This window comes from Pacificibacter marinus, from assembly GCF_900109555.1.
GTDB classification, from domain to species: domain Bacteria; phylum Pseudomonadota; class Alphaproteobacteria; order Rhodobacterales; family Rhodobacteraceae; genus Celeribacter; species Celeribacter marinus_C.
Genome location: NZ_FNZV01000002.1, coordinates 171,516 through 286,858, shown reverse-complemented (window position 1 = coordinate 286,858; position 115,343 = coordinate 171,516). Strand labels below are relative to the sequence as shown.

Below are 115,343 nucleotides of genomic sequence, written 5' to 3'. Positions count from 1 at the left end.
CGGCAACGCCCGCTTTATCGAGAATTTCAGCACAAAAGGCACGGCTATCTTGGGTCAAATCCGACACATCGGCGTAGATATAGAACGCCCCATCAGGCGGTGCGATTTTGTCAAAACCGATGCGCGACAAGCCTTCTAACATCAACCGACGGTTTTCGGTGTAAACTTGCGTGTGTGCGTCACATTCATCACGGGCCCCTAAGGCCCCGAGAGCCGCAATCTGCGCCGCATGAGGCGGGCAAATAAACAAGTTTTGCGCCAGTCGTTCCACCACGCGCACGTGATCTTCTGGGACGATCATCCACCCCACACGCCAACCTGTCATGGAAAAATACTTGGAAAACGAATTGATGACATACACATCATCTGACAGCTCAAGCGCAGAAACGGCACGGCCCTCGTATTGAATGCCGTGATAGATTTCATCCGAGATAAAGCTGATATCTTTGGCAGCGCAAGCGTCTATCAACGCGCCCATGGCCGCACGGTCCAGCATGGTGCCAGACGGATTGCCTGGCGAGGCCACGATCAACCCATCCAAGCCCTCAGGCATATCACTGGGCACAGGTTGCAAGCGGTTTTCCAGCTTGGATTGAATGCCAATAGGATCAAGATCAAGTGCACTTAAGATTTGGCGATACGATGGATAGCCGGGCTCCCCCAGCCCCACTTTGGCCCCAGCATCAAACAACGCTGTAAAGGCCAAAATAAATGCACCCGACGAACCTGACGTGACCACAACGCGCGCAGGATCAAGGTCGATCCCGTACCAATCTTGGTACAGCGCAGCGATCCCTGCGCGCAATTCGGGCAAGCCCAAAGCAACCGTATACCCAAGCGGGCCTCGTTCCATTTCAGTGGCCAATTTGGCGCGCGCATTGCGGGGCGCACCTGTCGCGGGCTGGCCCACTTCCATGTGAATGATGTGACGTCCTTGGGCTTCGGCTGCGCGGGCGGCCTCCATCACATCCATAACAATAAACGGGTCAACGGCGCTGCGGCGTGAGGTTTTCATCGAAGCTTATTCTCTCAATTTGGGTGATCTATCGATGCCAGCGCACTGCACAAAACGCAATCCCGCAAAAGCAAATGAAACCCTTTCACAAAACTGTTAGCTGGACCCTATGCCTAAGTGTGTTAGAGATTGCAGGCAATTTTTGTACGGAGAGACCAGATGCGCGTTACCCGCTCCCTTTTGACACTTGGCGCAAGCGCCCTTGTCGCCCTATCCACAACAGGCGCAGCGTGGTCAAGCGATCTTGCCAACCTGTCCGACACTGACCGCAAAGCGTTTCAAGCCGAAGTGCGCGCCTATCTTTTGGACAACCCAGAAGTGTTGATGGAAGCTATCGCAGTGCTAGAAACCCGCAACGCGCAACAAGTCGAAGCCACAGATCGCGATCTGATTTCTGCCAATGCGGTTGCACTGTTTGAAAGTCCAAGCGATTTGATTTTGGGCAACCCTGACGGCGACATCACCATGGTCGAGTTTTTAGATTACCGCTGTGGGTACTGCAAAAAAGCCCACCCTGACGTCAACGCATTGCTGGAAAACGACGGCAACATCAAACTGATCGTCAAAGAATTCCCCATCCTTGGGGAAGCTTCCGTCTTAGCCTCGCGTTTTGCCATAGCCACACATTTGGTCGCGGGGAATGCCGCCTATGCCGAAGTCCACGAAGCCTTGATGACCGCGGGAAACAACGTGTCAGAAGCCAGTTTAAAACGCCTTGTGCGCAAGATGGATTTTGATGTGGACGCTGTAATGGCCAAAATGAATTCAGACGAAGTCACGCAAATCATCGCTCAAAACCACGCTCTGGGCCAAGCGATGCAAATCAATGGCACGCCGGCTTTTGTGATGCAAAGCGAACTTATTCGTGGCTATGTGCCCTATGACAGCATGGTAGAAATCGTGGCCGACCTGCGTGCCAAAGGCTAAATAAAACCAAACGTTAAAAAGAAAAACCCCGCCGAATACGCGGGGTTTTTCTTTTTATTACAGACAATTATAGCGCGATCTTATTCTGCCGCCTCAGCTTCAGCTGCCATTTTAGACGCGATTTCTGCGGCCTTTTTCTCAACCTGTTCGACGATATGTTCCACCATATCTTCATTGGACTGTTTGTGCGACTGCTTGCCAGCAAGGTACACCATACCAGCGCCAGCGCCGCCACCCGTCCAACCAACATCCGTCATCAAAGCTTCGCCCGGACCATTCACAACACAACCGATGATCGACAGGCTCATCGGTGTTTTGATGTGCTCAAGACGCTTTTCCAAGGTCTCGACTGTTTTGATCACATCAAAGCCTTGGCGCGCACAAGATGGGCAAGAAATGATGTTCACACCACGGTGACGCAGCCCCAACGATTTAAGAATTTCATAGCCAACTTTAACTTCTTCTACGGGATCCGCCGACAAAGACACGCGGATCGTGTCGCCGATGCCCGCCCACAACAATTGCCCCATGCCAATGGCAGATTTGATCGTACCAGAGGTTAGCCCGCCAGCCTCAGTAATCCCCAAATGGATCGGCGCGTCAGTGGCTTCAGACAGTTGTTGATAGGCAGCAGAGGCCATGAACACGTCAGAGGCTTTCACCGATATTTTGAATTCGTGAAAGTCGTTGTCTTGCAGAATTTTGATGTGGTCCATGCCACTCTCAACCATGGCATCAGGGCAAGGTTCGCCGTATTTATCCAGCAAATGTTTTTCCAAAGACCCCGCGTTCACGCCGATACGGATCGAGCAACCATGATCTTTGGCAGCATTTATCACCTCTTTGACGCGTTTTTCGTCACCAATGTTGCCCGGATTGATCCGCAGACACGCAGCCCCCGCTTCCGCCGCTTCAATCGCACGTTTGTAGTGAAAATGAATGTCGGCCACGATGGGCACAGGGCTTTCGCGGCAAATCTCTTTCAGCGCTTGCGTGGCTCCCACATCAGGGGCAGAAATCCGCACAATATCTGCACCTGCATCAGCCGCGCGAATGACTTGATCCAACGTCGCACGCACATCAGAACTGTCGGTGTTTGTCATCGTTTGAACCGAAATGGGCGCCCCACCACCAACCGGTACGTTGCCAACCATAATCTGGCGGCTTTCACGGCGGTAAATGTTACGCCAAGGGCGGATATGGTTTATCGACATGGAACACCTTTCGGATCAAAGATCGTCTTTGAGCTATAGATAGTTCGCGGACACCAAAGGGGCAATGGGCCATTCGCGCCAGGCGCGCACAGTCAGGGACATATGGCGCACACAAATCTATACGACAGGGGTCTTTAACGAAAATGAAGATTATTCGGTGGCTGTGTTTTGAGCAACTTTGAACATTTCAGTCACGAAATTATCGGCAGCCAAATCAACGGGCTCAAAGGTGCTGGAAATATCTGCCTCAGACAAGGCGATGTTTTTCACCACTGAGCCAGACTTCCCTGCCGGACCAAAGGCCTGCCCGTTCAAAGCGAAATATACGCCCCCGCCATTGCCAGTGCGCAAAAGCGGCGCTTGTTCCGTTGCGGGCAAGATATAGCGTTCGCCTGCGTCCAGAATTTTCTCAAACAAAACGGACCCATCGGCAGAACTGACGCGCACCCAAGACGGACGCACAGCCACCAAAGCCAATTCAGGCGCATCTTGTTCAACAACCTGCACCTCAGAATCGTCTATGCCCATAGCAACAGCTTGGGCCAATTGAAGTGTTGTTGCGTTCAAACGCTCTTCTGCGCTTTCATGCGCCAAAGTTCCGACAGACCGCGGATCAAGCGTTGCGATTGGCCCGTCACGGGGCACAAGCACAGGCGTGTTTAAAGCTTGCGGACGATACAAACGATCAAGTGCTTCTGAGGACACCCCAACGTTTTCATTGAGACCAGCGACAACAACAGAATTTTCAGGCAGCCCCGTGGTTTCAGACGCCACACCCGGTGCTTGGTCAACGGGGGCAAGCTGCACTTTTTGAATTTCTTGCAAAACAGACCAACCGCCGTACCCAATTGCCGCCACAAGTGCGAGCAGAACGGCTGTGGACCCAACGGCCCCAGGTTCAATGCGCGCAAAAAAGCTTTCGCTGCGAGGCACAAAAGAAGCGTTAGGATCGGAAAACGGATCATCTGACTTGCGTTTACGTGCTGCAATATCAGCGTTGGATGGACCACGGGGCGATGACGCTGCAGGGGACATGCCATGCGCCACGGCAAAGCCGCTTTCCGCGCTAAAGCGTGCAAAGGCCCATTCCGGGTCCAACTCTAGATAGCGCGCATAGGATCGCACGTAGCCAGCAATAAACCCTTGGGTTTGAAAGACAGAAGGATCGGCATTTTCAATCGCAGCAATATAAGTCGCTTTGATTTTAAGTTCGCGTTGAACATCAAGCAGTGACTTGCCAAGCGTCGCACGCTCCCCGCGCATGACATCACCGAGCTTAAGCTCGAAGTCGTCAAAACCGCGTGGACGCTGCTCTTCCTCGACCGGTGGTTTGTTCCACAGCCCCAACTTGCGCATACCTCGACCTGCCTCATCCGATAAGACGAATCGTTCGTCTATCGTTATTTAGTTAGCATAGGGTCAACAGCTGCGCACAGTACGAATACCTGCTACCCAGCCAATTCGGCACGATTCAGCGCACAATGCGCCCATAATTCGTCCAACGCATTCACAAGGCTGTCCATTTCGCGCGGGCCGTGCACTGGCGAAGGCGTAAAGCGCAATCGCTCTGTACCGCGTGCCACGGTTGGGTAATTGATAGGTTGAACGTAAATACCATAGCCATCAAGCATCATATCCGACATCAATTTGGTGTGTTTTGGGTTCCCAACAATCAAAGGCACAATATGGCTACCGTGATCAATGATCGGCAAGCCAAGCCCTTTGAGACGCAGTTTTAGGATTTTGGCTTGTGTTTGGTGGCGCTCACGCAGGCCTGGATCATTTTTCAGATGCGCAATAGAGGCCGCGGCCCCCGCAGCAACGGCGGGCGGCAAAGAGGTCGTAAAGATGAACCCCGGTGCATAAGATCGAATGGCATCACACATTTTTTCAGACGCAGCGATGTAGCCGCCAAAGACACCCACAGCCTTGCCCAAAGTACCATTCACGATATCAATACGGCCCATCAAACCATCGCGTTCGGCAACACCAGCACCACGCGCGCCGTACATGCCAACCGCATGTACTTCGTCAATATATGTCAGCGCGTTGAATTCGTCAGCCAGATCGCACAGCGCTTTGATCGGGCCAAAATCGCCGTCCATAGAATAGATCGATTCAAAGGCAATCAATTTTGGTGCTTTAGGATCATCGGCAGCCAGCAAAGCGCGCAGGTGTTCAACGTCATTGTGACGGAAAATGCGCTTGGCACCACCGTTGCGACGGATGCCTTCGATCATAGAGGCATGATTGAGCGCATCGGAATAGATGATCAACCCGGGGAACAGCTTTGGCAAAGTCGATAGCGTCGCATCATTGGCGATATAGGCAGATGAAAACACCAAGGCCGCTTCTTTTTGGTGCCAATCGGCCAATTCCGCTTCAAGACGTTTGTGGTAAACTGTTGTGCCCGAAATATTGCGTGTGCCGCCTGATCCGGCCCCCGTTGCATCCACAGCTTCTTTCATCGCGGACAAAACCGCGGGATGCTGCCCCATGCCGAGGTAATCGTTGCCACACCACACCGTGACGGGCTGCTTTGATCCATCGGGCTTATTCCACACAGCATGCGGGAAATTTCCACGCTCGCGTTCGATGTCAATGAATGTCCGGTAACGATCTTCATCATGTAGACGTTGAAGCGCCTCATCGAGCTGTGCGTTATAGTTCACGGGTCGTCCTCTTCTACGTACTTTCATCGCCAAGTTTGGCGGCTTGATGCCCAGTTTGCGAAACATATTCAAAAAACGCAAGATATTTGAGCAATCATGTGTGCGACGTTATCTGTCGCCTCTGGTTTAGCTTCTAACAAAAACATTTAGGAATGATCTATATCAAAGTGGCCCCCGCGACTGGACACCGCACTTGGGCGCGGTAAGTTGACGCGATATTACACTTCTCTCGCAAAAGGCGTCCCGCATTATGACCTCTCGTCTCACCCCCGTGTTATCCCGCATCGACACTGATCTTTCTGCATCCTTGGATCGCCTTTTGGACCTGATGCGATTGAAGTCCATTTCCACAGATCCCGCTTACAAAGCCGAATGTGCCCGCGCTGCAGACTGGTTGGTCACCGATTTGAAATCCATCGGGATTGACGCGCAAACCTATGAGACGCCGGGGCATCCTATGGTGATGGGGCACATTGATGGGCCGGAAAATTCCAGCGCACCACACCTTGTGTTCTACGGGCATTACGACGTGCAACCTGTTGATCCAATTAATTTATGGTCAAGCGATCCGTTTGATCCCCAAGTGGAAAACACCGCCAAAGGCAAAGTCATTCGCGGGCGAGGATCATCTGATGACAAAGGCCAGCTGATGACCTTTATCGAGGCATGTCGCGCATGGAAATCCGAACATGGCGCGCTGCCCTGCGAAATCACGTTTTTCTTTGAAGGCGAAGAAGAAAGCGGCTCGCCGTCATTGGTGCCGTTTATGCAAGAGCACAAAGACAAGCTCAAAGGCGATGTGGCTTTGATCTGTGACACGGGGCTGTTTGGCCACGATACACCCGCGATTGTCACCATGCTGCGCGGGTTGATGGGTGAAGAAATTGTGATCACCGCAGCCAATAAAGATTTGCATTCTGGCATGTTCGGCGGCATCGCACGCAATCCAATTCGGGTTTTAACCAAGCTTTTGGCGGGCTTGCATGACGACTCAGGGCGCGTCACCCTGCCCGGCTTTTATGACGGCGTGCCAGAATTGTCCGATGATCTGCGCGCGCAATGGGATGCGCTGGGGTTTGAGCCAGAACAATTCTTGGGCGACGTCGGCCTGAAAATTCCCGCTGGGGAAGATGGCAAAAGCGGGCTGCAAATGATTTGGTCCGAACCAACGCTTGAATTCAACGGCATCATTGGCGGCTACACAGGCAAAGGGTTTAAAACTGTTTTGCCATCACAAGCCTCGGTCAAACTGTCTGCGCGCCTTGTGGGTGATCAAGACCCGCATAAAATCCGCGCAGCCTTGCACAAGTACATCACCGCCAATCTGCCCGAAGATTGCACCGTCGAATTTAACCCGCACGGGGCCTCAAAAGCATCCGTCATGGCGACAGATCACCCCGCGTTTGAAAAAGCCCGCAACGCCTTGTCAGATGAATGGCCAAAAGAGGCTGCGTTCATTGGCTGTGGCGGATCAATTCCAATCGCTGGTCATTTCAAAAAAGTCGTTGGCGTTGACGCAATGCTGATTGGGTTTGGCCGCGACGATGACCAAATTCACTCGCCCAATGAAAAATATGACGTTGAGTGCTTTCACAAAGGTATGCGATCTTGGGCCCGTATTTTGGATGCCGTGTCACAAGACTAATCCCTGGCCATGAGACCTAAAAACGAGCACGCGCAATGACATTGACGGATATGATTCTTAAAGTTTTGCGTGTGCTTGGTGCCTCTGGCGTTTTGGCAGGGCTGGTGTTGCTGGCGCTTTGGGTGCCAAACCAGCCCGAAAAAGACCTGCGGGGGCAATGGGAAACCCAAGGCTCTGGTTTGATCTTTGACATTAGCCGCGCCAAAATCACGGTGTTCGAAGTCACCTCGTCCTCGTGCCGTATTGGGGCGCGGATGCCTGCACATCTTGGCTTGGCCCGCCGTTTTGCAGGCTACACATTCACCCGCAAGGGCGACCAGTTGCAAATTGATGTAGCAGACATGGCCGTGCCGATCACCGCAATCCGTCAAACCACCCTGCCCGCGCTATGCACAGGCGGCGCACCAGCTGGTCCGCGCGAGGTATTTGCCACCTTTTGGGACAGCTTCGAGACGCACTACCCCAATTTTGACGAACACGATGTCAATTGGCCTGGCCGATTGCACTCAGGACTGGCAACCATTGGCCAAAGCATCGACCCACAGCGGGTTGAAACTGCGATCGAGACCGCCCTCTTGGGATTGGATGATCCAAACATTCAATTCGCCACGCCAGACCGCAGATCAAGCCCCCACACCAGTGCGCCGTGGGTCGAGCACCAACAAGCGTATTGTGCCGCGACCGACGCCTATCTGATTGCCCCACCTGAGCACATCAACACCGCTGGTATTCGCCACGGATGGGTCGACACCTCCATCGCATTTATTTCAATCCACCACATGAACACTGATCCTGCTTTTGGCAAACATATGTCCGATGAAGCGCTACGTGTTGTGACCGAGTTGACGCAAACCTATCAAGATGCGGCAGGGATCGTGTTGGATTTGCGCTTTGCCACGGGCGGGTCAGATAAGGTGGCTTTGAGCTATGCCAGCGCCTTTTCAGACAACCTGTTTGTCGCGGGGTATAAAGCCACGCAGATGGCACATGAGCAATTTACGCAAAACACGCCTTTGTGGGTCACATCCACACAAACACCGCTGCGCCAGCCTGTCATCGCCCTGACCTCAAGTGAAACCATGGGCGCGTCTGAGGTGTTGGTGGCGGCATTAAAATCGCTGCAAAATATAACAGTGATGGGGATGCCGACCGCAGGCGCGCCGTCGGATATTTTAGGACGCACGCTGCCCAATGGTTGGAAGTTCACATTGCCGCATCAGCGCTTTTTCATGGCAAATGGGGATTTGGTTGGCACATCAGGCATCGCGCCAGATATATTGTTACCCTTTGATGCAGAAGCATTTTCACAAGGCAAAGACACCGCGTTAGAGGCCGCGATTGCACAGCTATTGGCGCAGTAACATCACAGCAGAATGATTGCTTATTTTAGATATGCTTGCGCATCCGCATCAGAGGTCAGCACAGTTTCAACCCCGTCTGACAGAGCAAAAACAACACCTTGATGATGGGACAGTTGCGCTATTTCGGGCAGATCAAGACCGCGCAACAAACCACGCAAAAACGCTGACACAACACCGTGCGACACGATCACCGTTGGCCCGCACACTCCGCCCAAATAGGCACGACACCGCGCCTCAAGCGCTTGCGCACCTTCACCATCAGGGGCAGATAAAAACAGATCAAACATGTCTTCTTCGGCAGCGGACCCGCCGCGTTCAGCCACGATATCGGCACGAAGACGGCCTTCCCAGCTGCCTGCGGACACTTCCATCAACAGGTCATTTTTTTGCACAACGCGCCCGTCAGCGGCGCAAGTTGCGGTATCCCAAGCGCGCTTTAGCGGGCTGGCATCCATCGCAATGTCCGGCATAGCTGCAAAAATAGGTTTTAAAATATCGCGCTGCTGCACAGCTTGCGCGTGGCCTTTTTGCGTCAGTGGGCTGTCCAAACGCCCTTGCAAGCGCCCCTCAAGATTCCACTCGGTTTGGCCGTGTCTTAATAGAAAAATCTGGTGTTCAATCATGCGGATTTATTAACGGGTGACATCTATGCGTGCAATGGAAAAGGCGGGCGTAAGATTAACTTGCCAAACACCTTAAATGTTCTTATTTTGTTCTTAACGCAACTAGGAACACAGTCATGCCCGACTCAAAAGAAACACCCAAAACGCATTACATCTGCCAAACGTATATCGAAAAGAAAAGCGGCAACGCTCAGCAAGCCAGCTTGCAGATTGGCAAACAAATCCAATACTCCACAGCCTCAGCCGCAGAAGAACGTGCAGAGCGCGAATGCCGATCTGAAAACTGCGTCGGCGCGGACGCTTATATGGTTGTCGAAGATCCCAATTCTGGCGAAGTCGGCCTGCCTACATTTTTAGCCAGACACGGCACAGTCCCCGAAATTGACGCTTTTTGACGACAGCGCTTTTTGATGACAGCGAATGTGCGATACATCGGCGGGCAAAATCACTAACAGTGCATCAACACTCTGCGAGCGCAATCGTCCCCTAAACGGGGACCGCGACCAAACCGATGAAATCGCCCATTTTCACCAAGCCCGGGACATGGCGCGCCGCGAGAATACCAGCCCGCTTTGCCACACAAGACACAGGGTCGCAGCCCGTGCGATCACTGGGCCAAATACGGGCAATCATTTGGTTTTTTTGTACGGTATCGCCAAGATCGACAAGATATTCGATCAACCCAGCATCCATAGAAAACTGAAAACAGTCCTCATCAGGCATATCAAGCTGCACCGTCTCTGACAGGTCAGGCGCACCCGACAAAATCCCCGCATGTTTCAACAAATTACGCGTGCCTTTGCCTGCAATTGCAACACTTTTGGCCGTGGCTGTGCCAGCCCCACCAAGCTCAGTGGTCACAAAAACCTTGCCTTGGGTTTCGACCTCGGTGTCAAACATGCCCACGTTGTCAATTTCCAACATCCGCACAGAATAAGGCGCGTTAAATGCCTGCATCGCGGCCATACAAGCGGATTCTTGTATTTTATTATCAAGCACATGTGCCGCAGCATAGGGTAAGAAATCCAACGTGCGGCCACCAGAGTGAAAATCCAAAACGATATCGGCAAGTGGTACCAAATGGGTCGCAACATAGTGTGCGATTTTCTGAGTCACACTGCCGTCAGATCGTCCGGGGAAATTGCGGTTCATATTGCCGCCATCAATCGGTGAACACCGCGTGCCCGCCTGAAAAGCTGGCGTGTTCATAATCGGCACAATAATCACGCGCCCGCGCACCTCGTCCGCAGACAATGACGTCGCCAAGTTTTGCAACGCAATCGGGCCTTCATATTCGTCACCATGATTGCCCCCGGTCAAAAGTGCGGTCGGGCCAGCGCCATTCGCAATGACCGTGATCGGGATCATAACCGACCCCCATGCACTATCATCACGACTATAGGGCAGTTTTAAAAAGCCATGATGCACCCCATCCGCGTCTAGTGGAATGGTCGGTTGGATCGGGTTTTTCATCATGATTTCACCCATAGTTCGCGCTCGGTAGTGCAAAAACACTCATGGCCCTCTTCGGTGATCAAGATCGGCTCAGTGATTTCCAATCCCCCATCATCCAACCATAGAGCTGGCATAAAGTGGAATGTCATACCGGGTTCCAACACGGTGGTGTCGCCCCGACGAAACGAAATCGTGCGTTCGCCCCAATCGGGGGGATAGCTGATGCCGATGGCATATCCGCACCGGCTGTCTTTCTCAAATCCCGCTTTGTTCAACGTGGCATTGAAAGCGTTGGCGATGTCTTGGGCCTGATTGCCGGGGCGCGCCTGTTCCAGACCCGCCTCAATCGCGTCAAGCACAGCATTTTCAGCATCGCGGTATTTCTGAGGCACATCGCCCAAAAACAACGTACGTGATTGCGGGCATTGATAACGCCGATGCGCCCCCGCAATTTCAAAAAACGTCGCCTCGCCTGTTTCCAGAGGCCTGTCATCCCATGTTAAATGCGGCGCGGTGGCATCCAAACCAGAGGGGGCCATGGGCACAATAGCGGGGTAATCCCCCCAAAAACCGTCAGCGCCACGAATACCTGTGGCGTAAATTTCCGCGATCAAATCGTTCTTGCGCATTCCGGGCTCTGCAAGTTCAAAAATACGCGCATGCATGGCCTCTACGATCCGCGCGGCGCGCTGCATATATTCAATCTCGCGCTCGGATTTCACCGCACGCTGCCAGTTTACCAACGCGGTGGCATCATTCAACGTAGCCTTTGGCAAGGCCTTTCCCAATTCGGCATGTGCCGTGGCAGAATAGTAATAATTGTCCATTTCAACGCCAATACGTGCGCCTTCCAGCCCTAAATCGGCCAAAATCCATGCCAAATCTTCCATCGGATGCTTTTCAGGGTTTTGCACATAGGTGTCATCATAGCCGCGAATACGATCATCACTTTGCATAAAAACAGTACGGCGCGCGCCAAGCGCATCCATGCCACGCCCCCACCAAACGGGATCGCCTTCATGGGTCAAAATCACGCCTTGAAACACATAAAACGACCAACCGTCATATCCCGTTAGCCACGACATATTAGAAGGATCGGTCACCACGATGGCTTCATGACCTGCCGCAGCCATCGCCGCGCGCGTTTTGTCGATGCGGCGGTAATATTCTGCATCGGTGAAGTTATTTTCAAATGTAGTCACGTCCCGTGTCCTCCTTTGTGAATGGCTGCAAGCGCGTAGGTGGCAATTGCCGTATCCTGTGCGCCTGTGCCGGTTAAATCAGCAATCGTAATGTCGTCTGAGGTGCGACGCCCGTGGTGTTTGCCTGTCAAAACGTCGCTCAATTCTGCAAGATTTGGACTATGATCAATGCGGTCACGGTCAATCACACCCGCCTCTATCGCAGCACGCAATTCCCCCATGGTTTTGGTTTGTGAAAACCTGTCCGCCACATATAAATCTGCTCGTGTCAGACATGCCGCTTCAAGTTCATTTTTAGATGATTGATCCGACCCCATCGCCGTGATGTGCTGGCCGGCTTGCAGCCATTCAGCCATCACGATGGGCTGTGTCGCGGGCGTGGTGGTAATAATTATATCCGCGCCAGCCACAGCTTTTGCGGGGTCTGTGATCACATCAACAGCTATACCCAAACGGGTGCTTGCGATGCGTGCAGCCTGTACAGCTTGGTCTGGATTGCGCGCCCAAATCGTTGCTTGTTTAATCGGGCGTACAAGGCAGAGCGCTTGCAATTGCAACAAGGCTTGCGTGCCCGCACCAAAGATCGCCGCGCGGTGCGCATCTGGTCGCGACAAAGCCCGCGCAGCAACAGCGCCAGCCGCAGCCGTGCGCAGATCGGTCAGATAGCCATTGTCCAACAGCACCGCTTGCACCTGCCCCGTTTGGGCCGAAAACAGCACCATCAATCCTGATGTTGACGCAAGCCCCAACGCGGGATTGTTAAAGAAACCGGGCGAGACTTTCACGGCAAAGCCCGAAAACCCAGGCAGATATGCGGTTTTGATATCCACCTCGCCGTTGACCATTGGCAAGTGCATCGACAATACAGGCGGCATAACTACACCGTCTTGCGCTAAAATTTTGAACGCATTCTCAATGCAGTCCACGACATCAAGTGTCAAAGGGACAGCGCCGCGCAATTGGTCTTCGCTCAAAACTGAAATGGCGTTCATACGGGATCACCGCAGATCAAGCGCTGATGCTGGCCCATGTCGATATTTCCACCGCTTAAGATAATGCCAAGCGGACCAGTGCTGTCAATTTTGCCCGCAAGCACTGCAGCAACGCCAACGGCCCCTGCGCCCTCAACGATCTGCCCTTCGTGCTCATAACAATGACGAATACCTGCTGCGATCTCGTCCTCGCTTAGCAGCACGATGTCATCCACAAGTGCGCGGGTCATGGCAAAGGTCAGGTGGTTGTCCAGCCCTATTCCGCCGCCCAAAGAGTCCGCAAGTGTTGGCAATTCGGGAACCTCAACGGGTTTTCCCGCCGCCAGCGAAGCATGCATCGCCGCACCACGCGCCATTGATACGCCGATGATGCGCACGTCAGGTTTGCGGGCTTTAAGGGCCGCAGCCACGCCAGACACCAGCCCGCCCCCAGACACTTGTACCAAAACGGTCGCAAGCTCGGGCAGATCATCCAAAAGCTCTAGGCCAAGCGTGCCCTGTCCCGCGATAACGTGGCGATTGTCGAAAGGCGGAATGGTGGCAAAGCCTTCGTCCGCGATCAACCTATCGACTTCGTACTGGGCCTCATCTTGTGACGCGCCGATGATGCGAATATCCGCCCCAAGCGCTGCAATTCCATCGATTTTAGCCTGAGGCACAAGGGTCGACATGCAGATCGTCGCACGCGCACCAACAGCACGGGCGGCGTGCGCCAAGGCACGACCATGATTGCCAGTTGAAACCGCCACAATACCACGGGCCCGCGTCGTCTCATCAAGTGACAAGACCGCGTTCATCGCTCCGCGCAATTTGAAGCTGCCAGTGATTTGTTGATGTTCAAGTTTCAGATGAACAGGCTGTCCGAGATACGCGCCCAAAGACGCAGATCGCGTTGTAAATGTGCGCCGCACATGGGGCTTGATACGCGCATGTGCCGCTTGGATTTCAGTCAGTGTTACAAAGGGTTGCGTCATATCGCACCGGATGCATCTGGGGGCGGGTAATCAAACAAACGTCCAGCACGGCGCGCAGGCGCTGGCAATCCAGCAAGGCCGCGCATGACCCAAAGTGTTGCTTGATTGGATGACACCACAGGCTTGCCGATGCGTGTTTCAATCGCGTCAATAACGTCGACCGCAGGCAGTGACGTGCATGATAAAAACAAAGCCTCCACATCGGGATCATCCAAAGACACGGCAGCCTCGACCAAGGCGTCCAGATCGATCCGCGCCATATCGCGATCATCGCCGAGACCAAAACAGCCGCAGCGTTTGACCGCAATGCCGTTGGTTTCAAAATAGCGCACAACGGGTGCTGTGGTTTCAGGCAAATAAGGAGTCAAAAGCGCGATACGTTTGGCACCCAGCGTTTTAAGCGCCGCAAGGCCCGCACTTGATGGGGTGACCACGGGTACATTCGGGCGGCTTAAACCAATCGCTTGGGTCACCGTTTCGTTGCTCAACGTGATTGACGCAGACGTGCAGGCAAAAGCAATCGCAGACAATTCCACACCGGGCACCAAAAGCGCTGCAGCGGTTTTCAGATTGGGGCCCATAGCGCGCAAATTGTCTGGTGTTGTTGGGTTATCAAACGGAATGCGCGCGACATGCAACCTTGCCTCGTTCCAATCGATCAGGCGCGCGGCGTCCCGTTCAAATGTCAAATCTGTCGCCAAAGCGATCACACCAAGACGCGGCAATGCCGTGTCGATCGGTGAAAATCGAGGGACGAGTGGTTCTATTTTAGCGGGATTTCCCTGTGACATAGCGTGACCTAAACGACCAAAACCGGCATCGATGCCAATCCTGTCACCTTGTGAGAAACACTGCCCAAAAAGTAGCCGTCGATTGACCCTGTGCCGCGTGACCCCAAAACGATCACATCCGCTTCATGCTTTTTGGCAAACTCAACAATGGATCGCGCAGGCTGACCAGAACGGGTAAAGGCACGCACTTCTGTCGCGCCCTCTTGTGTCGCAATTTTGCGCGCACAATCGGCAATTTCGCGGGCGTTTTCTTCCAACGCTTTGTCTGGCGTTGAATGCTTTGCCCCCCTGATCATCGACAAAGAGGCTTCGGTCATCGAATGATGCCGATACACCGTTAAGATCAAAAGTTTAGCGCCCGCCAAATTCGCAAGTTCGATAGCCTTATGCAGAGCGTTTTCCGATTGAGCAGAGCCATCACAGGCTGCGAGTATAGTTTTGAACATGGGATATTCTCACTTAAATGCGAGGTCACGAAGGAACAAAGCGATTTGCGGGAAGAAAATAAGTGCGACGGACACCGACAGCAAAATAGCGATAAACGGCGGTGTTCCACGGATCACTTCGATATAGGGGCGTTTAAACACAGCTATCGCGGTGAAAATATCGCACCCAAAGGGCGGCGTGGCCGACCCTATGGCAACTTGAAGCGTGATGATGATCCCGACATGCACCGGATCAAGACCAATGGCATCGACCACAGGCGCAAAGACCGGCACCAAGACCAAAATCACCACGATGGGATCAACAAACATACACCCAATAAAGAACGCCACAGAGATCACAAAGAGCACGCCAATGCTCCCCATATCATCAATGCCAACGGCGCCCAAAACAGCTTGCGGGATTTGTGCAAAAGAGATGATCCATGAAAAAGCAGCGCCCGCGCCAACCAAAATGAACACAACAGCCGTGATCAGCCCTGTAGATTTTGCAGTGTCAAACACACCGCGCAAATCAAGTTCACGGAAAATAACGACCTCAAGGATCAAAGCGTAAAGCACACAGGCCGCAGCAGCTTCGGTCGGTGAAAACACACCGCCGTAGATGCCGCCAATGATAATGGCAGGAAATCCCATCGGCCAAAGCGCCCTTTGCACAGCTTTCAAACGCTGCGCCCAGTTGGCGCGCGGTTCGGTCGGCACATCATTTCGGATCGCATAGATCACTGAAAAGATAGAAAAACAGACCAAGATCAAAAGGCCCGGACCGATGCCCGCGATGAACAGTTCAGCAATCGAAGTATTGGACACCACGCCGTAAATGATCATCCCGATCGACGGGGGAATAAGAAACGCGATGTCGCTGGAATTGACGATCAGCGCCAGAATAAAGCTGTCTTTGTAACCAGCTTTCAACATCCTAGGCCGCAAAGGGGACCCGATGGCCACCACGGTGGCTTGCGTTGATCCAGACACAGCGCCGAACATGGTACAGGCCGCAGCTGTCGCAACCGCCAAGCCGCCTTTGAGATGGCCGACAAAGCTCATGACCATGTCAATCAAACGCCCCGCCGATTGGCCGCGCGTCATGATATCAGCCGCGAAAATAAACATCGGAACAGCGATCAACGATGCGGGGCGAATGCCTGCAACGATTTGCTGCACCGCCGTTTCAATCTGGCTCAAATCGCCAAAAATTAAAAGAAAGCCCGTGAGTGTGCCTGCCATCAAAGGGATCATCATCGGGAACCCCAGCAGCAAAAGCACGATCATCACTCCAAATACGATCCATGCCATTGCTTAAATCTCCCGCTCGTCGTTGTCGTAGCCTTCCAAAACATTGGTCGACAGATATATGTCTGGCTCGATGATGTTTTTGATCGCGGTCAGCACATATTGCAGGCCCGTCAAAACGAAACCCATAGGCACCCAGCACAGCGTCACCCACACGGGAATTTGCAAGGCCGGAAGCACACGACCACGGCCCATTGTTGTCAAAAGAAATTGCAGCGAATACCACGCCAACCCCAGCATAAAGATCGCTGTGACAAGAGAAATTAGGATCGTCATCATTTTACGTGGCTTGGGCGGAAGCGTGTCATAAATCGCCGACATACGAATGTGTCGCCCATGCCGTGCGGCATAGCTGATCCCTGCAAAGGTGATCAGAATTATGAGAATGCGATTGAGTTCTTCGGAAAAGTACAGGCTTTCAAAAAACACCCGCCCTATCACGTTGGCAACAGTGTTTAGGGCCATCAACAAAACGCCAGCGGCCAGCATAAAGGCCTCAAGCTTTGCTATACCAATGTCGAGCACCCCCAACACACCGGGCAGCGCCGAGGTGTCATCGGTCAGGATATCTGCATCCGGCTCAACCAATGGCTGACTGGCGGCAAGCATGTCGTTTTCTTGTTCGTTGGTCACGGTGTTTGAATCCTGCACTCACAAGGGAAAACAGGCACACGGGGGATCCCCCGTGTGCCTGTTGTTGATCTTATTGTGTTGCGACCTCTGCCGCTTTGAGATCGGCTTTCATCTGGGTCAAAATGGCTTCGCCTGTGTCGCCTGTCATTTCGATATAGGCAGCTTCAACTGGACCAGCCGTCGCTTTGAATGGCTCACGCTCTGCCTCGGACAAAATGTTGATTTCCATCTCAGGTTTCGCAGCCAAGATATTGTCAAAGCTCGTTTTTCCCAGTTCAGACTGATACCCAAGGATGTATTCAAATGCCGCATCTGTGGCGTTTGCGATCACTGTTTTATCTGCATCGCTCAAGCCATCGTAAAAGTCTTTGTTGGCCATCGCAGCTGTGGTGAAGTTGTTGTGACCGATACATGTGATCACGTCCGTCACTTCGTACATCTTGGTTGAATCAAGGTAGAAACGTGGGTTTTCTTGACCTTGGATGATACCCGTTTGCAGCGCGCCGTAGACTTCGCCCCATGGCAGCGGCGTTGGTGTCGCGCCGAATGCGCTGTAGCTTTCCACCAACAGTGGGTTGGTCATCACGCGGAATTTTACGCCCGCAAGATCAGCAGGTGATTTCACCGGTTCTTGTGTCGTCATGCAAACTTCACCCTCTGGGTACATCGTCAACAGCTCAAGCCCCTGCTCTGCGTAAAGCGCTGGGAACATTTCTTTAATGGCTTTAGAATTGGTGAAGAATTCCTGCAGCGTTGCCTCGTCTTGTGGCAAAAGATATGGAACAAAGAACACCTGTGCTTCGGGGATCAAAGCACCTGTGAAGCCTGGTGACTGGTTCACAAATTGCAAGATGCCGGATTGTGCTTGTTCCATGATGTCGGCGCTTTCACCAAGTGTTCCAAATGGGAAAAGCTGCAGCGTGTGTTCGGAATTTGCTTCGATCTCTTCTTTGAATTTTTGGGCAAAAACACCCTGCACTTCTGATGCGGCTTCTTCGTGTGCGTAGCGCCAAGTGTCGGCAGTTGCAGCAGACGCGGAAAGGACAAAGGCCAAGGCGCCAGTGGTTAAGGCTGTTAGGTGATTGTTCATCATGTTCTCCAAAGTGTTGATGGGCCGCATTGCCAGAGTGACGCAGCGATTTTTAACCAAGACATGAAATCATCACAATTAAGAGTCAACATTTACATTAAATCATTACAATCTTACGATCCGAATAGTTAGCGCTCTCTATTTTCTGCATCAATTTTTCGCACGACATGCAAAGCCTCACGCAGAACCGTCGTATCTTCGACGCCCAATGCGATCCGAATACCCGGCTTTGACGCAAGCGGTCCGATGGAAAACGTAGAGCCTGGCGCAACAAGAATTCCCGCGTCACGAGAACGCTCAACCAAACGCGCCTCAGACCCGATATCGGCACAAGGCAGCCAAGCTTGCAAACCCGCACGGGTCACACGCACGCCATTTGGCGACAAGACGTCTTGCGCAATATCACCTCGCTCCCGCAATGCCACACGCTGCCAATCGCATAGCGCATCGGCAGTTCCATCGGAAATCCACTGGGTCGCGATCTCATACATAAGCGGCGTGACCATCCAATTTGTCACCATGTGCCGTTCGCGCACAGTGCTGGCCATCGCTTGCGGCACGGCCAAAAAACCAACCCGCAACCCCGGCATTAAACACTTTGTCAGGCTGGTAAAATAATAACAGCGCTCAGGTGCCAAAGCGGCAAGTGGCGGCAACGTGGCCTCTGCCGACAACGGCCCCCACGCGTCATTTTCGAGAATTGCAATGTCATATTTGCGCGCCACTCTGACGATTTCGCTCCGACGTTCGCGCCCCATGACACAAGACAAAGGTCCCGCCCGAGGCACAATAAACAAGGCCTTTACCGCCTCATTCTTACATATTTCCTCTAAAGCGTCGGGTAAAATGCCCTCATCGTCCATCTCGATACCGCGCAAACGCATCCCAAGACTGCGACACAAAGCGGGCAATGTATGATGCCCCATCGATTCCGTCACAATCAAATCGCCACTGTGAGCCACGCTCATCAAAGCAACCGTCATCGCCGATGTATTGCCATTGGTCGGGATCACATCACGACCATGGCGCGACACACCGCACCGCATCAACCAGTGATCCACAATGGGCACATGACGGTTAGCGATGGTGGACGCGCGAAAAGACGACAAAACCTCATAAGGCAAATCTTGGGCAATGCGGCGCAACGCAGTGCGCAACGCATCCTTTTGCAAATCCCCGACGATAGGCTTGATCAAAGCCAAATCCAATACCTGCGTCCCTGCCCGTACCGCGGGAAATGGCAACGCGTTATCATTGGCAATACCGCGCACAAAACTGCCGCGCCCGACCTCACCCACCACGTGCCCCGCTTCAACAAGCCGCGAATAGGCACGACTGACGGTTTGCACACTGAGCCCCAGCTGATACGACAGCTCTCGATGGGTGGGCAACCGCTCTCCCGGTTGAAGGGCTCCATCCTCAATTGCGTTTTCGATCACCTCCATCAACGACCTATATCGAGGGCGCTTGAGGGTACTTTTATCAGGGAGCCAATTATACATAACAATACTGTCCTAACTTTCATAACAATTGACAAGAGCACCCGTTACCTTGACGTGATAATGTAATGAATATGAAACGACTTAATAAGATGGATTTTGAACTGCTGTCCATCCTTGCCCGTGATGGGCGGTTGAGCAAAAGTGAGCTTGCCAGCGTGTAGGCCTAGGACCGACAAGCTGTTGGGAACGCATCCAAAAACTTGAACAAGCGGGCGTGATTACCTGCTATAGCGCGGATGTTTCTGTGCGGGTTTTGGGACCATCCGTGACGATGTTTGTACAGTGGAATTGGGCGAACACCGCACCCAAAATTTTGATCGGTTTAAACGTGAAGTTGCTCGATAAGATGAAATTGTCGACTGCTGGCCCTTGGTGGCGGCTATGATTATCTGATTCAGATCATCACACGCGACATCGTCAGCTACCAAACTTTCATGGAGACAGTGCTTGAACAACGCGTAGGCGTATCGCGGTATTTCAGCTATATCGTAACCAAATCTGTCAAAAACACACCGCCCCCTTTCGATAGTCTGTTGCCAAACTGACGGGTTTACCGAAAGATTTTCGGTTGGCCTATATAAATTAGCGCAAAAGCCTCGGTGCGCGAGACTGTAGTCTTCCCTTATAGACCACCATCTAGCACGAGGCGCACATGTCTGAGACACTCATTCCCAAAATCGCAGCTCTGGTCGGTATCGCCGATACAGCTTTGCTGCGGGACACATCGTTTATCGGCGGCACGTGGATCAAGGCCGCAGACAATGCCACCAAGGCCGTGCACAATCCAGCCAATGGTGCAGTGATTGGCGACGTGGCCTGTATGACCGCCGAAGACGCCAAACGCGCGGCGAAAGCTGCGCAGGATGCATGGCCAGCTTGGGCTGGATTATTGCCACAAGAGCGCACAGCCATCTTACGCCGCTGGTTCGAACTGATGATCGAACATCGCGAAGATTTGGCCAAACTGATGACCGCGGAACAAGGCAAACCCATTTCCGAAGCACGCGGCGAAATTGACTATGCCGCCGCATTCTTGGAATTCTACGCCGAAGAGGCCCGCCGCCCTAATATTGAAAGCGTCACATCGCATCTGCCCGATGCCGAAGTCGAGGTATGGCGCGAACCTGTGGGTGTGGCGGCGTTGATCACCCCGTGGAATTTCCCATCGGCTATGTTGACCCGAAAAGCAGCGGCAGCGCTGGCTGCGGGCTGCACAATTGTGGCACATCCCTCAATTGAGACGCCCTATTCAGCGCTGGCGTTGGCCGAATTGGCAACACGCGCAGGTGTGCCCGCTGGCGTGTTCAATGTGGTCACAGGCAATGCGCCCGATATCGTTGGCGCATGGATGGAAGACCCGCGCATTCGGGCCGTATCTTTCACAGGATCAACCGAAATCGGCCGTTTGCTATACCGCCAAGGTGCCGCCACAATCAAACGTCTGGTGCTGGAACTCGGCGGTCATGCACCGTTCGTAGTGTTTGCCGATGCCGATTTGGATCAAGCCGTTGAAGAAGCCATCAAAGCGAAATTCGCCACATCTGGTCAGGATTGCTTGGGGGCCAACAGGTTCTTGATCGAACGCCCTATCTATGATGCGTTTTGCGATGCCTTTGCTGCACGCGCCCAAGCTTTAAGCGTTGGCATCGGCATGGATGACCCTGACATTGGCCCCTTGATGAACGCCAAAGCCGTGGCAAAACAACAAGAGCACACCGATGATGCCGTGGCACGCGGGGCACGGGTGCTTTGTGGTGGCACGAAACACCCCGCAGGCGATCTATTTTTTGCCCCCACAGTTTTGGTCGATGTGCCTGCCGATGCTAAAATTATGCATGAAGAAACATTTGGCCCTGTTGCGGCCATTGCTGCATTTGACACCGAAGACGAAGCCATTCACCGCGCCAATGACACCGAATACGGGCTTGTGGCCTATTTGCACACCCAAGACCCACGCCGCATTTACCGCGCCAGTCGCGCGTTGCGCTTTGGCATGGTTGCAGTGAACCGCACAAAAGTGACTGGCGCGCCGATCCCCTTTGGCGGAATGAAACAATCCGGTTTGGGGCGCGAAGGATCACGCCTCGGCCTCGAAGCTTTTACCGAAATTAAATACGTTTGCCGCGACTGGGCATAGGCCCAGACAGAAAGGACTCTGACATGACAACATCTTTGACGAACGACCAATTGAGCCAATGGGATCATGACCACTTTTTCCATCCCTCCACGCATCTTGGTCAATTTGCCCGCCGCGAAATGGGCAACAGGATCATCACAAGCGCAAAAGGCGTGCACATCACCGACCGCGAAGGCAAAACATCGCTGGATGCATTTGCGGGTCTTTACTGTGTAAACGTGGGCTATGGGCGCACTGAAATTGCCGATGCCATCGCAGCGCAGGCGCATGAATTGGCGTACTATCATTCCTATGTCGGCCACGGCACCGAAGCCTCAATCACCCTATCGCGGATGATCGCAGAGCGCGCGCCAGAGGGCATGAACCACGTTTATTACGGCATGTCAGGGTCAGATGCGAACGAGACCAACGTGAAACTGGTTTGGTACTACAACAACGTTTTGGGCCGCCCGCAAAAGAAAAAGATCATCTCACGCTGGCGCGGCTATCATGGGTCTGGTTTGGTCACAGGGTCTATGACGGGCCTTGATCTGTTCCACAAAAAGTTCGATCTACCGCTTGATTGTGTGGTCCACACAGAAGCCCCCTATTATTTCCGCCGCGAAGACCGTTCTATGAGCGAAGCTGAATTTTCAGCCGATTGCGCCAGCAAGCTTGAAGAGTTGATCCAGCGCGAAGGCCCAGACACCATCGCCGCGTTTATTGGCGAACCTGTTTTGGGCACAGGCGGGATTGTTCCCCCTCCCGCAGGCTATTGGGACGCCATTCAAGCCGTTTTGAAAAAGCACGATATCTTGCTGATCGCGGATGAGGTTGTCACGGGCTTTGGTCGTCTTGGCACAATGATGGGGTCAGATCACTACGGGTTGAAACCCGATTTGATCACCATCGCCAAAGGCCTGACATCGGCCTATGCCCCGCTGTCTGGCTCAATCGTGTCGGATCGTATGTGGAAAGTGCTTGAGCGCGGTACAGATGAAAACGGCCCCATCGGCCATGGTTGGACCTATTCTGCCCACCCGATTGGTGCAGCGGCTGGCGTTGCCAACCTGAAACTTTTGGATGAGTTGAACTTGGTCAACAACGCCCGCGATGTTGGCGCCTATCTGAACACAGCTATGGCCGATGCACTTGGTGCTCATGCCAATGTTGGCGAAATTCGAGGCGAAGGCATGATGTGCGCGGTTGAATTTGTCAGCGATCGCGATGATCGGGTGTTTTTTGACCCAAGCCAAAAAGTCGCGCCACGCATTGTCGCCGCTATGCTGGACCGCGGCGTCATCGCGCGCGCCATGCCACAAGGCGACATCATCGGCTATGCCCCGCCGTTTTCACTGACCAAAGCGCAAGCAGATGAAATCGTCACCGCGACAAAAGCGGCAGTAGACGAAATCTTGTAACTGTTTTCTGAAAAATATAGCGCTGCGCATCATGCAAAATCGGCAGATGCGCAGCGTCCGACCCAAGCGATTTGACGCAGCTAAACAGAACGTTGAGCCAACGGCACGTGATTGGGATTTAGGTATGATACGGGGGTAAATGGTGGGTCGTGAGAGGCTCGAACTCCCGACATCTTCGGTGTAAACGAAGCGCTCTACCAACTGAGCTAACGACCCGCCGTGGCGCGGTATTTAGACTGAGAATGGATGCGATGCAAGAGGCATCACATCCTTTTTTTAGCTTTATGCAGCGTCATCCTCTGCGCCATCAGATGCGGCGATGCCATCCCCCTCAGCAGAGGGTGTTTTGTCTGCCAACATGCCCTTGGAGCGGCGCAATTTGGTAATCAAAATAAATGCATTCGAGATTTCTTTTTGGCGATTGACCGACAGCTTACCTAAAGGTGGCACGTTCAATTCGCCGCCATCTTGCAAAATATCGCCCATTTCTTTGAGCAAAGCTTCGATCACCTTTTTAGCCTCGCCTTTTTTAACACCAGAGGCATCGGACACACGTTCGATCAATTCTTTCTTGCGAACACTGTTCATCTGGCTGTCTGGAGCTTCAATTTGCTCTGCGGGTGTCGATATGACCGCCGTTTTTGTGTCTGTTTTAGGATCTGAGGCTGACAATTTAGAAGAGACCATGAGAAAACCCTTTAATGATTACTTTTGTGGGCACAATAGCCGCTCATTCTTGCTGGTTGCAAATGACAAATTATTAAAACACAGGGGCGGAGCACCGGTCGCAGCACCTTACGGCATGCTGGCGTCACTGGTAGCATACAGATGCCTAAATAAACCCCGAACTGTCACATAAAAAGGCGCCTCACGACATGAGACGCCTTTCTTTATTTTTAAATTATACCACACAGCGCAGGATAAATACCACACGATGGGCATCGGCTTAATGCGCGACGGGCACTTCAACTGGGGCTGGCGCAGTGGCTTTGGCCAAACGTGCAGCATCATCAGCCTCGTGATCCCAATCAATAGGCTCTGGTGCGCGCACCAAAGCGTGTTTGAGAACCTCAGACACATGGCTCACCGGAATGATTTCCAAGCCTTCTTTGACGTTGGCAGGGATATCCGCGAGATCTTTGACGTTTTCCTCAGGGATCAGCACGGTAGTGATACCGCCGCGCAAAGCCGCCAAAAGTTTCTCTTTCAAGCCACCAATCGCAGTCGCATTGCCACGCAACGACACTTCGCCCGTCATAGCAATGTCTTTACGCACCGGAATTCTGGTGAGCACAGACACGATGGTGGTGACCATAGCCAGCCCCGCAGAGGGACCGTCTTTGGGCGTTGCGCCATCAGGCACGTGGACGTGGATATCCAACGTGTCAAACACAGGCGGTTTCAGACCAATTTCGGGCGCGATAGACCGCACATAGCTGGAGGCTGCATCGATGGATTCTTTCATCACATCGCCGAGCTTCCCTGTGGTTTTCATCCGACCTTTGCCTGGCAAGCGCAAGGCTTCGATCTGCAACAAATCACCGCCGACCGACGTGTAGGCCAAGCCGGTAACAACACCAATTTGGTCTTCTTTCTCGGCCAAGCCATAGCGCATCTTTTTGACGCCCAAGAACTCTTCGAGGTTGTCAGAGGTCACCGCGACAGAATCCGTTTCCTTTTTCACGATCTTGGTCAAAGATTTCCGTGCAACCTTTGCCAATTCACGTTCCAAATTCCGCACACCAGCTTCGCGGGTGTAGTAACGGATGATGTCAGACACAGCGCCATCAGACAGTGAAAACTCTTTCGCTTTCAGCCCGTGGTTTTTGATCTGTTTTGGGATCAAATGCTGTTTGGCGATCTCTGCTTTTTCGTCTTCTGTGTAACCAGACAATGGAATGATTTCCATCCGATCCAGCAACGGCCCAGGCATGTTGTAGCTGTTGGATGTGGTCAAGAACATCACATTGGACAGATCGTATTCGACTTCCATGTAGTGATCCACAAATGTGGAGTTTTGTTCAGGATCAAGCACTTCCAGCATTGCAGACGCGGGGTCGCCACGCATGTCTTGGCCCATTTTGTCGATCTCATCGAGCAAAATAAGCGGATTGGTTGTCTTGGCTTTTTTCAACGCCTGAATGATCTTACCGGGCATAGAGCCAATGTAAGTGCGGCGGTGACCGCGGATTTCAGACTCGTCACGCACACCACCCAAAGAGATGCGAATGAATTCACGCCCCGTGGCTTTCGCAACAGATTTACCAAGCGACGTTTTACCCACACCAGGAGGGCCAACAAGGCACATAATCGGGCCTTTTAGCTTTTGGCTGCGCTGTTGCACGGCAAGGTATTCAACGATGCGTTCTTTGACCTTTTCCAGACCGTAGTGATCTTTATCAAGCACCTCTTCGGCGCGTTTAAGATCTTTTTTCACGCGCGATTTCACGCCCCATGGAATGGACAGCATCCAATCCAAATAGTTGCGCACAACTGTGGCTTCGGCTGACATTGGGCTCATGGATTTGAGTTTTTTCAACTCAGCCGCAACCTTTTCAGCCGCTTCTTTTGAGAATTTGGTTTTGGCGATTTTTTCTTCGAGTTCAGCGATTTCATTCGCACCCTCTTCACCGTCACCCAATTCCTTTTGAATGGCTTTCATTTGCTCATTCAAATAGTAATCACGCTGCGTGCGTTCCATCTGGGATTTCACGCGGGTTTTGATTTTCTTTTCGACCTGAAGCACAGACATTTCGCCCTGCATCATGCCGTAGATCGCCTCAAGGCGTTCCTCAACCGACAAGGTTTCAAGTAGGTTTTGCTTTTGAGCGACTTCGACACCCAAATGGCCCGCCACGAGATCGGCCAATTTGCTTGGGTCTTTCGTGTCGTCAACAGCTGTCAAAGCTTCTTCAGGGATGTTCTTTTTGACCTTGGCGTAATGCGCGAATTCTTCGGCGACAGAGCGCACCAAAGCTGTGACCGCAGCAGGATCACCTTCGACTTCGAACAATTCGGCTGTTGCTGCTTCAAAGAAGCGGTCATTTTCAACGAAATCGGTGATCTGAACCCGCTTTTCGCCTTCGACAAGCACTTTCACAGTGCCATCGGGCAATTTGAGCAATTGCAGCACATTGGCCAAAACGCCCATGCGGTAAATGCCATCAGCTTCGGGATCATCAATGGAGGGATCGATCTGCGCGCTCAAAAGGATTTGCTTGTCTTGCGACATCACTTCCTCAAGGGCTTTGACCGATTTTTCACGCCCGACGAACAATGGAACGACCATATGGGGGAAAACCACGATGTCGCGCAATGGCAGTACGGGATATGATTGAATTTGCTCGTTCATCTCTTGTCCTTATTTTGCAAAAAAGCCGGATCCCGCTTGGCGGCAATCATGGGCCCTTTCCTGACTAGGTTAATCACATTTGGGGCCTGCGCCCCTGATTTCAACCAAGTACAGTTGGATTTGCAGCCAGTTTGCCCGCCTTGTGCGCGGCCCGCAAGCGTAGAAATGCTGTAAATTGCCCCGAAATCACCAAGTTTTGCGTAACCTTTGCGTTTAAATGCACAATTTCGTCAACGGCGCGTGTGTTCACCTTAACGTCAAGTACGCTATTTGACTAAATTAGTTGGTTTTTGAATCATCTGTTTAAAAATTTAACCAGATAACGGGCTGCGATTGAGGCTATTGGGCACTTAAATTAAGAGCACAGTACGCGATGTGATGCGTATTACTTGACCCTGTCTTTGGGGGCGTGGCCGTGTGTGTGACGGGCAATGTGATATTGGGCGGTGTGATATGGGGCCTGGTGCAATTCACTTGCACCATAGGAATATGATCAAGAAGATTACGATCAGGGCTTTGCGTGCTATGAATACCTGTCGGGCTTAGCCCCTTGGCCTGCGCCGCTTTGTTAGGCAAGGCTGCGGACAAATGCAGCGTTGACGCCAAAACACTGATGCCAAATAATCCTCCGGCAAAACCCCAAACTTTTAAAACCTGCATGACAACACCCTTTCACTGATGCCCCATAGCTACGGGTCAGTTTCGGCGTAATTGTGGCAGATGCGCGAAACATAAAGACAAGGTAAACAAGGTGTTAACAGGTAAAATTGTCGGAAAATTTACCTAAAATACGAAAGGCCCCGCATCACCTGCGAGGCCCGTATTACATTTCGGTTTAAGCGCTACTCTCAAACGTAGCCCCTAAAGCGGTTCAATGTCTCCAGCAGCGCGCACAGCATGAAAATCAGCTTCCCATGCGGCAAACGTGCCCGCCGCAATCGCATCGCGCATCCCTTGCATGATCTCTTGGAAATAATGCAGATTGTGCCACGTCAAAAGCATGCCCGAGATCATCTCATGCGAGCGGAACACATGGTGCAGATAGGCGCGTGAATACTGCGAACACGCGGGACATGTGCAATTTTCATCCAAAGGGCGCGGATCATCGGCGTGACGCGCATTCTTGATGTTGATCGCCCCATGCCGCGTGAACACCTGTCCATTGCGACCAGAGCGCGACGGCAAAACGCAATCCATCATATCGATGCCGCGTTTGACCGCGCCAACGATGTCATCAGGCTTGCCAACGCCCATCAAATAGCGTGGCTTGTCTTGCGGCAGATAATCAGGCGCGTAATCCAACACGCCAAACATCGCCTCTTGCCCCTCGCCCACAGCCAAACCGCCAACAGCGTAACCATCAAAGCCTATATCGGTCAGGGCTTGAGAGCTTTCTTCGCGCAGCTCTTGTGTGACGCCGCCTTGCATAATGCCAAACAGCGCATGTCCGGGACGATCGCCAAAAGCATCGCGCGACCGCTGCGCCCAGCGCATCGACATGCGCATAGATTTGGCCACATCTTCCTCAGTGGCGGGCAACGCAGGGCATTCATCGAAACACATGACAATGTCAGAGCCGAGCAGCTTTTGGATTTCCATAGACCGCTCAGGCGTGATGACGTGCTTTGAGCCATCGACATGCGAGGCAAAGGTCACGCCCTCTTCCGTCAGCTTGCGCAGGCCAGCAAGGCTCATCACCTGAAACCCGCCACTGTCGGTCAAAATAGGCCGTTCCCAGTTCATAAACTTGTGCAGACCACCAAGGCGATCAATACGTTCCGCAGTCGGGCGCAGCATCAAATGATAGGTGTTGCCCAACAAAATATCCGCGCCTGTGGCACGCACACTTTCGGGCATCATCGCTTTTACCGTGCCAGCCGTGCCCACAGGCATAAAGGCCGGCGTGCGAATGTCGCCACGCGGAGTGGAAATAACGCCCGTGCGGGCTTTGCCATCAGTGGCATCGAGGGAAAATGAGATTCGTTGTGTCATGGGCAAGGGATTACCCCCAATTGGCGCGCTGGACCAGAGAGGCTATCATACAGAAGGCCGCAGATGACCCAATTCGCCATATCGTCCACACATCTTGCCCCTTCATCGAAGTATCAAAGCCCTGCGACTGTCCGGCGTGGTGTGAATTCGGTGAGGATGAGTGTTATCAAGCCATGGGTCACAAATGGGTCTCGTGCGAGGAACTCTTCCAATAAGCCGCGCTCAGGGGCCGTTGCCAAGATTGATCCACCAGATCGTGGCACCTTGGGACCAGAGGCCAAAAAGAACCCACGCGCATAGCCTTCATCCACAAAGGCGAGATGCGCCTCTAGATATGGCGCGACCTGATCCAGTGCGACCTTGTATTCGATATCAACGTAAAAGAGATTTTGATCGGCTGGAATAATCGACATATAAGCGACCCTTTGCGCATTATTTTAACCTTGGATACCCTTGCAATGACAAAAGGCCAAGTCGGGGACTGGACCTTGCCTCAGTCAAACCCTATATCTTTGGTCAAGTTTACACGAGGAACGCTATGACAGACTCAGACGCCCCCGTAGAAGGCACACCGCTGATCAAACCTTCCAGCACTGACCATCCGCTTCACGAAGCTATCGTCGAAGCTTGCAGGTCTGTGTATGATCCAGAGATTCCGGTCAACATCTATGATCTCGGGCTGATCTACACCATCGACATCAACGAAGAAAACGCGGTGCATGTGATCATGTCACTCACCGCGCCGGGCTGTCCTGTGGCAGGTGAAATGCCTGGCTGGGTTGCCGATGCGATTGAACCGTTGCCCGGCGTTAAACAAGTTGACGTCGATTTGGCGTGGGAACCTCCATGGGGCATGGAAATGATGTCTGATGAAGCGCGTCTTGAACTGGGCTTTATGTAAGCGCTCGGTCTTACGGCTCAATTAAGATTTAAAGCGGTCCTTCGGGGCCGTTTTTGTTTTTCTACCCCTGCTATATGCTTTGGCTTGAACTGCGCTCAGACTTACGCGCAGCCTAATTAGGGTGCAAACACACATATGCAATCCATTTAGGATGCGAAATACAAAACGCAGCCTATTTAGATTGCGAAATACAAAACGCAGCCTATTTAGATTGCATATAAACAAACGCACCCTATATTGGATGCATCATGACTCATAAAACACGCATAATAGCCGTTTTAACCGGCGATATCGTCGGCTCCACCGCGCTGGGCCCTGAAAAACTCGAACGGGCGTTCGACGCCTTGCGTGACTGCGCCGAAATGCAAGCCGAGTGGATGGGTAAGAGCCTGCACTTTACCCGCCATCGCGGCGACGGCTGGCAAGTCGCACTGGCCGAGCCAAAATATGCACTGCGGTCTGCCATTCTATTTCGTTCTTGCCTAAAGTCGCTTGGAAAAGAATTTGATACTTACATTGGGATCGCTGACGGCAAAGCCTCAAAAGAAATCAGCACCGACCTCAACAAAGAAACGGCAGGCGTTTTCATCATATCGGGCCAAGAATTAGAATTCATAAAAAAAGGAAAATGCATAGGCCGCATGCATTTTACACGCAGTCATCCAAGCGAACCATTTGCATTACTTTATGATTTAATTATTGAAAGCTGGACCTCGGTTCAGGCCGCAACCATGTACAAATATCTAAGCTCCCCCACTTCAGGATTTATAATTTCCGATCTAGCTGACGCCCTAAAAAAGTCACGCCAAACTGTGTCAAAAACTTTAAAATCGGCGGGATATGAACATATAAACGAAGCTCTCTTACTTATGGAAATGAAAGCCACCAATGTTTGAAACCCTGTCCGCTCTCTTCTTCGCCCACGTCCTAGCAGACTACGTGTTTCAGACCGCGAAGATGGTTCAAACTAAAGACCGTTTTGGCTCCATGGCCTTGCACACAATAACGGTTTATCTTTGTGCCGTTGTCGCTCTGGGGTCTATCGCGTGGCAAATCGCTGTCCTTGCTGGGCTGCACCTTGCCATAGACGCTTTGAAAGTCCTCTGGGTCAAAACCCGTGACGATGATGGGATCAAACCCTATTTGGCCGACCAAGTGGCACATTTCATCACCATCGCCGCCATCGCAGCTGTGGCCCCCACCCTTTGGGCAGATGGTATTTGGACCAAAGATTTGGCCCAAGGCGGCCTGTTGGACATCAGCGCTTGGGCACCCAAGATGATGTTGCTCACCGCAGGGGCCATCTACACCACCCGCGCGGGCGGCTTTGCTGTGGGTAAATTGATGACACCCTTTGCGGCAGGCGCGCCAACCGAAAGCTTGCCCAAGGGCGGCATGATGATTGGCATATTGGAACGTGGGTTGATATTTTTGATGTTCCTCGCTGGACAACCCGCAGGCATAGGCTTTTTGATCGCGGCGAAATCGGTTTTGCGCTTTGATGCAGCATCAAAAAACGAGAAAGCAGAATACGTGATCATCGGCACTTTGGCCTCGTTCAGCTGGGCGATTGCCATCGCGATCTTCACACTTGCGATCAACAATGGGTTAAACGACGCGCCGCTTCTTGAGATCATGGCCGCGAAAGACTAAGTTAGCCCCAAAGGAGAACGCACATGTTCGGTATTCCAGGCAAACAAGCGGTCAGCATCACGGCCAAAGCGGCAAAGCAGATCGCGAAATTGATGGCAAAAGACGGCTCAAAAGGCTTGCGCATTGGTATCAAAAAAGGTGGCTGTGCGGGCATGGAATATACCATGAACTACGTGCAAGACATTGATCCGATGGATGAAGTCGTTGAACAAGACGGTGCGCGGGTGATGATTGCCCCTATGGCGCAGATGTTCTTGTTTGGCACTGAAATCGACTATGAAGTCTCGCTGCTCGAAGCGAGCTTTAAGTTTCGCAATCCGAATGTGGTCGATGAATGCGGCTGTGGCGAAAGCATTAAGTTCGACGAAAATATTCCTGCACAAAGCGGCGTTTAAGTGCCTGCATCGCCAGAACTTATCGCCCACGCCCGTGATCTTTTCGCAGATATAGGCGAGATCACGGTTGGCGGTCTGTTTGGCGGCAGCGCTTTGTACGTCGAGGGCGATGTGATGTTTGCGTGCATCATCGCCGGTACGATTTACATGAAATCCGACGGGACCACACAAGCAGATTTCATCAACGCTGGATCAGCCCCTTTCACCTATCCAAAAGCAAATGGCGAAACGATTGTCGCATCGCTGATGTCACTGCCCGAAAGCGCCAGTGATGACCCAGACGAGGCCCGCGATTGGGCGCGCTTGTCCTATGCGCCCGCGTTGAAAGCGACCGAAAAGAAACGCATCGCGAAAGCGCGTAAAGCTGCCCAAAAGGCCGCTAAATCTTAAAAGCCGGGCTGCGCGTAAGATCCTCCCCGCCCGCAGAGATAACTCAGTTAAAATAGTCTCGCAAAAGCGCAAACAAAGACTGCCATGTCTTGACTGTCCCGCCTGCGCTGCAATGATGCGCAAAACAGATTTTAGGGGAGAGCGGCGCAATGGCACGCAAGTTGGCAGCAGGCAATTGGAAGATGAACGGAACACGGGCAAGCTTGGCCGAGGCAAAAGCACTGGCCAGCCAGTTCCCCGCCCCCAAGGTTGGCATTTTACTCTGCCCGCCCACAACATTGATCGGCGCGATGGCACAGGCACTCAATGGCACAGCCATCCAAACCGGCGGCCAAGATTGTCACCAAAATACAAGCGGCGCACACACGGGCGACACGTCGGCCACGCTGCTGGCGGACATTGGCGCGACCTCTGTGATTTTAGGTCACTCAGAGCGCCGCGCTGATCACGGTGAAAGTGATGCGCTTGTACGGGCAAAAACCGAAACCGCGCTGGCGGCGGGCCTTGTGGCCATCGTCTGTGTCGGCGAAACGCTGGCACAACGCGACGCAGGTGAGACGCTTGATGTCGTACGCACGCAACTGCAAGGATCGCTGCCTGACACCATCGACGCAGATAAAATCGTTATCGCCTATGAACCCGTCTGGGCCATCGGCACTGGAAAAGTTCCGACTTTGGATGAAATCGCGCAGGTGCATGCAGACATGCGCAGCACGCTCAAAGCGCGTTTTGGCGCCGATGCAGACGCCCTACCCTTACTCTATGGCGGGTCTGTGAAGCCCAGAAATGCGGCTGAAATTTTCGCTGTGCCCGATGTTGACGGCGCACTGGTTGGTGGCGCATCTCTAAAAGCCGCTGATTTCTCAGGAATTGTGACCGCGCTAGAGCAAGTCTAATCAGCAAAATGCCCCCAAAGATTGGTGGCGCGCACAGAACAAGCTGCGCGCCCTAAAATGGGCACGCTTTGCTTTTTTAGGGCGCGGTGACGTCGACATCATACAGCCAGCTGAATTTATCGATCACGGCCCGTGGTGCAATCGCCCCGCCCAATCGCAGCGCCATATGCCCTGCCACACGTTTTGCCCCACGCAAATGATAGTTACGCGCATTGCCATTGGCGACGTCGATCACCCGTGCCGCCCGCGCATGACGACGTGATTGATACGCTGGCAACGCCTGATCCAAGGGCAAGTTTGCCAAACAATCGGCCAAAACCCATGCATCTTCGAGCGCCAAATTCGCGCCTTGGGCCAAAAAGGGCAAAGTCGGATGTGCTGCATCGCCAATCAATGCGGTGCGTGCGCCATACCATCGCTGAGCCACAGGATGACGAAACAACCCCCAGCGCGAAACTTTGGTGACGCGAGACAGCAGACCTGTCACCCCTCCGCCAAAATTCGAAAAGTGATCCATCAGTAACGCGGGATCACCCACATGGTGCCACCCCTCATCAGTCCATTCCGCGCGCTCTTCAACAGCAACAATGTTAATCAACGTGCCGGCGCGCAGCGGATAGCACACAACATGCTTGCCCGCCGCCATATGCACCAAAGCGGCTGTTTCTTCGCCCCCGAGGGCAGGCACGGTGGCGCGCCATGCGGTTTGCCCAGTGAAAAACGGCTCAGCGGCCCCATTCAATTGTGTGCGCACTTTTGAGTGCAACCCATCGGCCCCGATCACAACAGAATGAGTGGCCTGCTCGGGCGCGGTATCAACCCCGTTTTCAAATAGCACAGATACGGAATCCGGTGTTTCCACGACATCGCGCACCGTATGGGACAGCTTAATTTGCACCCCAGCCTGTCGTGCACCATCGGCCAAAAGATCAATCAAATCAGATCTGTGCATCAGTAAAAACAAACTATCCGGCTTGTAGCGCTTGAAATCCATATGCAAAACCGTGCGCCCAGAGAGGCCATCCACCAAAGACACACCGTTCGAGCGCATCGCCACAGACCCCGCATCCAGCCCCAGCGCGGTTAAAACAGCCACGCCGTTTGGTGAGATTTGCAGACCAGCGCCCACTTCGGTGATCTCAGGCGCGCGTTCATAAACCGTCACCTGCGCGCCGCGCAGCGCCAAAGCTCGCGCCGCCGCCAAGCCAGCAACGCCAGCACCCAAAATTGCGATATCTTGTCCGATCAACATAAGCGACCTTTCTGGCAGTCATCTGGGGGCAAATGCACAAAGCAAAACACCGAAGCGCTTGCCTCGGTGTTTGACATATTTCTTATGGTGCGTCACCTGCGCGCAATGCCGCGCCATTTGGCAGCAAAACACAAAGCAAGCGGTCCAAACCGAGCCAGATCAATCGTCGCGATGGACTTTCTCACGGCGCTCGTGACGCTCTTGCGCCTCAAGGCTCATCGTCGCGATTGGACGTGCATCCAGACGTTTGAGCGAAATAGGTTCGCCAGTTTCTTCGCAATAGCCAAACTCGTCTTGGTCAATGCGACGCAGCGCTCCGTCAATTTTAGTAACAAGCTTGCGCTGGCGATCCCGCGTGCGCAATTCAAGTGCGCGATCGGTTTCTTCAGACGCGCGGTCTGCGACATCGGGAATACTGCGTGTGCCATCTTGTAGACCCTCAAGCGTGTTACGGCTTTCGTCGAGCAATTCAGCTTTCCAATTTTCCAATTTGCGGCGGAAATATTCGCGCTGGCGCTCGTTCATAAAGGGTTCGTCCACAGAAGGACGATAATCATCAGGCAGGGTTAATTCGGCCGTCATATTGCTCACCTCATTGTCGCCGATTGTATAAGTGTTGTCACTTATCCCCCATCGACTACCTCCAATTGCCGCTCATTTACCCTCTTTGACAGGGGATGTCACTAGGATATCTCCCTCGAGTTGTACCTTTGTGAAGCGCTGCTATGATCTGATCGAAATCTCTTTAAATTGGGCAGGCTTACCGATGAAATTTGCGTCAACTGATACCTACATTGCACCGCAAGACTTGGCTGTGGCCGTCAATGCCGCCATCACGTTGGAACGCCCGCTGTTGGTCAAAGGTGAACCGGGCACGGGCAAAACCGAACTGGCGCGTCAGGTGGCGCACAGCATGGGGTTGCCAATGATCGAGTGGAACATCAAATCCACGACCCGAGCACAACAAGGCCTGTATGAATACGATGCCGTGTCACGGCTGCGCGACAGTCAGCTGGGCGATCCACGGGTCGAAGATGTGAGCCATTACATCAAAAAGGGCAAGCTGTGGCAGGCCTTTGAGGCCGATGAAAAAGTGGTACTGCTGATTGATGAAATCGACAAAGCCGATATCGAGTTTCCAAACGATTTGCTGCAAGAACTCGATAAGATGGAATTCCACGTTTACGAGACGGGCGAAACCGTGCGCGCAAAGCATCGCCCTGTGATCATCATCACCTCAAACAACGAAAAAGAGCTGCCAGATGCGTTTTTGCGCCGCTGTTTTTTCCACTACATTCGCTTTCCCGACATGGATGTGATGCGCCAGATCGTTGAGGTGCATTTTCCCAAGCTGAAAGACCGTCTATTGACCACCGCCTTAACGCAATTTTTTGAAATTCGCGATACGCAGGGGCTTAAGAAAAAACCATCAACATCAGAAGTCTTGGATTGGTTGAAATTGCTGCTTGCAGAAGACCTAAGTCCAGAGGACCTTGCACGGGATGGTGCCAATGCACTGCCAAAACTGCATGGCGCTCTTTTGAAGAACGAACAAGATGTGGCCCTATTTGAACGCTTGGCCTTTTTGGACCGCAAGGGACACCGCTGATCGTAAAAATCACCTTCCTGCCCGAGATCCGCTCTGGCAGGCCTTGCCCCCACCAAAGGCCGTTCCGAGTGTTTAAATTTGCCCACAGACTGCGCGGCACTGCGCAAAAATTCACCCAGAGCTGGGCGCACATAACACGGATGCAATTGGCGGTGCTGGCCTGTGGTGTTTTGATCGGATGTGGCACACCGCAAAATCAACCTGCACCACAAAACACTGGCACAGCCCCCTCATATGCACTTGAATTGCCGCAAATGAAGCGTTTCAACTCCCTGCGCCCTGCCCCTATACGGCGCTCAAATTCAGCGATTGCGCGTGATTTTTTAGACCTGAGTTTTCAGCTTGAAAATGGCACAGATCTAACGCAGTTCACGCGGTTTGAAGGCCCCATCACCCTGCGTGTGACAGGCAATTCGATTCCCGCCTCTTTGGGGCCTGACTTAGATATTTTGATCAAGAGATTGCGGTCCGAGGCGGGCATAAACATCACCCGTGTTGCCCCCAGTGTAGACGCGAATATCACCATCCAAACCCTGCCACACAGCGAGCTGCGACGCCGTGCGCCCAACACGGCCTGCATTGTGGCGCCGAACATCTCAAGTTGGGACGGCTTTCGCAGATCACGCCGCGCCAATCTGAGCTGGGCTGCGGTGACACGGCGTGAACGCTTGGCGATCTTCATCCCCAATGACGAAGCACCACAAGAAATCCGCGACTGTTTGCACGAAGAATTGGCGCAATCGCTTGGGCCGCTCAACGATCTGTACCGGCTTGATGACAGCGTGTTCAACGATGACAATATTCACTCCGTCTTGACCGAATTTGACATGCTGATTTTACGAGCGACCTATGCGCCCGATCTGCGCAATGGCATGACCCGCGATGAGGTTGCGCTGCGTTTGCCCGCGATCTTGAGCCGCCTGAACCCTGCGGGCGATCGCATCAACACCCCCCGCATTGCCCCGACACCGCGTGTATGGATTGACGACGTATCGATTGCTATGGGGTCGCAAACCTCAGTGTCGGCGCGTCGCGCGGCAGCCAAACGTGCGGTTCTCACGGCCAGAGCCCAAGGTTGGAACGACACGCGTACAGGATTTTCGTTATTTTTGTTGGGTCGTCTGTCAGTGGGCGCAGATCGTGATTTGGCCGATGCTGCTCTGACACAAGCCCATGAGATTTACTCTGCCCGCGCCTCGACCGCGTATCACGCCGCCCATGTTGCCTTGCAATTGTCGGCGATAGCATTGCTGGAACGTGACTATGATGGGGCCTTAAAGCTGACAAGCGCCGCCATGCCTGCCGCCTATGATGCGGGCAATGCAGCGTTGTTGGCATCACTGATGTTGACCAAAGCCGAAGCCCTCAGGGCAATTGGTCGCGCCTCAGAAGCGCGGCTGGTTCGGCTCGACAGTCTCGGCTGGGCGCGGTATGGATTTGGTACAGATGAACAGGTTCTTGCTCTGACACGCGACATCGCAAATCTCGCGCGGCGTTAGGCACCCTGTTCCCCCAAAAACGTTCCGAACAGCGTACACAGCCTGTTTGGCAGATGAGGAACACAGAATATGATCGTCATTCTTTTGGCCATTATCGGCGCAGCTCTTGGTTGGCGCATTGCGTCAAAGCGCGAGGGAAATCGGCTTGATAAACTGCAATATGCTGCGGCATTAATGCTTGGGTTTAGCGTCATCGGTTTGTTTCTAACGCTGATTATCGACACATTCATCTAGGCGCGGCGCACAGTCTGCCCCAGCGAGCCCAACCATGTTTCTGCCCTTTTTCCAAACTCTGCGCAGTCAGAACATCCCAGTGTCTTTGCGCGAATATCTTGCGTTTCTCGAAGGTATTTCAATAGGCTTGGCGCGGTATGACATTGAGGAATTCTATTTCCTCGCCCGCGCGATCATGGTCAAAGATGAACGCAACTTAGACAAATTTGATATCGCCTTTTCACAGTCCTTTCAGGGTCTTGAAGACATTTCATCAAGTGAAGTGTTAGACGCGATTGATCTACCGCAAGACTGGCTGCGCAAAGAAATTGAAAAACATCTAAGCCCCGAAGAGCGCGCCGAGATTGAAGCGCTTGGTGGCTTTGATGTGTTGATGGAAACACTCAAACAGCGACTTGCAGAACAAAAAGAGCGCCACCAAGGCGGATCAAAATGGATCGGCACCGGCGGCACATCGCCCTTTGGCGCCTACGGTTATAACCCCGAAGGTGTGCGGATCGGACAAGATGCATCACGCCACAGACGCGCAGTAAAAGTCTGGGATAAACGCGATTTCAAAAATCTAGATGACACCGCGCAGTTGGGCACGCGCAACATCAAACTTGCGATGAAACGCCTGCGGTCTTGGGCCCGTGATGGCGCGCATGATGAGTTGGATTTAGACGGCACCATTCGTGCCACGGCTGAAAACGGCTACCTTGATGTCAAAACGCGCCCCGAGCGACGCAATGCTGTAAAAGTGTTGATGTTTTTCGATGTCGGCGGGTCAATGGATGATCACATCAAAGTGGTCGAAGAACTATTTTCCGCCGCCCGCTCTGAATTCAAACATCTTGAATACTACTATTTCCACAACTGCCTTTACGAAGGTGTGTGGCGCGACAATGTCCGCCGCTGGACAGCCCAAACGCCAACCCAAGACGTATTCAACACCTATGGCAAAGACTACAAAGTCATTTTTGTCGGCGATGCATCAATGTCGCCCTATGAAATAGCGATAAAGGGCGGCGCAAATGAACATTACAATGCTGAGAGCGGCGAAGTTTGGTTACAACGCGCACGCCAACACTGGCCCGATCACATTTGGCTCAATCCCGTCCCACAACAACACTGGCGTTTCACCCAATCCATTGCCATGATACGCACACTGTTCGATGACCGTATGGTGCCCATGACACTTGAGGGCCTCACAAAAGGCATGAAACTTTTGGGAAAATAGGCGTGCAGCAACGTAAAATAAAAGCACACACGTATAAGAATAGATGACACTGACTTAACGCCCACGATAGGCTTAGATTTCAAGATTGGCTTTAAGATTAGCTCACAAAAGGATAGCTCACGCGTGATACGTTTCATCAAACGCCTTTGGTCCAGCGCGCCTTTTGCCGTGTTGGTTTTGGCCGCATCTTTGATCGTCGCTGGCGTGTTTGCGGCTAGATCCATCGCCTTTTGGGCCTACTGGAATGACCCCGCGCACCGCGCACAAGCCATCGAACCTTGGATGACGCCCAAGTATATTTCCCATTCTTGGCGTGTGCCCCCAGACATTGTGATTGATGCCATGGGCCCGTTTGAGCACGTCAAAAAAGGCCCCATGAGCCTTGAACACATCGCGGCCACGCAAGACGTAGACCCACAGGTCATCGTGAATGCCATCCAAGACGCGATCCAAGATTTCACCGATGAAAGACAAAACGCCACCTCAAAACTGAAGCCCTCCAAGCGCTTACCACAGGGCGTAAAATGACAGATACGATTTTTGCGCTTATCACCACATACGGATACATCGGCGTTTTTGTTTGCGCCTATTTGTCCTGCCTTTTGGTCCCTGTCCCAACATCTTTGATGATGTTGGCAGGGGGTGCATTGGCCGCATCGGGCGATTTGTCAGCACCGATTTTGATCACAGCCGCCTTCACAGGTGCGGTTTTAGGTGACCAAACAGGGTACTTTATTGGCCGCAGGTTTGGCAGACGTGCATTGACTCGATTGTCGTACAACCGTGCGCGCGCCAAAGTCATCGCCCGCGCCGAACAAACCGTCGAAGATCGTGGTGGCATTGGCGTGTTTTTCTCAACCTGGTTGGTTGCCCCGCTGGGCCCCTATGTCAACGTCGTGGCAGGGGCCGCAGGGCTAAAATGGGCCAGGTTTACGGTGGCTGATATCTTGGGCGAAGCGATCTGGGTCAATCTATACATCTGGCTCGGCTTTGCTTTTGCAGGCAGTTTGACGCTCGTGGCCGAACTTGTGGGTGATGTGATGGGTTTGATCGCGGCGCTTGTGATCGCGGCCAGTGCGGCCCTTTGGATTGCCCATGTTTTGCGCGCACAGCGTATGGCGGATAGGTCTGACGCATCACATCCCGCAACAGATGAGAAAAATGCACCCCCCGCCCCCTTTGTCGCAGGCTCTGAAAGCTCTATATAAAGCTTATGTTAAAGTTTGCCCCAATTCTTATCGCGTTGATTTACGGATATGTGATGTACCGCACATCGGCCGCGCGCTCGTCTCGTGACTTGGCCCGCAAGTCTGCCGAACTTGCCGACACAGCCCTGCGCGAACAGTTCATGCGGCTGGCCCATGCGCTTGACCTGCCCCGTGTGCAGGTGTTTTTATACGACATCGACCCTGTAAATGGCTTGGCCGCCCCTGACGGCAAGGTCTATATCACACGCGGGTTCTACCAAAAATTCCGCGCTGGCGAAGTCACGTCAGAAGAAATGGCATCGGTCGTCGCGCACGAGCTGGGCCATGTTGCCTTGGGCCATTCGCAACGGCGGATGATTGATTTTTCCGGTCAAAATGCCCTACGCACTGCTCTGGCAATGGTGATTTCGCGGTTCATCCCTTTTGTCGGGGTCTATATTGCCAGCGCACTGACCAATATGCTGGCCGCGCGCCTGTCACGCCGCGATGAATTCGAAGCGGATGCCTATGCCTCAGCCCTGTTGCACAAATCTGGTATAGGCACTCACGCGCAGAAGTCTTTGTTTTTAAAGCTCAACAAGCTGACAGGCGCCCACGGCGCAGCCACCCCCGCGTGGTTTATGAGCCACCCTAAAGTGGAAGAGCGGATCAAAGCGATTGAGATGAATGAGGCGAAGTGGCAGGTTTGAGTTAAGTTATCGTAGCAAAAGCGAAAGGACTTTAGATGAACCTAGACTGGCATGCAGCCCCACTTAGCCGAGACACCAAGATAACGCCCAGCTATAAAAACACACAAAATGTGCGGCGGTTTTTGCGACAAGAATGCGGCGCACATTTCAAATTTGACCGGCCCTTTATGCAATGGATCAAAGACGGGACAGATTTAACGCTGGGGGATGTTGCAGACGAATGGACGCGACGACAAACCACGAGAACAGACGTGTAGCGGATCAACTCAACGCTTTCCCCAACCGTGGCAATCGCGCTTTTTTCATCAGTTTGCGCATATCCCACGGCTGGCCAGATAGGCGCTCGGCAGTGAGGCGAACCTGTTCGCAAGCGTCCCCGACCAGATCGGGATGATGCGAAGCGAGCTCCCATAGAAATCCATCAGGGTCACGCCGCTCGACACCTTCTTCGCGCAGGGTATTTTGTGGAAAATCGGATGCATTCATGGTGACAAGTTCGTCCGCATTGCCAGCAATTGCGGCGGCCAGAACGTGGATGTCATTTTCATCGGGCAAATACAGCCGCGCTTGCAATCCTGAATGGGGTTTGATGCTGGCGTTTGGCCATGCGGCTTTGATCAAAGCCACTTCAGCGCGGGCTTGCGCCTCGCCCGTGGGGCCGATTTTGCGCGCCGCGCGCGCCCATTCTTCTAAAATACGTTCGGACCATAGCGGGGTAAAGAGCCCCTTGGCGGCTACATTCAACAGAACCTCACGCATAACCGTGGGGTAGAGAACGCAGGCATCAAGGAGCACTTTTTTCATATATTTGAAACCCTTACGGCATCATGCGGTAGAATAGACCTTTAAGATATCCGCTTTCCGCAAGCTGCGGCATGAGCGGATGATCCGCGCCAGCAAAGCCCGTATGGATCAACTGCGCAGAACGGGTTGCACGGCCAATGCCACGGTTGCAAGAGTTGCGGAATTTTTCCAGATCGGCAGCGTGCGAACACGAACACAGTCCCAAATATCCGCCATCGTCCACCAAAGCAGCGGCCATTTTGGCAATGCGTTCGTACGCCCGCAGACCTTTTTCCAGTGCTGGTTTTGACGGAGCAAAAGCGGGTGGATCACAGATGACCACATCGAACTTTTCGCCCTCAGCCAGCAAAGCCGCCATGGTGTCAAAAGCATCGCCTTTGCGCGCAGTAAATTTGTCAGAGACGCCCATAGCGGCAGCGCCCTGTTCAGCCAATTCAAGTGCCGCAGCAGAGCTATCAACACAAGTGATAGAGGCCGCATCAGCAGCCAAAGCCGCCAAGCCAAAGCCGCCGACATGCGAAAATACATCCAAAACGCGTTTGCCGCGCACAAGTTTTTGCGCATAGGCATGGTTGTCGCGTTGATCAAAGAACAGGCCCGTTTTTTGACCGCCCATCAGGTCCGCCATATAGGTGGCCCCGTTCATGGACACAGGAATCACGCCGTCAACAGCGCCTTCCATAATCTCAATTTTCTCGTCCAAACCTTCCAGTCCGCGCGCGCGACCAGTGCCGTTCATCACGATCGTGGTGGCGCCGGTGACGGATTTGAGCGCAGCAACAAGTGGCGCGATCAAAGTATCGGCCCAAGCGGCGTTGGGTTGAATCACCAATGTATCACCAAAACGGTCTACGATCACGCCAGGCAAGCCATCGGATTCGGCGTGGATCAAGCGATAAAACGGTTCGGAATACAGCGTCTCGCGATGCTGCAATGCGTGCTTGACGCGCGCGGCAAACCAAGCCTCGTCAAACTCCATGTCAGGATCGCGATCCAACACACGCGCAAAAATGCGACTGTTTGGGTTCACGCCAACAAGGGCAAGAAAGTTACGCTCCGCATCCTCAAGCCGCGCAATTGCGCCGGGTGTGAGGGTTTTCGTGCGGCGGTCGACAACCAGCTCATTGTCAAACACCCAAGGGCTGCCGTGGCGAATAGCGCGGGCATTGGCTTTGGGTTTGAGACGAATGGTGGGCAATGTTTCAGAAGGATGCGTCATGCACTTCTCTTACTTAGGTTTTGCGCGCCATGAAAGAGGGATCGCACACCCCAAGAAGAACTATAGGTGATTGAATGCCTGTTTGTGCATCATCGCGCACGCCCAGCCGCCCAAAAATAAGAAAGTCCCGCAAAAAATGCGAGACTTTTCTATATGTCCAAACATTCGGACGATATTTATGCTATGCTAAAAGGCATAGCTCAGCGACTGGCAAATTAAGCTGCTGTGTGTGCTGTGCTGTTTGCGGCTGTTGTGTTTGATGTGAACAGACGACGTACAGATTTAGAAATGTAGGCAACCATGTCACGTGTCGCTTGAGCACGAAGAGCACGGGCGCGAGATTCGATTGCAGTGATGTCGATGTGGGACAAGTTTTCGTTAGTCATGTTAGTTACCTCTTGGGTCAGTCGATTGTATTTGGCGACCTGCAACTCTTTTCCAAAAGCACCGCCGCCTGTTGATCAATACTTAGCGTATGGGATCTGGCATAACCACTTCCCTTTGCGAAACCCCGCCATGCGCCTGCTGCATTGCAGAATAATAAAAGGTAAACGCCCTCTGTGATCCGAAGTATCAAGATTTATCGGCGTCACATATATGGTGCTAGAAACATGATACCTGCGACACTCTTTCCCTATGTCCATTTTCAATTTGACTGGACATTTTGGCGCATCGCGCATACGTTAGCGCTAACAAGGTGTGGTTTAGCGCTAACACTTGCTATACGCAGCATCTCAGACAAACACAGCACGATCTACATGACCCTCACTTGACCAAAGGCCCGCTCAAATGTCTCTTAACGCACAGATCAAAGCCGTCACGGACCGCATAACAGAACGCTCACGCCCCACACGTGAAGCTTATCTTGAGCGCATGAATGCAGCCGCAGAAAATGGTCCCGTACGCGCGCATTTGACATGTGGCAACCAAGCCCACGCCTATGCTGCAATGGGTGCAGACAAAGACGCATTGGTCGCTGAACGCGCAGCCAACCTTGGGATCATCACGGCCTACAATGACATGTTGTCCGCACATAAACCCTATGAACACTACCCCGATATCATTCGCGACGCGGCCCGATCCGTCGGTGCAACTGCGCAGGTTGCAGGCGGCGTACCTGCCATGTGTGATGGTGTCACCCAAGGCCAGCCGGGCATGGAACTGTCCCTGTTTTCACGTGATGTAATCGCCTTGGCTGCGGGTGTTGGCCTGTCGCACAACTGTTTTGATGCGGCCGTGTTCTTTGGTATTTGCGACAAAATCGTACCGGGTCTGGTGATGGCGGCCGCAACATATGGTCATATTCCATCCATTTTCGTCCCTGCAGGGCCGATGACCTCCGGCATTCCAAATGATGAAAAAGCCAAGGTGCGTCAACAATTTGCCACAGGCGAAATTGGTCGTGACGAGTTGATGAAGGCTGAAATGGCGTCCTACCACGGTTCAGGCACCTGTACGTTCTACGGCACTGCGAACACCAACCAGATGTTGATGGAAGTCATGGGGCTCCACATGCCAGGCGCATCTTTTGTCAATCCGGGCACCGAACTGCGCGATGCTTTGACCACAGCTGCGGCCAAACGCGCGCTTGAGATTACCAATCTGGGCAATGATTTCAGACCCACATCGCAGATTTTGGATGAAAAAGCCTTTGTGAACGGCCTTGTCGGCTTGATGGCCACGGGCGGCTCAACCAATCTTGTTTTGCACTTGCCAGCAATGGCACGGGCTGCGGGGATCATTCTGGATTTGCAAGATTTCTCTGACCTGTCAGAAGCTGTCCCGTTGATGGCAAAAGTGTACCCGAATGGCTTGGCTGACGTGAATCACTTCCATGCGGCAGGTGGGCTTGGCTATATGATTGGTCAACTTTTGGAAAACGGCTTGCTGCATGAAGACGTGAAAACCGTCGTGGGCGATGGCCTGTCTTTGTACACCAAAGACCCAAAAATCAAAGACGGCGAACTGGTGTTTGTGGATGGATCGAAAGATACCTTGAATGATCGCATCCTGCGCCCTGTTTCAGATGCGTTCCAAAAAACCGGTGGCCTGAAAGAGCTAAAAGGCAATATTGGGCGCGGCGTGATGAAAGTGTCTGCAGTCGCCCCAGAACGCCGCATTGTCGAAGCTAAAGTTCGTATTTTCCACGATCAACGCGATGTAAAGCCCGCCTTTAATCGCGGTGAATTCACCGAAGACACGGTTGTTGTTGTGCGCTTCCAAGGACCGCGCGCCAACGGCATGCCCGAATTGCACTCGCTCACGCCGACCCTATCAATCTTGCAAGATCGCGGCCTGAAAGTCGCGCTTGTCACTGATGGGCGCATGTCTGGTGCGTCAGGCAAGGTTCCGGCGTGTATTCACGTGTCGCCCGAAGCCGCCAATGGAGGCCCGATCGCAAAGCTGCGCGATGGTGACATGGTGCGTGTGGATGCCGAAGCCGGCACTCTTGATGTGCTGGAAAAAGATTTCGACACGCGTGCCCCCGTTGAGATTGACCTATCCGGCAATACCTTTGGGTTGGGCCGTGAATTGTTCGAAGTGTTCCGCCAGAATGCAGGCAACGCAACCGAAGGCGCGGCCACAATCTTGTAAGTGACCAAGTATATAAACGGAAAAGCCGCTCTGATCCCTCGGGCGGCTTTTCCACAAGATAAGCTTCACCAGCCCTTGTAAATATGTGGCAACTCTGTCGATCTCTTGACCTGAGCGCTCCAATAGGTTTGTTAGGGCTAACATAGTTAAGTATTGCGGCAAAAGGAGCCCCATCATGACACCACAAGAGGCCAGCATCGCCTGCGCACAGGTTTGCGCACTTGCCCCCGTCGTTCCCGTTCTCGTTGTCAACGATGTGGCCCATGCCCGTCCTTTGGCCGAGGCGCTTGTCGCTGGTGGGCTGCCCGCATTGGAAGTCACCCTGCGCACATCTTGCGCGCTTGAAGTGATTGCTGAAATGGCCAAAGTTGAGGGGGGCACCGTTGGTGCAGGCACCCTTTTGACCCCAGCAGATGTTCAAGCCGCAAAAGCAGCGGGCGCAAAATTTGGCGTCTCTCCTGGGGCAACAGATATGCTTTTGGACGCGTGTGAAGCGCTAGATATGCCGCTTTTGGCTGGGACATCCACAGCCTCAGATGTGATGCGACTTTTGGAACGCGGTTACACCGTTGCCAAATTTTTCCCCGCAGAAGCCAACGGTGGTGCCCCTGCGTTGAAAGCTATTGGTGCGCCTTTGCCACAAATGAAGTTTTGCCCAACCGGCGGTATTTCGTTGAAAAACGCGGATCAATACCTGTCTTTGTCCAACACGCTTTGTGTTGGTGGTTCATGGGTTGCGCCAAACGATCTTGTGATCAAAGGCGACTGGAAAGCCATCGAAGAATTGGCCAGCGAAGCCGCCGCCCTGCCACGCTAAAAGCGCGGCAATACCAGCTTAAAGATCGCGCCGTGGGTCACGCAGACTTACGGTGCAATCCATTTGAACTATACCGAGTGGCCGTGCTTTTCGGTGGATTGAAACTTGCAGCATACGCCATGCTTGCATTGTGTTGGACTGACAATGCCCCTCTTTGCATTGCATCAACGCGCCGCTCAAGGCCCTTGCGGTGACTGCCATTGTGTTTAACGTCGAACATTGTCCAAAGCGTCGCAGGCCGCGTGCCAGAACGGCAATAGGCCACGATCGGTTTGGGACAATCTAAAATAAGCTCATCAAATGCATTTTGGTCCTCGGGCGAGGCACCGACAGCTTCAATTGGAAGATAAACAGCTTTAATTCCATAGCGTTTCGCCATTTCAGCAATCTTGGCAAACGCATCAAAATCACCGGTCTCACCATCTGGCCTGTTGCAGATCAGTGTTTTATATCCAGCGTGCACCAAACTTTCGATGTTTTGTGCCTCGACTTGATTGGCAATACTAAACATCCCGTTGATCCGTCTGACTTGCATTGTAAACTTACCTTTAAAAATCGGCGTACTACGCCCCAAAATTCAATTTTGCCCAGCCAGTCAAGACTGACAAGACGCGGCAAAAGCCCCTTTGAACGCTCAAAAGCATTCATTAAATTGTTGTATGGGCTTTCGTTGTATTGGTCGTAAAGTTATCTTGTTCTTAGTCGCAGCAATGTAATGACTTTCCGCAACAACAGTTAAAAAAGACTTATTGATCGTGCCAAAGCACGTCGTGATTTAGATAGAATTGTTAATAATAGAGACCGCGATGATCAGCGATGAAACCGCTCTATTTATTGACCGCGGCGCGCCCGTGATCCGCCCCGCCGACCGCTGGGCCCAAGCAAACTGCCAAGCCCTTCGCGTAACACCAACGTCATAGGATGCTGGTCCTGTGGGCCTTGTTCATACAGGCCAAGCAATCTGCGAATGGCAATATCAGGCCGCAAATCTGGTCCAAGTTTTATCGCCCAATCTAAGAAAATAGACCGCGCCTCAGACAGAGTTATATTTTCAATACGATAGGATTCACGGATCAATCCACCGGGATCGAGCGCGTCATCATAATCAAGTGTTTCGCGAGGTGCCAAAGCGTGAATTCCTTTGTCGGCCAGTGTGTAAGCCAGAATGTGATCCAAAGTGATAGCTAACCTCTGCATGCAGCCAAAACAAGTGTATCGTTCGGCTCAAAGCGGCGGCACAGAACGGTTCAAAACCCGCGACAACACGTCAGCAGCGGCATCGCAAGCGTCAGAGATTTGATCTGCCAGCACATCAATGCTTTCGGCCTTGGTGGAGCGCAGTAAAAAATCACGCCCATCGGTGCCAATCACCGCAGGATCTAACACGCCCCCCGTCAACAAACGGGCCGCCGATTGCAAACGCCATGTCAGTCGATAAGTCGTGCGCAATATGTCGTGTTCATCGGGGGTGATCCACCCAGCACGCACCCCGCATTCCAATTGGGCATAGATATCTTGTGTGGGCGAACTGGTGATCAAAGCGGCGGCTTCGGCCAGCAATTCAATATCCATCATACGCCCCGCGCCACTTTTAGCATCCCACGTGGAACCAGGTTTGGCCTGCGCCAAGCGCGTGCGCATTTCCATTGTCTCTTGGCGAATTGCCGCGTCATCCTTGCGCGATTGCAGCAACTCTATGCGAAACGCCTCAACGGCCTGCGCCAAAGACGCATCGCCCACAACGGGGCGCGCACGAGTCAACGCCAAATGTTCCCAAACCCAAGCCTCGTTGCTTTGATAGGATTTGAAACTTTCAAGCGATGTGGCAACAGGACCGGATTTTCCAGAAGGGCGCAATCGCATGTCCACCTCGTACAGGCGTCCTTCGGCAGTTTGAGCCGTCACAGCCGTGATCAAAGCTTGGGTCAAACGCGCGTAATATGTTCGTGCGGCCAAGGGGCGTTTGCCATCGGAATACTCAACCCCATCCGCATCATAGATCACGATCATATCAAGATCAGAGGCCGCCGTCAGCCGCCCTGCCCCAAGGGACCCCATGCCCAACACCAAGGCCCCGCGCCCCGGCGGTGTGCCGTGTTTTTGCGCAAAGGCATCGACAACCACAGCGTAAAGCGCCGAGATAGACGCAGATGCCAAATCGCAATACTGCTGACCGGCTTCGTCCGCTGAAATCAGACCACGCAATTGATGCACGCCAATGCGAAAATGCCATTCTTTGGCCCAACGGCGCGAGGCATCCAGCGCATTTTCGTAATCATCTGTACGCGCCAACAAGTGTGCCAGCTCAGATTCCAACGCGGCACGCCCCGGCCAAGGGGCAAAAAACGCCCCCCCAATCACAGCGTCCAAAACGGCCGCATTGCGCGACAGATATTGCGCCAAATGCGGCGCTGTTGATGCGATATCAAGGATCAAATCAATCAGCTGTGGATTTGCCTCAAACAATGCAAAAAGTTGAACTCCTGCAGGCAATCCCCGCAAGAACCCATCCAAATGCGCGGCTACTTCCAATGGGCGATCTTGGGCTTGGATACGGGTCAATATCTCACGTTCCAAACGCTCAAAAATAGCCTGAGCCCGCTCAGATCGCAGCGCAGGGTAGCTTTGCCAACGCGATGTAATCGCACGCAATTCCGCTGATTGTTCCACACCAGACACATCCATCTCTGCTGGCGCAAAAAAACCTTCGGTCACGTCATGTACACGGGCGCAGCGTTGTAAAATATCGGCGCGCATCGACGCGGTGTCCGTGCCCATAAGATGCGCCAAACGATCAAATTCTTCTGGCGTGTTTGGCAAGCTGTGAGTCTGCTGATCGCGCAACATTTGCAAGCGATGTTCTACCTCGCGGTGCGCGGTGTAATCGGCGATCAAAACGTCTCTGGTCTCACCTTCGATCCAGCCCTTGTGCGCCAAAGCGCGCAAAGCATCACAAGTCCCACGTTGACGCAACTCTATGTCACGCCCGCCAGCAATCAATTGACGGGTTTGGGCAAAGAATTCGATTTCACGAATACCCCCAGACCCCAATTTCATGTTGTGCCCTTCCAGCTTAAGCGCCCCGCCCAGCCCTTTGTGTTTGCGGATTTTTAGCCGCATATCATGGGTCTCTTGGATCGCAACGAAATCAAGATGCTTGCGCCAAACAAACGGCGTCAACGTGTCTAAAAACTCAGCACCGGCTTTGATATCGCCCGCCGCAGCCCGCGCTTTGATATAGGCGGCACGCTCCCATGTGCGCCCGACGCTTTCATAATAGCGCTCTGCAGCATCCATAGCGAAACACACAGGCGTCACAGACGGCTCTGGGCGCAACCGCAAATCCGTGCGAAAAACATAACCCTCAGCCGTGAGTTCCGACAAAGATGCCATCGCTTTGCGGGTCGCGCGAATGAAACCGGCACGGGCCTCCATACGGTCATCAAGGTCGAAACGGGTTTCATCAAACAGGCAGATGAGATCAATATCAGACGAATAATTCAACTCGCCTGCCCCGTGTTTTCCCATGGCCAAAGCCACCATACCACCGCAGCTTTCGATGTCATCTTGGGTCTGCCCCGGCAGTTTGCCTCGCGTGATTTCGCGACCGACATGCAGACGCAGCGCCGCGTGTGTGGCGTGATCCGCCAGATCCGACAAAGCTCCCGTGACCTCATGCAAGGCCCAAACGCCCGCCAAATCGCACAAGCCCGCCAGCAAAGCGATGCGGCGTTTGCCCATGCGCAACCCGTCATCCAAAACATCCGGCCCAAGCCCGTCGATGCGTGTCAGTTCCGCCGCCAACGCCGCCTCAGGATCATCAAAACTTTGCGTGATCCAATCTGCTTCGCGCAAAATCAGGCCGTGTAAATATGGGGCGCTGCCCGCTGTTCCCATAATCACATCACGCAGCGCCCCAGTAACATCAGGCACTGCCGCCAAAGCATCAGCGCCGCGATCAGGTTCATAGGCGCGCGGAATCCGCGTAATACGATTGGAAAATTGTCCTGACACCTGTTGCTCTCCGATTGATTGGGCACGTTATAAGACCCAGCATGCAAGGCTTGTGCAAGGCCCAATTGCATGCAAATTTGCGTGCAAGCAATCCACACAAGGCTAGGGAAAGTCTATGTCAAAAAGTCTTAAACGGGTTGAAACGGCACTGGCAACCTCAGGTGTCGCGGTGCAAATCATAGAAATGGACGGCGAGACCCGCACAGCCGCGCAAGCTGCCGATCAAGCGGGCTGCACATTAGATCAAATCGCCAAATCCATCATTTTCCAAGGCACAACCTCAGGTGATATCTATCTGTTTATCACCGCAGGCGGGTCTATGGTTGATGCACTCAAAGCGGCTGATGTCGCTGGCGAAGATTTGACTCGCGCAGATGGAAAACTGATCCGCAAAGTAACGGGGTTTGCCATTGGTGGCGTGTCCCCAGTTGGGCATTTGAATGCCCCACATCTGTTTTTTGATCCAAAGCTCGATGATTTTGATGTGATTTGGGCCGCTGCCGGCACGCCGCGACACATCTTTTCAATCAGCCCGACCCAGTTGCAACACATCACCCAAGCCAAACGCGCACATTTCACTGCCCGCTAGAGCAACCAAGATAAAATGTGTTGAGGAAGCCCGTCGGCTGATCGCTTAAATCCATCAAGCGCAAACAGAATTTAAAACAAACCCGTTGAAAAGTTTGACTGGTATTAGGTTTCAACAGTGCCATTGGACCCGAAGGCAATCCTAGGTTAGGCTCAAAGTCAGATCAGTCAACATTGACGGGTCTAAACTGTTTGGAGACTGTTATGTTCGCATTCGTTTTGCAAAATCTGACATCTTTGCTTTTGGCAGGTGTCCTTGTGTACGTCGTTTACGCGTCGGATCGGTTGAGAAACAAACGACCTGTTCAACAAATGCTTTTGGGTATTATTTTTGGCGTGATGGTGATGTCGCTTGGTATGAACTCAATCTCGTTCAAAATCATTCCAACCCAATTTGACGCCAAAGCTGGGCCACTCATTTTCGCGGGCTATCTTGGTGGGCCAATTGGCGCTGTGATTGCTGGGGCTTGCGGCGCACTCTATCGATATTCGCAAGGCGGAGCCGCTGTTAACATCGGTATCTTTATGAACCTTGCGACCCCGGCCATTGGGGTTGCCGTATACTATCTGCGCCCAGCCCGAAATTGGCCTGTTACGTCAAAATCAACAGCTGCCTACCTTATGCTGGCGCTCGCCTTGCTTCATATTGTGCCGCTTTGGTATCTGAGCCGTGTCAATCAAGACCCCGATGCGCATGTTATCGCCGCACAGGTAGCAGTCGGATTTGCATCCATCGGTGTTTTGTCGACTTTGGTGACATGGCAAGTTCTAAATTACGCATTTCGCTTTGCCAATGTTACCGTTGAAAGCGCAGATTCTGTAAAAAAGCTGGATTTGGCAATGCAAATGTCAGGCATGGGAATGTTTGACCAAAAGAAAGACAGCCTTGGACCTTTTTTTGATGAAGGATTGATGTCAATCTACGGGCTGGACAGACCCGCTGGACAGGTCCTGATGCCTGAATGGGAAGCCTTGATTCACCCAGAAGATTTGCCGCGCTTGCAACGAGAAAGACAGCAGATGTGGCAGGGCACGCAAACATTGAATAAAACAAATTTTCGCGTGCAGCGCTCCGATGGAACGCTTCGGTATATTCGCGCAAGCTGGATCGCCGATTTGGCCAAAGATGGCACAACAAGCCGGATCATAGGTATGCATGCAGACCTAACAGACATTCGAGATTCTGAAAAATTGCTACAAGATTCTCGAAACCGCCTTGAGCACATCATTGAAAAGCTTCCGGGCGTGGCTTTGGAAGTGGATGGAACGGGCCCCGATGGCCCCAAGTTGTTGTACATCAGCCCCAAATGCCACAAAATTTGGGGGGTTACAGACCAAGAATTCTATGCCGACCCCAGTCTATTGATGAAAATGCATGATCCCGACGACATCGAAAAATTTCTTAAGGTTTTGTATGAAAGCTTTGAAACAGGCGAACCTATTTTTCATCGATATAAAATCACCACACGCGACGGGCAAACGCGCTGGCTTGATTACCACGGTGGTACGGATATCGAAAAAGGCAGAGCACTGATAAAGGCCATCATTCTTGACGCCACAACCGAAGTCGAAGCGCAAAAGAAAATGGAAAGAGAAAGTGAAATTTCCCGCCGTGCTCAGAAAAACGAAAGCATCGGCCAACTCACAGGCGGTGTGGCCCATGATTTCAACAATCTTCTGGCTGTGATTTTGGGCAATTTAGAACTGTTAAGTGATCGCGACGTGCCCCCAGTCGAACAGGATTTGATCGATACAGCCATTACAGCCACGTTGCGTGGCGCTGATTTGACCAAAAACATGCTCGCTTTTGCGCGGCAGGCTCCATTGACCCCTGTCGTTTTGGATCTAAACAGCGTTGTGCGCGAGGCAAAGAACTGGATCGGGCGCACATTACCGGAAAGTGTCAACGTGGAAACATCGCTTCTGGCAGGGTTGTGGCCTGTAAAAGCGGACCGTGCATCACTGGAAAGTGCACTGTTAAACCTAACATTGAATGCGCGTGATGCTATGGAAGGCCACGGAAATCTGACGATAGAAACCGCAAATGTGCGCATTGATCAGGCCTATATCGACGCCCGAAATGAAGAACTTGCACCGGGCCGGTATGTGATGCTGGCGGTCAGCGATACTGGACCCGGAATTTCACAAGACACCCTCGCCTCTATTTTCGAACCCTTTTTCACGACAAAACCCCCAGGTCTGGGGTCTGGACTTGGCTTATCGATGACGGACGGCTTCATGCGTCAATCTGGCGGCACCGTCCAAGTCTATACAGAAATCGATCAAGGCACGACTTTTAAACTCTATTTCCCTGCAACCAACATGCAACAAGAACAAATTACTACACCTGAAATGACGGATCACAACCCTGCACATAAAGGACACAAGTTGCTTGTGGCAGAAGACGAAAAATCGGTGCGCGAAACATTGGTTAAAGTGCTCGAGCACTCTGGGTACCATGTCACGGCGACTGCCTCTGGCGACGCAGCCTTTGCCACCTTCGAAGCAGATCCAACCTTTGACCTATTACTCACTGACATCGTGATGCCCGGAAAATTGCAGGGGACGACCCTCGCCAAAGCCCTCAGAGCACGATGGCCAGCCCTGCCAGTGATCTTTATGTCTGGTTATGCAAGCGAAGCGACAGTACATGGAAATGGTCTAAGACCCGAAGACATCCGAATGATGAAGCCCGTGCAGCGCACTGATCTTTTGGATGCCGTCGCAAAAGTTCTATCATAAGTGTCGCAAAACCTCATCCTGCCCCATACTCGAAAATCAAAAGGTGTTGGCGACATCATGTTGGCACGCGACAAGAATAGACACATGTACAAAAGCTAAATGCCTATCTAAGCACAAATTCAGCATAGGTCCCATGATGCATCGTGACCATTGCCGTACAAACTAAGGCCTGCCACTAAGCAATATTCTTGGTTAAAACAATTCAAGCTCGTTAGATGCAGGCACTACTGGAATAACTTCCGTGACACATGCATCTTCGACAAGTTTCTGTCGAACACGGCCACTTTCGGGGTAAAACTCAAGACGTCGCGCCTGATTGCCTCCAAGACTTTGTCCCACGCATGGAATGTTTTCACGCTCTAAGTAAGAAAGTACAAACAAACCGTTACGACTTCCTGCATCGGTGAGGCCACGGCACATTTCTGCTCCACCAAAAACTTTTGCGCGCAAACAATTTTTTCTAGCACCAGAGCGAATAAGTGTATTGATTAAAACTTCCATCGCATTTGCCCCGAAAGAACTGGAATCGCTTTCTAATACCTGCGGTCCGTTGGGCAACAAGAAATGGTTCATTCCACCAATATTTGCGTCGGGATCCCAGATGCAAGCTGCGATGCATGAGCCCAATATTGTAGAAATAACAACCGTAGGGGAACAATCTACCGCGAACTCACCTTGAGTGATATAAGCGGATTTACCTTGTAGGATTTTGTTGGAAACATTCGTCATATTGCCCCTCCCCGAACTGGGGTTTCTGCAAGTGCAAGCATCTCATCTCCAAAATTTGCAATATCAACCCATTTTTCAACCCCGCCCAACTGTCCCGCAACCTTAGGCATTCCAAAAACGACGCATGTTTCACGCGATTGGCCTAAGGTTTTAGCGCCATTTTCTCGTAATTTCTGCATTCCTTCGGCTCCATCTCGCCCCATACCAGTTAAAATGCCTGCGACAATTCTGGGTGCAAATTCGGTCGCAGACAACATCATTGAATCAACGGAGGGACGGTGCCCAGAAACTGGAGGGCCCTTAAATAACGAAACTGTGAGCGCTTTGTTCGAGGTCAAGTTCAGGTGAAACTCCCCCCCAGGGGCGATCAAAACATGTCCCGGTGAAAGTGTTTGCCCCTCCTGCGCCAAAGATACTTTTGGTAACACAAGCTGATTCAACCTGGCTGCAAAACTAACTAGAAAAGGTTCTGGCATATGTTGAGTAATCAACGTCGGGGGGCAGTTTTCAGGAAACCTCAATAATATCTGCTCCAAAGCATCGACGGCACCCGTCGACCCCCCTAACAGACAAATCCTTTTAAAGCGCCTTGGATGATTTAAAACTGGGGCCACCGCACGTACGACCCTACCTCCAACACGCGCTTGCGACGCTAAAACAATCGCATCCGCAAGATTTGAGAAAGAATCTTCTTGCTGCCCAAGTCGCGGTTTTTCTATGCATTCAATCGCCCCTAACGCCAAAGCATCAACGGCAATAGAACTGCCTCTTTTGGTTAATGTACTCACCATAACAACAGGCATTGGACGATGTCGCATCAACCGTTCTAGAAACTCCAAACCACTCATGTTTGGCATTTCCACATCAAGAGAAATCACATCAGGTTTATACGTATTTACAGCATCTCTTGCCTCACGTGCCGTCCCTGCTTCTGCGACGACAGTGATCCTTGGGTCTTTCTCAAGAATAGACCGTATAAGCCGCCGCATTGTCGGAGAGTCATCAACGATAAGTACACGCGATTGTTTCACAAAATTTTCCTGTCCATATTCGCAAGCTGTGATTGAGAAGTTCTGTCGAGAATTAGAAATCTTCCCAATCATCACTCAAAACGGGTTGAGGTACTGGCTGTGGCGCATTCGCGACCTGTTTAACTGATTTAACGGGAGCCTCTTCGCGCGTGGTTGTTGGCGCTTTTGTTGTGAAATCGGCCTGAACGACACTTGTTTCGGTTTGAGCAGATGTCTTTGAAATCGAGAACCGTGAGGTCGTCACATTTAGGTTTTCGGCTTCTCGCGTCAGGGCATGACTTGCTGCGGTAGTCTCTTCAAACATGGCAGCATTTTGCTGGGTCACTTGATCAAGCTGATTTACGGCAGCGTTGATTTCCGCGAGACCACTAGATTGTTCTCGTGAAGAATCTGCAATTTCCGTAACGTTGATAGCAATTTCAGACACTGAGCTGACGATACCTTTTAGCGCATCGCCCGTTTCACCAACAAGACCTACACCTCGTTTCACCAAGGCCCCAGATTTTGAAATGAGGCTGTTGATCTCACGCGCAGCCTCTGATGATCGTTGAGCAAGCGCGCGGACCTCGGATGCAACAACGGCAAAACCCCGTCCGGCCTCTCCTGCGCGCGCCGCTTCAACACCGGCGTTCAGTGCCAATAGATTGGTTTGGAAAGCTATATCGTCAATGACAGAAATAATTTTTGAAATTTGATTGGACGAGCTTTCAATTTCACTCATAGCTTCGACCGCTTCTTGCACGACTTCACCCGAGGCTTCAGCATTCGATTTTGCGGATGCAACCATTTGGCTTGCCTGATTTGCCCCCTCAGCTGCAGATTTAACCGATGATGTTAGTTCGTCTAGTGCCGTCGCCGTTTCTTCCAATGTCGCAGCTTGTTTTTCCGTCCGGCGAGACAAGTCATCTGCTGCATTTGAAATTTCGCTGGCTTCACCTCGGATCATGTCAGCATTTTCGACGACGCTACTCATGGCATCCAAAAGGTTTGTCATTGCCAAGTTAAAATCATTGCGGAGCGTTTCATATTCAAGAGCAAATGGGATATCGATCTGGCTGGTAAGGTCGCCTTTTGCAAGACGTTTCAGGGCCACTCGCAGTCCTTCGACCACGGTATCTTGTTCCGCTTTCATCTTTTCTTGACTGGCTTTCGAAGCCTGCAGTGCATTGTGGCTTTCAGTTACATCTGTGCCAAGCAAAATGACTCTAAAAGGATTACCGCTGGCATCTTTTACAGATGAAAATGTTCCATCCAAGATTGATATTTTACCATCGGTGGATTTCAAATTGAAACGTCCAGACACGCTGTCACCTCTCAGTAATCGATCCCAAACCGGACCATTCTGAGCTGCCATCTCAGGGTCGAAGTTAAACAATTCATCATGTTTAAAGCCAAGAATGTCCTGAGCTTTAGTTCCCGTCATTCCTGCAAAATTAGCATTTGCACCTATGAGCTTACCGTTCAATTCGAATTCGGCCTTTGCTTGGTTGCTATCGAGTGCGGCTATGACAGCTTCGCTTGTTCTAATGTCAGTGACATCTTTCCATTCCAAGACACACCCAATTTGTTTACCTTCCAAATCAAGGACAGAATTGATGTCGAGAGAAAAGTAGGTCTCCCCCACTTTAATATCCGCCGCAAACGGCATCGCGTTTGGATCTTCCAGAACCTTGCGGTCCTTTTCAGAAAATTTATGGAATGTATCGATGTTTGCCCCGACAAGGTTTGTCGCGTCAAACTCTGAATAGGCTAACCGAAACGTATTTTGATGTTCCGACATAAGTTTAGACGCTGCAGCGTTTATGTAGGTGACATCAAAGTTCTGGTCGACCATCATCAAAGCGGCAGACGAGCCCTCAAATGCTGACCCTTTGAATAGGCCATCTCGTGTCGCTTGTTCAGCACGCCCAAGTGCATTGCGAAATTCGTCCAACGCGTTCGCAATCCCACCGATTTCGTCCCCTCGCCCAGTTCCAGGAACCGCCGAAGAATAATCGCCGGTGGACACAACACGCATTGAGCGTTCCACATTTGTCAGAGGTTTTGAGATTGTGCGCGAAATGAAGTAGGCAATCGCAGCGACGACTAAAATCATGATCAGGCCATCACGGATCATATCATTTCGCAATTGATTGGCGGGCAACAGAATTTCATCAATACTTTGTTCCGCAATCAGCGCCCAACGCACGCCATGAAAATCAAGCGGGCGGTAAGCTGCAAGGTGCGCATGAACATGGCCTGCTGCAGTATTGTTCACAGTTTCACGCAGCAAACCTGTTTCGCCTGCAATTGCATTTACTGCCGATTGAAAATCAACGCTGCCAACCAAAACTTGATTGCCAAGGCCGTGGATAGGATCACTGCGCAGCAACATGTCTTCGCCGATGATATAGGCATCGCCGGTTTCACCAAGTCCCGTGGCACGTGTCATAATCGCATCAATACGCTCTGCAGACATTTGGAACGCAATCACACCCTTTGTTTCGCCTTTACGGTTCACAATTGGGCTCCCGATGAAGGACGCAGGAGTACTATGGGAGGGTTCATATATGGTAACGTCTTGGAAGAATGTTTTTTGACCTTCGCTTTGAAGCGAGTCTCGCACGATCGCACCCAAAGCAGTCTCTTTGTATTGACCCTCTAGGAAGTTGGTCGCAAAATCACGCTCTTTAAAAACCGAGTAAATAAGTTCGCCTGAAGTGTTGAAAATGAAGACATCATAATACCCTTTTTCGTCAACAAGTTTACGGAAAGACGCGTGATACAACTTGTGGACTTGACTGTACGCAGACCCATCTTCGGCAAAATCAAGAAGATGCTTTTCCCCTTCAACGTTCGGATTATCATCAATGTAGGCATTTTGCAGATAGGCTTGAGGATCACCGGGGAGTGCGCTCCAAGCGACGTCCAATCCGCGCACAGCAGAAAGTACCGTTGGGCTTTCCGCCTGCCCGCGAATATCAATATCAATGCCCTCAAGCCACGTATTGAATTCTAAGGTGCGTGCCTCGGCAATTGTGGATAGCAAGTCTTCTGCTTCGATCAAAAGTGCCTTTGACGCGTGCCGATAAGACGTATAGCCCGAAATACAAATGGCGAGTGCTGTCAAACCAATCATCACAATTGGTAGCTTTTGCGCCAACTTAATCTTCTTAAAAAAGTTCATCACTTTCTCCTCATCGTGCGGCAAATGCGATCCACGGGGCTCCGTGAAAAATGCACAAAAAAATCGAACGCAGTGGTTCGTCTGCAAAGAGAAATGGCGTGAAGGGGTGAAGATTCGTTTAAGTCGCACAAGTTTCATTGATTTTATTCGATGCATTAGAAACAATGTTGCGGCGAGGGTGTGACACCAACATTCATAAAAAGTACAATATAAAAAACGTATTGATATAATGACTTAAGGGAAACATCACCTGAATGAGCAGGATTCAGGTTCCCTCTTTTTCAACTCAAACTGACTTGAAAATCACTAAATAAGTTATTCTTGTCGCGCATATTTTGAAAAGTATCACCGCTTGCGGCAGCCCCAAATGCCTCAGCCGTGCGGCGACACACGATTATACGCCCACAAATATATGCAGGTGCTCAGGGCGAAATCCGATGCTTAGATTTACGCAAAGAGGATATGGTTGGGGGATGTCAGCTATTATACTGGCGCTGGTAAAAAGATCACGCCAGCCTACAGAAAGCCAAACTCTTTTAGGTCTCAAAACGTCTAAGTGTCGTGGCGCGTTGTACGCCACGACACATTTCAAAGAGGTGTTTAACCCAAGAGCGCCAAAATTTGCTTTGCCGCTTCGGCAGAAGACGCCGGATTTTGGCCCGTAACAAGATTACCATCACGCAACACAAAACTGGCCCAATCATCGCCTTTTTCGTACTGTCCACCATTGGATTTAAGCATGTCTTCCACCAAAAATGGCACAACATCCGTGAGCCCAGCAGCGGCTTCTTCGCTGTTGGAGAAACCGGTAACACGACGCCCAGAGGTCAAAGGTTTTCCATCCACACCAATGGTATGAAGGAACACGGCAGGCGCGTGGCACACGGCACCAACGGGACGATCAGTCACAGCAAAAGCTTCGATCAAACGCTTGCTATAGGTGTCTTCCGCGAGATCCCAAAGGGGGCCGTGACCACCGGGATAAAAGATCGCGTCAAACCCATCCGCTTCGACATCCGTGATCTTAAGTGTTGTTGCGAGGTGCTTTTGAGCGTCCGCATCAGCTTTAAAGCGCCGCGTGTCATCGGTTTGCGAGCTTTCATCATCACTGCTGGGGTCAATCGGAGGCTGGCCGCCTTTTGGTGACGTCAGCGTAATCTCAGCCCCTGCATCTTTGAACACATAATAGGGGGCTGCGAATTCTTCGAGCCAAAACCCTGTCTTTTTACCTGTGTCGCCCAGTTGATCGTGCGACGTCAGTACCATTAAAATCTTCATACGATGTCCTTTCAATTTGAGCCAACGCGGATCACGCGCTTGCCAAAGTTTTCGCCGTTCAACAGACCAATTAGGGCTTCAGGCGCATTTTCCAACCCGTCGATCATTTCTTCGCGGTATTTCACCTGTCCGCCTTCAACCCATGCCGCCATGTCTTTGGCAAACTCAGGGTAGAGATGACCGAAATCATCAAAAATGATAAAGCCTTGGACCTTGACCTTTTTGCGCAGAATTTGCCCCATCAACCAGTTCATCCGATCCGGCCCTGCAGGCAGTTCAGTCGCGTTGTATTGCGATACGAGACCACAAACAGGCATCCGTGCGTTGGGGTTCAACTGTGGAATTACCGCATCCAAAACCTTGCCGCCGACATTTTCAAAGTAAACATCAATCCCATCTGGGGTCGCTTTGTTAAACTGCTCGGCAAAATCATCGGCCTTGTGATCGATACAGGCGTCAAAGCCCAATTCATCAACCGCATAGGCACATTTCTCAGCGCCCCCAGCAACGCCAACAACACGGCATCCCAGAATTTTACCAATCTGGCCCACAGTTGCACCAACGGGGCCTGTGGCCGCAGCCACAACAATGGTTTCGCCTGCTTTTGGTGCACCGATTTTGATCAGCCCAGCCCATGCGGTAAATCCGGGCATCCCCATAATCCCAAGCGCCCATGACGGGTGCGCAGGCGATTTTCCAAGGTTGGTCACCGCCGTCCCATCAGACAAGGCATAGTCTTGCCAGCCATGAAAACTAAGCACCCAATCACCCGGTTCAAACCCATCCAAATGAGATGTGACAACCTGCGCAACCGTGCCACCTACCATCACGCCACCGATTTCAACCGGGGCTGCGTAAGATGGCGCATCGCTCATCCGACCCCGCATATAAGGGTCAAGCGATAGGTATTGCGTGCGCAACAACATTTGGTTTGGACCTGCAGTTGGCACGTCGGTTTCGATCAATTTCAAAGTGTCCGCTGTTGGTGCGCCTTTGGGGCGTTCAGCGAGAACAATTTGGCGGTTCAATGTTTTGATATCTGTCATGTCGAGATCTTTCTATACAGCGGCTTCAAGAATGCGACGTGCGACTTCAGGCGTGATAGCGCCATGTTCGCCAAGTGCGGTCATGCCGTGGTCAGTCAAAGCGCCGATGATGGTGTCGATGTCTGACGCGGCGACATTGTAATCGCTGAGGCGGGTTTTAATGCCAATCGCGTGGAAAAAGTCGCGTGTGGCGTCGATCGCAGCATCAATGCGCGCGTCTTCGTCACCTTCGTGGATGTTCCAAACATTGGCACCGTATTGCAGCAGTTTTTCACGTTTTGGACCACGTTGATCATTCATCAATGCAGGTAAAACAACGGCCAGCGTGCGGGCGTGATCTGTATCGTTAAAGGCGGTGATTTCATGACCAATCATGTGGCTCGCCCAATCTTGTGGTACACCAGCACCAATCAAACCGTTCAACGCCAGCGTTGCTGTCCACATCAAATTGGCACGTAAATCATAGTCTTCAGGGGCTTCAATCGCTTTCGGACCAATATCAACCAAGGTGCGCAACAACGTTTCCGCAAAGCCGTCTTGAACATTCGCCGCCACAGGGTACGTAAGATATTGCTCGATGATGTGAACAAAGGCATCAGCCACACCATTGGCGATTTGACGTGCTGGCAAAGTGTACGTCAGTTCAGGGTCGAGCACTGAGAAAACAGGGTAGCAATGGGGGCTCATGAACGGCAGTTTAGCCCCTTTTTCAGCGTGAGTGATCACCGAACCGGAATTCATTTCAGAGGCTGTGGCAGGCAAAGTCAAAACCGTACCAAATGGCATAGCTTCTTTCACAACGGAGCCGCGTGAAGTCAAAATTTCCCATGGGTCGCCTGAAAATTTCGCTGCAGCCGCGATGAATTTGGTCGCATCAATGACAGACCCGCCACCAACAGCCAGCAAAAATGTGATGCCATTTTTGGCAATAACATCAACAGCTTTAATGGCCGTCGCAAAACGTGGATTTGGTTCAATACCGCCAAATTCAACAACTGTTCGATCCCCAAGCGCCTTGCGCACTTGTGCCAAAACGCCTGTGCGTTCAGCGCTGCCACCGCCATAAGTGATCAAAACTTTGGCATCGTTCGGCACCTGAGCGTTCAAATCCGCAATACGCCCTTTACCAAAAAGAATACGGGTTGGGTTGTGAAAATCAAAATTGTTCATAGCCTAGTTTCCTTGTGTAACGACGTGCAAGCGCACTTCGATATTTCCGCGTGTGACGCCTGAATCTGTTGCTGATGTTTTGTAGAAAATATTCATAGTTCGTTCCCTTTATGGACCAGTCGGCGCGCTGTTGTGCAAAATATTATGCGGGTGGGATTGCCATTTGAGTGGCCCGCAGGGCAGCATCTAATGCCGTATCATCACAAGACAACCCAGAAACCAAAGTGGCCCCCAGCCACTGATAGTATATTGATTTTGCGATATTATTAGGGTCTTTCAACGCCGCGATAGACCCCTCAGACATGCCCTCTTGCAAGGTATGCGTTAGAGCGCTGATGATACTGTCGACGCCTTGATTTAAGATGCGGCTCATGTCGGGCGAAAGATCGGCAACCTCTGCCGATAACTTAACAACCAAACAGCGATCTTGCAGATCATCTCCTGTTTGTTTGCGTTTCCAATCCTCAAAATAAGCAAGGAATCGGTCCCGAGATGTACGCGTTGTGTCGTTGAGCGTCTCTGTCAGGGCTTGGCGATACTGCGCGATAAAATCTTCCAACAGTGCGCAGCCATAGGCCTCTTTCGAGGGAAAGTAGTGATAGAATGATCCCTTAGGCACATCGGCCGCTTTCAGCAATTCGTTCAAGCCAACGCGGGCATAGCCATGCTGCGCGGTGAGCCTGCGACCAACTGCCAAAATTTGGCGTTTCGTATCTTTTGTTTGCGTCTTCATGCAGTTCAGATAGGCTCCATTAGACCAGTCGTCTAGTGGCTGCGCCTCATATTTCCGTGAAGACCCTTTGCGTCTATGCCGCACGTCATCCCCGCCCATTTAATAGAAATAGCGGCCTTGGCGCTTTGTGCGAACACTAAGATTGATGAATTGCATGTGCCGATTGACAAAACTATAATTATAGTTTTAATTGGCATCATGATGACACATACCTCAGCCGCCCTTTCGCTTGCAGCCCTTGGCCACGACACCCGCCTGACAATCTTTCGATTGCTGGTACGGGCCGGAAACGATGGCCTGAACATTGGGGATATCGGCACGCATCTGGGCATGGCTGCGTCAACACTGGCCTATCACATCAAGACTTTGGTCGACGCCGGACTTGTCACTCAAGAACGTCAAGGACGCCAGATTGTAAACCGCGTCGATTTCGATGTTATGCATCAAACTGTCTCGTTCCTGACATCGGAATGCTGCACAGGCGTCGCACTCACTCAGGAAAATGCTGCGTAATGGTTGCGGTTCATTTTTTCGCCGAAAAAAAACTATATATTTAAGGATATAGATATGAAAGACCTCTCTCTTGTTCCTCCGTCACGGGCCAGTACCATCCTCAAACACTTGTGGGTAAAAGAAAAAGTCTGGCTGTTCTCGGCAGGCCTGCTTGCAGTGCTGTTCATCCTTGCGCCCCCATTTGGCATCACCACAGCCCGTTTTGCAGCACAAAATCTGCTCAACGTAGCGCCCTTTCTGGCCCTATCGGTCGGGATAGCCGCCTCTGCGGGGGCGACCGGCGCAGATGGTTTGATCGCACGCGCGTTTACTGGATCACCAGCGGCCATGATCTTGATTGCAGCAGTGGTCGGCGGGCTTTCCCCTTTCTGTTCTTGTGGCGTCATCCCTTTGATTGCTGCTCTTTTGGCTATGGGCGTGCCTCTTTCAGCCGTTATGGCGTTCTGGCTTGCCTCGCCAGTGATGGACCCGTCGATGTTCGTGCTGACCACAGGCGTGTTGGGAATTGAATTTGCGATCGCCAAGACCATCGCGGCTTTGAGCTTGGGCATTTTCGGCGGCTTTGTGGTCCACGCCCTATCTCGTGCGGGTGGCCTGTCCGATCCTTTGCGCGAGGGTGTCGGCAATGGCGGGTGCGGTGGGGCCAAGGTCCGCACAGCTCAACCCGTTGTTTGGAAATTTTGGCGCGATACGGCACGGGTGCAAAAATTCTGGCGCGAAAGCATCAAGTCCGCGCTTTTTCTTGCCAAATGGCTAACACTCGCCTTTATTCTGGAAAGCCTTATGTTGGCTTGGTTGCCTGCTGATCTGGTGGCCCGCTCACTTGGCGGCACTGGCATCATTCCTATAGGGATCGCAACACTGGTTGGGGTGCCCGCATACCTGAACGGCTACGCAGCTTTGCCGCTGGTTGGCGGCTTGATTGGGCAAGGCATGGCCCCCGGCGCGGGTCTTGCGTTTTTGATTGCTGGCGGTGTCAGTTCACTGCCCGCAGCCATCGCTGTTTGGGCTTTGGTCAAACGACAGGTGTTTTTCCTATATCTTGGCCTTGCGTTGGTCGGTTCATTCAGCATCGGCGTGCTGTTTCAGCTCTGGGCCACGCTATAAAAACTGTTTAATATCAAACACGAAACAGCCCGACACCAAAAATGGATCGGGCTGTGTCTTTCGTTTTAATAGCAACGTATCTTAGAGTACTCAGGTCAGGTTTTGTCTGGCACTGCGACGGTGCAACAGCCACAAAACCAACGGGATCGCCCAAATCGCGATGGAAAATAGACCAAGCCCCGCCGCAATTGGACGCTCAAAAAAGGCAAGAAAACTGCCGTCAGATTTGATCATAGACGTGACAAAGTTCTGTTCCAACATCGGCCCCAAAACCAACCCCAAGATCGCAGGCGCGATGGGGATGTCGTTTTCTTCCATCAAGAACCCGATGATACCAAAGATCAACATCAAGCCGATCCCAAAGACCGAATTGTTGATGGCAAAAGACCCAACCATGCAGAACATCAAGATCACAGGCATCAGCACTTTTTGCGGAATAGACAAAACGTGGCGCGCGCCCTTGATCGCGATCCAACCCAGCGGCAGCATGATCAGGTTGGCCAGCAAAAACACGATAAACACTGCATAGATCATTTCCGGCTGGGTGATGAACACCATAGGCCCCGGATTGATGCCTTTGATGTACAGCACACCGATCACGATCGCAGTGATGGAATCGCCGGGGATGCCAAAAACAAGCGCCGGAATCCACGCACCGCTCATGGCACCGTTGTTTGAGGCCCCCGCCTCGACCAAACCTTCGACATGGCCTGTGCCAAATTTCTCTGGTGTTTTTGAAAATTTCTTGCTGACGGCGTATGAAATCCAAGCCGCGATGTCAGCCCCTGCGCCGGGCAATGCACCGATTGCGGTGCCCAGAATACTGCCACGCAAAGCCTGCACAGGATAGGTCACAAGATTGGTTGCCTGTTGGCGAAAGATGCTTTTGCTCATGGCCGCGGGCGGGCGCACATCACTGGCACGCTTGATAAAGGCACGGATGACTTCGGACACAGCGAACAGACCGATCATAGCGGGAATGAACTGCACCCCGCCCATCATCTCGACAGACCCAAAGGTATAGCGCGGCACAGCAGCAGGGTTATCCAGCCCAACCGTGGCAGCAAACAGTCCGATGAAAAGCGCGATAAGCCCACGCGCAGGGGAACCCGGCGAGATGAACACAGCACAGGACAGACCCAAAACCACCAGCCAGAAATACTCAAACGACGAGAATTTCAAAGCGATTTCAGCCAAGACTGGCGAGGCCGTGATCAGCACGAGCGTGCCAAAGATGCCGCCGATTGACGAAAACACCAATGACGCGCCAAGGGCCGCTTCGGGGCGACCTTGTTGGGTCATGGCGTAAGCGTCTTGCACATAAGCAGCACTCGCCGGCGTGCCGGGCATTCGCAGCAAAGTACCAGGAATATCGCCCGCAAAAATCGCCATAGCGGTGGCTGTCACGATGGTGGCAATCGCAGGCACAGGGTCCATGAAAAAGGTCACAGGCACCAACAGTGCCGTGGCCATGGTTGCAGTCAGACCCGGAATGGCCCCGACAAACATACCAAAGGCGGCAGCGCCAAAGATTACGAGCAAGACATAAGGTTGGAACACAAGGTTCGCAGCTTCGATCACAATTGACATGAAAAATTCACCAAAAGAAGTTCAAGAAATCACTGCGCGGCAGCGGGACGAGCAAAAGCTTGCCAAAGCTCTGTTGAATGGCAACAGACGTCACGGCAGACACAATGATGGCAGTCGGAATGCGCACCCCAAGGATCAGCATTGCCACCAGCATCACGCAAAAGGCCGTGGGCAAAAATCCCACCACCGGCGAGACAACGATGTAGGCCACAATCAGCCCCAGCACCGCGAGCATACGCAGCACGGCCGAACCACTGCGGGTCCATTCTGCCAGTTGCAACCCCGGCAAACGTTCGCCCGCCATGACGGCTTTGGTGATGATGAACACCCCCACAAGGCCCGTCACAAAAGCAATAGCGCGGGGCATTGTGCCTGCGCCGTAGTCCTGTCCGGGGATCGCGTGAAAATTTATCGCTGAGAGATAAATCGCGATCCCTCCCAGCAGGGTCAATAAACCCAATGTCAGATCGGTGACGCGCATCCTGTGTCCTGTCGTTGGTCGCTATATGATGTGCCGTCGCCGATGTTACGGCGACGGCGGAGGTTACGATTTGGCACGTGGCCAGTTAATGCTGCTATTTATTGAGCGGCTAGACCTGCTTTGGTCATGACTTCACCAAAGGCGGCATCATCGGTAGCCACAATGGCAGCAGCATCGTCACCTTTAGCCCAACGCAGACCAAAACCGCGATCCTTCATAAACTCCTGATAAGCCTCTGAATTATATGCAGTCTCAATCGCATTCATCAGCTTGACCTTGACGTCCTCTGGCAACCCTGCAGGGGCGGCAACAGACCGCCAAACCGCGACAGTCCAATCAGAACCTGTGGATTCAGCCAATGTCGGAACATCAGGAAAGGCATCTTGACGATCCGCAGACATCGTCGCCAAGGCCACAACGCGCTTGGCATCAATCATGGACCGACCTTCGGCCAGCGATGATGGAACGATATCAACACCGCCCGCGACCATGTCGGTCAGACCGGGTGCGGCCCCTTGGCTCGGCACGAATGTCACGTGATCAGGTGCCAGATCTTCCGACAACAACCAGCCCGCAAGGCCAACATGCCAAATTCCGCCCTGCCCCGTGCCGGAAGCTTTGAACGTGCCAGCAGGTTCGCTTTTGATTTTTTCCAACAACGCTTCAACGCTGTCAAAGCCAGCATCTGCAGACACCATGACCCCACCGGGATCGGAGTTGACGATGGCCAAAACATCAAAATCTTCATAGGTGAGTTCTGTTAAACCCTGCCAATGCATCATGTCGATTTCGATGGTCATAATCCCGATGGTGTACCCATCTGGATCAGCGTTGGCGATGGCACTGTGGCCCACAACGCCCGATCCGCCAGTGCGGTTCACCACGTTGACCGGGACACCAAGCTCTTTTTGAATTTCAGCGCCCAGCAAACGGCCCACAGCATCTGTGCCGCCGCCCGCGCCCCAAGGCACGATCATTTGAATGGGACGTTCAGGGTACTCTTGTGCCCATGCGGCGCTAGTCATGGCCATCAGGCCCCCAACAGCTGCGATAGTTTTAATGAAATGCATTTAATTCTCCTCCTTTGCGATACCTAGAGATCCTTTCGACACCCACGGCTCTGGCTGGCCGTAAAACTGTACTGAAAGGCGCATAAATCAGGTGAACAGCACACCAACAGGGCGCGCAAATTGCACGGTTATATCCTGTTGTTCTGACGGTGTTTACTGGTCTCCCAACCCTCTCCTCACCGTTGACAGTATCCAGCGGCGTGATAACGTCCAATGAATAAATATGGCTCTGCGATCGCGAAAGACGATCGCTCTGAAGGAACAATAAAACGTGGACCGAGATATAACAGCCAACCTGAAAGTGCGGCACATGTCGCTGATCGTGGCCTTGGCGGATCACGGCACCACACACCGTGCAGCAGACGCGCTGAATATGACGCAATCCACCGCATCCAAGATGTTGCGCGATGTCGAAGACATCTTTGAGGCTGCCCTGTTTGAGCGCAAACCCCGCGGCATGGAACCAACACCGCTGGGGGCATTTGTTATCACAAATGTGCGGGCGCAACTGTCACGTCTGCATAGATTTTCAGATGAATTCCAAGCCCGCCGAGCGGGTGGATATGGCTCTCTTTCAGTGGGCGCGATCACAGGCGCGGCCCCAGATTTTGTGGCGCGGTCCGTGGCCGAAATCAAACGCAAACGCCCGCAACTTATGGTGTCTCTGCACGGCGAAACCAGCGATGGTATTCTTGACCAGCTTGAGGCAGGCGGGCTGGATCTTGCGGTGGGACGCTTTAGCACAGAGCGGCATCGCCACGTGTTTACATTCGAACTGCTCGCCGAAGAACGGCTGGTCGTTGTCGCGCGGGCGGGCCATCCGCTACACCGCGCTGGGATCATGCAATTGGCGGACCTGACCGAATGTTCTTGGGTCTTGCAACCCCTGTCAAACCCGTCACGACAGGTGCTTGATGCCGCTCTTGATCAAGCTGGATTGGGCCGCCTTACAGATACGATAGAATGTTCTTCGATCTTGCTTATCTTGAACCTTGTGCAGGTCTCTGACGCCGTAGCGCTGCTGCCCGAAGCCGTGGTCGATGCCCATATAAAAGCGGGCCTTTTCACAACCCTTCCCATTCAGCCAGACATTCGGCTCACCGGATTTGGACTGGTGACGCGGCGAAAAGAAACATTGGGAGAGGCCGCCTTGGAATTTTGCAACATCTTGCGATCACGGGCAAGCCTTTGATGTTGCAGGATTAAGACTGCGACATCAATGCCGATCCACATTCAAAACGGTTTATAACATTGATATAACTTATAAAAATTGGTCACTGAAAGAACATGCCAATGTCTCTGTGAATGATGCACTCGTTGATCTTTCCAATTGAATGAATAGACCCTACCACCATTCGCCCCCTACTTTCAAACGAACCATAAGAAATGGCGAAACGATGCACAGACGCGTTTCGGCCTGATGCGATGCGGATGGCCCTGCGCCCTGACTTAACACTGCCCCAGCTTTCATCAGATTTGAGGGTCGGCTTAGCGACGCTGAACACGTGAACTCAATAGCACCAAACGATGGCCTAATGTCTGGAGCCCACGAAGATATCAACCAAAAGAACGTCGATCTTCTCAAAGACGTCCAGCTTCTGTGGCTACGTCGAAAAGTGACAATTTTAAGCAGATCAGCATGCGATGACAAAAAATAATATCTCTGATGAAGATTCCCATTAGCTTTTGGATACAGAATCCAATATACGTCGATTAAAGCAGTATTATGGAACGCGTAAGGACCAGAAAACTGCCCTCAAAACACAGCTCCACGGTTCAACAACTGCGAGCATCGATAGGCCGAAGGTCCATTTGGGCCTCTCGCAAATAAGGAAAACGACTATGTCCAATATTTTTGCAGGCACAATGCCAGCACTTATGACTCCGTGCAAAGACGATCGAACACCAGATTTTGACCTGCTCGTCAAAAAGGGCAAAGAAATGATCGCGGCAGGTATGTCCGCCGTTGTTTACTGTGGTTCAATGGGCGATTGGCCTTTGCTGTCCGATGAACAGCGCATGGAAGGTGTCGAAAAGCTTGTAAAAGCTGGCGTCCCAGTTGTCGTTGGCACAGGCGCGATCAACACGAAATCTGCGACGGCACTTGCGGCTCATGCACAAAAAGTTGGTGCGGCAGGCTTGATGGTTATCCCGCGTGTTTTGTCCCGTGGTTCATCAGCTATTGCGCAAAAGAACCACTTCAAATCGATCTTGAACGCAGCGCCAGATGTGGCTGCAGTCATTTACAACAGCCCAGTTTACGGGTTCTCCACACGGGCTGATTTGTTTTTTGCTCTGCGTGCAGAGCATTCAAACTTGGTTGGGTTCAAAGAATTTGGCGGCAAAGACGATCTGCGCTACGCCGCTGAACACATCACATCGCAAGACGACCAAGTCACATTGATGGTCGGCGTTGACACCGAAGTGTTCCACGGTTTCGTCAACTGTGGCGCAACAGGTTCGATCACAGGTATTGGAACTGCATTGCCAAAAGAAGCCCTCTTGCTTGCGTCGTTGTCGCAAAAAGCAGCGACTGGTCACGCCGAAGCCCGCAAACGCGCTTTGGAATTGGAAGAAGCCATTGGTGTTCTGTCCAGCTTTGATGAAGGCACAGATTTGGTTCTTTATTACAAGCACTTGCTTGTTTTGAACGGCGACGAAGAATACCGCCTGCACTTCAATGAAACTGATGTTTTGACTGATGCGCAGCGCAACTATTGCGAACAACAATACACGTTGTTCCGCACATGGTTCGCGGACTGGTCCAAACTTGGCGGAGTCATTGCTGAATGCATGTAATCGACAGTCACACAGGCGGGGAACCCACCCGTGTGATCCTTGACGGTGGTCCTGATTTAGGGTCGGGACCACTGTCCAAGCGCGCGCAACTCTTGGCGACGCAGCACAAACAGTTCTACCATTCTGTTATCTTAGAACCACGCGGGCAAACCGCGATGGTCGGGGCGCTTTTGGTCGAACCCGTTGATCCAAGCTGCGTCACAGGCGTCATCTATTTCGATTCTGAAGCCGTGCTTGGAATGTGCGGTCATGGCACCATTGGTTTGGCTGTCACGCTGGCACATCTTGGTCGGATCGATATTGGCACCCACAAGATTGAAACCCCTGTTGGTGTTATCGAAATTTGCCTCACCGATATGAATACTGCGACGATCACAAATGTCGAAAGCCGCCGCACGCACCGCGCTGCCCAAGTCGAGGTTGACGGGCTGGGCACGATTACAGGTGATGTGGCGTACGGTGGGAACTGGTTCTACATCATTGACCCAAGCCCGATTGCGATTGAGGTCGATAATATTCGTGCGCTCACCGATGCTGCGATTGCCATTCGCTTGGCAACAATTGCCCAAGGCATTGGCGGTGATGCGGGGCAACCTGTTGACCATGTGGTGTTCCAAGAACCATCGCCCGAAGACGGCATTCACAGCCGCAACTTTGTGCTGTGCCCCGATGATGCCTATGACAGATCACCCTGCGGAACGGCCAGTTCAGCACGATTGGCCTGTCTAGCGGCTGATGGCTTGCTAGAGGCTGGTCAAGACATCGTCCAGAAAAGCGTGATCGGCAGCCCTTATCGAATTTCGTATCAACCGGGCCCGAACGGCGGGGTCATTCCAAAAATCACAGGACAGGCCTTTGTCATGGCCGAAAGCACCTTGCTGTTTCATGCAAACGATCCGTTCAAAAACGGCATCAAAGCAACGTCTAAAAACCAGAGTTCGACTTAATCGAGCCATAAAACGGCAAGTTCACTCAAGAGCATGCCACACACCCCCAACAGTCCAGAGGACCCAATGAAAATATTCAATATACTCGCCGCAACTGCGCTTGCAGCCACCACATTTAGTCCAGCCCACGCGGCTGAAGTCGATTGGAAAATGACTGCCGGTGTCGGCGAAGGGTCATTCATCTACCAGAATTTCATGGAACGGTTTGTTAAGAACGTCTCCTCAATCACAGCTGGCCGTGTCGATATCCAGTCCTTTGGCGCTGGCGTTTTGGCCCCTGCGTTCAAAGCCTACGAAGTCGTGCAAGATGGCGTGATCGAAGTTGGCCACTCCACACCGTCGTACTTGGTGAACCAAGATGCGACCAACGCCATTTTCGCCAGCTTCCCCGGCGGCATGTCACCAGAAGCAACACTGCACTGGATCTATGAAGGCGGCGGCGAAAAAATGTTGCAAGATTTCCGCAGCGAAGACATGGGGCTGCACAGCCTTGTTGTTGGCATCGGCACCTCAGAAATCATGGCGCACTCGAATGTTAAAATCGAAACAGTCGAAGACCTCAAAGGCTTGAAATTCCGCACATCCGGCGCGTTTGCGGCTGTTCTGCAAGAGGAATTCGGTGGCGTTCCAACCGTGGTTCCAGGCACTGAAATCTACTCTCTTTTGCAACGCAAAGGTGTTGATGCAATTGAGTGGTCCACTCCAGGTGCGAACATCACTGAAGGCTTCCACGAAGTGGCGCCTTATATGATTATGCCTGGCGTTCATCAGCCATCATTCTTGTGGGAAGTGTTTGTCAAAAACGAAACGTGGGATGCGCTTCCAGCAGATCTTCAAGAGTTGATCACAGCCGCAGCCAAACTCACAACGTATGAGGGTTTCACACGTTTTGGCGATGCTGATGTGAAAGCAATGGCTGAGTTCCGCAAGACAAAAGTCGAACTGGTCACAATGCTGCCAGAAGAGTCTGAAAAAATTCGCCAAGCTGGCCGCAACTGGGCACAAAAGAAAGCCACAGAGCAATCTGACGCTGGCAATGCGCGCATGCAAGGCGTTCTCGACAGCTACCTCGCATACCAAACAAATTGGGCTGAAAACTCGGGCTATCTGGTTCGCGATTCCGCTGAATAACTCAAACTATCTGAGATGGTCGGCCGCGTGTGTCGGCCATCTTTTATGGAGGCCGCAATGATTTTCCTACGCAACATCTGTGAACAGTTTTCAGCAATTTTGGGTTTTTTCGGCCGCTTGGCCATCTTTTGCCTGATCGCGGCAATGCTATATGAAGTGGTGGCACGTTATGCCTTTGGGGCCCCAACCCTTTGGGCGTTTGACATTTCTTATATGTTGAACGGGTCCATTTTCTTGCTTGGGGCTGCGTATTCTTTGCAAGAAGATGCACATGTTCGCATTGATTTCTTGTCGCAAAAATTTCCACGCCGCGTTCAACAAATTCTGAACGGCTTGGTGTATCTGCTCGTTATGGCGCCCATCGGCTTTGCCTTTACAAACGTGGCTGCAAACAAAGCATTCAAAGCGTTCAAGACAGGCGAATTGGAAAGCGTCAGCCCATGGGCACCGCATGTTTGGCCATTCTATTCGATCATCGCACTCGGGCTATTCGCGTTTTCCCTACAATTCATCGTTGAGGCGATCAACTATTTGTCTGGCACGAAAACCCCCGGCGAAACCAACACCGAACTTCAAGATTTGGAGACCTAGTCCATGATTCCTCTACTTATGTTCGCGACCTTGTTCGTGCTGGTTTTCATTGGCGTGCCTGTCGCCTTTTCCCTCATGATCATTGCGATTGCCTTTGGCTACACAGTGTTCGGTGATCTGATTTTCTTACAACTCTATGGGCCGTTGCTGAGCACCGCGTCAAACTTTGTGCTCGCAGCGATCCCGCTGTTCATTTTCATGGGCGCGGTGCTGGAACGCTCAGGCATCGCCAAGCGTCTGTTCTACGCCCTGCAACTTTGGCTCGGGGGGCTGCCCGGTGGTTTGGCCCTGTCCACAATCGCGATGTGCGCCATTTTCGCGGCTGCATCCGGTGTTGTTGGCGCTGTTGAAATCGTCGTTGGCATGATGGCCATTCCGCCAATGATGAAAGCTGGATACAAAAATGATCTGATTGCCGGCACGATTTGTGCAGGTGGATCATTGGGCACCATCATTCCGCCCTCTGTCATCGTTGTTGTCTATGCCTCGATCGCACAGCTCTCAACCGGTCAACTTTTTGCGGCGTCCATCTTACCCGGATTGCTTATGGTTGTGTTCTTTGTTGGGTATATTTTGGTGCGCAGCATCATGCACCCAAACGATGCGCCGCCTTTGCCTTTGGCTGAACGCACGACACCCGTTGCTGAAAAAATCAAAATTTCGATGACCGCCATGCTACCCCCGTTGGCGTTGATCGTCATGGTGCTTGGCTCATTGTTGGCGGGCATCGCATCAGCGACCGAAGCTGCTGCGGTTGGCGCGGCGGGCACTGTGTTGCTGACGTTGATGTTTCGTGAATTGAACCTAAAATTAATCATGGATTCACTCGGTGTCACATTGCGCATCACCTCCATGATCATGCTGATCATCGCGGGCGGCACCATGTTCACAAGCATCTTTGCTGTCACAGGCGGCGGAAATTTGGTGCGCGACACCGTGGAAACCATAGGATACGGCAATGTCGGCATCATCGCCTTTTTCTTGACCGTGGTTTTCTTTGCCGGATTTGTGCTGGATTGGGTGTCCATTGTTTTGATCTTTATCCCGATCTTTGCGCCTATTGTTAAAAGCGCGGGTATTGATCCCATCTGGTTTGCTATGATGGTTTTGGTCGTGATCCAAACCTCGTATTTGACACCGCCTATGGCCCCATCGATCTTTTATCTGCGATCTATTGCCCCCAAAAGCATGACTTACGGCCAAATGTACCGCGGTGTGTTGCCTTTCGTCGGAGCGCAAATGTTGGTGCTTGTCGTGATCATTTTGTTCCCTGCAGTCGTCACATGGCTGCCATCCGTGCTTGTGGGGCTCTAATGGAACAAAATCACGTCACAATCGTTGGCGCTGGCATTGTCGGTATCAGCATTGCATTGGAGCTACAGACCCAAGGCTTTAAAGTCCGTGTGCTTGATCGTTCTGGCGTTGCCAACGAAGCTTCGGCAGGCAGCGCTGGGGCTTTTGCATTTGCCGATATTGTCCCGCTGGCCACGCCAGGTATTATGCTGAAAGCGCCCAAGTGGTTGCTAGATCCGCTTGGCCCACTGTCAGTCCCACCAGCTTATGCGGTGAAAATAGCACCTTGGATGTTACGCTTTTGGCGCGCAAGTTGGCGGGACCGATACCAAGCCGCACTTGCAGCACAGTCAACCCTCAATGGCTTTTCGAGCACTGCGCTAGAGCGCCAGATCAAAAATGTGGATGGCGAGCCATTGATGCAGCGCGATGGTCAGATGCAACTCTATGAAGGCGAACAGGAGTTCCGCGCGAGCCTTAAGTCTTGGGAGGTGCGGCGCGCATTTGGCATAGCATTCGAACACTTGAAAAGCCCAGAAGAGATTGCCGAAATTCAACCCGGCCTTGATCCCCGTTTCACGCACGCAGCTTTCACTCCTGACTGGATGAACACGATTGATCCACGCAGTTGGGCCGAACATTTGGCCCAAGCTTTCAAAACCCGAGGCGGCGAGATTGAGCGCGTCGAGGTTTTGGCGCTTGAGCAAAGCGGTGATGGTTTTGAGTTGATGACACCAAACGGACCCTTAAAAGCGTCTCAGGTCGTCGTCGCGGCAGGTGCATGGTCGCATCATCTGGCGCGCACACTTGGCGATCGTATCCCACTGGAAACCGAGCGGGGATACAACACGACCTTGCCCGCGGGCGCATTTGATCTGCGCACTCAACTCACTTTTGGCGGGCATGGGTTCGTCGCATCGCGTATCAACGGTGGGGTGCGTATTGGCGGCGCGGTTGAACTTGGGGGGCTAAAATTACCACCGAACTTCAAACGCGCTGAGATTTTGCTGAAAAAAGCCGCGCAATTTCTTCCCACCCTGAACACCGCCGATGGCAAGCAATGGATGGGCTTCCGCCCTTCCATGCCCGATAGTTTGCCCGTGATTGGCGCGTCGCCGCGTGCATCCAAAGTGATTTACGCCTTTGGTCATGGCCACTTAGGGTTGACCCAATCGGCTGGCACGGCTGAGCTGGTTGCTGCGTTGATCTGCGGTAAAACCCCGGCTGTTTCCACCGCGCCCTACGCGCCAACACGTTTTTGACAGATAGGAAACCACAGGCGGGGCTAAGTTGGGGTCCCGTCTGTGGCCACATCGTAGAATTACGGCAATAGCGCCCGCAGATCGGCGTACAAATCAGCAGAGATTTCGACATACCCACGTTCAATGTTGCGGGCACGTGCCGCAAAGCGTCGCTGTGACGGCAAGCGCGCCCCTTGATCAATAATGTCGGCAAACAGGCGTTCGGCGCGTGCGTCATTTTCAGCAACTTTCCCGCCCGAAAATTGCGCCGGATCAAAGGCGAGAATAATTTCGCCATGATAGGGCGCGCCGCCCTGCCCTTGAGCAAACTCCATGCTTTCGAGACTGGTCATATCGTCAATCAGTGGCCCTGCCATCAATTCAATCATAATGGACAAGGCGGACCCTTTGTAACCGCCAAAAGTCAACATCGCACCTGCCATAGCAGCATCAGGATCATTTGTCGGATTGCCATCTTGATCGACGGCCACACCGTCTGGCAGCGGTTTGCCAGCTCGTTTGTAAAGTTCGATTTCTCCGCGTGCAAATGCGCTGGTGGCAAAATCAAAAGTAAAAGGTGTTTTGTCTTTACGCGGCCAACTGAAAGCCAATGGATTGGTGCCAAGTGTGCCCCGTGTCCCGCCAGCAGGCGCAACCCACGAATGGCTGGGAACCATCGCCATCGCTGCCAAGCCCGCTTGCGAGAGGCGTTCCACCTCGGGCCACAGAGCAGAAAAATGAAAACAACGATTGATCGCAATGGCAGCAATCCCAAACTCACGGGTCTTTTCAATCAACTGAGGAATGGCGGCTTCCATCGCCAATAAAGACATGCCGCCGTGTGCATCGGCTTTGATGATGGCTTTTCCGGCTTGCGTGATGTCCGGCACAGCTGCACCATCAATTTTACCCGCTTTAATTGTCTGAATGCACATAAAAAGCCGAAACAAACCATGCGACTGGCAATCATCCAGTTGGCATGTATACAACATTTTAGCGATTGAGGCCGCATGGGCGTCATCATAACCGGCACCGACAAGCACATCGCGCGCGAGTGGACGTATTTCATTCAAAGGGATTTTGACGGTGTTGTTCATGATTTGACTTTTCCACTTACAGCAAATATTTGGATAATGAATACGCAAGCCTTACATGCCTGTACAGGTTTTTCTAGCTTCAAAATTTAGCAAATTATTATTGAAAAATAATATATTACGATAAACTGTATCCAAAGTACCAACCAACAAGAGAAATTAAAAGTGTCCAGCAAACGAGCAATAACCCGACAGAGCCTACCTGATGTGATCGCAAATGATATTCGGGAACGTATTTTGAACGGTGAATTGCCAGAAGGGTTTACCATCCGCCAAGAAGCTTTGGCAAAAGAGTATGATGTATCGCGTATGCCTGTGCGTGAAGCGCTGAAACGGCTCGATGCAGAAGGCTTGGTGCAGTTAACAAATAATCAGGGCGCCATGGTGACCAAGCATTCCTTGGACGAAATCGGTGAAATTTTCGATCTTCGTATTCTCATTGAGGTGGATCTGTTCCGCCGTGCCATTCATGCAATGACAGCCGCTCAGATCGAGCGTTGTGAAGAAATTCTAGAAGCGATGGAAGCCTCATATGATGCAGACGATGTCAGCAAATGGGGGGCGATGAATTTCAAATATCACGCAGCACTCTATGCCCCTGCCGGCAGAGGGCTGACCAACGATGTTTTACAGCGCATTAACCTTCAATCGGATCGGTATGTGCGCATGCACCTCAGCGTTATGAAGCAACTAGATCCAGCTCGAGAAGAGCACCGAGAATTGCTTGCGCTTGCCCGAGCGGGGAAAACGGATGAAGCCTGTGCTTTATTGACCCGCCATATTTCACACACCAAAGACAATCTGCTGGAATTGATGATCGCCAAACGCGCGGATGAAACGGTATAAGCCGCGGCCCACTGTGAAGATCGCGCTATCAAGCCCTATTTATAACGTGGCCAAGTGTCTGCAATGCGGTAACCTTCGGGCCACGGATCGCTTGGGTCGAGCATATGTTGATGCGTTCCTGTCACCCAGCCACGTCCACTAATTTGCGGACGAATGGCAGGGGTTGTACCGACTGTCGTTTCCCCAAGGATTTCACCGTGAAACTCTGAGCCGATAATCGACACACCCGTCAATCGATCTCCGACCTTCATTTCACCTTTGGCGTGCAAGAGTGCCATGCGGGCTGACACGGCTGTGCCTGTTGGACTGCGATCAAGTTTGCCCGGCTGAATTGAGACCACCGATTGAGCCCGCAGACCGGACGCATCGCGCGTCAAAGCCCCCGCAAACAGACAAAAGGAATGATGCCGCCAGTCAGGTTGCGTTGGGTGATGAAAGACCAATTGCTCATTCGCGGCGTTGGTGATTTCAACGCCAAGCTGTGCAAGGGTTTGCGCATGGTCTGCGTCCAGCGTCAGGCCCAGAGAACTGGGATCAACGACAACAAAACTATCACCGCCAAAGGCCGTATCCACAAGAATTGTGCCCAAACCTTCGATCTCAAGCGGGACGCCCAAAAGCCCCGCAAATGAAGGTAGGTTTTCAACCTCGATGCGTTCTGCTTTGCCATTGGCGCAATGGGCGCGCACATGAACAAGCCCGCCCGGAGCTTCAAGCGTCATTTCTGTTATGGGTTCCACCATCGGGATGATGCCCGTATCGAGCAAAACCGTGGACACACAAATAGAGTTTGACCCCGACATAGGCGGCGTGTCTTCAGGTTCCATGATAATCCACGCAGCCTGTGCATCTGGATGCTTTGGCGGCACGAGCAGATTCACATGTCGAAAAACGCCACCGCGCGGTTCATTCAAGACAAAATTGCGCAGCGTATCGTCTTGTGCAATCCAGTTGCGTTGATCCCAAAGGGTCTCGCCTGGAGGCGGGAGGACGCCACCAACAATCACATCGCCAACTTCGCCTTCAGCGTGGCACGACACCACATGGATCACTTTTGTGCTGCGCATATCTCGGGCTTATCTAATATTGGACAGGAATTTTTGCAGATGCTCAGATTTCGGCGCACCGAAAATTTTGTCAGGACTATCAATCTCTTCGATGACACCTTGGTGGAAAAACGCCACCCGATCGGACACATCCCGCGCGAAATTCATTTCATGCGTCACGCAGATCATAGTCATACCCTCTTCTGCCAACAGCCGCATGGTATCTAAAACCTCACCGACCAGCTCAGGGTCGAGCGCTGACGTGGCTTCGTCAAACAGCATATATTCAGGTTCCATAGCCAAAGCGCGCGCGATGGCAAGGCGCTGTTGCTGCCCACCCGACAGTGCGCTTGGATACACATCCAGCTTGTCTGCGAGACCGACATGCTCCAACTGTTTGGCCGCAATGTCGCGCGCTTCAGCTTTGGTTTTGCCCTTAACAATTCTAGGGGACAAAGCCACGTTTTCAAGCGCTGTCAGATGCGGAAAGCTGTTCCATTGTTGAAACACCATCCCTAGTTTTTGCCGCAATGCGTTGATGTCTGTGCCTTTGGCATGAACGTCTGTTCCGTCAACTTTGACCGAACCAGCCTGAATTTCTTCAAGGGCATTGATACAATACAACAACGTGGATTTGCCAGACCCTGACGCTCCAATGATGGACAATACTTCGCCCTTTGGTACAGTCAGGTCGATGCCTTTAAGTACTTGCAGAGTTCCAAAGTACTTCTCTAATCCGCGTATTTCAATCATGAGGTCCACCGTTTCTCGATGCTCGCGGCGTAGCGCGAAATTGGATAAGATAACGCAAAGTAGAATGCGCCAGCGATTGTCAGGATCAATAACGGTTCTTGTGTGCGTGTGATCAAAATCTGACTTGCTTTCAAAAGCTCAATGTAGCCGAGGACAGACACCAAAGCGCTGTCTTTCATCACACCCAATGCCACGCCCACCCATGACGGGAAAACCGCACGCCCCCCGATGGGCAGCACAATATAGCGCAGGTCTTGCCAATAGCTCATGCCCAAAGATCGTGCGGCACGGCGCATGGGGCGGCTCACAGCTTCCATGCCGCCACGGGCCACATTCGCAACGAGCGACGCGCAATAAATGCCCAAGATGACAACACCCGAAAAGAACGGATCAAGGTTCAATCCGATGATCGGCGCAAAGTTATAAAATAGCACAAGTTGGATGATCAGCGGAACAGAGCGAAACACATCCAACAAGGGACCGAGTGTAAGCGCTGCGGCCCAACGGCCTTCATACAAGATCCAACCAAAAACGACCCCAAGTACGGTCCCAATTGTAATGGACAAAGCTGAGATCAACACTGTGCGCCATGCTGCTTCCATCAGGTACCAAAGATCGCTGATTTGCAGGCCAGAAAAGAAACTTATCGTCGGTTCCATGTGTCTACCCTTAGTACTTGAACAGACGGGCGGCCAGCAAACGCGAGGCCCCCAGTATGAATTTTACGATGGCATAATAAATGACCGCGGTGACCGCGAAGTATTCAAAGATGCGGTAAGTGCGGCTGGCAAGCGCCTGTGTTTCACCAGACAGTTCACGAAAACCGACCAGCATTCCAAGCGATGACATCAACACAGCCCAAACCATTTGGTTGGTCAGCGGATGATACACGATCCGAAACACTTGAGGGATGATAATGCGCGAATAGGCTTGCCACCCGGTCATGCCCAAGGACCGCGCCGCGCGAAGCTGCGTATCCGGTATGGCCTGAAACCCACCGCGAAAATTCTCAGCGAGATACCCAGCACAGTTAAAGCTAAGGGCCGCAAGAACGATCGTATATGGGGTCAAATGCACCCCAATTGCGCCCAAGCCAAAGCCAAAGAAAAAGAGCTGGAACAAGGCGGGCGTGTTGCGGGCCAATTCGACCCAAGTTGATGCAAACCACTTGGCAGGGCCGCGCATGTGCATGCGTATCAAAGCCAATGCCAACCCTATGACGATCCCAATGACCATCGACAACACGGCGATCTGAAGAGTTGTCAAACCGGCTTCAAGTAAGTCCGGCAGGTTTTTCATGACGGGTCGCCAATGGAAATTGTAGTCGAACATACATGTAGCCCATCTGGTAAAACGCCCAGCCCACATTCGTCGTGGGCTGGGAGGTTGATTTAGTACATTACGCCGGGAATACGCAGTTCAGGAGCGTCGCCGCCAACATATGTGCCCCAAAGCTCTTGGTAGCGACCTGAGCGAACTTGATGCGTCACAAACAAGTTGAGGTAGTTCAACCATGTCACATCTTCGCGTTTGCCAACAACAGAAGTATAATCAGTTGTCCATGGCATACGTGGGCCAGCGACGATGTTGTCGTATTGCTGCGTGATTGGCAGAACGGTTGTGTTGGTGGTGATACCGATATCAGCTTTACCTTGCGCCACGGCCAAGAACACTTCGTTCTCAGACTGGTAGCCTTGGTAGTTGTCTTCTTCGCCCCATTCAGCAGCAATCTTGAGCCACTCTTGCTCAGGCACAGTGCCAACAGCTGCAGCAACGCGTTTGCCGCGCATGTCTTCAAATGTTTCGATGCCAGTGTCTACACCAACAACACCTTGCGCATAGTAGATCGCGTAAGGGATTGAAAAACCAACAGTCCGCGCACGCGCCAAGCTGTCAGAGGTGCCACCGAACACAACATCAGCCCGACCAGTGACGATCACAGGAAGACGCTCGGACCATGTCAGTGGCAAAATTTCATGTTCAACTTCAAGAGCAGCAGCCAAATCGGCGCAATACTCTACGTCAAAGCCTGCTGGTTCGTTGTTAGCATCGCGGTAACCGATTGGTGGAAAGTCCAAAACGACGCCACAGCGCAAAACGCCGCGATCAACCACGTCATCAAGCGTATCCGCTGATGCTGTCGTGACCATAGATGAGGTAAAGAGGGCCGCTGCAGAAAGAGCGATAAGGATAGTTTTTTTCATGTCAATTCCCTGTTGAGGTGATTCTGTTTCTTGTTTTTTGTTTCTTAATTGGATACAGGATACATGACGCACAGCCTAAAAATCAACCAGAACTTCCCGCGACATGCAAAAGCGCTTCTTTAAACGACATAAAGTCGCCATTTCTAAGCAAGCTTACATGGCAGTAATGGCCCTAATGCCTAATTATTGACCTCTTCCATTCAGCCTGAAAGACCACAGATGATTAACAACATTGAACCCACCGCAGTCCTTTTCGTGAAAAGTGACGCCAGAGGCCAAGTTTTGACCTGTAAAGAAGGGCTAAGTTTTTGGGGCGGTGTGGACCCTGATTCAGGCCAGATTATCGACGCGCTCCACCCCGATCACGGCGCATCGCTTGCTGGCAAGATTGTCTTAATGCCAACATCCAGAGGTTCGTGCAGTGGCAGCGGTGTCATGTTGCAGTTGGCGCGCAATGGTCAGGCCCCCGCCGCTCTCGTTTTTCGCGAAGAAGAAGATATCCTAACGCTTGGCGCGTTGATCGCAGGCCTTCTATTTGATCGCCCAGTAGCAGTTCTGCGCCTTGGCGCGCCCATCTATGACGCCCTGTCTCAGGCGGATGAAGCGCAAGTGCGCGGTGAAGAACTCCTCTTTGGTGACCGCTCAATCGCACTCCACACCCTCGGCGCGCACTCTTTGCAGTTAACCGATGCCGATAAGCGCATGAAGGCAGGCGAGGGCGGAGAGGCGCAAAAAATTGCAATGGACGTTCTGTGCTTGATGGCCGCTGCACAAGGGGCAACCAGCCTGATTGATGTCTCGCGTGCGCATATTGATGGATGTATTTTGGCCCATGATGCCAACTTGGATTTCGCTGAAAAAATGCAAGAAATGGGCGCGAAAACGGTCATTCCAACAACCATAAACGCAATTTCCGTAGATCGTGAAAACTGGACCACACAAGGCGTCGTGCCGATTTTTGGCTCCAAAGCCAGCCGATTGGCCGATGCTTATGTCAACATGGGGGCGCAAGCCACGTTCACCTGTGCACCTTATTTGCTCGAAGATATCCCTGCAGAAGAAGAAGCCATTGGCTGGTCTGAATCCAACGCTGTCATTTATGCAAATTCGGTGCTTGGGGCGCGCACGCAAAAGCATCCTGACTATCTCGATCTGTTCATCGCCATGACAGGCCGCGCGCCCAATACCGGCGTTTACCTGACACAAAACCGCCACCCACACTGTGAAGTCCACGTTGAATTGCCTGAAAATTATGATGATGCTATTTGGCCAATGCTTGGTTGGCTCGCAGGCGCTAAATCTCCAAATGGCATTCCTGTACTGACCGGACTGGAGCATGCAGCCCCCACTCCAGATGATCTAAAAGCTCTTTGTGCGGCCTTTGGCACGACCTCGGCAGCCCCGATGTTACACGTGCGCGGCCACACCCCAGAAGGCAACCTGCCCCTGCGCGACGACAGCACATATTTCGACATCACGATCACAGATTTAGCTGACCTTTGGGGCACCTTTAATGCTGCCGATGATCATGTGGATTTGATAGCAATTGGCAGCCCTCATGCGTCACTCACTGAGTGCCGTAAACTTGCTCAGCTGCTCAAAGGGCGCACGTGTACGCCGCGGACAAAAACCATTGTGACTGTCGGGCGAAACACGCTTGCTCTGGCGACGAAAGAAGGTCTCGTCGCGCAGCTAGAAGACGCAGGCGTTCATATTTACCCTGATATTTGCTGGTGCTCTATCACTGAACCGGTCTTTTCCACGACCGCCAAAGTGTTGATGACAAACTCCGGCAAATACTCTCATTATGCAAAAGGTCTAACGGGCCGCGATGTGCGGTTTGGCAGCCTCAAGAACTGCGCCGATGTCGCCGTAAACGGCATTGCCCCAACGGGGTTGCCGGACTGGCTGACAGCTAAAGTGTAAAGTGCGGTTGTTTACAGACATCTCGCATGTTGACGATAGCTTCCCTCTAAAGGTCTCAAACTGAACCTTTCACGGTTTGAGACCTCTCCTTTGATAGCATTGACCAATGGCTGACGCGCAAGCAGGTGTCGGATAATCTGGGTGTCGGGATGTCGATGCGGAACAATGGTCAAGTGCCGCCGTTGAAACGTTCTTAAAAACCATCACAGCCTGATAAACGCCGATCACATCCCATCAGGTTCGGTGGGCGAGCCGTAGATCACATAGGGTATCGATGTCCAAAAGTGCATGTGCAGGCAAAGACAATATTTGTTTTTCGGGCAATGCTTTGATCACGCGCCCAGCGCCCTGATCGCCCTTAAGCGCCATAAGCTCAACAAAATAAGATGCGGGAAACACCGCTGGCGGTAAAGTTTGATCGCCAAAACGGCTGGCGGCAGCCATCGTATGCGCCATTTCAAACAAGGCGGCCATATGCGCGGCGGGCACATAGGGCATATCCGCAAGCATGATAAGCACCTGCGTTGCGCCCCGTGCCTTGGCCTCGCACACCCCTATACGAATACTATCGCTTTGCTGCGCCCCCTCTGGCACGTGCAAAACCTCTATCCCTGCCGCATTAGCGATCTCGGCCACTTGATCGCTTTGCACACAAGCAAGGCTTGCGTCCAACCCAAGCGTGCTTAAAGTTTCAAAAGCGTAAGAACACAGCCGGCGTCCATTCAAGTGGGCCAGTAATTTGTCATCCACCCCAAAGCGTCGTGAGTGGCCCGCAGCAAGGACAAGCCCGACCCGCATCAAATCTGCCCTTGTGTGGCGTTAAAGGACAGGACTTCGGCCAAGACAGACACAGCCAAAGTGCGGGGATCGCGTGTGGAGCGGATCAAACCGATTGGCCCCTTGATGCGCGCAAGATCGGCGTCACCAACACCTGCGGCACGAAGTATTTCGATCCGCGTATTCGCGGTGCGTAAACTGCCCTGTGCCCCGATATAGAACGCTTGGGATTTGAGGACATCCAAAAGAATGCCTGCCTCCCAATCGTGGCTGTGGAAAAACAGGATCACGGCAGTATGGGCATCAATCGCAATGTCACTGGGAATGGCCGCTTGGGTGATGTGGCGTGTGCGCAAATCGGGAATGGCCCGCAGCCCCGCAGCCAGCGTATCGGTATCAGGCGATAGCAGTGCCGTGTCATACCCCGCAGACGCCGCCATCCCTGCAAAGGCGCGGGCCTCGGCCCCTGCCCCCAAGACAACGAAACGGGCGTCGGGTAGAATATGCAGCTGGATGTTTTGATCTTGGGCACTCTGATCATCAGCGCTATGCGGCACGATTGAAACCCCGCCAAGTTCCATGTCGATCGAAAGCGTCACGACTTGCCGTTCGGTGATGCTTTGAGATACCGCGCGCAATTGGCCGATGTCGCGAATAGGCACGAGAAAAATATCCAGAGTTCCGCCACAAGGCAGCTGAATATCCATAAAGGGTGACCCCTGACCATACCGCAGCTTGCGTGGGACCTTATCCTTGAGCACATGCGCTGCGTGCTGGGCCACATCGCCGTCAATACATCCAGACGACAGCCCGCCAAAGCAGGTGCCATCTTGCATTATAAACATGCTTGCCCCAAGGGGGCGAAACGACGGGCCAGAGACATTGCCTATCATCGCCAAAACACACGACGCATCACCGTCACCTATGCAATCTTGCGCGTGGGCTATGGCCTGAGAAAGAGGGAAATCGAATGCGCGAATTGTAATCATGCAAACGGTTTAACGCGCCTGTACCACGAGGCAAGAGAAGCGGCACAATTTTCTGAGAGGCCATAGAATATGCGCCTCAGTCGCTATATTTCAAAGCAGCTGCGGCGCATATTCCGTCACACTCAGCTTATGACGCGTCCAGTGCTGCGGTGCCCTGGCTGGGTGTCCCATGTAAATTGAACCATTTTGAGTTAGAGTTTTCGACTGCTATTTTCTTGGCGGAAAGAAGGAGAGGAAGCGATGACAGCGCCCAAATTCACGGACGCGTAAGCGACCTGACCTGACTTCGCCTGATCCGGAAAAGACTCATCCTCGCATCAGACAAGCGCGACCAGTTTCAAATCATCAGGTGCATCTTGCCTTCAGCGCGCTGTTGATCGAGCTTAGCAACGCTTCTGAAAGCTGGTTGACGTGGCCTCAACTATCGCGTGCAGTCTCCTGTAGTTCTTCGAACAGGTCCTGCTCGACTGCGCGGGGGATACCCCAAGGGCAGAGTGCTTCGATCTGTCGGCGACCAAGTTTATTCAATGTTTTTATGTTATCTACATAAATCTTCTCGGGGTCCGAAACGTGAGCGAGAACTTTAGTCATCTGATCTTGACGCAAAATATGTATGGTCGGATAGGGCGAGCGATTGGTAAAGTGACTCAGATCGTCTGCAGCTACACCGTCAAATTGATAGTGAGGATGAAATGACGCCAATTGCACATGCTCTGTCAGCTCGGCATTCTCCAAGAGATGCTGAAACCAGTCGAGTAAGTCGAGGTAATCACCGAAGTCTTCTAGACCATGAGTGAACATGAGCAAACTTGTGGAAATATCAATTTCGTTTGCCCCAAGCAGGCGCTGTAATTCATCCACACAGAACTGCTTTAGGTGTGTCTCGGTGGTGGTATCACATACGGCATAATACACTTGGTCTCGAGCTATGACGCTAGAGGCGAATGGGCATAGATTTAATCCGACGACCATTTGATCAAGCCATCGACGGGTGCTTTTAACCACGTCTTGATGAGCTATTGATAGCGTCTTGGGGTCAAACTTATTGATACGATAAATCCTTTCTTGTTTGACTAACTTAAAGCATATTCTGCCCATATTTCCAATTTGTTTGCAAAAGCCAAAACCGTCGACTCGGCGCAGTTACAACCCTCTATTGTGTCATACCATCCTTTGCCATTGGCAAGCGGCCCGAACCGGACCTTAATCTCGGCGTCAAGCGCCACATTGCAGCTTCACCAGACCCACCATTCACTGCGGGTGCTCGATTTCAGTCGTGTCCGAGGTCGGGTGTGCGGGCATTGCTGCCATTTGTTTGCACTTGGCGTATGGCTCTTTTGGGAATGAAGTATTATCTTTTATCGCTCTGGACACTTGGATTTGAAAAAAGGGGAAAACGATGAAAAAAGACGATGCTGGGGCAAACTATATACTGACAGCGCTTCTTCCCCGTTTGGAAAAACTCAAGCCAGGCCTCATTGAGGAGCTTGCTCAGGGAGTAAACGCGGACAAGCAAGCTATAAAAAATTCTGGAAAGCTGACCTCTGAGCTTGAAGAGGTCTTTATTTCGGCTGAGAAAATACTCGGTCGAACATAGGCACCTCGGAGAAGAGCAACCATCGATCCACGCGCAAATCTGACCGTCGTACACGCCGTAGCATTGGTCGCTCTGGGTTCCAAGTCGACCTCTGCTGCACCTGCATCCAGATGGGCATTCAGAAAATGTCACCGATTTCTGCTGTGCGGATAGAACTGCTGTTTTGGCTTCATCCGTAAATGGCCGTTTTAGTACGCTAAACCAATCGAGCCAGCCGTGTTTTCAGCGCCTGTGCCAAAGCGGTGCGTTCGATCGCTGGTGTCGTGCTGGTATCCCAAGTTAAGACCACCCTATCATCCGTCCAGCGAGGTTTAACGTGCATGTGCAGATGAAAAACCTCTTGTCCGGCAGCTTGTCCATCGGACAGAATTAAATTTACACCTTCACAATCGGTTACATCGCGCAAAGCCGTTGCAACCATTCCAGCAGTTTGCATGATTGCCGCACCCGTTTGCGCGTCAAGCTCATCTAATCCAGCGAAGTGGCGTTGCGGTACGACTAAAGGATGGCCCTCTAAAGACAGGAAAACCAGCACAGTCTCGTTTTGAAAGAGAATATATGCAGGTGCTTTACCTGCAGCGATTTCACAGAAAATGCATGCCATAGGTCTATCTACAAGAAATGTTTACAACGAGCTAGGCCGTTATCTTGGAGCAGATAGGTCAACAGATATGGATCAGGGCCAATGCTCGGATGGCTCATTGATCGCGACATCAATCCTCATATTCCGGTGCTGGATAAAGCAGGCCAGACGGCGCATGGAGGCGTAGCTCAGATGTTGCGCACAGAGCGACTCTAAGAAAACTCACATCTGAGGGCGCAAATACTTAACTTTGACGTTGCCTCAAAACCGCACAAAGATTCTCATACGATGAGTTCGTGTTGGCCCATTAACCTGATGTTTCTAGCAAGTCACATCAGGCATTTCAGTTTTTCTCTGAGTTGGTCAGCGGGCGACTCCCGCCGCCCGCGCTTATGGTGGCTTTCGTGAATGCTTAGAGGCTTGCCGCCTTTTTGATTGCACGCCCGCCCTGCATGATCAGTGGAAGGTGGGCCCCCTGTCCGGTCAGCAAGTCGAGGTTTTCCAGCGGGTTGCCCTCGACAGCGATGATGTCGGCATAAGCACCAGGCGCTATAACGCCCACTTCGCCTTCCATCCGCAGCACCTTGGCGGCATCGACGGTGGCGGAGCGGATCACCGCATCAGCGGGGATATAGCGGCCGCGCAGCGGGAATTCGCCCGACTGTTCGGTCTGCATTCCACCCAACAGGTCCGAGCCGTAGCCCATGGTCACACCAGCGTCGTGCAGCTTCACCAATCGCTCCAGACCCGCCTCACGGACGTCGGACACCTTTGCCACCGATTCCGGCGGCAGACCGAACTCTGCGCCTTTGCGGGCCAGCAAGTCGTAAGTGATGTTCGTTGGCACCACGATGGCCCCTTCACGCGCTACACGCTTGATGGTCTCGTCACCGATCAGGTTGCCGTGCTCGATGCAGGTGATGCCGCAGTCGAGCGCACGTACGATGGCTTCATCGGCATAAAGGTGCGCAGAGACATAAGTGCCAAAACCATTAGCCACTTCGACCAGCGCCTTCAGCTCGTCGACCGAGTAGACAAGGTAACCGACGGGGTCCGAGGGCGAGGATACGCCGCCATCCGCCATGACCTTCAAGAACTGAGCGCCGCCCTTTAGCTCTTCCCGCGCAGCACGCAGCAGCTCGGGCTTGCCGTCGCAGATCCGCCCCAGCGTGCCGAGCGCCTGAGCGTACCAGCCAACATCACGGTTGTCATAGGGGCCACGGTAGTCGGTGTGGCCGCCGGTCTGGGACAGGGCTTTCCCACAGATCACGAGACGCGGTGCGGTGAAGTGGCCTTCTTCGACGGCCTGCTGCAAGCCACGGTCGGCGCCGCCCAGATCACGCACAGTGGTAAAGCCGCGCATGATCATGTTCTTCATTAGGGTCGCGGCACGCGCCGCCACCAGTGAAGACGGCAGTGAGGCATTCAAACCAAGGTTCGCACTTGAGGCGATGGTGTGAACGTGGCAGTCGATCAAGCCAGGCATGACAGTCAGCCCGTTGAGGTCCAGCTCTTCTGCCGCGTTAAAGGATACTTGCGCACCCACCTCGCGGATGCGGCCATCTTCGATGGCGATCTGCATCGGATCGGTCGGTTGCGGCGCGGTACCATCAACGATGCGGGCGTTCTTAATAAGTAGAGTGGTCATTTCTGTCGTCCTTTTGGTGTCAGATCAGCGCTGGCGCGAGCGTCTGCGCGATTAAATTTATGTCAGTCATGTCCTCGGAGGAGTAGCTATCCCGCGCGGCGTTCAGCGATAGAACCCCTACGCAGCGCCCCGCCCAGACCACGGGTGCACAAGCACAGGCTTCGCAGCCCTTGGAGAGGATCAACTCGGCGTCGGGGAAGGCCCAGAGCACGTCCTCACGGGAGTTACCGAGCCAGCTCTGGCCGCCATCCAGCACCACTTTGCCCCATTCGGTTAGGCCCATGGGCTTAAGCGCTCCTGTGGGGTAGTCGGGCTCGGAACTGTGCATGCGCATGACGTTTCCAGTGCCTGGCAGGTTTTTCAGTACAGTCAGAAAACGAAAGCCGAAACGGGCTTCGCAGATGTCTTGTACGGTTTGAAACAGGGAGTATGGCTGATTCAGTTGGGTCTGCGCGCGCATCAGCACAGAGAGATCGACAGTTAAGGTAGTCATTGTTTCATCCATATAAGAAGTTTGGGAGCCACAGGGCTATGTCAGGGAAGACAGCCAGCAGCACGACACCCAGCAGCATCAGCACGAAAAATGGCAACGCGGCGCGTGCTACATAGCTGATAGAGCGGCCCGAGATGCCCTGAAGAACGAAGAGGTTAAAGCCCACAGGGGGGGTCACCTGTGCCATCTCAACCATCAACACAAGGTAGACACCGAACCATATCGGATCGAAGCCCGCCTGAAGCGCCAACGGAAGTGAGATCGGCAAGCTCATGACCACAATTGAGGTACCATCGAGGAAGAATCCGAGGCCGAGGTAGAACAGCGACAACACCACCAGCAGCCCCCATGGCGGCAGGTGCAGCGAAGCGATACCGTCAGCCACATCCGCAGGGATATGCAAGTAACCGATGGCGGTGGACATGAAAGCTGCAGTAATCAGGATTGAGCAGACCATACATGAGGTGCGCAGCGCCCCCATTAACGTGTCCCGCAGCAAGGCCAGCGACAGCTGACGCGTGACCAACGCAATGGCGATAGCAGTGATGACGCCGACGGCGGCGGCTTCGGAAGGAGTCGCAATGCCAGTGTAGATCGAACCGAGGACGATGGTCATCAGAACGGCCAGCGGCACGAGATCCCATATCGCACGCAGGAAATCGAGCGCATTGCGTGCCTCGCGCTTTGCTGGAACCAGTGCAGGACTCAGTGTCGTGCGCAACATGATATAGCCTGAATAGAGCGCGCTGATCATCAGTCCCGGCAGTACGCCAGCGGCGAAGAGGCGCGAAATCGACTGCTCGGCAAGGATGCCGTAGACGATCATCACGATTGATGGTGGAATCAACAGCCCGAGGCTGCCCGCGCCAGCGAGAGAGCCGAGCGACAGGCGGTCGTCGTAACCACGTGCAGAAAGCTCGCGCGTGGTGATGCGGCCCACGGTGGCGGTGGTGGCTGGGGACGAGCCTGAAACTGCTGCGAAAAGCGTGCACCCCAGTACGTTGGTGTGCAACAGGCGGCCGGGGATGTAGTCGACAAAGGGTGACAAACCGCGAAACAGCCGCGCTGAGATGTCGGTACGAAAGATGATCTCGCCCATCCAGATGAACATTGGAATGGCTGAAAGCTCCCAACTGGTAGAATAGCGATAAATGATGCCCGCAGCGATCGAACCGATGCGCGACAGGTCCATACCATGCAGGAAGAACAGCGCGGCGGTCGCCACGAGGGCCAACGAGATGAAGACCCAGACACCAAGCCCGAGGAAGAACAAAAGAAAGGCCAGTGTCGCGGCCGCAGTAAAGAGCGTGTCCATATGATATCTCCGATGGGTCGGGTTATTCGACCGGCGTGGCCAGCGGCGTATGCGGGGCGGGTGACGGGTGGCCGGTGATATGGCGCAACCCATGCGCAAAAGCAGCCAGCGCGAAGACCCCAAGCCCCACCATGATCGCCCCTTCGGGAATCCACGTCGGCACGGCGGCAACTGAAGAGGAAACGGTGCCCCGCGACCATGCCCGAGCGACGCGGATCCAGAACATCCAAGCCAGCCCAACAGAGAGCGCACAGGCCACCAGCGCCGACACGGCGGTAAGCAACTGCTGCGCCCGTTCAGGCAGACGATCAAGCACGAGACCGACACGGATCAGGTCTCCATGTTCAAGCACATATCCCAGCGACCAGATGATACAGATGCCAATCGCGTAGCCGACAAATTCGTCGAGAACGAAAGTCGAGGTGGCGAAGAAGCTCCGCAGAATAATCTCGTAGGCGATGTGGCTTACCATATAGACCAGCGCACATGCGGCGATCACGGCAGCCAGTCGAGACAAGGCGAAAACGTTGGAATAAAAGCGGGCCATGCGGACCTCCAAAAGAGAGAAAATGCGCGGGCAGCAACAACGGCCGCCCACGCCAGTCGGGGAGGTATTAGCGGCTTTGGTAGGCTGTCATGATCGACTGCGCGCGTTCACCAGTCTCTTCGAGCCATTTGTCGATGAATGGTTGCGCGGCTGCGGTCAGGTTTCGAGCAAAGTCAGCGGGGATTTCCTCAGTCACAGTCATGCCGTTTTCGCGCATTGTGTCGAAATCCTTGGCAGTCGCATCAGCCAGCAAGCCCCAGCCGAAGTCTTCCGCCTCAACCGCAGCCTCCTTAACGGCAACCTGCGTCTCTTCGCTGAGATCGTCCCAAGCATCGAGGTTAAGGTGGATCGCTTGCAGCGAGGAGGCATAGTTCACATTGGTGAAATCCGACTGCAGTTCCCACATCTGTACGCCCACGCCGCCATTGGGCGAGGTGAGAACGGCGTCGATCGCATTGGTCGAAAGCTGCGCCGGGACATCGGCCCAAGAAATTTGGATCGGGAAGGCGCCAGCATTTTTAATTGTTTCGGTGGAAGCGACATCATAGGTGCGTACCTTCACGCCTTCTAGGTCGGCGGTAGACGTAAAGGGCTTGTCACCCCAAAGACCCGAGGACGGCCACGGCGTTGTCAGCAATAGCATCTGGTTGTTGTCTTCTAGGACCTTTTCATACTCTGGCTTAGCCAACACGTAGAGGTCATGAATATCCTTGGATGTCGGTGCGAGGAAAGGCAGTGACGACAGCTGAAAGATGGGGTCGATACCAGTCCAGAAAACGAAGGCCGAGGACGCTGCCTGCAGGGCGCCGTCACCGACAGCATCGAAATGATCAACGCTTTTGTAGCCGAGCGACGCGCCGTGGTGGATCGTCACTTCAATCTCACCATCGGTCTTTTCGGCCACTGCCTTAGCGAAAAATTCAGCGGTTTGTCCCTGAAGCGAACCAGCAGGATATTCGTTGGACAGATCCCAAGTGGTAGCAAACGCAGGTGTGGCGGCGAAAAGGCCAAGGCCTACGAGAGTGCTAAGAAGGGGGCTAATGTTCATGTGATCTTCCTTGTTGTGGCCCGTGCGACCGAGCAGTCTTTGCAGTTCACCCGCGTCCAATCGGAACCTTGCGAGCAGCACTGTTTGTATCATGCAATCAGGTCTGTTCGCAAATCAAGGTGTGACATGTGAAAAAATATGCCGCAGACAAAAAAAATGGCATTGAGCACCAAAACATGCGTCAAGCCATTGTAATAATTAATCTATATAAGATGTTAATTTTCGAGCATTTTGGCTAAAAGCGTCAATCAGAGCGCAAATCAGGCCTTTCGAGCGATCTGTTTCCACAACTCAATCAGCTTTTTTACCGTCTGCGGGTCTGAATCAAAGCTCTGATGCATGGCGATTCCTCGGAGCACGGAGAGGTGCAACTGCACCTTCAAATCTGCTTCGGTATCATCGATATTTCCACCGACCAGCCGTACAGTGATCCGGTCCCGTTTACGAATCCACGTCACGAGAATATCGCGAAGCGCATGGCCTAGCTCGTTGTTTTGGCGCGCAGCCAACATCAACTCCATCGCCGCAATGTAACGGCGGTTGGCAAAGATGGCACTCCATAGAGCGTCAACCAACTCATCCACCGAGAGCTGTTTTTTGTCAGGATCGAGTGAGAAAGGGTAACCATCTCGCCACTCGTCGACCAGCTTTTCAAAAGCAGCAACCAACATGTCGTTGCGCGTGGGGAATTGGTGGGTGAGCGCGCCCCGAGACACTTGTGCCCTTTGCGCGATAAGCGGGGTTGATATCTGCGCGTAGCCAACATCAACGAGCGCCTGAAGCGTCGCTTCGCAAACTTTGCTGCGGGTTTCCTGCGATCGCTCAGCCTGCGTACGTCGCGTGTGTGCGGCAATAGGCAATATGGTCTCGGCGCTCATACTCTGTGTCCCGTGATCGTAAACATACAAACCAGTCTACCTGTTTTTAGACACCTTGCAAACGATCGAGTCATGGTTGTGGCAGAACCGTGGTTTTCAGTCGCCATTGATGATGCGTTTATAGCGAAACGCGTGCGAATTCTCATCAAACTCGGCTGGCAATACGATTTATCCGAGCAGGCGGTTGGATACTTTTGCGATTGATACATGAGATTGTAACAAAGTGGTTTCTATGCTCTGACTGCTGAATGAGCACCTGTAGCAAGTTTTCGAATGTTGAAAAAATTCAGGAACGGATCGCTCTTTTTGATCGAGACAACGCAGTCAATATAATCGGTATTTGTGGCTTTGCCGGTGCCGGAAAGACTTCCCTTTGTAAGGCTTTAATTCAGGAGCATCCAGAGCGTGCCTTCAGGCTAAATTGTGATTTATTTTCGGCTCTAAGCCTCGCAGCTCGACCATGGCATGCTTCCAGTTAGCTCCCCCCCCCTGGTTCGAAAATACATATGTTCGCCCATCAAAGTGCAGCAATTCGTCATCGTCAGTGAAAAAGCGTTTAGGGTCAAAGTTGAACCCTTTTTTTTGCTCGAGCCTTCTTTGCTAGACGATGGAAGTTCTCTGCGTTCACGTCCCCAACAACCGAAATGAGAACGCGATTGCGTCGCGGTCCGCAGTGTTTTGCTATATCTGGGGGGCGATGCCTTGCTCTACGAGATAGGGAAACGTCTGATAGATTGTCTGTCGTTTAGAGAGTCCCATTAACTTGCGCCCACCAAAGCATATATCGTAAATTGTCCGGTCTCGGGTAAGTGACGCCTCAGAGCCGCAAGAGATCACCCATGAAGCCATTGGGAGGGCGGCGCATTTTATCGAAAGCTTAGCCAGTGATACTTATCGCCTTGAGGCAACTGCTTGATCGTTCCAATCTGTATCAAATGTCATGGCATTCGCAGTCAGTCATTCTTCCATAGCTGTCTTCGGTCGTGTCCCGTGAAAATTGTCCGGAATCGAAAGACCACGCTTTGAGTTGCGCTTCCGTGGCGCACGGCTTGTCCCTGCCGCGGCTATGGCCCACAGGCAGAGCAATAAATGACCTTATCCAAAAGGGTATAAATCAAGAAAATATACCATTGCCGGAACGGGCGCGACCGCGATAGCCAAAGTCAGCGCCGTAGGTCTTGTCGCATAAAGCCCACTGAAACCGGCGATCAGAGCAAGCCCCCCTCCACCACCTATAATCGCATTTCCCGGAAGGTTCAAAAGCAGACCTAAGACAATGTACTTATACCGGATCACCGCCGTTGGAACCCACTTCGGCAGCCGCGCCTGCAGCAATTTCTGCCTTTGTTCTCCATCCATTGGTATAATTTCATCGATGAGATCGCTCACGCTGGTCAAACGTAGATCCGTCGCAATCTGCTTGAACACAGCGCAATCAACCCGACGCCCCACAAAATAGGCCAACGATAGACCTAATAACGTGCCACAGTAGACGAACGGTGCAAGCGTGCCGCCCTCGAGCATCATCAGGGAAATTCCGATTTCGGCCCCTGGGACAAAGGGAACGGCCATCAGTAAAACATAGACCAGCAAAAGAGCGCCGAGCACCCCAATGCGCACTCCGGCGGCGTTTTCCAAATCTTCGATCTTTACCATCAGCCAGCCAACAGCGAGATGGGTCAGCCAGATCAATAATACAAAGATGGTGACACGCAGGACTATTCGAAAAGCTGGATACCAATCGCGCCTCTGTCCGCGGTCAACCTTGTCCAAGAGACGCCCCTTTGCGGCGATCCGGCGTATGAGCACACAGCGCTGCTAATACAGAGCATAACGACCATAGAAAGATAGCGGGATGTTGTATTTGCATCTAAAAACTCCTGTCCATCAGATTGGACCTCAAATCGCTGATGTGCCAGACATTTGTTCGCAACATCGCGTGAAGGTGAACGGCACTGAGGCTTTCACGAAGCTGTGTTCACAAAAACTGTAACAATGTGGCATTTCACAAGTCCTACCTAGACTGACACTCAGGGGCAAAAGGCGTAAAAGCGGTTTGTGCTGCTATGCTAGAATGCATCGTGCGGGATTTTCAGTCTGCGCTATATCCGGTTTACCCCGCGCGATTTTGACTTGTCGCCATAGTTCCCGACTGTGAAACCCAATCTAGATGGACATTTTGGGTTCAAGCAACGACCTTGGAAGCCTTGGAACACGTGAAGCATCCCATCTATGAACAACCACGCGCAAATGGCACACACATGATGACAAGTTCGTCAACTCTTGCATCGGCGATATCTTTGACACCCATATTTATGCAAGACAGCACATTTATGCGAGACAGTCCAAAACCTATACGCCTCTGCGCCCCAATGAAACGGATCATAAAATGACAAACCTCGAACACAGTTTTATGACCGGCTTGGATACGGTGATCCTGTTCGTAGTTTTGATCGAGACAGCGGCAATGTTGCGCGCGTTCATCAGGGAAAACGAACATGTTTGATGCAAGAATTCAGCCACTGCAAAAACGCTTGCTTGACCGGCCAGCAACTTGGCTTGTCTCGCGGGGCATAGGCGCAGATCAGATCACAATTGCCGGATTTGCCATCGGTCTTCTAGCTGTGCCAGCGATTGCCTTTGGCGTCTATTGGGCAGGGTTGTTCTTTCTCGTCATAAACCGTCTCGCGGATGGGCTTGACGGTGCAGTCGCACGGATCACTGGCCCGACAGATCGAGGGGCCTTCCTTGATATCGCGCTGGACTTTGTATTTTATGCCGTATTCCCGTTAGGATTTGCCATGGCAAACCCTGCGAACGCTTTGCCTGCTGCCGTTTTGATTGCCGCCTTTGTTGGCACGGGGTCGTCGTTTTTGGCATATGCCGCCATCGCGGCCAAACGCGGCGACACAGCCGATGATTTTCCAACCAAAGGCATCTACTATCTTGGCGGCTTGACGGAAGGCTTTGAGACGATCGCTCTCTTTGTCCTGATGGTGCTTTGGCCGGCGCTGTTTCCATTGCTCGCCTATCTTTTTTCGGCGGCCTGTGCGGTCACCACTCTCTTGCGCTGGTCACATGGTTGGACCGCCTTCGCACCAACCGACCTGAAAGAACATAAGCCGCAGGATAGACACGATGCACGGCCACAGTCTCAATCAACTTCAACACAGGACGTCTCATGAAACATCTTCTCATTGCCGCGCTCGCATTTTCGTTTGGCACACCTGCACTGGCCGATTGGCAGCAAACGCTTGATGAAGCGCGCGGCCAGACCGTATTTTGGAACGCTTGGGGCGGCGACGAGCGCACCAATGCGTTTATCGCTTGGGTGAGCGAACAGACAGAAGCGCAATATGGCGTGAAAGTCGAACAGGTGAAGCTGTCGAACACAGCCGAAGCCGTAACGCGTGTGATTTCTGAAAAAGCTGCAGGGCGGGATCAGGATGGTTCGATCGATATGATATGGATCAACGGGCCGAACTTTCTTGCGATGAAGGAACAGGGTTTGCTGCATGGCCCCTTCGTGGCAGACTTGCCAAACGCGCAATATCTTGATCTAGGCCCGACTTCGGCAGCGTCGATCGATTTTACCGTGCCCGTTGAAGGTATGGAAAGCCCGTGGCGATTGGCCAAGTTTGTCTTTACCTATGACAGTGCCCGGGTTTCTGTTGTGCCGCGCACCATGGCTGACTTTGTCAGCTGGGCCGCAGATCACCCCGGCGGTTTCACACATCCGGCCCCATCGAACTTTATGGGGGCTACCTTTCTGAAACAGGCGTTGATCGAACTGGCACCCGATGCCTCGGTGTTGCAACAGCCTGTCAGTGACGCCGCGTACGGCGTGACGACAGCACCGCTTTGGGAATGGTATGATGCACTCCGCCCCAATATGTGGCGAGACGGTAAAACATTCCCTGAAAACGAGTCGATCCAGCAACAGATGTTGAACGACGGCGCGGTGGATATTTCGATGTCACTTGATCCCGCCTCAACTGCTGCGGCGATCGCCCAAGGGCTTTTGCCAGAAACCGCCCGTGTTTTCGTGCCCGAAGACGGCAGCATCGGCAACATCAGCTTCGTCGCTATCCCCTACAACGCGGCGCACGCGGCAGGTGCCGAAGTCGTTGCGAACTTCCTCATTGCACCTGAGACCCAAGCGCATATGCAGAACATTGATGTACTGGGGTCGTTCTCTGTTCTGGACCCGTCCAAACTTGATGCCCCTGCCCTAGCAACATTTGCAGCACTCCCCGCATCCGATGCGCTTCCCACACTCGAAAGTCTGGGGCCGACGCTTTTGGAACCTCATGCCAGTTGGATGACTCGACTGACCGAAGACTGGGCACGGCGCTATACGAAATGAACAATGACGGCCGTTATCTACGCTTAACCGTCCTGAGCATTGTTGGTTTCAGTCTAATTTTACCGATTTTTCTTGGGTTTTGGCAAACAGGGCGCGCAGCGTTTGGCCTGTTTCCCGCTTTGGGGCGGGATACGCTATCGCTTGCGCCATGGCGTGAATTGGTAATGCTTCCGGGGTTTGGCTCCAGTTTAAAACTTACGCTCGTGACGGGTGTCAGCGCCACTGTATTTTCGCTATTGCTTGCCACCGGATTTTGCGCGGCGGTTCATTCGCGGGTCACACCGGGTGCCGGAGCCCGCATGCTCACACCGTTTCTTGCCATTCCGCATGCTGCACTGGCCGTTGGATTGGCCTTTGTTCTTGCCCCGTCTGGCTGGATCGCCCGAGGGCTTGCACCCTTTGTGGGGTGGGATCGTCCACCTGATTTAGCGACAGTAAACGATACATGGGGTCTGGCTCTGATAATTGGCTTGATGATCAAAGAAGTACCATTTTTGCTTCTAGTCATCCTCTCGGCGTTGACCCAAATCCCTGTCGCCAAACATGTGTCGGCCGGACGCGCACTTGGCTATGGACGCGGCGTTGTCTGGGTTAAAATTATAATGCCGCAGGTTTGGCCAATGATACGGCTCCCCGTCTGGGTCGTTCTTGCCTATGCGCTCTCGGTCGTCGACGTCGCAATGATCTTAGGCCCGTCCAACCCACCCACGCTGGCTGTCGCCATCACACGCTGGTTCAACGCCGCCGATCCGGGTCAAATTTTGCCAGCCTCGGCGGGCGCAATCCTGCAAGTCTTAATCATAGCACTCGGCATCGCAGTTTTTGTGTTAGGTGAATGCCTTGTGCGCCGCGTTGGGCGTTGGTGGTTACGTCGCGGCGGACGCGGACTTTCAACGGAACCGGGTTTGCATTTGGCCAGCGTTATAACTGTAGTTCTGATGGCAATTGGAATGTTGGCTATGCTCTCACTCCTGATTTGGTCTCTGGCCTGGCGCTGGCCCTTTCCGCAATTTCTGCCGGAAAGTTGGTCCTTGCGATCATGGACCAACAGTTCAAGCGGATGGCAACGCGCATTAAGCAATACAGTTTTTCTAGCGATAACGACAGCGGTGCTTTCGGTTGCTCTGGCGATTGCATGGCTCGAAGGCGAGGACCGCGCTCGACGGGGGCGTGCGGCATGGGCAGAAGCGTTGATCTATCTTCCACTTGTGATCCCACAGGTCGGGTTTCTCTACGGACTTAATATCGCATTTTTGAAAATTGGCATATCGGGCGATATGACTGCCGTTATTTGGGCACAAGCAATCTTTGTCTTTCCTTATGTGATGATTGCATTGTCAGATCCTTGGCGCGGCCTTGACCACCGCACTTTGGACAGCGCAGCCGCGCTTGGTGCCGGTCCGTTTAAACGGTTGGTGAAGATTAAATTACCCATATTGTTACGTCCAATCCTAACCGCGACCGCCATAGGCGTAGCGGTTTCCGTTGCTCAATATTTGCCAACCCTTTTTATGGGTGCTGGCCGCATCGCGACGCTCACAACCGAAGCTGTCACCCTATCGTCTGGCTCTGACCGGCGCGTCACTGGGGTCTATGCCGCATTGCAAACAATGCTACCATTTGTGGCCTATTTAGCCGCGTTTCTGATACCCGCTTTCCTACACCGCAACCGCCGCGACCTGAACGGAACCATACAAACATGAGTCTTGATCTAACCTCCCTTACGTTGCGAACCCCAAGCGGTGAACTGCTATTCGCGCCCCTAACGCTAAGCGTGCCGCTGGGCGATGTTGTGACCGTGATGGGGCCGTCCGGCGTCGGGAAATCAACGCTCTTAGATGCGATTGGTGGTCATCTGACACATGGTTTCTGTTGTTCAGGTTCGATTAAACTCAACGGGCGGGAAATAAGCACGATACCGGCAGAAACCCGTCAGGTCGGGTTGATGTTTCAAGACGCCCACTTGTTTCCGCACCTTTCTGTCGGAGACAACCTCGCATTCGGATTACCTTCACATATCAAAGGGCGCGCAATGCGGCGCAGCACGGTTGAGGCGGCCCTAAAGCAGGCTGGTCTAGCCGGTCGTTACGATGATGATTCAGCGGCGCTTTCGGGTGGTCAGCGGGCGCGCGCAGCACTTATGCGCACCTTATTGGCCGAGCCTGAAGCGGTTTTGCTTGATGAGCCATTTTCCAAACTTGATTCAAGCCTACGTGACGAAATACGGCATTTTACATTTTCGCACATTGCAGCGCGCGGTATACCTGCGCTCATGGTCACACATGACGAAGCAGATGCTCATGTTATTGGAGGGCGTTGCATTGCTTTAAAAAAGCCTGAGAGTGATTGATCAGGGACTGTTGGGATCATATCTGTATTGCACAAAATTTTAACTCTGGGCTCGTGGACCTGTCGCGATTTCGAGCCGCTCCACGTGTTCGTTCAAGCCACCATCCTCACAACGTCTTGATAGCGGATTGTGTAAACCTGTCCAAACAACTCGCGCGTCACAGGCATGCCGTTCGGCTGACGGATAAGCAATGTCCGCTGTCGGCGATTTAGACCGCCTATTTATTGCATAAAATACATTGATCACGCACAATTCGTTGCGGTAAACGTCGTGTATGCAAAACCTTGATCCAAGACAAACCTCCTGCTTCCTGACCGCAGTTCAGTGTGGAACAGTGCGTGCCGCCGCTGAACAGCTGGGCTTGGAACCTTCGACCGTCAGCCGCAACATCTCTGCGCTCGAAAAAGTTCTCGCCACGACCTTGGTCGAACGTGGGCGACTTGGCGTTCGCGCGACCGAGGCGGGAGAATTGTTGATCGCGTTTCTCTCCCAACAAGAAAGCGTATTGGACCTTCTTCAATCTGAGTTTGACGCCCTTGCGGGTATGAAGCGCGGCAATGTATCAATCGCCGTTGGCGAAGGATTTGTTGGTGACTTGTTTGACAACACCTTGGTTGCATTTTCATCAGCCTACCCCGACATCACATTTTCTCTGTCAGTCGGGTCTACAGAGGATGTCCTGCATCAAGTCACGTCAGAGCAGACACATTTAGGGTTAGCCTATAATGTTCCGAAAACACCGCACGTGCGGGTTCAAACATCTTGCGCCCAACCACTTGTAGGATTGGTCAAACGCGGTGGGTCATATGATTCAGGCCGTCCTTTCACATTGGATGAACTTGCCGAGATACCCTGCGCGGTGCCCCCAAAGAGCTTTGGAATTGGGGCGATGATCACGGCAGTTGAAGCCAAGCAAGGGGTAAGGCTGCGGGCGGTGATCGAAACAGGATCGATCTCTGCGCTCAAGGCGTTCGTGCGCAACGACATGGGGTGTACGATCTTGCCAAGGTTTGTTGTTGAAAGCGAACTTTCAGCGGGTCTCATGGTGGCGCGCGCGATCCCACGCACGATTTTCCCAGACGGCCAGTCTTCGCTCATTCGAAAAGAGGGCCGAAAGCTCCCGCAGGCAGCCCAACTTTTAGTGAAGTACCTAGCGGGCATGTCAGCATTTCAATGACCCCATTTGTTGCATCTGGCGCAACTAAATTGATTAGGCATTGATATTTATTGCGTCATTTCAATACGACATAGTTGGATCAACACAAGTAAGGATCAATGACAATGCGGCTTGGAATTATCGGATGCGGGAACATGGGCGGCGGCATGGCATCCCAGCTTATCAAAAACGGGTATGAAGTAACTTGCTTTGATCCCAGCCCTGAGATCAGCGGCAAAATGGCAACCCTCGGGGCAACGACAACGACGTCAGCTGGCGCTTTGGCCAAAGCCTGTGATGTCATCATATTGTCATTGCCGAAAGCCGCCGTCGTCGAAACCGTGATGGTCGAAATATTGCCAGACATTCAAACTGATACAGTGATTTTGGACACCTCGACCTCAGTACCCGCAACCTCACAAGCCATGTCTACCAAGGGCGAAAATCACGGATTTTCGTTTGTTGACGGTCCTGTCAGTGGCGGTCCTGCTGCTGCGAATGCGGGTACGATGACGATGCTTTTGGGCGGTGATCCTGACGCCATTGAAACGCTGCGGCCAGTCTTGGATTTGTTGACCGCGAAAACGGTCAAAGTGGGTGGATCAGGTGCGGGACACGCTGCCAAGATTGCGAACAACATGCTCTGCGCAGCCAATCTGGTTTTGGTCGGCGAAGCGGTTCGTTTGGGTCGAGCTGCGGGCGTCGCGCCAGCAGACCTGCTTGAGGGGATCAACGCTGGGTCTGGTCGTAGCGGTGTCAGCGAGGTCAACTTTCCCAAATGGATTTTGAATAATGCGTTCGATTCCGGTTTCACAATGGGCCTGATGCGCAAAGACGTAGGGCTTGCGCTTGATCTTGCGAAGTCCTCAGATGTTGATCTGAGCGGCTTTGCGGCAATCGCGGACATTTGGCTGAACGCATCGACGGATATTGCTGATAGCGACGATTTTAATGCAATCGTCAAAACAAGCCCAAAGGAGGTTTGAAATGACAGACCGTAAGCAAAAACTACTGGAGGCAATGGCGGTTGTCGGGCTTGGCACACACCCTCAAAGCCTGATCAACGGCGAGTTGGTCGATGGGACGGGATCCGAAGTGCAATTGGTTGACCCCTTCACCGAAGAGGTTCTGTTTACCTATGCCGACGCAGGGAACGCATTGGCAGCGAACGCCTGTGACGCCGCGCGACAGGCGCAAACGGCATGGGCCAAAGGCATCTCGGCAGCAGCCCGAGGGCAGGTCATGCAAGACATCGGGCGGGCTGTCCTTGAGAAGGTCGAGCCCCTCGCGACGATCGAAGCTATTATTGCAGGCAAGCCGATCCGAGACTGTCGGATCGAAGTGACCAAGGTCGCAGAAATGTTCGCCTATTATGCGGGGTGGGCAGACAAACTGCACGGCGAGGTCATCCCAGTGCCGTCTGGTCATCTGAACTACACACTACGTGAACCGCTTGGCGTGGTGTTCCAGATCACCCCTTGGAACGCACCTATTTTCACCGCAGGTTGGCAGATCGCACCAGCCATCGCGACGGGCAATGGCGTGGTGATCAAGCCCAGCGAGCTGACGCCACTCACCACAGTCGCCCTTGTTAAAATTGCCGAAAGTGTCGGCTTGCCCGTTGGCTTGGTGAACGTGCTGTGCGGTTTGGGGCCAACATCAGGACAGGCCGCTATCGCGCATTCCGCAGTACGAAAAGTTGTATTTGTTGGCTCGCCCGAAACAGGCAAACGGGTCGCCGTTGCCGCAGCCGAGGCCTTAAAACCTGTGGTTCTGGAACTCGGTGGCAAGTCGGCGAATATCGTCTTTGAGGATGCAAATCTGGAACATGCCTGTTTGGGCGCACAGGCGGCGATCTTCTCCGGTGCGGGGCAAAGCTGCGTGGCTGGGTCACGATTGCTGGTGCATAAATCGGTTCACGCCGAATTGGTTGGTATGCTGTCAAAGGGCATGAACAACATCAAACTAGGCGATCCATTGGATGACGCAACCGAAGTTGGCCCGATTAGCAATGCCCGTCAGTTTGCCCACGTCCGCGACATGGTCATGAACGCCAAAAACGCAGGGGCATCCGTTCTCACGCGCTCTGATACTAAACCCCAAGGCTACTTCGTGCCGCCAACGATTTTGGACGGCCTGTCCAATACCGCGACAGCCGCCCAAACCGAAATTTTTGGCCCCGTTGTTACCGCAATCCCGTTTGAGGACGAAGCCGATGCAATTGCTCTCGCCAATGCCACCAACTTCGGTCTGGCAGGTGCGGTTTGGACCGCTGACGTTGGCCGTGCGCACCGGATGGCAGATGCCGTGCGCGCAGGGACATTCTGGATCAACAGTTATAAAGCGATCCATGTGTCTTCCCCCTTTGGAGGCTCTCTCAACTCTGGTTTTGGACGCTCTAGCGGCACGGATGCCCTGATGGAATACACATCCGCCAAAAGCGTCTGGCTTGACAGCGCGCCAACACCACGGATCGCTTTCGGCTATGTGTCCTAAAGGAAAAATTGATGAAACTGGTTGAAGACGTCCAAGCGTTGTTGAACGGTGACCCACAATTGGCGAAGGTGCTTAGTCTCAGCGCCTTTGAGGATTTCCCGCAATTGGCGGGGGCTTTGTTCTGTCAGCTTTGCAACAGCGTTTCCATTGGGAACGTTGTTCAATCGGTCTATGCCTCGGATAGCCAACTGGTTAAAACAACCGTCTATGACATTGCCGAAACCGCGCGTCGAAATTTTGAACCAGGTGGCCAGCCCGCAACATTGCTGTTCTCTCGAGGGGTGCAGGCCATCATGGCGCACCGCGTAGCCCACAAACTTTGGGTGGACGGTGATACGAACCTATCACTCGCGATAAAGGTGAGTTGTGGACGCGCATTCGCGACGGACATCCACCCTGCCGCACAGATCGGCGCGGGCCTGTGGCTTGACCATGGTTTAGGCTTTGTCGTCGGTGAGACGTCTGTGATCGGCGAAGACGTATCGATTTGGCATAACGTCACTCTTGGCAGCACGCTGAATGATAGTGGTGCACAACGCCACCCTCATGTTGGCACAGGTGCGGTGATCGGTGCAGGAGCCATCCTTTTGGGCGGTATCACCATCGGGGCGCACGCTAATATCGCAGCGGGTTCAATCGTTGTGGAAGACATCCCCGAGGGCATGGTTGCTGTTGGATCAAAAGCCCGATTACGCGGGTCAGCACGCGTCAGCTTTGTGCAGACAAAAGGGACCTCATCATGAACGCTTCATTTGGAATTGATCACCCGCTGCTTGCGACCCGCGACATTGATGCGCTGCGCGAACGCCTGATATCTTTGGGCTTCAACATGACAGCCATCGGCAAGCACCCTTGGGGCACCAGCACAAGCCTTGCCATGTTTGACTGTTGCCTGCTTGAGATTATGGGCATCTATGATGACACGCTGCTGGACGAAGTACCTGCGGGGGATTTTCGGTTTGGGCGGCATGTCTATGAGCATTTGAATATTCGCGAAGGCGTCGCCCTATCGGCGTTGCACAGCACCAATTCAGTGGAGGATGCCAAACATGCGCAGAAAGCGGGCTTGGCCGTCGCTGGGCATTTGGACTTTGGGCGCGATGTGATCCTGCCTAACGGTACGGAGGGGCGCACAAAAACCACGCTCGCGCTGATGCCCGATGCCACATTCCCGCGATTGTCGTTCTTTTTATGCCAGCAACATCGTCCCGATCTTATCTATGTGCCAGAATGGCTGAAGCACCCCAACACAGTCAACGGCATTTGTGGGGTAAATGTTGTTGCTCACGAAAAGCACCATAAAGCCCTCAAGGCCCAGCTCGGTGGCTTGTACAAAGGCTTCGAGGTTTTGAGGGGAGGCTTTCAATACTGGACGGCCAATGGAGTGCTAAGGGTCTTAAGTGCTGATGCGTTTGAACGCGAAATTGCCCCCCTTACCGATGAAATTCGCAAAGAAGACACCCCAAGTATTGTCGGAATGGACTTCACGACCGGCGATCTGATTGCTCTGATGGATTATATTACGCAGAGCGAAGTCGAGCATCGCGCTGTCGAAAACGGTGTGGTTTTGACCGACCAATCCCTTACAGCCAATACAATCATGCGCTTCTTTGAGCGTCGGTAAGGTTCACTGTGAAAGACAGCAAACGCGAAACGTTCTCCGCCACCATAGATCGCATTAATCTGCGCTCTGGCAAAACCGTGATTAAGTATGGTGAGCAGCAAGAACACTTGGGGTTCTTTGATAAGGGATGAAGGTAAAACCGGACCTTCGCTGCGCAATGCATCAAGGTCCGCTCCGCAGAATAAACTGACGTTTGAATGATCAAAAAACATGAACGCCGTCACCTGCGCCTTGGAATATAAAACCCGTTGATATACTGGAATATAGCCCCCTATGTTTTGCGTCTTGTTTCCCATCGGTTGCTCTCCTTCTCAACGTCTTCATGCGAACCAGACATCAAATCCTCGTGCTGATGTTGCTGAACCCACTTGTTCAGCGTCGAAAGCCCCACACCCAAATCTGATGAAAGCTTGGGCCGCGTTAAGTCAACCGCTGACTTTGCACGGCTTTTGAAACCGCTCTGGCTCACCAAACCCGAAACCGCCAGTCGCGTGCGTCAGAGATGTGAACGGGTCATGACATGGTGCCTTGCGCATGAGTTTGCCGCGACCAATCCTGTCTCGGCAGTGACAGCACTCCTACCAAAGCAAAAAAGCAAGCGGGACCGCGTTGTCAATTTCCCATCAGTTCCATGGCGCGACCTGCCACCTATTGCGACCCACCTATTTGCGCGCACGGATTTGAGCGCACGGATTTGAGCGCACGGATTTGAGCGTTGGACGCCAAGCTCTTTTGTTTTTGATTTTGACAGCTACGCGTTCAGGTGAGGTGCGCGGTATGGCCTGAAGCGAAGTTGATCTCAAGACGCGCACCTAGCCCACCTCACCTAGATTAAATGCCTTAGAAATGCGTTCTCCAGTAAGGGTGTAACTCATCTATAATGAGAGCATGTTCATGTGTGCGTTTTCCGTTGAGGTGTGGGTGATCCAATGGCAAGTTCGCATGCGTGTGCCCGACTTGGCTTCTGTCGTTTGCAGGCCACTGCACGAGACAAATTATGATCCCCAAAAGCGTAAGGCTCGCCAACACAATCAAGGCTGGGATCATTCCGAAGGTCGTCATCGTCCACCCCGACAGCGGATAGGTTATGAGCCAACAGCCATGGCTTAGGGCAAATTGCACAGAAAAGAGCGCAGTGCGATCCTCAGGGTTGGCCGAGCGTCGCAAAATGCGCCCCGAAGGTGTGAGCACAACCGAGTAGCCAAATCCAACAAGTGCCCAAGCCCCGAGTAAATAGGCCCAGCTTAAGCCGTTTATCGCGATCAATAGGCACAGACCGACCAACGCGAACAGCATCAAAAACGCACCCGATATCATAGCCAGACGATCAGAGACCCTTGTGAGAAAACGCGGCAAAACTAGTGCTGCCAGCATTGATCCTGCTCCGAAAGCAAACATCGTCCACGCAAGCCCGCTATCAGAAAGACCAAGCAATTCTTTGACAGCAATGATTGTGTTGACCAAAACCATCGCGCCAGCAGCAGAAGCAGCAAGGTTCAAAGCAAGCAATCCACGTAAGCGTGGTGTCGCAAAATAGATATGAAATCCCCGCGCCATGCCACCGAAGACCTTGCTTTGCTTGGCTGTACTGGCAGACGGCAGCAATACAGACGCGACGAGCAAGGCAGACCCCACAAAGCCAGCCACAGTCCCTAAAAAGAGCGATCCAGAGCTCATCACGAGCAGCAAAAGCGCCGCCACAGTCGGGCTCAAAATGTTTTCCAGATCATAGGCCAACCGTGATAGCGATAGCGCGCGCGTATAATCGGCTTCATCGGGAAGAACATCAGGCAATGTCGCTTGAAAGGTTGGTGTGAACGCCGCCGAAGCTGACTGCAGCGCCAAGATCAATAGATAAACCTGCCAAACTTCCGTTACGAAAAATAATGCAAGCGCACATGTCGCTCGCACAATATCGAGGCCAATTAACAACCGGCGACGGTCCATCCGAACGGCAACCGCGCCAGCGATTGGCGCGACACAGACATATGCGATCATCTTGATGGTAAAAATGATGCCAAGCGTCTTGGCTGCATTCGCGCCAGAGAGGTCATACGCCAAAAGACCCAACGCGGTTGTCGCCAACCCCGTTCCCAAGAGCGCAACAACTTGTGCCGCAAAGAGGTTTCGATACGTGCGATTGGAAAGAATGTTCAGCATAATTACCTCAAGTGTTGGTGGCCCCTGAAACATGGGCAATGGACATATACCAATATGTTAGACGTGCTTGTGCGCTTCAAACGCGCTGGCTTTGAGCGCCGGCATACAAGGGGAAATCGATAGTCTGCCCCCCTGTACAACCGACACCGAGCCGCTGAATTTACATAAGAAAACTAGGTAGCCAAAGCGACAATGATGGCACCAATATCAAGACCAACAGCAATGCAATCATCGCGAGTAGGAAAGCTGTGTTCGCACGGGTCACCGCCATCACCTCTTCATTCCCAATCCGTGCGGCCACCAAAAGCGCAAGAGCAACTGGAGGCGTCACCTGCCCGATGGCGACAGTCATCACCATCAGAACCCCGAAATGCACGAGGTCTACATCCAACGTCATCAACGAGGGCAGCAAAACAGGCATAATCATCGGGATCAAGGGATCGAGTACCATGCCCGCGATCAACGCAAGCAACAGCAACGAGACAATTTGAAGAACCACCGATTCAAACGGGAACAGAACCGTCATAACCTCAGCCAAAGCGATAGGGACGCGAGCTTGTGACAAGGCCCACCCTAATGCCGTAGACAATCCAACGACCATGAGAACTTCGCCCGTCAAAATGGCGGCATCTACAGCCACGCGGTAAAGACCGCGAAAATCGAGGCTACGATACACGATCATAGATAAAAAGAGCGCGTAAGCGACCGCAAAGGCACCAGCCTCAGATGGCGTAAATAGGCCAAACACCAATCCGCCAAGGATCAACACAGGCATTCCCATCGGCAAGATCGCCGCCCGTCCAGTCTTGACCAAAAGCAGCCAAGAAAATCCTTGCGCGGGTTTCCAACCATGATATCGCGCAAGAAAACCAATCGTAATCATAAGAGCCAATGCCATAAGCAATCCCGGAATGGCCCCAGCAAGAAACATTGCGCCCAGCGAAGTCCCAGTCACTGCAGAATAGAGGATCATTGGCGATGACGGAGGCACCAAGACCCCGATACCAGACGATGTCGCGGTCAATGCCGCCGCGAATGGTCCGGGATAGCCAGCCTCCTTCATCTTTGGAATAATGACAGACCCGCTGCCCGCAAGATCTGCAACAGAGGTGCCGATCATGCCGCCAAACATCAAGCTGACAGCGACATTTACATGTGCCAAGCCGCCCCGCATCCAGCCAAGCAACGCGCTGGCAAGCGCGAATAGGCGATCCGCTATTCCCCCTGCATTCATGATACCGCCAGCCAGAATAAATAGAGGTAATGTGACAAGGATGTAATCAGACAAGCCGACCAATGTCTGTTGTGGCATCGCCAGCATCCAGCCACCCGAAAAGGTCAAAAAGACCACAACTGACGCCGCCAACGCCACGATGATCGGCAAACCAGCGAGCGCAAACACACACAGTGTTACAATTGTTGCAGCAGCGAGGCCCATCATGTCGTACGACCTCCGAAGGCTGCTTGTGCAGTGCGCAAGAGCAACACGGCAGCCATTCCCGCCATGCTCAGCATGAGAGCTGAAATACCAAGACCTTTTGGCATCCTTAGGATCGGAGAAACATCCGTGCCAAAGAGGTTGAGATAGGCCCCGATTTTTACGGCGAAAAAGGCCAGCGTGAAACTGCCTATTGCGCCGCAGACAACACCAAGTATACGGCGCGCACGGATCGGTAGACGCATGACCAAAACATCACAGCAGATCAAACTCCCACGCCAGACTCCCAGAAGTATACCAACGGAGGCGACCCAAATCATCGCTGTCATAACGATTTCTTCGCTCCACGGCAGAGGATTGTCGAAAATATACCGCCCCAGCGCATTCGCCAACACAAGAACAACAATCAATCCCATCAGCGCCGCGGCGAGCATTTCAGTGCCATGAATTGCTATCTTAGCGATTGGCCCCTTGACCGCGTTGCCTCGTATAAAGGTGATTACCGTGTTCATTCTCTCACCTCAGGCAAGCCATGTTGGAAAAGTGCGCCGTAGCCAGGGCAATCATCCGCGACACCCCCAAGACGAAGCGAATGCCAAAACGATGATTGGACAGCAGAAACAACTGGTTTCCCCAATTCCTTTTCGACAGCGTCGATCAATCCAGCGGTTAAGAAATTCGTGCAGCTGATGAACACCGCATTTGCTTCTGGCGTATCCATTTCACAAATCATGTCGAAAGTTTTTTGCAGCGGCACTTCAGCCAAGGCCTGATCCGTGTCGATTTTCAGATTGCGACTGGCGACAACGGGGTGGCCATTTTCTTCGAGGAACCGGATGGCACGGTTGTGAACCTCATCAACATAGGGCGTCGCTAGAATAACGGATTCGGCCCCAACCGCTTTCAAGCCAGCCAGTGACGCCGTTGAGGCCGTATTCACTTCAATTCCCGGCGCCCATTGCTTTAGTTTTGCAATGAGGGCCTGATCATAGGCTGTGCCATGCAAAAATGATGCAGAGGTTCCGCCGAAGCATAAGACATCAATAGGCGCCGAAGCCAAAAGGCGTGCTGCTTGTTCCAATTCAGGCGCATCCATCATCGCCTGAATGCCTTCGACGGTTACCTTTGGCAATTTTATCCGCGTCGTGTGAATGGAAACACCTTTTGGGGCCATGGCCCACATTTCAGCTTCCATAACAATGGAGGATGCCATAAAAATCAGCCCAATCCGGCAGCGATCACCATTGCCATCATAGGTGAATTTGGGGGCCATACGGCCCCCATTTATCGTGTTGATTTGCGTACTCACTGAAGCATTTCCTCTACAGCGACCATGAATTCTGGCGACACAATCTGAGCAAACTCATCGCGCAAAGGCGCAGCGGCTTCTTTAAACGGCGCCAAGTCAGGTGTATTCACCTTCAAGCCTGCCGCGGTGAATTCGGTGACCAAAGACGCGTCACTGTCATCAGACAAAGTGCGCGTGGCCGCGGCACTCACTTTTGCGGAAGCCATGACTTTTTCTTGTTCTTCTGCTGAAAGTGCGTCCCAAACTGAGCCAGCCATCGTCAATGTGATGGGCGTGTAGACGTGATTGGTAAGCGAAATGAATTCTTGAACTTCGTCAAAGGAAAACTCTTTGACCACTGAAAGGGGGTTTTCTTGACCGTCCAAAACCCCTTGGCGCAAGGCAACATAGACCTCGCCCAATGCCAAAGGCGTTGGTGCCGCGCCAAGTGCTTGGAATGCCATGATACGTGTCTGCGACCCGGGTGTGCGTAGTTTTAGCCCAGCAAGATCAGCAGGCGTCTCGATGGGGCGCACAGAGTTACTGATCGCACGGAAACCCAGCTCACCAAAGGCAAGAACTTTCAATCCGTTTGTTTCAAGCAAAGAGTCGGCCAACATGCTGCCAAGTTCGCCGTCAAGCAAGGTGCGCGCCGTTTCTTTGTCATCGAACAAGAAAGGCAAATCAAAGATCGCAAATTTGGAATCCAGTTCGACAATGTCGGACCCCAAAGGAACAACATCCAACTGACCTGCGCGCAAAAGTTCCGTCAGGGCCGTTTCATTGCCCATAGCTCCGCTTTCAAAGAAGTCGACGCTGAAATCTTCTGACGCCAACAAGTCGTCTTTAAAAACTGTAAGCATGACATTGAGCGGGTCACCTGGCGGTGTTTCGACCGCCATCGTAAGTTTGGTTTCTCCGAACCCCGGCAAGGCTGAAAACGCGGTCAATGCCGCCGCAAAAGCAAGTGTAATAGGTTTCATTGTGAACTCCCGTTGGTGTGCATGAGGCAATAGTGTCCTTGTGGACGCTTAGAATTGGAAATCGGACAAAACAGGTCTCTTGGGAGGGATGAAATAAGCCCCACAAAAGTAGTTTTACATCCAATTTCAATTTAGACGCTGCCTCTTGCAGCACGTCCCAACAATTACAGAAAACCTATCCTCTACGAAGCTATTCCCACATGAAGTCCATCAAGTAATTGATTTATATCAATAAAATAAAATTCCGATTTTCAAAGACACTCATATCAGAAAATTCACACCGTGGATTCGCACAATATTTACGCACATTTTTGGGAAATATAGGTCGCAGACGATTGATAATCCCGCCCCTTTGAATGGGGGGCATCTAGCGCGCCGCGCTTTAGGCATGCGCGTGATTTATGAAGTGTCCCCCTAAAACGAAACAAGGTTTTAGGCTGCTAAGGCTGAGCCTCATCACTTGAAAACCAAATACTAATTGAACGCAGCCTTCGTTGCATGATTTGATCCCCGCATCGCAATTGCACGAACAATCCAAGACTTTAAGCCTCTCGCGCCATCGCCACAAACGCATATTCCAACTCGATGATTTGCGGCAGAACCGTTGCTTAAAACCTTTACACACACATTGTTTTTCACCGTCTTTTATGGAGCGTCACCTCATGCCTGCCCACACAGTCCGCCACCTTTCACAGGCGCTAAACATTGAAGACTTGCGCACCCTAGCGCGTAGAAAAGTACCTGCTTTCGCTTTTTCTTATGTCGAAAGCGGCGCTGAAGACCATGCCACACTTGAACATAACCGAGAGGTTTTTAAAGGCCTGCGCATGATCCCTCGGCAATTGCGCGACATGAGTGAAATCGACACGACCACACAGTACTTCAATCGCCCAGTGTCGCTGCCTTTCGCGATATGCCCAACAGGTTACAATGGCATGCTTAGTCGGCATGGCGACCTGAAGCTTGCAAAAGCCGCACGGAAATTTGGCATTCCTTTTATTCAAAGTACGATGTCGACAAGCAGCATCGAAGCAGTCGCAGCTGAACTGCAAGGCAATGAACATTGGTTTCAACTTTATGTTCTTAAAGACCGCGCGATCAGTCAGCGCTTGATGCGCCGTGCCGCGGATGCTGGATGCGAGACGCTTGTCATCACCACAGATTCCGTCATCATTGGAAACCGTGAGGACGACAGAAGAAATTTTGTGCGCCCCCAAGTTTTGACCTTAGCTAAAAAGCTCAATGTTGCCCTACACCCACGCTGGGCTTTAGATGTTTTATGGCCAGATGGCGTCCCGATTTTTGGCAACCTGACAGAGTTTCTTCCTAAGGATCAGTGGTCAACGGCAGGAGGTGCGCATTTCATATCACAGCAAATGGAACGCGCGCTCGATTGGAAACGCATAGATGAAATTCGGGAAGATTGGTCTGGAAAACTCGTCATCAAAGGTTTGCTTCACCCTCAAGATATCGCACTTGCCCTTAAACACGGCGCAGACGGTGTCATTCTGTCCAATCACGGCGGCCGGCAGCTGGATGGCTCAGTCAGCCCCATGGAGCAACTTCCTGCAATTGTCGAACGCTTTGCCAGCCAATGCGAAATCTTCCTCGATAGCGGCTTTCGGCGTGGCAGTGATGTGGCCAAAGCGCTGGCACTAGGCGCGCGAGGTGCATTTTTAGGCCGTGCCACCCTTTACGGTCTCGCGGCGGGAGGGCAGCAAGGTGTAGAGACCGCCCTCCGGATGCTATCAAATGAGTTGGAAACCTGTATGGGGCAGCTCGGCTGCGCCAATGTACACGACCTTATGGCCACCCAAATGATCGTGCCGTCTGCGCCGTCACTCAAGCATTCGTTAGAAGATGCATAGGCAGTACATCGATATTTCCAAGCCTCTCGAAAAGAGCAAGGCCTAAGAAGGGTTTTGGCTACTCTCTACTATGGAAGTTCCTTCTTTTCTATCGAGATCGATACGCGCAGTGTCACCTTAAAGAAAATTTCAACCCAGTCACAGTGGAACGTTTCCATCAGCCTGAACAGATGGAAACGCGCGCTGTCTCGCTGGGAAAATAAAACTAGGATATGAATATGACAGTCGAAAAAACGGACACACTTGTCGTGGGAGCTGGGCAATCTGGGATTGCGATGAGTGAGCACCTCACCGAAATGGGGGTGCCACATATCGTTCTAGAGCGCAGCAGAATTGCTGAACGCTGGAGATCCGAACGGTGGGATTCACTGGTTGCAAATGGGCCGGCATGGCACGATCGTTTCCCCGGTCTTGAGTTCGACGATGTATCCCCTGAAACGTTTCCCCCAAAGGAACGCATGGCGCGCTATTTTGAAGATTATGCCACAATGGTGAACGCCCCTGTGCGCACCAACACCGAAGTCAAATCCGTCAAACGATGCGAAGGTCGTCCCGGTTTTATGGTCTCAACCTCACAAGGCGAGATCGAAGCTCAGCGCGTTGTTGCTGCGACAGGCCCATTCCAAGTGCCACTCTATCCTAAGATTGTCCCCGAGACATCCGACATCCAGCAAATCCACTCTTCTGCATATAAAAATCCCGACCAATTGGCTAAGGGAGCCGTGCTGGTTGTTGGCGGCGGCGCATCAGGATCTCAAATTGCCGAAGAACTGCAACGAGACGGGCGTAAAGTGTATCTGTCGATAGGTGAGCACTACCGCCCTCCTCGTTCGTATCGTGGGCGTGATTATGTTTGGTGGCTTGGCGTTCTGGGAAAATGGGACGAGATCAAAACCGAAGCGAAAAAGAAACACGTGGCTTTTGCGGTCAGTGGGTATGACGGCGGCAAAACAATCGATTTCCGCCGCTTGGGTAACATGGGCATCACCGTACTTGGCATCACCAAAGCCTATCAAGATGGCGTGCTGACCTTTGCCCAAGATCTTGTTAAAAACATCAATGAAGGTGACGAAGCCTATCTCGACGTTCTCAGAGAAGCGGACGCTTACGTTGAACGTAATGGTATCGATCTTCCGCTGGAACCAGAGGCGTGGGAGGTTCAGCCCGACCCAGACTGCATCGTCAATCCTATTCTTGATCTCGACATGAAAGAGGCTGGAATTACGACTATTATTTGGGCAACGGGGTTCAAATTCGATTTCAGTTGGATGCAGGTAGATGCGTTCCATCCAGACGGCACGCCGTTTCACAAACGCGGAATTTCTGCAGAAACAGGGATTTATTTCCTTGGACTTCCAGAACTGACCAACCGTGCATCATCCTTTATCTACGGATGCTGGTACGACGCAAAGTATATTGCGACCCATATCGGCGTTCAGCGAAATTATGTCGCGTATAAATCAGAATAACGACCAAGACCTACGCTTAGACATCTGATCTAGTTTATCAAAAAGCAAATGGCCGTTTCAACATCTGATGATGCTGATGCGGCCTTAACTCCATAAGGATTACCCAATGAAAACTGTCATGTTTCTCAACGGCCCCAACGCCAATTTATATGGTCTTGATCCAAAAGGGTCATATGGAAACGATAGTTTTCCGCAAATTGAATCTGCGTGTATGGCCTGCGCTGAAGATCTCGAACTTGAGCTCATCTTTCGCCAATCTAATCACGAGGGCGTGCTGATTGACTGGATTCAAGAAGCCCGCACGAGCTGTGATGGAATCCTCATCAATGCCGCGGGGCTAACCTATACCTCTATCGCCATTCTTGATGCATTGCTGGCCTTTGACGGCCCCATTATCGAATGCCACATGAGCAACATTTGGAAGCGCGAGGCCTTTCGCAGCCAATCATTCATCTCCAAAACTGCAACTGGCGTGATTGCCGGACTAGGTGTGCAAGGATATCTTCTGGGGCTCACAGCAATGAATACACTGATCAAGGATACGCAAGCATGACAGATAGTCTGGTATTTTACAGTAAACCCGATCCGTTTGAGGCGTGGCGCGATGCATTGACACCTCACTTGGGCGATCAGGTCCGCATCGAAAATGCAGACGCAGTCACCGACGTCGATGATGTACGGTATGCATTGGTTTGGATGCCCCCCATAGGCTTTTTCGATCGTTTTCCTAACCTTGACTTGGTGATCAACCTCGGGGCTGGCGTGGATAGGCTCGTTGCGCGTGAAGATCTTCCAGATGTGCCTATTACTCGACTGTCTGATCCCAAAATGGGCCAGATGATGGCAAGCTTTGTGTTGTTTGCTGTCCTGCGTCACGCACGCGAAATCCCTTACTTTCAAGCGGCCCAAGTACGCAAGGAATGGGCCTATAAACATCCCCGCGCAGCCAGTGACATTACGGTTGCTGTTCTGGGGTTGGGGCAACTCGGGGCGCTTGCGGCAAGCGAAATCGCGCGGCAAGGTTTTAACACCCATGGCTGGGCCACAA

At 52.5% G+C, this 115,343-nt stretch carries 111 protein-coding genes, 1 tRNA gene and 1 pseudogene (2 of these 113 cut by a window edge); 52 read left to right on the top strand and 61 right to left on the bottom strand.

Features of this window, described 5'->3' with window-relative positions; genetic code table 11:
- Positions 1-1,015, bottom strand: the 5' portion of a protein-coding gene (locus BM025_RS04580) for a pyridoxal phosphate-dependent aminotransferase (RefSeq protein ID WP_085847708.1). 131 nt of this gene lie to the left of the window's left edge; the window shows 1,015 of its 1,146 coding nt (coding positions 1-1,015); its start codon is at positions 1,013-1,015; its stop codon lies beyond the left edge, outside the window.
- Positions 1,016-1,174: 159 nt separating this feature from the next.
- Here BM025_RS04580 and BM025_RS04575 point away from each other — a divergent pair, with 159 nt between their 5' ends.
- Positions 1,175-1,942 carry a DsbA family protein gene (locus BM025_RS04575; RefSeq protein WP_085847709.1) on the top strand — a complete coding sequence of 256 codons (768 nt, stop codon included), beginning with the start codon at positions 1,175-1,177 and terminating at the stop codon, positions 1,940-1,942.
- A gap of 80 nt (positions 1,943-2,022) precedes the next feature.
- Here the strand turns inward: BM025_RS04575 and ispG are convergent, their stop codons facing one another.
- The 3 genes from ispG to hemA form a co-directional block, all read right to left on the bottom strand.
- Positions 2,023-3,156 carry a flavodoxin-dependent (E)-4-hydroxy-3-methylbut-2-enyl-diphosphate synthase gene (gene ispG, locus BM025_RS04570; RefSeq protein ID WP_085847710.1) on the bottom strand — a complete coding sequence of 378 codons (1,134 nt, stop codon included), beginning with the start codon at positions 3,154-3,156 and terminating at the stop codon, positions 2,023-2,025.
- Between the two features lie 150 nt (positions 3,157-3,306).
- Entirely contained in the window at positions 3,307-4,512 is a 1,206-nt protein-coding gene (locus tag BM025_RS04565) for a helix-turn-helix domain-containing protein (RefSeq protein ID WP_085847711.1), read from the bottom strand.
- A gap of 92 nt (positions 4,513-4,604) precedes the next feature.
- Complete coding sequence (hemA, locus tag BM025_RS04560) at positions 4,605-5,828, bottom strand: 5-aminolevulinate synthase (RefSeq protein WP_085847712.1); 1,224 nt, start codon at positions 5,826-5,828, stop codon at positions 4,605-4,607.
- Positions 5,829-6,078: 250 nt separating this feature from the next.
- Between hemA and BM025_RS04555 the strand changes: the two genes are divergently transcribed.
- A complete protein-coding gene (locus BM025_RS04555; RefSeq protein WP_085847713.1) occupies positions 6,079-7,473 on the top strand; it encodes a M20/M25/M40 family metallo-hydrolase in 1,395 nt (464 codons plus the stop codon).
- A gap of 35 nt (positions 7,474-7,508) precedes the next feature.
- On the top strand, positions 7,509-8,834 hold the full coding sequence (locus tag BM025_RS04550; RefSeq protein WP_085847714.1) for a S41 family peptidase: 1,326 nt from the start codon (positions 7,509-7,511) through the stop codon (positions 8,832-8,834).
- Positions 8,835-8,854: 20 nt separating this feature from the next.
- Here the strand turns inward: BM025_RS04550 and BM025_RS04545 are convergent, their stop codons facing one another.
- The gene (locus tag BM025_RS04545; protein WP_085847715.1) at positions 8,855-9,457 is read right to left on the bottom strand and encodes a histidine phosphatase family protein; all 603 of its coding nucleotides are present in this window, start codon (positions 9,455-9,457) and stop codon (positions 8,855-8,857) included.
- Positions 9,458-9,573: 116 nt separating this feature from the next.
- Between BM025_RS04545 and BM025_RS04540 the strand changes: the two genes are divergently transcribed.
- Positions 9,574-9,852, top strand: coding sequence for a hypothetical protein (locus tag BM025_RS04540; RefSeq protein WP_085847716.1), 279 nt, complete (start codon positions 9,574-9,576; stop codon positions 9,850-9,852).
- 91 nt (positions 9,853-9,943) lie between these two features.
- On the opposite strand, the gene doeB is transcribed toward BM025_RS04540, so the two are convergent.
- The 10 genes from doeB to ehuR all read right to left on the bottom strand — a co-directional run bounded on the left by doeB (position 9,944) and on the right by ehuR (position 19,832).
- The gene (gene doeB / locus BM025_RS04535; protein ID WP_085847978.1) at positions 9,944-10,933 is read right to left on the bottom strand and encodes a N(2)-acetyl-L-2,4-diaminobutanoate deacetylase DoeB; all 990 of its coding nucleotides are present in this window, start codon (positions 10,931-10,933) and stop codon (positions 9,944-9,946) included.
- The gene (doeA, locus tag BM025_RS04530) at positions 10,930-12,114 is read right to left on the bottom strand and encodes an ectoine hydrolase DoeA (RefSeq protein WP_085847717.1); all 1,185 of its coding nucleotides are present in this window, start codon (positions 12,112-12,114) and stop codon (positions 10,930-10,932) included. Before doeA ends, doeB begins: the two co-directional genes overlap by 4 nt.
- Entirely contained in the window at positions 12,111-13,106 is a 996-nt protein-coding gene (locus tag BM025_RS04525; protein WP_085847718.1) for a cyclodeaminase, read from the bottom strand. Before BM025_RS04525 ends, doeA begins: the two co-directional genes overlap by 4 nt.
- Positions 13,103-14,080, bottom strand: coding sequence for a hydroxyectoine utilization dehydratase EutB (gene eutB / locus BM025_RS04520; protein WP_085847719.1), 978 nt, complete (start codon positions 14,078-14,080; stop codon positions 13,103-13,105). Before eutB ends, BM025_RS04525 begins: the two co-directional genes overlap by 4 nt.
- Positions 14,077-14,871 carry an aspartate racemase/maleate isomerase family protein gene (locus tag BM025_RS04515; protein ID WP_085847720.1) on the bottom strand — a complete coding sequence of 265 codons (795 nt, stop codon included), beginning with the start codon at positions 14,869-14,871 and terminating at the stop codon, positions 14,077-14,079. The genes eutB and BM025_RS04515 overlap by 4 nt, the downstream gene beginning before the upstream one ends.
- Before the next feature lie 8 nt (positions 14,872-14,879).
- Positions 14,880-15,317: a universal stress protein gene (locus tag BM025_RS04510; RefSeq protein ID WP_085847721.1), complete on the bottom strand. Its 438-nt coding sequence runs from the start codon at positions 15,315-15,317 to the stop codon at positions 14,880-14,882.
- 9 nt (positions 15,318-15,326) lie between these two features.
- Positions 15,327-16,610 carry a TRAP transporter large permease gene (locus BM025_RS04505; protein ID WP_085847722.1) on the bottom strand — a complete coding sequence of 428 codons (1,284 nt, stop codon included), beginning with the start codon at positions 16,608-16,610 and terminating at the stop codon, positions 15,327-15,329.
- A 3-nt stretch (positions 16,611-16,613) separates the two neighbouring features.
- Positions 16,614-17,216 (bottom strand): TRAP transporter small permease, encoded by a 603-nt coding sequence (locus tag BM025_RS04500; protein ID WP_085847979.1) that lies wholly within the window; start codon positions 17,214-17,216, stop codon positions 16,614-16,616.
- Positions 17,217-17,310: 94 nt separating this feature from the next.
- Positions 17,311-18,330 carry a TRAP transporter substrate-binding protein DctP gene (gene dctP / locus BM025_RS04495; protein WP_085847723.1) on the bottom strand — a complete coding sequence of 340 codons (1,020 nt, stop codon included), beginning with the start codon at positions 18,328-18,330 and terminating at the stop codon, positions 17,311-17,313.
- A 128-nt stretch (positions 18,331-18,458) separates the two neighbouring features.
- On the bottom strand, positions 18,459-19,832 hold the full coding sequence (gene ehuR, locus BM025_RS04490; protein WP_085847724.1) for a MocR-like ectoine utilization transcription factor EhuR: 1,374 nt from the start codon (positions 19,830-19,832) through the stop codon (positions 18,459-18,461).
- A 65-nt stretch (positions 19,833-19,897) separates the two neighbouring features.
- On the opposite strand from ehuR, the pseudogene BM025_RS19645 reads away from it, so the two are divergent.
- From BM025_RS19645 to BM025_RS04475, 4 genes and pseudogenes are all read left to right on the top strand, one after another.
- A pseudogene (locus BM025_RS19645) lies at positions 19,898-20,217 on the top strand (Lrp/AsnC family transcriptional regulator).
- Positions 20,192-20,377: an Lrp/AsnC ligand binding domain-containing protein gene (locus tag BM025_RS19420; protein WP_342027540.1), complete on the top strand. Its 186-nt coding sequence runs from the start codon at positions 20,192-20,194 to the stop codon at positions 20,375-20,377. The pseudogene BM025_RS19645 and the gene BM025_RS19420 overlap by 26 nt, the downstream one beginning before the upstream one ends.
- Before the next feature lie 107 nt (positions 20,378-20,484).
- On the top strand, positions 20,485-21,969 hold the full coding sequence (locus tag BM025_RS04480) for an NAD-dependent succinate-semialdehyde dehydrogenase (RefSeq protein WP_085847725.1): 1,485 nt from the start codon (positions 20,485-20,487) through the stop codon (positions 21,967-21,969).
- 23 nt (positions 21,970-21,992) lie between these two features.
- The gene (locus BM025_RS04475) at positions 21,993-23,369 is read left to right on the top strand and encodes an aspartate aminotransferase family protein (protein ID WP_085847726.1); all 1,377 of its coding nucleotides are present in this window, start codon (positions 21,993-21,995) and stop codon (positions 23,367-23,369) included.
- A gap of 140 nt (positions 23,370-23,509) precedes the next feature.
- Here BM025_RS04475 and BM025_RS04470 read toward each other — a convergent pair.
- The 6 genes from BM025_RS04470 to BM025_RS04445 form a co-directional block, all read right to left on the bottom strand.
- A tRNA-Val gene (locus tag BM025_RS04470) sits at positions 23,510-23,585 on the bottom strand.
- A 66-nt stretch (positions 23,586-23,651) separates the two neighbouring features.
- Positions 23,652-24,056, bottom strand: coding sequence for an HU family DNA-binding protein (locus tag BM025_RS04465; protein WP_244515454.1), 405 nt, complete (start codon positions 24,054-24,056; stop codon positions 23,652-23,654).
- Between the two features lie 259 nt (positions 24,057-24,315).
- Entirely contained in the window at positions 24,316-26,721 is a 2,406-nt protein-coding gene (gene lon / locus BM025_RS04460; protein ID WP_085847727.1) for an endopeptidase La, read from the bottom strand.
- Positions 26,722-27,060: 339 nt separating this feature from the next.
- Complete coding sequence (locus BM025_RS04455) at positions 27,061-27,381, bottom strand: hypothetical protein (RefSeq protein ID WP_085847728.1); 321 nt, start codon at positions 27,379-27,381, stop codon at positions 27,061-27,063.
- Positions 27,382-27,582: 201 nt separating this feature from the next.
- Positions 27,583-28,713, bottom strand: a complete 1,131-nt coding sequence (gene tgt / locus BM025_RS04450) for a tRNA guanosine(34) transglycosylase Tgt (RefSeq protein ID WP_085847729.1) — start codon at positions 28,711-28,713, stop codon at positions 27,583-27,585.
- A 113-nt stretch (positions 28,714-28,826) separates the two neighbouring features.
- The gene (locus BM025_RS04445) at positions 28,827-29,126 is read right to left on the bottom strand and encodes a YciI family protein (protein ID WP_085847730.1); all 300 of its coding nucleotides are present in this window, start codon (positions 29,124-29,126) and stop codon (positions 28,827-28,829) included.
- Between the two features lie 125 nt (positions 29,127-29,251).
- Here BM025_RS04445 and BM025_RS04440 point away from each other — a divergent pair, with 125 nt between their 5' ends.
- The 6 genes from BM025_RS04440 to tpiA all read left to right on the top strand — a co-directional run bounded on the left by BM025_RS04440 (position 29,252) and on the right by tpiA (position 32,948).
- The gene (locus tag BM025_RS04440; protein WP_085847731.1) at positions 29,252-29,614 is read left to right on the top strand and encodes an SUF system Fe-S cluster assembly protein; all 363 of its coding nucleotides are present in this window, start codon (positions 29,252-29,254) and stop codon (positions 29,612-29,614) included.
- Positions 29,615-29,862: 248 nt separating this feature from the next.
- Positions 29,863-30,510, top strand: coding sequence for a hypothetical protein (locus BM025_RS04435; protein WP_085847732.1), 648 nt, complete (start codon positions 29,863-29,865; stop codon positions 30,508-30,510).
- A complete protein-coding gene (locus tag BM025_RS04430) occupies positions 30,503-31,267 on the top strand; it encodes a DUF3307 domain-containing protein (protein WP_085847733.1) in 765 nt (254 codons plus the stop codon). The genes BM025_RS04435 and BM025_RS04430 overlap by 8 nt, the downstream gene beginning before the upstream one ends.
- Positions 31,268-31,290: 23 nt before the next feature.
- Positions 31,291-31,662: a HesB/IscA family protein gene (locus BM025_RS04425; RefSeq protein WP_085847734.1), complete on the top strand. Its 372-nt coding sequence runs from the start codon at positions 31,291-31,293 to the stop codon at positions 31,660-31,662.
- Positions 31,663-32,052 carry a TfoX/Sxy family protein gene (locus BM025_RS04420; protein WP_085847735.1) on the top strand — a complete coding sequence of 130 codons (390 nt, stop codon included), beginning with the start codon at positions 31,663-31,665 and terminating at the stop codon, positions 32,050-32,052.
- 149 nt (positions 32,053-32,201) lie between these two features.
- Positions 32,202-32,948: a triose-phosphate isomerase gene (gene tpiA, locus BM025_RS04415; RefSeq protein WP_085847736.1), complete on the top strand. Its 747-nt coding sequence runs from the start codon at positions 32,202-32,204 to the stop codon at positions 32,946-32,948.
- A 76-nt stretch (positions 32,949-33,024) separates the two neighbouring features.
- Here tpiA and BM025_RS04410 read toward each other — a convergent pair whose 3' ends face one another.
- Both BM025_RS04410 and dksA read right to left on the bottom strand, forming a co-directional pair.
- Positions 33,025-34,200: an FAD-dependent oxidoreductase gene (locus BM025_RS04410; protein ID WP_085847737.1), complete on the bottom strand. Its 1,176-nt coding sequence runs from the start codon at positions 34,198-34,200 to the stop codon at positions 33,025-33,027.
- A gap of 159 nt (positions 34,201-34,359) precedes the next feature.
- Positions 34,360-34,782, bottom strand: a complete 423-nt coding sequence (gene dksA, locus BM025_RS04405) for an RNA polymerase-binding protein DksA (RefSeq protein WP_085847738.1) — start codon at positions 34,780-34,782, stop codon at positions 34,360-34,362.
- 184 nt (positions 34,783-34,966) lie between these two features.
- On the opposite strand from dksA, the gene BM025_RS04400 reads away from it, so the two are divergent.
- From BM025_RS04400 to BM025_RS19715, 8 genes are all read left to right on the top strand, one after another.
- Positions 34,967-35,809, top strand: coding sequence for an AAA family ATPase (locus tag BM025_RS04400; RefSeq protein ID WP_085847981.1), 843 nt, complete (start codon positions 34,967-34,969; stop codon positions 35,807-35,809).
- Positions 35,810-35,877: 68 nt separating this feature from the next.
- Positions 35,878-37,308 (top strand): DUF2927 domain-containing protein, encoded by a 1,431-nt coding sequence (locus BM025_RS04395; RefSeq protein WP_244515452.1) that lies wholly within the window; start codon positions 35,878-35,880, stop codon positions 37,306-37,308.
- 69 nt (positions 37,309-37,377) lie between these two features.
- The gene (locus tag BM025_RS04390; protein WP_085847739.1) at positions 37,378-37,542 is read left to right on the top strand and encodes an apolipoprotein acyltransferase; all 165 of its coding nucleotides are present in this window, start codon (positions 37,378-37,380) and stop codon (positions 37,540-37,542) included.
- A 34-nt stretch (positions 37,543-37,576) separates the two neighbouring features.
- Positions 37,577-38,761 (top strand): vWA domain-containing protein, encoded by a 1,185-nt coding sequence (locus tag BM025_RS04385; RefSeq protein ID WP_085847740.1) that lies wholly within the window; start codon positions 37,577-37,579, stop codon positions 38,759-38,761.
- A gap of 123 nt (positions 38,762-38,884) precedes the next feature.
- A complete protein-coding gene (locus BM025_RS04380) occupies positions 38,885-39,289 on the top strand; it encodes a hypothetical protein (protein ID WP_085847741.1) in 405 nt (134 codons plus the stop codon).
- On the top strand, positions 39,286-39,969 hold the full coding sequence (locus BM025_RS04375) for a DedA family protein (protein ID WP_085847742.1): 684 nt from the start codon (positions 39,286-39,288) through the stop codon (positions 39,967-39,969). Before BM025_RS04380 ends, BM025_RS04375 begins: the two co-directional genes overlap by 4 nt.
- A 5-nt stretch (positions 39,970-39,974) precedes the next feature.
- Entirely contained in the window at positions 39,975-40,658 is a 684-nt protein-coding gene (locus BM025_RS04370; RefSeq protein WP_085847743.1) for a M48 family metallopeptidase, read from the top strand.
- Between the two features lie 35 nt (positions 40,659-40,693).
- Entirely contained in the window at positions 40,694-40,915 is a 222-nt protein-coding gene (locus tag BM025_RS19715) for a DUF6434 domain-containing protein (RefSeq protein ID WP_085847744.1), read from the top strand.
- 4 nt (positions 40,916-40,919) lie between these two features.
- Here BM025_RS19715 and BM025_RS04360 read toward each other — a convergent pair whose 3' ends face one another.
- From BM025_RS04360 to BM025_RS19095, 3 genes are all read right to left on the bottom strand, one after another.
- Positions 40,920-41,462: an RSP_2648 family PIN domain-containing protein gene (locus tag BM025_RS04360; protein ID WP_085847745.1), complete on the bottom strand. Its 543-nt coding sequence runs from the start codon at positions 41,460-41,462 to the stop codon at positions 40,920-40,922.
- 13 nt (positions 41,463-41,475) lie between these two features.
- Positions 41,476-42,681 carry an RSP_2647 family RNA methyltransferase gene (locus tag BM025_RS04355; protein WP_085847746.1) on the bottom strand — a complete coding sequence of 402 codons (1,206 nt, stop codon included), beginning with the start codon at positions 42,679-42,681 and terminating at the stop codon, positions 41,476-41,478.
- Between the two features lie 215 nt (positions 42,682-42,896).
- Positions 42,897-43,067 (bottom strand): RSP_7527 family protein, encoded by a 171-nt coding sequence (locus tag BM025_RS19095; RefSeq protein ID WP_170842115.1) that lies wholly within the window; start codon positions 43,065-43,067, stop codon positions 42,897-42,899.
- Positions 43,068-43,470: 403 nt separating this feature from the next.
- Between BM025_RS19095 and edd the strand changes: the two genes are divergently transcribed.
- The gene (gene edd / locus BM025_RS04350) at positions 43,471-45,276 is read left to right on the top strand and encodes a phosphogluconate dehydratase (protein ID WP_085847747.1); all 1,806 of its coding nucleotides are present in this window, start codon (positions 43,471-43,473) and stop codon (positions 45,274-45,276) included.
- A gap of 175 nt (positions 45,277-45,451) precedes the next feature.
- Positions 45,452-46,093, top strand: coding sequence for a bifunctional 4-hydroxy-2-oxoglutarate aldolase/2-dehydro-3-deoxy-phosphogluconate aldolase (eda, locus tag BM025_RS04345; protein WP_085847748.1), 642 nt, complete (start codon positions 45,452-45,454; stop codon positions 46,091-46,093).
- A gap of 37 nt (positions 46,094-46,130) precedes the next feature.
- Here the strand turns inward: eda and BM025_RS04340 are convergent, their stop codons facing one another.
- The 3 genes from BM025_RS04340 to BM025_RS04330 form a co-directional block, all read right to left on the bottom strand.
- Positions 46,131-46,628, bottom strand: coding sequence for a protein tyrosine phosphatase family protein (locus tag BM025_RS04340; RefSeq protein ID WP_085847749.1), 498 nt, complete (start codon positions 46,626-46,628; stop codon positions 46,131-46,133).
- Positions 46,629-46,924: 296 nt separating this feature from the next.
- The gene (locus tag BM025_RS04335; protein ID WP_342027539.1) at positions 46,925-47,269 is read right to left on the bottom strand and encodes a hypothetical protein; all 345 of its coding nucleotides are present in this window, start codon (positions 47,267-47,269) and stop codon (positions 46,925-46,927) included.
- Positions 47,270-47,317: 48 nt separating this feature from the next.
- Complete coding sequence (locus tag BM025_RS04330) at positions 47,318-50,107, bottom strand: [protein-PII] uridylyltransferase family protein (protein ID WP_244515450.1); 2,790 nt, start codon at positions 50,105-50,107, stop codon at positions 47,318-47,320.
- Between the two features lie 115 nt (positions 50,108-50,222).
- Between BM025_RS04330 and BM025_RS04325 the strand changes: the two genes are divergently transcribed.
- Both BM025_RS04325 and BM025_RS04320 read left to right on the top strand, forming a co-directional pair.
- Positions 50,223-50,696: a YbaK/EbsC family protein gene (locus BM025_RS04325; RefSeq protein ID WP_085847750.1), complete on the top strand. Its 474-nt coding sequence runs from the start codon at positions 50,223-50,225 to the stop codon at positions 50,694-50,696.
- Positions 50,697-50,899: 203 nt separating this feature from the next.
- Entirely contained in the window at positions 50,900-53,437 is a 2,538-nt protein-coding gene (locus tag BM025_RS04320; RefSeq protein WP_085847751.1) for a PAS domain-containing protein, read from the top strand.
- A gap of 192 nt (positions 53,438-53,629) precedes the next feature.
- Here BM025_RS04320 and BM025_RS04315 read toward each other — a convergent pair whose 3' ends face one another.
- The 7 genes from BM025_RS04315 to BM025_RS04285 all read right to left on the bottom strand — a co-directional run bounded on the left by BM025_RS04315 (position 53,630) and on the right by BM025_RS04285 (position 62,590).
- Positions 53,630-54,166 carry a chemotaxis protein CheD gene (locus tag BM025_RS04315; protein WP_085847752.1) on the bottom strand — a complete coding sequence of 179 codons (537 nt, stop codon included), beginning with the start codon at positions 54,164-54,166 and terminating at the stop codon, positions 53,630-53,632.
- Positions 54,163-55,197 carry a protein-glutamate methylesterase/protein-glutamine glutaminase gene (locus tag BM025_RS04310; RefSeq protein WP_244515448.1) on the bottom strand — a complete coding sequence of 345 codons (1,035 nt, stop codon included), beginning with the start codon at positions 55,195-55,197 and terminating at the stop codon, positions 54,163-54,165. The genes BM025_RS04315 and BM025_RS04310 overlap by 4 nt, the downstream gene beginning before the upstream one ends.
- A 52-nt stretch (positions 55,198-55,249) precedes the next feature.
- Entirely contained in the window at positions 55,250-58,363 is a 3,114-nt protein-coding gene (locus BM025_RS04305; protein WP_170842113.1) for a methyl-accepting chemotaxis protein, read from the bottom strand.
- A 600-nt stretch (positions 58,364-58,963) separates the two neighbouring features.
- Positions 58,964-59,641 carry a type 1 glutamine amidotransferase domain-containing protein gene (locus BM025_RS04300; RefSeq protein ID WP_085847755.1) on the bottom strand — a complete coding sequence of 226 codons (678 nt, stop codon included), beginning with the start codon at positions 59,639-59,641 and terminating at the stop codon, positions 58,964-58,966.
- Positions 59,642-59,652: 11 nt separating this feature from the next.
- Entirely contained in the window at positions 59,653-60,687 is a 1,035-nt protein-coding gene (locus tag BM025_RS04295; RefSeq protein ID WP_085847756.1) for an NADP-dependent oxidoreductase, read from the bottom strand.
- A 12-nt stretch (positions 60,688-60,699) separates the two neighbouring features.
- Positions 60,700-61,857 (bottom strand): iron-containing alcohol dehydrogenase, encoded by a 1,158-nt coding sequence (locus BM025_RS04290; RefSeq protein WP_085847757.1) that lies wholly within the window; start codon positions 61,855-61,857, stop codon positions 60,700-60,702.
- A 142-nt stretch (positions 61,858-61,999) separates the two neighbouring features.
- A complete protein-coding gene (locus BM025_RS04285; protein WP_085847758.1) occupies positions 62,000-62,590 on the bottom strand; it encodes a TetR/AcrR family transcriptional regulator in 591 nt (196 codons plus the stop codon).
- A gap of 198 nt (positions 62,591-62,788) precedes the next feature.
- Between BM025_RS04285 and BM025_RS04280 the strand changes: the two genes are divergently transcribed.
- Both BM025_RS04280 and BM025_RS04275 read left to right on the top strand, forming a co-directional pair.
- Positions 62,789-63,103, top strand: coding sequence for an ArsR/SmtB family transcription factor (locus BM025_RS04280; RefSeq protein ID WP_085847985.1), 315 nt, complete (start codon positions 62,789-62,791; stop codon positions 63,101-63,103).
- Between the two features lie 54 nt (positions 63,104-63,157).
- Positions 63,158-64,210 carry a permease gene (locus BM025_RS04275; RefSeq protein ID WP_085847759.1) on the top strand — a complete coding sequence of 351 codons (1,053 nt, stop codon included), beginning with the start codon at positions 63,158-63,160 and terminating at the stop codon, positions 64,208-64,210.
- Positions 64,211-64,300: 90 nt separating this feature from the next.
- Here the strand turns inward: BM025_RS04275 and BM025_RS04270 are convergent, their stop codons facing one another.
- The 3 genes from BM025_RS04270 to BM025_RS04260 form a co-directional block, all read right to left on the bottom strand.
- Positions 64,301-65,800, bottom strand: a complete 1,500-nt coding sequence (locus tag BM025_RS04270) for a tripartite tricarboxylate transporter permease (protein WP_085847760.1) — start codon at positions 65,798-65,800, stop codon at positions 64,301-64,303.
- Positions 65,801-65,807: 7 nt separating this feature from the next.
- Entirely contained in the window at positions 65,808-66,281 is a 474-nt protein-coding gene (locus tag BM025_RS04265; RefSeq protein WP_085847761.1) for a tripartite tricarboxylate transporter TctB family protein, read from the bottom strand.
- Between the two features lie 98 nt (positions 66,282-66,379).
- A complete protein-coding gene (locus BM025_RS04260; protein WP_085847762.1) occupies positions 66,380-67,351 on the bottom strand; it encodes a tripartite tricarboxylate transporter substrate binding protein in 972 nt (323 codons plus the stop codon).
- A gap of 271 nt (positions 67,352-67,622) precedes the next feature.
- On the opposite strand from BM025_RS04260, the gene BM025_RS04255 reads away from it, so the two are divergent.
- From BM025_RS04255 to BM025_RS04225, 7 genes are all read left to right on the top strand, one after another.
- Positions 67,623-68,543 carry a LysR family transcriptional regulator gene (locus BM025_RS04255; protein WP_244515446.1) on the top strand — a complete coding sequence of 307 codons (921 nt, stop codon included), beginning with the start codon at positions 67,623-67,625 and terminating at the stop codon, positions 68,541-68,543.
- 650 nt (positions 68,544-69,193) lie between these two features.
- Positions 69,194-70,150, top strand: a complete 957-nt coding sequence (locus BM025_RS04250; protein WP_085847764.1) for a dihydrodipicolinate synthase family protein — start codon at positions 69,194-69,196, stop codon at positions 70,148-70,150.
- Entirely contained in the window at positions 70,141-71,097 is a 957-nt protein-coding gene (locus tag BM025_RS04245; RefSeq protein ID WP_085847765.1) for a 4-hydroxyproline epimerase, read from the top strand. Before BM025_RS04250 ends, BM025_RS04245 begins: the two co-directional genes overlap by 10 nt.
- 66 nt (positions 71,098-71,163) lie before the next feature.
- Positions 71,164-72,228 carry a TRAP transporter substrate-binding protein DctP gene (dctP, locus tag BM025_RS04240; RefSeq protein WP_085847766.1) on the top strand — a complete coding sequence of 355 codons (1,065 nt, stop codon included), beginning with the start codon at positions 71,164-71,166 and terminating at the stop codon, positions 72,226-72,228.
- A gap of 57 nt (positions 72,229-72,285) precedes the next feature.
- Entirely contained in the window at positions 72,286-72,819 is a 534-nt protein-coding gene (locus BM025_RS04235; RefSeq protein WP_085847767.1) for a TRAP transporter small permease subunit, read from the top strand.
- A 3-nt stretch (positions 72,820-72,822) separates the two neighbouring features.
- On the top strand, positions 72,823-74,133 hold the full coding sequence (locus BM025_RS04230) for a TRAP transporter large permease (RefSeq protein ID WP_085847768.1): 1,311 nt from the start codon (positions 72,823-72,825) through the stop codon (positions 74,131-74,133).
- Entirely contained in the window at positions 74,133-75,374 is a 1,242-nt protein-coding gene (locus BM025_RS04225) for an NAD(P)/FAD-dependent oxidoreductase (protein WP_085847769.1), read from the top strand. The genes BM025_RS04230 and BM025_RS04225 overlap by 1 nt, the downstream gene beginning before the upstream one ends.
- Before the next feature lie 59 nt (positions 75,375-75,433).
- On the opposite strand, the gene BM025_RS04220 is transcribed toward BM025_RS04225, so the two are convergent.
- Positions 75,434-76,450, bottom strand: coding sequence for an Ldh family oxidoreductase (locus BM025_RS04220; RefSeq protein ID WP_085847770.1), 1,017 nt, complete (start codon positions 76,448-76,450; stop codon positions 75,434-75,436).
- Positions 76,451-76,612: 162 nt separating this feature from the next.
- On the opposite strand from BM025_RS04220, the gene BM025_RS04215 reads away from it, so the two are divergent.
- Positions 76,613-77,293, top strand: a complete 681-nt coding sequence (locus BM025_RS04215; RefSeq protein WP_085847771.1) for a GntR family transcriptional regulator — start codon at positions 76,613-76,615, stop codon at positions 77,291-77,293.
- 35 nt (positions 77,294-77,328) lie between these two features.
- Here the strand turns inward: BM025_RS04215 and BM025_RS04210 are convergent, their stop codons facing one another.
- The 5 genes from BM025_RS04210 to BM025_RS04190 form a co-directional block, all read right to left on the bottom strand.
- A complete protein-coding gene (locus BM025_RS04210; RefSeq protein ID WP_085847772.1) occupies positions 77,329-78,360 on the bottom strand; it encodes a trans-3-hydroxy-L-proline dehydratase in 1,032 nt (343 codons plus the stop codon).
- Positions 78,361-78,369: 9 nt separating this feature from the next.
- Positions 78,370-79,092 carry an amino acid ABC transporter ATP-binding protein gene (locus tag BM025_RS04205; protein WP_085847773.1) on the bottom strand — a complete coding sequence of 241 codons (723 nt, stop codon included), beginning with the start codon at positions 79,090-79,092 and terminating at the stop codon, positions 78,370-78,372.
- Positions 79,089-79,751 carry an amino acid ABC transporter permease gene (locus BM025_RS04200; RefSeq protein WP_085847774.1) on the bottom strand — a complete coding sequence of 221 codons (663 nt, stop codon included), beginning with the start codon at positions 79,749-79,751 and terminating at the stop codon, positions 79,089-79,091. Before BM025_RS04200 ends, BM025_RS04205 begins: the two co-directional genes overlap by 4 nt.
- Positions 79,752-79,761: 10 nt before the next feature.
- Positions 79,762-80,391, bottom strand: coding sequence for an amino acid ABC transporter permease (locus BM025_RS04195; protein WP_244515444.1), 630 nt, complete (start codon positions 80,389-80,391; stop codon positions 79,762-79,764).
- Positions 80,392-80,483: 92 nt separating this feature from the next.
- Positions 80,484-81,296: a transporter substrate-binding domain-containing protein gene (locus BM025_RS04190; protein ID WP_085847776.1), complete on the bottom strand. Its 813-nt coding sequence runs from the start codon at positions 81,294-81,296 to the stop codon at positions 80,484-80,486.
- A 219-nt stretch (positions 81,297-81,515) separates the two neighbouring features.
- Between BM025_RS04190 and lhpI the strand changes: the two genes are divergently transcribed.
- A complete protein-coding gene (gene lhpI / locus BM025_RS04185; protein ID WP_085847777.1) occupies positions 81,516-83,222 on the top strand; it encodes a cis-3-hydroxy-L-proline dehydratase in 1,707 nt (568 codons plus the stop codon).
- Between the two features lie 234 nt (positions 83,223-83,456).
- On the opposite strand, the gene BM025_RS04180 is transcribed toward lhpI, so the two are convergent.
- The 3 genes from BM025_RS04180 to BM025_RS04170 all read right to left on the bottom strand — a co-directional run bounded on the left by BM025_RS04180 (position 83,457) and on the right by BM025_RS04170 (position 86,086).
- Positions 83,457-84,020 (bottom strand): nucleotidyltransferase family protein, encoded by a 564-nt coding sequence (locus tag BM025_RS04180; RefSeq protein WP_085847778.1) that lies wholly within the window; start codon positions 84,018-84,020, stop codon positions 83,457-83,459.
- Positions 84,020-84,988: an XdhC family protein gene (locus tag BM025_RS04175; protein WP_085847779.1), complete on the bottom strand. Its 969-nt coding sequence runs from the start codon at positions 84,986-84,988 to the stop codon at positions 84,020-84,022. The genes BM025_RS04180 and BM025_RS04175 overlap by 1 nt, the downstream gene beginning before the upstream one ends.
- 417 nt (positions 84,989-85,405) lie before the next feature.
- On the bottom strand, positions 85,406-86,086 hold the full coding sequence (locus BM025_RS04170) for a DUF1415 domain-containing protein (RefSeq protein WP_280139328.1): 681 nt from the start codon (positions 86,084-86,086) through the stop codon (positions 85,406-85,408).
- 301 nt (positions 86,087-86,387) lie between these two features.
- Here BM025_RS04170 and BM025_RS04165 point away from each other — a divergent pair, with 301 nt between their 5' ends.
- Entirely contained in the window at positions 86,388-86,585 is a 198-nt protein-coding gene (locus BM025_RS04165; protein WP_085847780.1) for a hypothetical protein, read from the top strand.
- Positions 86,586-86,781: 196 nt separating this feature from the next.
- On the opposite strand, the gene BM025_RS04160 is transcribed toward BM025_RS04165, so the two are convergent.
- From BM025_RS04160 to BM025_RS04125, 8 genes are all read right to left on the bottom strand, one after another.
- Positions 86,782-87,189: an HIT family protein gene (locus BM025_RS04160; protein ID WP_085847781.1), complete on the bottom strand. Its 408-nt coding sequence runs from the start codon at positions 87,187-87,189 to the stop codon at positions 86,782-86,784.
- A gap of 391 nt (positions 87,190-87,580) precedes the next feature.
- Positions 87,581-88,816, bottom strand: coding sequence for a metal-dependent hydrolase family protein (locus BM025_RS04155; RefSeq protein ID WP_085847782.1), 1,236 nt, complete (start codon positions 88,814-88,816; stop codon positions 87,581-87,583).
- Between the two features lie 19 nt (positions 88,817-88,835).
- Positions 88,836-89,309 (bottom strand): GAF domain-containing protein, encoded by a 474-nt coding sequence (locus tag BM025_RS04150; RefSeq protein ID WP_085847783.1) that lies wholly within the window; start codon positions 89,307-89,309, stop codon positions 88,836-88,838.
- 4 nt (positions 89,310-89,313) lie between these two features.
- Positions 89,314-90,624 carry a TRAP transporter large permease gene (locus BM025_RS04145; RefSeq protein ID WP_085847784.1) on the bottom strand — a complete coding sequence of 437 codons (1,311 nt, stop codon included), beginning with the start codon at positions 90,622-90,624 and terminating at the stop codon, positions 89,314-89,316.
- A 22-nt stretch (positions 90,625-90,646) separates the two neighbouring features.
- Positions 90,647-91,171: a TRAP transporter small permease subunit gene (locus BM025_RS04140; protein ID WP_085847785.1), complete on the bottom strand. Its 525-nt coding sequence runs from the start codon at positions 91,169-91,171 to the stop codon at positions 90,647-90,649.
- A gap of 67 nt (positions 91,172-91,238) precedes the next feature.
- Entirely contained in the window at positions 91,239-92,219 is a 981-nt protein-coding gene (locus tag BM025_RS04135; RefSeq protein ID WP_170842112.1) for a TRAP transporter substrate-binding protein, read from the bottom strand.
- Between the two features lie 260 nt (positions 92,220-92,479).
- The gene (locus BM025_RS04130) at positions 92,480-93,097 is read right to left on the bottom strand and encodes a TetR/AcrR family transcriptional regulator (protein ID WP_085847787.1); all 618 of its coding nucleotides are present in this window, start codon (positions 93,095-93,097) and stop codon (positions 92,480-92,482) included.
- Positions 93,098-94,192: 1,095 nt separating this feature from the next.
- Entirely contained in the window at positions 94,193-94,870 is a 678-nt protein-coding gene (locus BM025_RS04125) for a hypothetical protein (protein ID WP_085847788.1), read from the bottom strand.
- A 725-nt stretch (positions 94,871-95,595) separates the two neighbouring features.
- Between BM025_RS04125 and BM025_RS04115 the strand changes: the two genes are divergently transcribed.
- From BM025_RS04115 to BM025_RS19710, 10 genes are all read left to right on the top strand, one after another.
- Complete coding sequence (locus BM025_RS04115) at positions 95,596-96,282, top strand: CDP-alcohol phosphatidyltransferase family protein (RefSeq protein WP_085847790.1); 687 nt, start codon at positions 95,596-95,598, stop codon at positions 96,280-96,282.
- The gene (locus tag BM025_RS04110) at positions 96,279-97,463 is read left to right on the top strand and encodes an ABC transporter substrate-binding protein (RefSeq protein ID WP_085847791.1); all 1,185 of its coding nucleotides are present in this window, start codon (positions 96,279-96,281) and stop codon (positions 97,461-97,463) included. Before BM025_RS04115 ends, BM025_RS04110 begins: the two co-directional genes overlap by 4 nt.
- A complete protein-coding gene (locus BM025_RS04105; protein WP_085847792.1) occupies positions 97,460-99,166 on the top strand; it encodes an ABC transporter permease in 1,707 nt (568 codons plus the stop codon). The genes BM025_RS04110 and BM025_RS04105 overlap by 4 nt, the downstream gene beginning before the upstream one ends.
- Positions 99,163-99,813 carry an ATP-binding cassette domain-containing protein gene (locus tag BM025_RS04100; RefSeq protein ID WP_085847793.1) on the top strand — a complete coding sequence of 217 codons (651 nt, stop codon included), beginning with the start codon at positions 99,163-99,165 and terminating at the stop codon, positions 99,811-99,813. The genes BM025_RS04105 and BM025_RS04100 overlap by 4 nt, the downstream gene beginning before the upstream one ends.
- A gap of 274 nt (positions 99,814-100,087) precedes the next feature.
- Positions 100,088-100,990, top strand: coding sequence for a LysR family transcriptional regulator (locus tag BM025_RS04095; RefSeq protein WP_085847794.1), 903 nt, complete (start codon positions 100,088-100,090; stop codon positions 100,988-100,990).
- Between the two features lie 104 nt (positions 100,991-101,094).
- Entirely contained in the window at positions 101,095-101,955 is an 861-nt protein-coding gene (locus BM025_RS04090; protein WP_211753557.1) for an NAD(P)-dependent oxidoreductase, read from the top strand.
- Between the two features lies 1 nt (position 101,956).
- Positions 101,957-103,465: an aldehyde dehydrogenase family protein gene (locus BM025_RS04085; RefSeq protein ID WP_085847796.1), complete on the top strand. Its 1,509-nt coding sequence runs from the start codon at positions 101,957-101,959 to the stop codon at positions 103,463-103,465.
- Between the two features lie 11 nt (positions 103,466-103,476).
- Positions 103,477-104,208 carry a serine acetyltransferase gene (locus BM025_RS04080; protein WP_085847797.1) on the top strand — a complete coding sequence of 244 codons (732 nt, stop codon included), beginning with the start codon at positions 103,477-103,479 and terminating at the stop codon, positions 104,206-104,208.
- On the top strand, positions 104,205-105,089 hold the full coding sequence (locus BM025_RS04075) for a VOC family protein (RefSeq protein WP_085847798.1): 885 nt from the start codon (positions 104,205-104,207) through the stop codon (positions 105,087-105,089). Before BM025_RS04080 ends, BM025_RS04075 begins: the two co-directional genes overlap by 4 nt.
- A gap of 368 nt (positions 105,090-105,457) precedes the next feature.
- Complete coding sequence (locus BM025_RS19710; RefSeq protein WP_085847799.1) at positions 105,458-105,787, top strand: phage integrase central domain-containing protein; 330 nt, start codon at positions 105,458-105,460, stop codon at positions 105,785-105,787.
- A gap of 142 nt (positions 105,788-105,929) precedes the next feature.
- On the opposite strand, the gene BM025_RS04065 is transcribed toward BM025_RS19710, so the two are convergent.
- The 5 genes from BM025_RS04065 to BM025_RS04045 all read right to left on the bottom strand — a co-directional run bounded on the left by BM025_RS04065 (position 105,930) and on the right by BM025_RS04045 (position 110,958).
- Positions 105,930-107,249 carry an MFS transporter gene (locus tag BM025_RS04065; protein ID WP_085847800.1) on the bottom strand — a complete coding sequence of 440 codons (1,320 nt, stop codon included), beginning with the start codon at positions 107,247-107,249 and terminating at the stop codon, positions 105,930-105,932.
- Positions 107,250-107,409: 160 nt separating this feature from the next.
- The gene (locus BM025_RS04060; protein WP_085847801.1) at positions 107,410-108,690 is read right to left on the bottom strand and encodes a TRAP transporter large permease; all 1,281 of its coding nucleotides are present in this window, start codon (positions 108,688-108,690) and stop codon (positions 107,410-107,412) included.
- Complete coding sequence (locus BM025_RS04055; RefSeq protein ID WP_085847802.1) at positions 108,687-109,199, bottom strand: TRAP transporter small permease; 513 nt, start codon at positions 109,197-109,199, stop codon at positions 108,687-108,689. The genes BM025_RS04060 and BM025_RS04055 overlap by 4 nt, the downstream gene beginning before the upstream one ends.
- Positions 109,196-109,996, bottom strand: coding sequence for a maleate cis-trans isomerase family protein (locus BM025_RS04050; protein WP_211753556.1), 801 nt, complete (start codon positions 109,994-109,996; stop codon positions 109,196-109,198). The genes BM025_RS04055 and BM025_RS04050 overlap by 4 nt, the downstream gene beginning before the upstream one ends.
- Positions 109,993-110,958 (bottom strand): TRAP transporter substrate-binding protein, encoded by a 966-nt coding sequence (locus BM025_RS04045; protein ID WP_085847804.1) that lies wholly within the window; start codon positions 110,956-110,958, stop codon positions 109,993-109,995. The genes BM025_RS04050 and BM025_RS04045 overlap by 4 nt, the downstream gene beginning before the upstream one ends.
- Positions 110,959-111,620: 662 nt before the next feature.
- Between BM025_RS04045 and BM025_RS04040 the strand changes: the two genes are divergently transcribed.
- The 4 genes from BM025_RS04040 to BM025_RS04025 all read left to right on the top strand — a co-directional run.
- Positions 111,621-112,826: an alpha-hydroxy acid oxidase gene (locus BM025_RS04040; protein WP_085847805.1), complete on the top strand. Its 1,206-nt coding sequence runs from the start codon at positions 111,621-111,623 to the stop codon at positions 112,824-112,826.
- A gap of 218 nt (positions 112,827-113,044) precedes the next feature.
- A complete protein-coding gene (locus BM025_RS04035; protein WP_085847806.1) occupies positions 113,045-114,295 on the top strand; it encodes a flavin-containing monooxygenase in 1,251 nt (416 codons plus the stop codon).
- 106 nt (positions 114,296-114,401) lie between these two features.
- A complete protein-coding gene (locus BM025_RS04030; protein WP_085847807.1) occupies positions 114,402-114,848 on the top strand; it encodes a type II 3-dehydroquinate dehydratase in 447 nt (148 codons plus the stop codon).
- Positions 114,845-115,343 carry the 5' portion of a 2-hydroxyacid dehydrogenase gene (locus BM025_RS04025; protein ID WP_085847808.1) on the top strand. It continues 437 nt past the right edge of the window, so only the first 499 of its 936 coding nucleotides appear in the window; it begins with the start codon at positions 114,845-114,847; the stop codon falls past the right edge of the window. The genes BM025_RS04030 and BM025_RS04025 overlap by 4 nt, the downstream gene beginning before the upstream one ends.

Coding starts and splice junctions, on each gene's coding strand:
- BM025_RS04575 (WP_085847709.1), top strand. CDS start 1,175: ATGCGCGTTACCCGCTCCCTTTTGACACTTGGCGCAAGCGCCCTTGTC.
- ispG (WP_085847710.1), bottom strand. CDS start 3,156: ATGTCGATAAACCATATCCGCCCTTGGCGTAACATTTACCGCCGTGAA.
- BM025_RS04565 (WP_085847711.1), bottom strand. CDS start 4,512: ATGCGCAAGTTGGGGCTGTGGAACAAACCACCGGTCGAGGAAGAGCAG.
- BM025_RS04555 (WP_085847713.1), top strand. CDS start 6,079: ATGACCTCTCGTCTCACCCCCGTGTTATCCCGCATCGACACTGATCTT.
- BM025_RS04550 (WP_085847714.1), top strand. CDS start 7,509: ATGACATTGACGGATATGATTCTTAAAGTTTTGCGTGTGCTTGGTGCC.
- BM025_RS04545 (WP_085847715.1), bottom strand. CDS start 9,457: ATGATTGAACACCAGATTTTTCTATTAAGACACGGCCAAACCGAGTGG.
- BM025_RS04540 (WP_085847716.1), top strand. CDS start 9,574: ATGCCCGACTCAAAAGAAACACCCAAAACGCATTACATCTGCCAAACG.
- doeB (WP_085847978.1), bottom strand. CDS start 10,933: ATGATGAAAAACCCGATCCAACCGACCATTCCACTAGACGCGGATGGG.
- BM025_RS04525 (WP_085847718.1), bottom strand. CDS start 13,106: ATGAACGCCATTTCAGTTTTGAGCGAAGACCAATTGCGCGGCGCTGTC.
- eutB (WP_085847719.1), bottom strand. CDS start 14,080: ATGACGCAACCCTTTGTAACACTGACTGAAATCCAAGCGGCACATGCG.
- BM025_RS04515 (WP_085847720.1), bottom strand. CDS start 14,871: ATGTCACAGGGAAATCCCGCTAAAATAGAACCACTCGTCCCTCGATTT.
- BM025_RS04510 (WP_085847721.1), bottom strand. CDS start 15,317: ATGTTCAAAACTATACTCGCAGCCTGTGATGGCTCTGCTCAATCGGAA.
- BM025_RS04505 (WP_085847722.1), bottom strand. CDS start 16,610: ATGGCATGGATCGTATTTGGAGTGATGATCGTGCTTTTGCTGCTGGGG.
- BM025_RS04500 (WP_085847979.1), bottom strand. CDS start 17,216: ATGCTTGCCGCCAGTCAGCCATTGGTTGAGCCGGATGCAGATATCCTG.
- dctP (WP_085847723.1), bottom strand. CDS start 18,330: ATGAACAATCACCTAACAGCCTTAACCACTGGCGCCTTGGCCTTTGTC.
- ehuR (WP_085847724.1), bottom strand. CDS start 19,832: ATGTATAATTGGCTCCCTGATAAAAGTACCCTCAAGCGCCCTCGATAT.
- BM025_RS04480 (WP_085847725.1), top strand. CDS start 20,485: ATGTCTGAGACACTCATTCCCAAAATCGCAGCTCTGGTCGGTATCGCC.
- BM025_RS04475 (WP_085847726.1), top strand. CDS start 21,993: ATGACAACATCTTTGACGAACGACCAATTGAGCCAATGGGATCATGAC.
- BM025_RS04465 (WP_244515454.1), bottom strand. CDS start 24,056: ATGGTCTCTTCTAAATTGTCAGCCTCAGATCCTAAAACAGACACAAAA.
- lon (WP_085847727.1), bottom strand. CDS start 26,721: ATGAACGAGCAAATTCAATCATATCCCGTACTGCCATTGCGCGACATC.
- BM025_RS04455 (WP_085847728.1), bottom strand. CDS start 27,381: ATGCAGGTTTTAAAAGTTTGGGGTTTTGCCGGAGGATTATTTGGCATC.
- tgt (WP_085847729.1), bottom strand. CDS start 28,713: ATGACACAACGAATCTCATTTTCCCTCGATGCCACTGATGGCAAAGCC.
- BM025_RS04445 (WP_085847730.1), bottom strand. CDS start 29,126: ATGTCGATTATTCCAGCCGATCAAAATCTCTTTTACGTTGATATCGAA.
- BM025_RS04440 (WP_085847731.1), top strand. CDS start 29,252: ATGACAGACTCAGACGCCCCCGTAGAAGGCACACCGCTGATCAAACCT.
- BM025_RS04435 (WP_085847732.1), top strand. CDS start 29,863: ATGACTCATAAAACACGCATAATAGCCGTTTTAACCGGCGATATCGTC.
- BM025_RS04430 (WP_085847733.1), top strand. CDS start 30,503: ATGTTTGAAACCCTGTCCGCTCTCTTCTTCGCCCACGTCCTAGCAGAC.
- BM025_RS04425 (WP_085847734.1), top strand. CDS start 31,291: ATGTTCGGTATTCCAGGCAAACAAGCGGTCAGCATCACGGCCAAAGCG.
- tpiA (WP_085847736.1), top strand. CDS start 32,202: ATGGCACGCAAGTTGGCAGCAGGCAATTGGAAGATGAACGGAACACGG.
- BM025_RS04410 (WP_085847737.1), bottom strand. CDS start 34,200: ATGTTGATCGGACAAGATATCGCAATTTTGGGTGCTGGCGTTGCTGGC.
- dksA (WP_085847738.1), bottom strand. CDS start 34,782: ATGACGGCCGAATTAACCCTGCCTGATGATTATCGTCCTTCTGTGGAC.
- BM025_RS04400 (WP_085847981.1), top strand. CDS start 34,967: ATGAAATTTGCGTCAACTGATACCTACATTGCACCGCAAGACTTGGCT.
- BM025_RS04390 (WP_085847739.1), top strand. CDS start 37,378: ATGATCGTCATTCTTTTGGCCATTATCGGCGCAGCTCTTGGTTGGCGC.
- BM025_RS04385 (WP_085847740.1), top strand. CDS start 37,577: ATGTTTCTGCCCTTTTTCCAAACTCTGCGCAGTCAGAACATCCCAGTG.
- BM025_RS04375 (WP_085847742.1), top strand. CDS start 39,286: ATGACAGATACGATTTTTGCGCTTATCACCACATACGGATACATCGGC.
- BM025_RS04370 (WP_085847743.1), top strand. CDS start 39,975: ATGTTAAAGTTTGCCCCAATTCTTATCGCGTTGATTTACGGATATGTG.
- BM025_RS19715 (WP_085847744.1), top strand. CDS start 40,694: ATGAACCTAGACTGGCATGCAGCCCCACTTAGCCGAGACACCAAGATA.
- BM025_RS04360 (WP_085847745.1), bottom strand. CDS start 41,462: ATGAAAAAAGTGCTCCTTGATGCCTGCGTTCTCTACCCCACGGTTATG.
- BM025_RS04355 (WP_085847746.1), bottom strand. CDS start 42,681: ATGACGCATCCTTCTGAAACATTGCCCACCATTCGTCTCAAACCCAAA.
- BM025_RS19095 (WP_170842115.1), bottom strand. CDS start 43,067: ATGACTAACGAAAACTTGTCCCACATCGACATCACTGCAATCGAATCT.
- edd (WP_085847747.1), top strand. CDS start 43,471: ATGTCTCTTAACGCACAGATCAAAGCCGTCACGGACCGCATAACAGAA.
- eda (WP_085847748.1), top strand. CDS start 45,452: ATGACACCACAAGAGGCCAGCATCGCCTGCGCACAGGTTTGCGCACTT.
- BM025_RS04340 (WP_085847749.1), bottom strand. CDS start 46,628: ATGCAAGTCAGACGGATCAACGGGATGTTTAGTATTGCCAATCAAGTC.
- BM025_RS04325 (WP_085847750.1), top strand. CDS start 50,223: ATGTCAAAAAGTCTTAAACGGGTTGAAACGGCACTGGCAACCTCAGGT.
- BM025_RS04320 (WP_085847751.1), top strand. CDS start 50,900: ATGTTCGCATTCGTTTTGCAAAATCTGACATCTTTGCTTTTGGCAGGT.
- BM025_RS04315 (WP_085847752.1), bottom strand. CDS start 54,166: ATGACGAATGTTTCCAACAAAATCCTACAAGGTAAATCCGCTTATATC.
- BM025_RS04305 (WP_170842113.1), bottom strand. CDS start 58,363: ATGAACTTTTTTAAGAAGATTAAGTTGGCGCAAAAGCTACCAATTGTG.
- BM025_RS04300 (WP_085847755.1), bottom strand. CDS start 59,641: ATGAAGATTTTAATGGTACTGACGTCGCACGATCAACTGGGCGACACA.
- BM025_RS04295 (WP_085847756.1), bottom strand. CDS start 60,687: ATGACAGATATCAAAACATTGAACCGCCAAATTGTTCTCGCTGAACGC.
- BM025_RS04290 (WP_085847757.1), bottom strand. CDS start 61,857: ATGAACAATTTTGATTTTCACAACCCAACCCGTATTCTTTTTGGTAAA.
- BM025_RS04285 (WP_085847758.1), bottom strand. CDS start 62,590: ATGAAGACGCAAACAAAAGATACGAAACGCCAAATTTTGGCAGTTGGT.
- BM025_RS04280 (WP_085847985.1), top strand. CDS start 62,789: ATGATGACACATACCTCAGCCGCCCTTTCGCTTGCAGCCCTTGGCCAC.
- BM025_RS04275 (WP_085847759.1), top strand. CDS start 63,158: ATGAAAGACCTCTCTCTTGTTCCTCCGTCACGGGCCAGTACCATCCTC.
- BM025_RS04270 (WP_085847760.1), bottom strand. CDS start 65,800: ATGTCAATTGTGATCGAAGCTGCGAACCTTGTGTTCCAACCTTATGTC.
- BM025_RS04265 (WP_085847761.1), bottom strand. CDS start 66,281: ATGCGCGTCACCGATCTGACATTGGGTTTATTGACCCTGCTGGGAGGG.
- BM025_RS04260 (WP_085847762.1), bottom strand. CDS start 67,351: ATGCATTTCATTAAAACTATCGCAGCTGTTGGGGGCCTGATGGCCATG.
- BM025_RS04250 (WP_085847764.1), top strand. CDS start 69,194: ATGTCCAATATTTTTGCAGGCACAATGCCAGCACTTATGACTCCGTGC.
- BM025_RS04245 (WP_085847765.1), top strand. CDS start 70,141: ATGCATGTAATCGACAGTCACACAGGCGGGGAACCCACCCGTGTGATC.
- dctP (WP_085847766.1), top strand. CDS start 71,164: ATGAAAATATTCAATATACTCGCCGCAACTGCGCTTGCAGCCACCACA.
- BM025_RS04235 (WP_085847767.1), top strand. CDS start 72,286: ATGATTTTCCTACGCAACATCTGTGAACAGTTTTCAGCAATTTTGGGT.
- BM025_RS04230 (WP_085847768.1), top strand. CDS start 72,823: ATGATTCCTCTACTTATGTTCGCGACCTTGTTCGTGCTGGTTTTCATT.
- BM025_RS04225 (WP_085847769.1), top strand. CDS start 74,133: ATGGAACAAAATCACGTCACAATCGTTGGCGCTGGCATTGTCGGTATC.
- BM025_RS04220 (WP_085847770.1), bottom strand. CDS start 76,450: ATGAACAACACCGTCAAAATCCCTTTGAATGAAATACGTCCACTCGCG.
- BM025_RS04210 (WP_085847772.1), bottom strand. CDS start 78,360: ATGCGCAGCACAAAAGTGATCCATGTGGTGTCGTGCCACGCTGAAGGC.
- BM025_RS04205 (WP_085847773.1), bottom strand. CDS start 79,092: ATGATTGAAATACGCGGATTAGAGAAGTACTTTGGAACTCTGCAAGTA.
- BM025_RS04200 (WP_085847774.1), bottom strand. CDS start 79,751: ATGGAACCGACGATAAGTTTCTTTTCTGGCCTGCAAATCAGCGATCTT.
- BM025_RS04195 (WP_244515444.1), bottom strand. CDS start 80,391: ATGAAAAACCTGCCGGACTTACTTGAAGCCGGTTTGACAACTCTTCAG.
- BM025_RS04190 (WP_085847776.1), bottom strand. CDS start 81,296: ATGAAAAAAACTATCCTTATCGCTCTTTCTGCAGCGGCCCTCTTTACC.
- lhpI (WP_085847777.1), top strand. CDS start 81,516: ATGATTAACAACATTGAACCCACCGCAGTCCTTTTCGTGAAAAGTGAC.
- BM025_RS04180 (WP_085847778.1), bottom strand. CDS start 84,020: ATGCGGGTCGGGCTTGTCCTTGCTGCGGGCCACTCACGACGCTTTGGG.
- BM025_RS04175 (WP_085847779.1), bottom strand. CDS start 84,988: ATGATTACAATTCGCGCATTCGATTTCCCTCTTTCTCAGGCCATAGCC.
- BM025_RS04170 (WP_280139328.1), bottom strand. CDS start 86,086: ATGGGCAGAATATGCTTTAAGTTAGTCAAACAAGAAAGGATTTATCGT.
- BM025_RS04165 (WP_085847780.1), top strand. CDS start 86,388: ATGAAAAAAGACGATGCTGGGGCAAACTATATACTGACAGCGCTTCTT.
- BM025_RS04160 (WP_085847781.1), bottom strand. CDS start 87,189: ATGGCATGCATTTTCTGTGAAATCGCTGCAGGTAAAGCACCTGCATAT.
- BM025_RS04155 (WP_085847782.1), bottom strand. CDS start 88,816: ATGACCACTCTACTTATTAAGAACGCCCGCATCGTTGATGGTACCGCG.
- BM025_RS04150 (WP_085847783.1), bottom strand. CDS start 89,309: ATGACTACCTTAACTGTCGATCTCTCTGTGCTGATGCGCGCGCAGACC.
- BM025_RS04145 (WP_085847784.1), bottom strand. CDS start 90,624: ATGGACACGCTCTTTACTGCGGCCGCGACACTGGCCTTTCTTTTGTTC.
- BM025_RS04140 (WP_085847785.1), bottom strand. CDS start 91,171: ATGGCCCGCTTTTATTCCAACGTTTTCGCCTTGTCTCGACTGGCTGCC.
- BM025_RS04135 (WP_170842112.1), bottom strand. CDS start 92,219: ATGAACATTAGCCCCCTTCTTAGCACTCTCGTAGGCCTTGGCCTTTTC.
- BM025_RS04130 (WP_085847787.1), bottom strand. CDS start 93,097: ATGAGCGCCGAGACCATATTGCCTATTGCCGCACACACGCGACGTACG.
- BM025_RS04115 (WP_085847790.1), top strand. CDS start 95,596: ATGTTTGATGCAAGAATTCAGCCACTGCAAAAACGCTTGCTTGACCGG.
- BM025_RS04110 (WP_085847791.1), top strand. CDS start 96,279: ATGAAACATCTTCTCATTGCCGCGCTCGCATTTTCGTTTGGCACACCT.
- BM025_RS04105 (WP_085847792.1), top strand. CDS start 97,460: ATGAACAATGACGGCCGTTATCTACGCTTAACCGTCCTGAGCATTGTT.
- BM025_RS04100 (WP_085847793.1), top strand. CDS start 99,163: ATGAGTCTTGATCTAACCTCCCTTACGTTGCGAACCCCAAGCGGTGAA.
- BM025_RS04095 (WP_085847794.1), top strand. CDS start 100,088: ATGCAAAACCTTGATCCAAGACAAACCTCCTGCTTCCTGACCGCAGTT.
- BM025_RS04090 (WP_211753557.1), top strand. CDS start 101,095: ATGCGGCTTGGAATTATCGGATGCGGGAACATGGGCGGCGGCATGGCA.
- BM025_RS04085 (WP_085847796.1), top strand. CDS start 101,957: ATGACAGACCGTAAGCAAAAACTACTGGAGGCAATGGCGGTTGTCGGG.
- BM025_RS04080 (WP_085847797.1), top strand. CDS start 103,477: ATGAAACTGGTTGAAGACGTCCAAGCGTTGTTGAACGGTGACCCACAA.
- BM025_RS04075 (WP_085847798.1), top strand. CDS start 104,205: ATGAACGCTTCATTTGGAATTGATCACCCGCTGCTTGCGACCCGCGAC.
- BM025_RS04065 (WP_085847800.1), bottom strand. CDS start 107,249: ATGCTGAACATTCTTTCCAATCGCACGTATCGAAACCTCTTTGCGGCA.
- BM025_RS04060 (WP_085847801.1), bottom strand. CDS start 108,690: ATGATGGGCCTCGCTGCTGCAACAATTGTAACACTGTGTGTGTTTGCG.
- BM025_RS04055 (WP_085847802.1), bottom strand. CDS start 109,199: ATGAACACGGTAATCACCTTTATACGAGGCAACGCGGTCAAGGGGCCA.
- BM025_RS04045 (WP_085847804.1), bottom strand. CDS start 110,958: ATGAAACCTATTACACTTGCTTTTGCGGCGGCATTGACCGCGTTTTCA.
- BM025_RS04040 (WP_085847805.1), top strand. CDS start 111,621: ATGCCTGCCCACACAGTCCGCCACCTTTCACAGGCGCTAAACATTGAA.
- BM025_RS04035 (WP_085847806.1), top strand. CDS start 113,045: ATGACAGTCGAAAAAACGGACACACTTGTCGTGGGAGCTGGGCAATCT.
- BM025_RS04030 (WP_085847807.1), top strand. CDS start 114,402: ATGAAAACTGTCATGTTTCTCAACGGCCCCAACGCCAATTTATATGGT.